This window comes from Mesorhizobium sp. M1A.F.Ca.ET.072.01.1.1 (assembly GCF_004023325.1).
Taxonomy (GTDB): domain Bacteria; phylum Pseudomonadota; class Alphaproteobacteria; order Rhizobiales; family Rhizobiaceae; genus Mesorhizobium.
Map to the genome: position 1 here is coordinate 1 of NZ_RZSF01000001.1, position 91,179 is coordinate 91,179.

Genomic DNA, 91,179 nt, shown 5'->3' on the forward strand with positions numbered 1-91,179 from the left:
GGCTATGGGACATTGGTCGGCGAAAGAGGTTTGAAGCTCTCCGGCGGCGAGCGCCAGCGCGTGGCGATCGCGCGCGCCTTCCTGGCGAACGCGCCGATCCTTATTCTTGACGAGGCCACATCGAGCCTCGATTCGGAATCCGAGGTGCTCATTCAACAAGCGGTGGATCGGTTGATGGTGGGTCGAACCACACTCGTCATCGCACACCGGCTGTCGACGGTCCGCTCGCTCGATCGGCTGCTCGTCTTCGACCGTGGCCGCATCATGGAGGACGGCGATCATGCCGCGCTGATCGATCTCGATGGTGGCATTTACCGCCGCCTCTTCGAACGGCAGGCGTTGGAACTAGCGATGGGCCTGGCCTGAGCGCCAAGTATCAGGATCGAGTGCCCGACCGCGAGAGCGCCCATTCCCGGTACAAAATGTATCGCCGTCTCACGACATCCCAAATCTAGCCCGGTCGACGTATATTGGGAAGCACATGGAGGTGTCCGCTGAAACCGACTCCCATCCAAAAAAACATAAGGTACCGTCCATCATACTCCTGTTTCGCTTGCATTGCGCAGAACTTAAGCTCGTTAATTTTCGCTTAGAAAATTCTAGAACTATACTGCAAGAGATCCTCCGAAATCCTAGACCTCTTTCATACCGGGCACAACGCAAACGTTTCGCTCAGGTTGCAACCTAAGCTGTCAAACACCTTTTAAGAGAGCGGTGTCCAATGAAGTCCGGCTTGGCAAACCTGCGCAGGTTCTACTGTGGCAGACTGAGCTTCGCCATTCGGCCTCCATCGATCGTCCACACCTGACCGGTGATAAACGAGGATTCTGGCGAAGCCAGCCAGACTACGAGGTTCGCGACCTCCTCCGGCTTCCCCGTTCGCCCAATTGGATGGATATTACCGATCTGCTGGCGAAAGCGCTTGGGGTCCGGCATGCTCTCGATGAAATCCAAGTTCAGGTCGGTGTCGATCCAGCCAGGCGCGACAGCGTTGCAGCGCACACCTTCGGCGCCGTGGTCGATCGCAACCGCGCGGGTGAGACCGTGGAGACCAGCCTTGGAGGCGCAATAGGCCGCGTGTTTCGGGTTGGATCCCAGCCCCTCGATCGATCCGACATTCACGATCGCGCCGCCAGTGGACCGCAGGTGAGGCATCGCCGCCTTTATCAGCACGAATGGGGTGGTCAGATTTATGGCGATCGTCCTCTCCCAATCTGCTAGGCTCATATCTTCGACGAGCGCCTCCTGCATGACCCCGGCGTTGTTTACCAGGACATCGAGCCGTCCCGCCCGTTCGACAACCGCTTTGATAGCATGAGCCGCCTTGGTCGGAGCTGTGAAGTCGACCGAAATGGCCTCGAATTCCCGGTCCTCACCACGTTGAGCGGTGAACACGCGAGCGCCCTCGTCCCTTAGACGTCGCGCAGTCGCAAGACCGATGCCGCTACGCCCGCCCGTCACGAGAGCCACCTTACCTGCAAACCTTTTATCCAACTGCCTTTCCACCCTTCACTTCGACGAGCGACATGCATAGGCAGCGGGACATCGCGTGAGGCACGATGGTCTGGGCGATGCCACCGCCTCTGCGATCTGCCGAGCGGACTAGCTTGCCAAGCTCTGCCCCTATCCGCAGGATCGACGGGGAAGCGGTGAAGACGCTTCCCCGGTTCTGCTACCTCAAACCCAGATGCCATCCCGCTGATCGAGACCCGCGGCTTCCTTCCCCCCGCCGAAGTTCCCCCCGACGACTGGCTTCTGCAGCGGCGGAAGCGGAGTATTACATACTCAGGATCCGGCAAGCCGAGCCTTGCTTGTGTCATTCTAATCGTAAGCACCAGCAACTGCCCTGAGAATGCACAAAAGGTTTCGCTAGGGTTAAAACCAGTTTATGCCTCGCGCAGTCGTGCGCAAGCTGTTCGGACCTGCGACATCGCCTTATTTCGGAACCAGCTGGCGGTTTGGTGAGTACCGGCACACGGGCTCCTTGTCCGGGTGCAGCAGAACTCGTAGGCCTCCGTTGCCTTGCGCCAAGCTCCTGGAGTAATGCGGGCATGGCTGTTCTAAAACATCCCAGGACGTACCCCCGGGCCTCGTAGGCGTATGCGCGGTCTGCAATCAGGTCGATCGTTCGACGACCTTCGAACGATCGCAGCCCGTACGTCTCTATTTCGCGATAAGCCTCTGCTTGACAGCGCCTTGGCGGCAACCTCAGCTTTGAACGCGCTCTGTTGGGGTATGAATGCGGCCCACCGAGAGCGCTGGCTGGCGCTTGCCGAGTAAACTCTGCCATGCAGAATCTCAGTCTCCTGCGACTGGCAGCCAACCAGCTGGGCCGGTATTGATTCGGGCCTGGCCGAGCTCGACGCGGGTGAGATCGTTGAGCGGGCGATCTTGGCCGTGGAGCTGACGCTCGAGGAATTGCCGAACCCGCGCAAGACGACCTGGAGAGCGAGTATGCCAGGCTGGAAGTTAACAGGCTGCCCAGCAATTGAGGGGGACCCGACGGGTGCAACACCTGTTTTTTCTTCCAGGGGGAACTCGGCCCTGCTATGGCCGATCCTACCGCACGTCGCTGATCAGCGACCGGACTTTCGAGAAGCGGCAGTGCGCCTTTCGTCCGGTCAGCCTTTCTCCTGACGCAAACACATGCGGATCGCCGCGGACGGGGAAAGTCGTCCCGCGTCCCGTCCTGCGGCCTGCGCTTTGCTGACGCTCCTACGGCTGTCCCGTTCACCGCCCGAGGCAGGGGCGAATTTCCTCCGTCCTACGCACGACAACCGTCCGCTGTTGCGGACGCGCGCGGGACTGCCGGTTTCCCTGTTGGAGGGCCGACAGTCGCTGGCTCGGAGGTTAACCGGAAACGGGTGCGTCGAGGACCAGCGATCCTGTGCGCCATCCGCTGATCGTATGGCTCCCTGGCGGTTCTTCTTCGCTGCGCTAGCGCTTCAGCAGCTTCAACAATGATGCACGTCGGCTTCATCATCTTCAGCGGCTGGCGCTTGAACCCGGCAACACCACACGGTGGACACAAGCGCCGCTCCGCCAGGTAGCAAGGGAAATCGAACCTATGTAACCGACCACTCAATTAAGCCGACGGCCCGCTGAAGTATCGCCTCCGTCCGAGCGATGTCAGGCGAGCTGGCGGTCACATATCCGATTAAGTCTCGGTGATCGCCTCTCCTTTTGATCGTGGTGTTTGGTTCAAGGTAAAGCTTCACTTTGGCGACGCCAGGTACAGCAGCCGCCCGGCTGACGCCATCGATCCAATCGAGAACGCCGTCCCGTTCAGGAACTAGGAATTGCGCAGCAGCAGTTTCTGAACGGGTTCCGCGCAAATCGCCCTCATCGCCGATCACGAGTTTAATGTGCTCTCGGATAAGATTGATACCGCAAGCTAGCTCAACTAGCTCAACACCGGGCGAGCCCGACATACGCGGATTTACTTCAATGACGACCGGCCCATGTGCCGTCCACCTGAGTTCAACGTTGGTCGGACCCCAGTGAAGGTCGAGAGCCTGTAAACACCTCAGTGAAACATCGGCGATGCGCTCATCCTCTTCATTGGTAAGCAAGGCCGGATAGGCGCATCTATTATATACGAAATGCGGCGAGGGACCGAATTCGAGAGAGGCGATTCCAATGACGTCATCTCCCATCATCTCCACCCAATAATGAAAGCCTTTCACAAATTGTTCCACTAATATTCTTGCTGGGGACTGCCATGTACTCCACCTGCTTGATAGATAAGCAGTATGCTGGATTAGCTCCTCGCTACTGCCGCACAATCGGACCCCCTCGCTGCCGCCGGTGTCCGTGGCTGGTTTTACAATTACAGGAAAGCCGATTTTAGCGGCAGAGCTTACAACCTCGCTCGCATTCGTTGCCAACGCGTAGGCAGGAATTGGAATGTCGGCTTGCCCAAGCAGCTGACGTTGAGTGAATTTATCGCAGCATCGTTCAACCGATTCGGCGTTCGGACCTGGCAGATTGAAATGTCGACAGAGCATGCCGACTGTCGCATATGCAGCTTCCTCCGAGCTCGTAATCCCAGCAATATCATAGGTCGCATGCAGCCGAACACACTCGCAAATCAGCGCATCGAGATTGGATGTGTCCACACAGATTACCTCACTGTCTTCTGCGGCATGATAGTAGTGCCTAAGTGGATCAGCCGCCAGGGTAATCGAGTGCAGGCCAAGACTTCGGGCCGCTTGGACATATAGAGGACCATTGTTCCTTGTACCCTCGATCAGGATAAGCGCTCTTCTTTTCATGTTTGTCGACTCCGAATAGCTTGTCTGGTTTTTTTCCGCGCGTGAGTTCGTCCAACATACCACTGCTCGTGGTTTGCGATTGGTAAATTCTTGTGAAGTAGTTGTATTTATCTGTTGCAGGATGTGACGTCATGACCACCAAAAAGAGTGTCTTGGTTGCCGCAATATAGGCCTATTCTTCTCGCGCAAGTCGGCTGGGGAATGAGAGGCGCGATGATGGGATCCGTTACCGCCGCACCGATCCTGGTGAAGGACCAGAGATCCCATGGCAACGGGTGATGACCGGTGTCTACATCACTCAGCTGGCTGGGGAGCGTCTGGGAGAAGGTACGATGCACGAGCTTCTGCTCGTCGCGCGAACTGTCATTCAAACGAGCTTGGTGAACGGCCTTACACCTAACCTACAGCGGCCTCAAGAACGCACCGCCAAACTGCTGGATAGCTTCATCGATTCGGTTGACGTTCACCGTGCTTTTGACTACGAAACTATGGATCAAGTAGTGCGACGCACAGAAACTTCGATGGGTAGATCATCTTGCTTTGTCACCCCAGGCAGCAGGATGGCCCACCAGAATTAACCAATAGAAAATCTCACCAGCAAGTGTAGCCACCATCCACCAACAATACCGTTCCCGTGATATAGGTTGACGCGTCGCTAGCAAGAAATTGGACGGCAGATGCAATCTCATGAGGTTGGCCGAAGCGGCCCATTGGCGTCCGATCAGACCATGCCCTGACCACTTCTACAGGATACTGGTCGGTCATCTCTGACTGTACGAATCCAGGCGCCACTGCGTTCACCCGAACCCCAGATCTTGCCCATTCGCAAGCAAGGGTTTTGGTTACCATAGTTACCCCCGCCTTGCTCGCATTGTAAGCCGTGACTACGGATTCCTGTCGGGTGACAACATCTCCACATATCGAACTGATATTTACAATCACGCCGGAACCGCGCTCCGCCATGAGAGAGCCGAAGGTGCGACTGCAGTAGAACAGGCCGTCCAAGTTGACTGAAAGGACAGCTCGCCAATCCTCGTCGGTGGTATATTTCGTCGGCGCCGCGCGGGACACCCCGGCATTGTTAATAAGGATGTCAGGGCAAACGGCGATGCCATCGGCGAGATCGCGTACCGCCTGCGAGTCCCTAACATCGAGCTGATAGACTTTAGGCTTGACTGGAAACTGATCTGCCGCCGCGGCCACGCGAACCCGATCCCTTCCAGTGAGAATTATATCGGCGCCAGCTTCTTGTAATGTAAGCGCGACTTGCAATCCGATGCCGCGTGCTCCGCCGGTCACCAAAGCGGTCTTCCCACTCAGACCGAATCTGCCATCGATGAATGATTTACTCATGTATAAGCCCTATCCCTTCTGGAATGTTTCCCGCCTATCGTCTGATGGCCTGCCTTCTTTTTCTAAGCGCGTCTTATCACCTCCTACTGCGACGATAACGGCAGTTGCTGTGTTACTTCCATTCATGCGTTTTTTGGGAACTCAGAGTAACTGTCGTATGGCGCCAACAATGCTGTCCCGTGTTGGAAAAAAGTCCTTCTCAAGAGCCGGACTGAATGGGACATGAATATCTGGAGCACTCAGCCGCAAGATAGGTCGCTTCAAAAGATCGAAGGACTCTTCCGCCATCACCGCTGCGATTTCACTTCCGACGTTGCAGATACGGTGTCCGTTCTCGACAATAATCAGCCGTCCGGTCTTCTCGATTGACATCTTGATTGCCTCATAATCGAGCGGCTTCAATGTACGTGGATCGATCACTTCGACCGAAATGCCTTCCTCGATGAGGTAGTTGGCAGCTTCCATGGTCGGCCTGATAGCACCGGCGATGGCAACGACGGTAACGTGCTCCCCCTCGCGCTTCACGTCCGCTTTGCCAATTGGGATTAAATGGTCCGGATCCGTGGGGACGTCGCCTTTGAGAGGCCAGAGGCGGGTGTCCTCGAAGACGAGCACAGGATCGCCGTCGCGAATGGCGGATTTCATGAGGCCTTTGATATCGGCAGCGCTGGTCGGGCTGATAATCTTAAGGCCCGGCACGTTCATAAAAAGCGGGTAAGGCCGGTCGGCATGCTGTGCCGCTTCGGAGCCCGTCGAGAACATACAGCAGCGAAAGACGATTGGGATGTCTATCTGGCCCCCAGTCATATACCGCAATTTTGAGGCCTGGTTTACAATCTGGTCACAAGCGAGATAGATGAAACTGGCAGTTGAAATGTCTACAATCGGTCGCAAACCATTGATGGCAGCCCCGATGCCAAGTCCCGTAAAACTGCCTTCTGAAATTGGCATGTTCCAAACCCGGTTCTTGCCGAAGCATTCGATAAGCTTGCCGCCGCCATGAACTGAGACGTCCTCTCCCAACAATACAACGCGCTCATCCCGATGCATTTCCTCTAGCTGGGCCTGCACGATTGCCTCAAAATAGGTCATCTGAATATGGGGACCGGGCGTGGCTGCGTCTCTGTGGGTATCGTCTTTCACATCCATTAATCCCTCCAGCCCACCCTTAGCGGGCAATGGTCGACACGAACATATAGTCGGGCAACGTTTCGGGCCGGGGCATGGGGCTAGCCAAAGCAAACTGTACGGCCTGTGTGACGGCTTGGGCCACTTCATGCTCGATGGTTGCTAGAGTCTCTTCATTTACACCCTCTTCGAGCAGCACAGTGCGATATAGCAAAATTGGGTCCCGGTCGCGTTTGTGTGCCTCGACTTCTGCGACCTGTCGATAAGGCTCCCCAGAAACGGCCAAGCCTATATTGTGTTCATCGAACCGATAAGTGTTGGCCACTATGAGAGTGGGTCCCTGCCCCGCGCGTGCTCGCGTGACCGCATATGCCGCAGATTGATAGACGGCACTGACGTCCTGTCCGTCTACTATTTCTCCTGGAATTCCGTAACCTGCCGCTCGTAGGGCAATGTCCGGCTGTCCGTGGCTTGTTGCTACGGAGGTGGTCATTGCATAGCCATTGTTCTCGCAAAGATAAATGACGGGAAGCCTCCACAACGAGGCCATGTTGAGGCTCTCGTGAAAAGTGCCCTGGTTCACTGCTCCGTCGCCGAAAAAGCAAAGGGTAACCTGATCGACGCCGCGCACCTTGGCGCTAAATGCGCATCCTGTGGCAAGAGGAATGCCCCCTCCGACGATTCCCGATTCACTGATAATCCCCACTGAACTGTCCGCAAAATGCATCGAACCGCCACGCCCCTTACAAACGCCGCCCTCCTTACCCATCAGTTCTGCCATAAGCGCCTGCAAATGCGCGCCCTTCGCAATCGGATGGCCATGCGAACGGTGTGTTCCGGTCATGGCGTCATCGTCCCGGAGGGCGAGGCTTGCTCCGACGATAGCGCCTTCCTGACCCACGGTCGTGTGAAACCAACCAGGGATCTGACCACCGTTGAACAGGCGCCTACCTTCTTCTTCGAATCGGCGGATGCGAAGCATCCGTCGAAAAGCCTCTAGCCTACGATCGCCCTTCAACTGCATGACCCAACCCTGCCCGTCAGCAAGGGGCGATCGCCTGCATTCCAACAGCGCGCATCGGCTAAATCCTCGTGCTCGAGCTCCGAAGGTACGTGGCGGGTCTCTTCGGCATTCTCCTGGCGAGGCACGATCTCGGCAGGCACTTTCATCTGGTTCTCTGTCAGCATGGCCTTGTTCCTTCCGGCTCGCACAACCCTGTGCATGCGTCATGCCATTTGACCTGAAGGCTCGCATTACACTGTTCTTCATCGAAGAAAGGCGTCGTGAAAGAACTGCACAGACCTCCTTTGTTCGAAGTTCGCCAACAATGTCGGATCCTGAACTGGCCCCCATTTCGGCCGGACAGTCGGCCTAACGCGGGAGGCTTGGGGATATCCTCAAGCACAGGCTTATGGCTGACGACTGTCGACGGATTGAACTGATCACCGGGGAGGTACGGCGCCGACACTGGACGACGACCGAACAGAAGCTGCAGATTATCGAGGAGAGTTTCCTTCCGGGTGAGACCGTGTCCTCTGTCGCCGCACGATGAGGCGTGGCGCCAAATCTCTTGTATCGTTGGCGCCGTTTATTGAAGGAAGGCGGAACGGCTGCGGTGGGATCGGACGAATCTGTGGTCGGGAGTTCGGAAGTGCGGCGGCTTGAAGAGCGCCTTCGCGACCTCGAGCGGCTTCTCGGCCGCAAGACCATGGAAGTGGAGATCCTCAAAGACGCGCTGGCCAGGTCGGAGTCAAAAAACCGAACTTGCGGCTCTTGTCGCAGCCGAGGGACGGTTCCCGATGAAGGCCGTTGCCGAGACCCTCGGGGCGGCGCGTTCCCATCTCCATGAGTTGCATCGCCTGGTGAAGCCGCGCGGGCCTTATCGCAACCCCGATGACGATGGGCTCTTGGAGCTGGTCGCCGCCTGATCGACGAACGCCCGACCTATGGCGATCGTCGCATCACAGCCCTGACGAACAGGGAACGCGAAAGACGGCGAACCGGCCGTCAATCACAAGCGCGTCTTCCGTGTCATGCGCCAGCGAAACAGGCGCGACAGCACGCGCACGAGTAAAAAGAGCCCGGCCTGCACGAGATCCAGCGTGTGCCGTCGGGCGAGACACCACCACCCGGTACGATACAATCAGGCGGGATGGTAGATGAGAGCTATGCAGCGCCGCGATGAGGCCGATCTCAGCTCCCAAATGCCTGAGATTGGCTTCGCGCGCAGGCGTTTCGGCCGCGTATAAGGTGCCGCCTTGTGAAAGGGATCGCAGCAACCTCAGCCGGCAGCATGAACACTGCGTGATAGAGCACCGGCAGCAGTTCATTCTGGCGTGCGGCAAGCCAGTCCCGGCAGGCCTGACCCTGGCATTTGGGACTGTGCCGGCTGCGACAGGAATTGTAGGCCACGCGGATCGACCGCAGGAGCGGCAGCCGTAGACTGGCCGCCCAGTTCGGCGGTCCGGCAGAGCTCGATCGCGCTCATCACACGCCGCTCGATGCGAGCCTAGATAGCCGTCATGAACCTGTCTATATACTTCGCCATGGCGGCGGAAGATATCCGCCACCTTCAGTCTCGCCGACATGGCGGTACCACTCACCCTGGCGGCACCTCGATGTTCAGCCGGGCTTGTCGTGCGTCGGATGAGGCTGTTCGAGACCTTAGCGTAGCGCGCCGCCGGACAGATTGTTGTGGCCGAGTAGAACCTGGATGGTGCGGATGTCGGTGCGTTCTGAAGATGCGTGGCGAAGCTGTGCCTGAGCGTGTGGACCGTCACCCGCTTAGGCGGCCGCACGCGCCGAACGACAAGCCCAAATAACACCCGCGCGCGGGAAACAGCCAGTCCCGCGGCTTCGCCAAGCCGCCAGTAGACTCGCAGATGCGCAGAAGCTGCGCCGACAGCATCACGGTGCGGTCCTTGTCGCCCTTGCCGTGCTCAACACGGATCACCCCGCGACCGCTGTCGATGTCGCCGACCTTCAGCCCGACAGTCTCCAAGCACTGAGACCTGCTCTTAGGCCGTCGTCAGGGCCGTACGGCACTTCAGGCTCGGCACCGCCTCTAGGAAGGCCACGACTTCGTCGGCGCTCAATACCACCGGCAGCGTGCGTAGCGAGCGAGCATAGACGATCCGCTCCGGACTCTCGGCATGGCCCAGCGTCACGCCGTAGAGGAACCGCAGCGCGCACACCGTCTGGTTCAGCGCAGCCACGAGATTCCGGTCGACATCAAATGAACTTGGAAGGCGCGCACGTCCTCCAGACCGAGCCGGTCCGGCGAACGGCCAAGTAGCGCGAAAACTTCGCCGCGGCATGCACGTGGGGATCGCTGCGTGGCCGGCGGCAGATTACGGATCGTCATATCCTCGATCATGCGCCGGGGAACTGGGGTCAACTTGGCCATTTCTGTAGCTCCTGTTCTCAGATTGCGCTTCAACAGCCGCGATCCTTCAAAACAGAAGCGTTCCTGCAAACCGATCCGCCAAATGCCGCGTTAGCGGCTTCGTTCAATCCTCAAAATGCCCACATCGCCAAAAATCTGCCAAAGTAGCACTAGGCTGCGTCGCGACGGATCGCCTCTGGTGGACTCCGACAGGCAAGTCAGAGAAAGCTCGAAAAATCAACACTGGGGCGTTTCCGTCGGACGCTCAGCTTAGCTACATCCGTGGCAGACTTATTGGACTTGCTCAGCGCGGCGGCAGCACGATCGAAGAACTCTGGAGGAAGGCCCTCTCCGGGTTAGTAGAGTCAAAAAGATTTGTCCCCTGTGACGCAAATGCGAAAAGCAAGCCGACCAGGGGAGTCGTGATCAGTAGGGCGGAAATCGCACAGCATTTCTCTTCCAACAAACGCCCAGCCTCGGCATGTATATCTAGGGAATAGTGCATATTTATCCTCCGAGATAGCGTTCCGTCACGACAGGAGGGACTTCTCATAGTATCGCGCTGCCTCAGGTTTCTTGTCAAGCAGGTCCCGGCTGTGACGTAAGCAGATGAATTGACCGCCCCATGGAGCACCGAACACGCCGAACGATGACGACCGATCCGCGCTCCATACACCGAAGCTCCACATTGTTGTGTCCCCAGCCAAGATCGAGAGCATGCAAACCACTCAGCGAAATGTCTGCTACACGAAAATCGTCGTCACGAAGCGCCAACCCAGTGTGACCTGACACTGACCGGCTATTGCCTGCAATTCGACCAATATCCTTGGCGGAATGGCCACATGCGCCACCCCCAACAGAGACCGTGTGTTCGGAGGCTAACAGCGGACTTGCTGCAAATCTGACGCCACAGCTGCCACTGCCCGACTGCTGGTCAGAGTATCGACAGCACTCGCGGGTCAGGGCGTCGACCATGGACTTGGATGCCTCCACCCCCCTTTCTACGAATGTAGGCGGGCGAGTTGGACCAACGAAAAGCCAACTTCCGCAAAAGTGCTGAGCCAGATGCGCAACAAACAGCTTTTCCGCGGATCTCTCAAGAATTGGACAATTTGAAGAGACTCGGCCGAAATCCCTAGGCCACCAAAGCCTCATCAAACGGGCATCTCGTGAGATTTTCAACTCCGCTCTCGGTCACGAGCACCTGCTCTTCCAGTTTTACGCCTTCCCGCCCACCGACGGCACCGATATAAGCCTCGACGCACAGGGTCATTCCGGGCTCGAGAACATAGTCGAATGCTCCCGGGATGAAGTCTTCAGGATAGAGAATCGCGGGATATTCGTCGCAAAGACCAATGCCATGCATCATGACGCCATATCGCTGCTTGACGAAATCCGCGGGAAGCTTGTGGCTGCGCTGAGTGAGTTCGGTGAAAGAGACGCCCGGCTTTAGCATAGCCATGTTTGCAGCTACGTGCTCGTAGGCTATGTCGTGCAGCCTTCGCTGTGCTTCGGTGGGTCGGCCGTCACCGCAGTGCCAAGTGCGGGAGAAGTCGGCACACATGCCGTACGGGCCCACCATATCGGTGTCGAAGGCGACGAGGTCTCCTGAGACAATGCGACGGGGGCCGGCCTCCTGCATCCAGGGGTTCGTGCGCGGGCCGGAAGTTAAAATGCGCGTTTCGATCCACTCGCCACCACGTGCGATGTTTTCGGCATGAAGAACCGACCAAAGTTCCGTTTCGGCTATGCCGGGCTGCAAACGTTCTCGCATTTTGGCAACGGCAATCTCGCAGGTCGCGAGAGAGCAGCGCATGGCGTTGATCTCGTCGATTCCCTTAATGGCCCTGGCGTGCTCCATGAGCTGCATGCCGTTGCAAACCTCGATGCCAACTGCATCTAGCGCACGAAGGCCGGGGATTTCGATCTTGTCGACGGCAAGACGACGGTTTTTGCCACCAGAGCGGCGCAACAGTTCGTCAATTTGTCCGGCAAAGTCCTTGGCGACTGCTTCTTCTTGGTCGCCGGCAACGAAATAGTAAAAGCCGGCCCCGCCATCCCGGGTTTCGTTGATGAGCGGCAGATAGGTTGACAGGTGGCTGCAACGATGGAAATCCCAGAGAACGACATAGCCGTCGGCCGATACGAACACAGCTCGTGACGGATTGTGCATGATCCATATGTGCATGTTCGAGGAATCTGAAGCGTATCGTATGTTCAGCGGGTCGAAGCAGAGCACGCCCGCATAGTCTCTTTGGCGGAGTTGCAGAACAATCCGATCAAGACGGGTCTTGCGCATACGATCTAGGTTGGGCGTGGTCAGGCCCAAGGCTGCCCACTCCGCAAAGGCGACGTCCGTCGGCCCAATTTCAACCCGATCGTTGTCATCCATGCTCCCATCCGGCTTAAGTGCTTTTGCCACTCGCGTGGGATCAATTTTGTGGTTCACAATCGAAAACGAGGACATGTTAAGGCCGCCCTAGTGGCTCACTCTTACGTGGATCTAAGACCGGATTTCTTGGATGCTAAAGGCGGAAAAAATATTGCTCGATATAAAGTCAATTCATCTGCATTCGTGCTCTGGGGTGCCTGCGACCACAACTGGAACCAGGTAGCCTTCCAGCGCGCCGCAATGGGCAATCTGTCGATCCCAGAGCTTTGCCGGGAGCCCTGTCGTGCTAGTGGTTTACGCCTGACATAAGAGTTCGGCTGAGGATTCCCTTTTGTGAGTGCGCATGCGAGTCTGGTACATGCGCACAGGAATATACCTCACCGTTTCTTCGATTGATCGTCAGCCTCTCTCTGATCAGCGCGCCCATCGCAGTGCGCTGCAGAAGCACGTTTGGCGCGCAGAGATCATTCTGTTGAGCAGCGACGGCGTGGGCACCCTCGAGATCATGCGGCAATCTGGTAAGTTCAAGACTTGCGTGTGGCGCGCCAGTGCAAGCTCTGCAACGATCCGCAGTTCGTCGACAAACTGCGCAACGTCGTCGGCCATGCCACTAGTTGATCCACCGGCTCACGCTATCCTGTTGTCGGTCGACGAGAAGAGCCCAGATCCAGGCGCTCGACCGCACCCAGCCCGGCCTGCCCATGAAGGGTAGGCTCGGCACCACGACCACGACTACAAGTGCAACGGCACGACCACCCTGTTTGCCGCCCTTACCGTGCTCGATGGCACCGTTATCGGCAGGAACATGCAGCGCCATCGTCACCAGGAATTCATCCGCCTCACTCAACGCTGTCGATGCCGAGGTGGCGGCCAGCAGGGCCATCCACGTCGTTCTTGACAACTACGCCGCTCACAAGCACCCCAAGGCGCGTGCCTGCTCGGCCGCCATCAGCGCCTCACCTTCCGCTTCCACCTTAAGCGTCACGAGCACCGCACGGCTGTCCTTGGTTGACAGAGGCAGGGTCAGATGCGGGCCGCTTTGACTCGCTGCGGCATGGTACGAGCGGATGGCGACGACCGCCTTTGCAACGGCGGCGACGCCCGCGCCGTCGAGACGGGAGTTCACCCCCTTTGTGTCCCGGATTAGGACGGCGTCATCTGGGTCTACGGCGCCAATGATGACGACGGGATCTTCACCGATGAAGGCTTCGAGGAGGTCAAACTCCTCCTCGAAGAACATCATCGCGTCTCCCCATCGAAAGCTTGACCCCAGCACTCCGGTGCTCAGGTTCTCTGGCCACCAGATACGCACGTCTGCGGTCTTCACCGGATGCGTACCACGCAGGCTCAAGTTGGCGTTTGGAATTGGCAACGCTTCCGGAGCGAAACGTTATGACGAACTGAACGTCAAGGGACTCTCCATCGCTGACCTAATGAGCGTGGAAAGCTCTACGAGGAGATGCTGGACCTCATGGAAGAATCCGGGGAATTTCCGATTCCTGACCCACGGGGCCACTCCCGTCGTGTATCGCACAACGAAGGTGCAGGCGGCAATGCGCCCAGATGGAACCCCACTATATCTCGATTGCAAGCCAGTTTCGGGCTGAGCGACATCTGTGGCTTTCGTCCCAACAAGAAGCGTTCCAGGACCGCTATTCTAAGCCAGAACGATTCGGCGCTCGCGAAATACGTGTAGAGGAGCGCCGCCACTTCATAGGCGCTTACTACATAGCGGACACGGACACCGGTTGCCCGAGGTTATCGGTCCCTGGATGCCAGATTCAATCATTGAATTTGATGCGCAGCATGATGTTGATGCCCCATTCGTTATTAGCGCGCCGGCGGGAACAGTGGGCGCCTCCGCCTTACCCCCATAAGCCGTACCCTCATAGGGCGCGCGAACCGGGCACTGCTTGTGCGGCACAGCTGAACCATGGACGCCTGCCGAGGGTGCCCACCAACCGCAGTTCCCCAGTTGCGAAGCCCTCGAGGCCACCCCGTTTTTATGTTACGCCGTCGCAATCGCCGGGTTCGGCTGTTCGGCCGGAACACCCCAATTGCTCGCCATGGAATGCCAATGCATTACGCCAGACCCGCGGTCTGTTGCGCTGATGAAAGGCTTCGCGCCTGACAAATTGCCTAAGCCCAGCCAAGATTTTAAACAAATCGGCCCCCAGTTTCCGCGAGGGATGAACGTTCAGCAGGTCAACGATTTGGAGCTTAACGGGAAATGGCATCTAAAGCTGTGCTCCGGGTCCTGCAGGCTCACTGAGGATGGGGGAGCGACGCGGCCACAGATGCGATCTTGAGCGTAACGACACCGGGTGTGGAACTCGCAGCCGGATGGCCGGTACATCACGCTTGGCACTTCGCCCTTGAGCTCAATCCTGTTGAGCACTGCGTCTGGGTCCGGTTCGGGATTGGCCGCAAGCAGCGCTTCGGTATAGGGATGGCTTGGCTGATGGAAAATACTCTGCGTCGTGCCGACTTCAATGAAGCGGCCGAGATACATGATTGCCATGCGGTCAGTTATGTGGCGCACTACATTGAGGTTGTGCGTGATTATCAGGATCGCGATGCCTAGTTCGTCCTGCAGGCGAGTGAGAAGATTTAGCACCTCGCCTTGCACCGAGACATCCAAGCCCGCGGTCGGCTCATCGGCGATGATCAAGTCCGGATTGAGCGCTAGGGCGCGCGCCACGCTGACGCGCCTGGCTTGACCACCGGAGAGTTGATGAGGATAGCGGCCAACAAAATCGGCCGGCAAGCCCACCATCCGCAGGAGGCGCGTCGCTTCAGCTCCTAAATCGCGATCCTTCAGCCCATGGATGCGGAAAGGCTCGGTCAAGATCGATCGCACCGTCAGCCTGGGCGAAAGTGAACCGATCGGATCCTGAAACGTCATCGCCATGCGTCGCAAGTAGGGCTTGCGTTCTACCGCACTGAGGTCCGTGAGTTCCTGCCCATCGAAGCTGATGCTGCCGCTCACCGCCCGCTGCAGGCCAATCATCGTGCGAGCGACGGTGGATTTTCCGGAGCCGCTCTCGCCGACAAGGGCCAGCGTCTCACCCTTGTGAATTTCAAAAGAAACACTGCATACCGCGTCGATGAAAGGCGCATTTGTCCCGGTCGCGAGCGCTTTAAGCGGCCCCATCGTGCGGAAGCGGACGCAGAGGTCCCGAACACTGACAAGGGCACTCATGCCGAAACTAGTCGATTTTCTTCGAGCAGATGGCATCGTGCCGTCTGCCCTGGGCTGATCGGGCGATCGACTGGCTGTTCCTCGAGACAGCGATCATATGCCTGCGGGCATCGCGCGCTGAAGATGCACCCCTTCTTCAAGCCCAGGAGGCTGGGCACCTCGCCGGAAATGGTCGGCAATGTGCGTGTGGTTCGTTTAAGCCGCCCCGGGTCGCACTCAAGCAGGGCGCGGGTGTAGGGATGAGCGGGATTGCGGAATATGCTGCGCACATCGCCTTGTTCGACCACTTCGCCGGCATACATGACGACGACCCGGTCGCACAACTCAGCCACAGCTCCAAGATGATGGGATACGAAGAGGACGGAGCAACCGATCTCCCTTTGGAGATTTTTGAGCAGATGGATGATCTGGACTTCAAGTGTCGCATCGAGCGCAGTCGTCGGCTCGTCGGCGATGAGGAGCACGGGTTTTACAAGCAGCGCCATGGCTATACATATCCGCTGACGCATGCCGCCGGAAAAGTGGTGCGGATAGGCCCCGATCCGGTTTTGCGGATCCGGAATTCCGACCCGGTGTAGCATGTCGATGGCACGAGCACGCTTTTCACTCCGGCTTTTTTGCTGGTGGTGCTGGATGTCGATCATCTGGTTCTCAACGGTGCGCACAGGATTAAGCGCAGTCATTGGATCTTGAAAAACCATGGAAAGTCGATCGCCAAGCAGGCTACGCTGCGACTGAGCCGGCATCTTCAGCAGGTCTCGCCCTTCAAACAGGATCTCGCCACCTGTGACATCGGCATTTTCCGAAAGCAGACCCATCACCGTATACGCAAGCGTCGACTTTCCAGATCCGCTTTCGCCGACAACGCCGACCACCTCTGCGGCTGCGACATTAAGCGACACGTTTCGCAGTGCATGAATGCGCCCCTCTGGTGTCCCGAAATCAAGATGGAGGTGACGTATCTCCAGGAGGGGTGTGGTCGATTGCGATGACCGATCGTGTGGTATCATAGATCTTTCCGCAGCTTTGGATCGAACATGTCGCGTAGCGCCTCACCCAGGAATGTGAAGCCCAGCGTTGCGAGGACGATTGGAATACCACCGCCAACCACAAGCCACGGCGTCTGCTGGATGTAATTATAGCCGTCGTTGAGGATTGCTCCCCAATCGGGCGTGGGTGGACGTACGCCCAAACCAAGGAAGCTGAGACCGGCCTCCACCGCGATTACCGCGGGCACGTCCATGCTCACGAGGATGAGAAGCGGGCCGATAACATTAGGCAGTACGTGCACTGCCAGGATGCGCATCGTGCCAGCGCCCAGAGTGCGTTCTGCGGCGATGTATTCACTGTTGCGTAGCGCCTCTGTCTGGGTCCTCACGACCCGTGCATAAATGGGCATAGAGGTGATTGCGATAACAAAAATCATGCTGGCCAGGCTGGGTCCAAGTAAGCCGATAATCGCCAACGCGAAGATGATGCCCGGAAAGGAGCGGATCGTATCGAATAAAAGAAGGAGCAAATTGTCCAGCCACCTCGGTCCGAAGCCTGCGATCAGACCAAGCACGAGGCCGGCTGCCAGCGAACTGCCTAGCGAGGCGAAGGCGACAAGCAGCGGGACGCGGCCGCCCATCATGACGCGCGAGAATGTGTCGCGGCCCAGTTGATCGGTGCCCAGAAGAAAAAGTAGTGACGGGTCCGCCAAGCGCGGCCCCACCATGATGCGGGTCGGATCATGTGTAATGATGATCGGGGCGAAGATCGCGCTTGCGAAAACGATCGCGACCAGCGCGGCTCCAAGGACGCCAAGACGGTTCTTGCGCAGTTGCCGCACCGTCTTACGGAAGCTGCCGGGTGCTAGCTCTGGGCCAGTTTCGCCGCGGAGCGCTTCAAGGCTCGCCATGCTAAAGTTTCTCGCGGGTTCGAGGATCAAGAGAGGCAGCGATCAGATCGGACGCCGTCGTCGCCAAGACAGTAACAACAGTGGTGACTAGCACGGCCCCTATTACGACTGCATAGTTGCGCGTGTTGACCGCCTGTACAATCAAGGCACCGATACCTGGTCTTGCGAAAACGACCTCGATAAAGACAGCTGACGAAAGCAACCACGCTATGCCCACGCCGAGGATCGTCACTGTCGGCAGGATCGCAAGCGGCAGCGCGTAATGCAAAACAATGCGCCATTCGGAAATGCCGAAGGAACGGGCCATTCGCACATGGTTTTCACCCAGGATCTCCATCATGGATGCCCGTACCAGCCGGGAGATGTATCCAACCCAGCCGATCCCGACGGCGAAGGCTGGCAGAATGAGATGAACAAGGCCGTCCAAAAAACCCTGTCCGGCTCCGACTGCTGGTAACCAATGGAGCGTGACAGCGAAGATCAGGAGTGCGTAGACAGCCATGACGAACGAAGGAATCGCGATCGTGGCGACTGCCATGATCGCGACGATCTGGTCGATGACAGAATTACGCCTCATGGCCGAATAACAACCGAGCGGCACCGCAATCGCCACCGCCCACAAAATCGAGACGAAGATTAGTTCGATAGTATAAGGAAGTTGCTCGAATATTATGTCCGCAACCGGACGTTGGCTCAACACATCAAAACCAAGATTGCCTTGCAGCAGCCCTTCGAAGAAAATGACGATCTGCACGGCAAGCGGCTTATCCAGCCCCATCTCCCGATGAAGGTGCGCTATCATTTCAGGCGTGGCGCGGGGACCTAGCAGAGCAACGGCTGGGTCGCCAGGCACCGCATGGATCATCATGAACACAAGGGTCACCGCGATCACCGTAATGGCGACCGCGAGGAAAACGCGTTTCAGTAGATAGATCCACACAGTTCACGCTCAAGCTTAAGCCGGCTGGAAATCGATATATAATGGGGTTCCATCTGGGCGCATCGCCGCTTTCATTCGCGTCTTCCGATATAGGATTGGATTGGTCTCATTGGTCAGGAACCGAAATGCGCCAGAATCTTCCATCAAGTCCTGCATGTCCTCGTAAACCTTTGCCCGCTCGTTGGGATCGTTAATGGACAGTCCCTTAGCGTTTAGCTCGTCAAAGCGTTGGCTGCGGAAGCGTTGCCAGTTCCATATACCCACTTGATCTTGCACGAACCAAGTCACGTAGTCGTACGGATCCGGCAGTCCGGAGAAGGTCATAATAAAGAGCTGCACGTCCTTCCAGCTGTCTCCCTCAGACTCCACGCCGAGTGACCAGAATGTCCCGGGATCTCGGGCATTAACCACCAGAGAAATTCCGACTTGGGACAATTGTGCCTGCACCGTCTGAGCTATGGCTGAAGTCTGGCTGTCGTTTGTACAGTCGAGGCTCAATGTCAAACCATTTACCCCAGCCTTCTCGAGAAGCTCTTTGGCTTTTGAGAGATCACCTTCCGGCGGAACCAGAGTCTTTGCGCGATGCCCAACGATACCTGGAGGAATAATACCCGTGGCCGCAATTGACTGACCGTCATACGCGGTATCTAAAACCTGTGGTACATTGATCGCCCATTGGATCGCCCTGCGGACATTTATGTCCTTCAGTTTGGGATGATCCATGTTCATGCCGATCCATGTATAACGGGTCGATGCCCTTTCCGCGATCTCCGTGTTGGCGGGCGGATTGCTCTTGAACGCCGCGAGAGAGTCCAAACCGACTACGGTGAAATCGACGTCGCCCGCCTGATAAGCACGTTCCGCTGCCTTAGCGTCCGGAATAGGCAGGATACGGATTTCGTCGAAGCCCGGCTTGGGGCCTGACCAGTCCGGATTTCTCGTGAGAAGTGCGTACTGGTTGGGCTTCCAGTCAGCCAGCACGTAGGGACCTGAGAATGCTGGCGGCTTCACACCGAAATTACCGCCGTCCTTGGTGGCTTTCCTTACCGCAGCCTCAGAAACGATTTGGCCGACGGCATAAGGCAGCGGAACAAGCCAAACAGCCGCAAATGGCGCGTTGAACACGATAACACCACTGTAGTCGTCCTCCACCTCGACGTGATTTAACGAGCCCCATTGGGGCTTGATGGGTGAATTGAGCTTGATGACGCGCTCGAAAGAGAACTTAACATCCTTGGCCGTCAGCTCGCCGTAATCGCCACTAAATTTTATGCCTTTCTTGAGGCGAAATCGGATATGCGTGGGATCAACCTGCTCGATCTTGTCTGCAGCCTCTAACTCCCAGCCCCATTCGGTGCCGGGCTTATATCGCGTGAGCTTTGAATAGATACAGTTTGTTAGGTCTACTTCCGCCGCCTGCCCGAGGAAAGCGGGATCCAGCGTGACCAGGTCTCCACTGGAACGCACCTCGAGCACCTTGCCTTCGGCCGCCCAGATGACTTGAGACAAGGGCATGCCAGCAGAGATTATGCCACCGCTTAGCGCGGCTCCTGCCCTAAGAAAGGTGCGGCGGCTTACACTTTGCATCATGTCCTCCATGGCTGTTCCCCTTGCCGAGCGACTTGCCGAGGCGTCTTGCCGTGGCCGCGGCGCCCGCGTTCCTTGCTCGGGTGTGTTTCTCTTTGGAATATACTATGGGGCAGCCAAGCCGCAGGCGGAAAAGATACCGTCAGGCATAAATTCTGTTTATGTCATGAGCTCTCGGCCTAGTTGCCGACGCAGCACTCTTTCCTTCAGAAGTTGCGGAGATGGCGTGAACCTCACTGCTGGTTGGAACGCGTCAATACCTACTATCTCGTTGTAAAAAGCGACATTTGAACCCCGGCCGAGCGGGACCAGTACCGGTCAGTTTAAGTCCCGAGCGAACTCCTTGACGTCGTCTCGTTCAAGTAAAAGCTTGTCGCCTTCCTTCGCCACGATATGTGTCTCGATGCGCCATACGTCGCGCAGCGCGCGGACAGTGGCCGAGAGCGCAATATGCACGTTCCAGTTACCGCGGGCGTACGACTTTTCCCAGTTGGAGGTTCCGCGCGCCGAGCTCGGATCGTCGGGATGCATGGTAAGTGTGTCACTGTGCTTAGCCGAAATGACCATTCCGGTGTGCGGATGCACCACGGTCCCCGCGTCGCTCGCCATCCGGAAAGTTGTCTCGCCCGTGGCTTGGTTGGTGATTACCTCGCGACAGAAAGGTTTACCAGGCTTAATAGTCTCTGTTGCCATCGGCCGAGCACTCTCTGGCTTCAGAAACGGTACAAGTTTGGAGTCTACGGCATTCGCTTTGCGCACCGGCAAGATAAGCCTGCTGGCCGCACAATGTATTGATAGACTTGCCCTCTCTGGACTAGGAAAGACAATAGGCCAATGGCTGGTGGCGATGGCGAGCCTTATGCGTTGCCCTTTTTCAAAGCGTTGCCCGCAAGACCGCAGCTTCAGGCGTATTGCTTCAGCCTTACCGGGCGTCATTGGCTTCAAATCGAGGTCGTCGTGGCGATGGGTCAAATTCAGAATGCCATAGCTCACACGGGTGGCCGAGCCGTCCTTAAACACGAGCGAAAGCGTGGCCGATAGGATTGCCACTGCTTTGTCGGAAGAGAGGGTTACCTCAAGCTCGGGGAAGCCGAGAAGGTCTACCTCCTCCAGAAGAGGCTCGGTTTCGAATACCAAGGCGTTTCCGGCTTCCATGCGCTGGTCGATGGGCTGGTCCGGCACTGCGCCATACGCGCACCAAACACCGGATGATAGCCCCGAAGTGGACGGTGAACAGATCGTAAGAACAGCATCACTGCCATCTCCTTCGGCAAGAAGTCCCGGTGAGAGCGACAGCCGTCTTTCGACAATGCTCGCCGTCGGCCAGGAAGGCTCAGCGATCCAACGGCCTGGCCGCTCGTCGTAGATGGCGGCGGGGGGCAAAGGATCCTGAATCCACGCGCGCAACATCGGCTCGTCCTCAACGCCGGTGTGGATGGCTTTAAGATGCTGGTCCCACCAGCGCAAGCATTCCTGGAGAAAGCCGATGCGAGGCCCGGGCATGGCGATGTGAGGATACTTATGAGCCCAAGGGCCGATCAGGCCTTTGCGAGGTCCCGGCAGGTTCTCGAGCATGCGCAAGATGGCGTTGGGATAGGCGTCCGCCCAGCCACCCACCGCGTAGACAGGAATCTCGATGTTGGAATAGTCCTCGCAGATAGAACCATGCTTGTAGAAATCGTCCCGACGCTGGTGCGCGAACCAGTCTTGCAGCCAGATCCCGTTGCCGTTGAGCCGCTCTTCCCAAATCTCACGCCAGCGTTCTCCCACAAGAGCTGGATCGGGCGGGGTCATGGCAATCGCCCAAGCCGCTGCCCCCCACATCAAATTTTCGCACATAAGCGCGCCGCCGAAATAGTGACATTCATCCCGGTATCGATCGTCGGTCGAACACAGCGAGATTATCGCCTTGAGGGCTGGCGGACGGCGGGCAGCAACCTGAAGGCTGTTGAACCCGCCCCAGGAGATGCCAATCATACCGACACTGCCTGAGCACCATAATTGCTTCGCCAACCATTCGATCACGGCAAGACAGTCGTCCTGCTCTTGTTTGAGATATTCGCCCCTGCAGACCCCTTCGCTATCACCCGAACCGCGCATGTCCACGCGCACACCTGCATAGCCATGCCCGGCGAAGTATGGATGGGTGAGTTGGTCGCGCTCCACAGTCCCATCCCTCTTTCGATAGGGCAGGTATTCGAGGATGGCGGGGACCGGGTCCGCCTCGGCGTCCTCCGGCAACCAGAGGCGGGCAGCGAGCTTTACCCCGTCCGGCATCGGGATCCAGACATTCTCGATCTCGCGCACTTTGCGGGGGAAGTCGGTAACAACGCGGATGTCATCCATGGTCCAATCCTCATATGCGTTCGCGCTTGCCGAACTGCCCTTGAGGTTCAGCAAGAAGGCGGCGGGTAACCTGCTGGAACAAAAGCGGTGGCAGGGATACCCGTGTTCGTCGAAGGGGGACCGGCGACCAAGTTGCGAGCGCCGTCCTCGTCCTCACCTCGAATAGACGACGAGGCTGAAGAGTCGCAGACTGAAAAGCTCGCGACTGGCATAAAGCCGATTCATATCAAACGTTGCGCTCGCTAGCCTTAGTCCCGAGTGACAGGTTTCGCGCAGACTTAGGTCAACTTGGCTCTCGCATGGAGCGCGTCAAGGCTCGGCCCAACACCCGAGCGGCGGGATGTCATGGTGGCGTGAGACCGGTCGCCTCACCGAGCCTAGTTTGCCATCAACTTCCCATCAGCCTATCTGGGGCACCTCTCAGCCTTTAGTGATAGCCCGACAAATCTCGCAATGGAGATCCGTATTCCGCGGTTGCGCAGGATCGTCACGCATCGTCCGGCTATACGACTTTATTTGACTCCGGCCAGCCAGCGGATGTTCTTCCCGCAACCGCGACCGGCCGGCGGATGCAGGCGGATCAGCGGCGGTTAATGCGCCAAATAGCAGGCCATGGCCCGTTTTCCCCAACGAGATCTCTCTCTAAAACCCGAACGTCCAAGTTATCCTTCACGCCACGATTTTAAGCTCTTAGGTGGCTCCGCACCCGACGCACCTGCACCAACATTCCACTCCCCCAAATCGATACGCTTATATTGATTCTGAAGTGACATCTTACTGACGCGGCAGTTAGTCACTTCCAATGAATTATCCGTCGCTCACATACATGTATAGCCGCCATCAACGGACAGGATGGCTCCCGTGCAATAGCTTGATGCAGGGCTGGCAAGAAACAGCACCGCGGATGCAACTTCATGGGACTCGCCCATTCTTCCCAGCGGAGTCTGCTCTAACCATCGATCATACTGAAATGAGCTTTCATTCCTCGGGGAAATTGTCATCTCTGTTGTAACATATCCTGGAGCTACCGCATTTACTCGCACATTATGCTTTGCCCAGGCACAGGCCAGCGACTTCGTCATCATGTGAATGGCGCCCTTACTGGTAATATAGGCGGTGTTGTTCTGTGGCTGCGTCACTATCATGCCGCACATGGATCCGATGTTCACGATGTTGCCCCAGCGACGGGCGATCATGTGCCGGCCAAAGGCCCTCGCACACCAAAATGCAGCATCCGAATTGACCCGCATCGTTGCCAGCCAGTCCGCGTCGGAAGTGTCGAGGGCCTCGGTTATCCGGGCTATACCGGCATTGTTAATAAGGACGTCGATCGGCTGTTCGGCATTCAGTTCGTCGGCGAGCGCCGTAACCGCATCCGGCTTTGCCACATCGATGCCGCGATGACTTGCCGCGATACCGCATGATGCGAGTTTGGCCGCAGCGGCAGCAGCGCTATTCGCGTCCAAGTCCGCGATGACAATTGACGCGCCCGCTTGGCCGAGAGCGTGAGCGATTTCAAGCCCGATACCGCGCCCCCCTCCGGTTACAATTGCACGCTTGCCGGACAGGTCGAATTTCTTCAGATAATCCATGCTGCCTTTGATCCAAGTTTGTATGTTGGCCTCGCCCCAATAAATTGACCGGGATCATGATCCCGATACGGGTGGCGCCCGTTGTTGCTTTTGCGGGTCTGTGCCACTCTGCCGGCTATCATCACTAAAACGGCCCCGCGACACGGATACGGAATGACATTGTCCAGCACCGTCCGACAGGGATCAACATTCTGCCGCAGAAACAACCCGTATAGGCAGCCTGGCCAATTGGCTTGCAATGATAGGCGCCAGCAATTGTCCTGAGAATGCGCAAAAGGATTCGCTGGCCGTAAACCCAGCTTATGTCCAGCCGCTCATGCGCAAGATCGCGAATACGCTACCTTCGCCGGCCATAACGCAAGCGTCTAGTTGCCAAACTTGGACCTCATGCTCAGGCGACCATGCTCATAGGATTTTCAATATAGCTCTTAAATATCTGCAGCAACTTTGCTCCGAGCACGCCGTCCACACAGCGATGGTCGATGGAAAGGGTAACACTCATCACCGTTGCGATGGCCATTGAACCGCTCTTGACGACTACATGCTGTCTGCCCGCACCGACTGCCAGAATCGTAGCGTGGGGGGGATTGATCACGGCAGCGAACTCTTTGACCCCCATCATGCCCATGTTCGAGATCGATGTCGTGCCGCCTTCATATTCTTCAGGCTTTAGCTTGCGATCTCTCGCGCGTTTGCCGAGGTCCTTCATCTCGGCGGAAATGACTTGAAGTGTTTTCTGTTCAGCCTTGCGTATGATCGGCGTGATCAGACCGCCTGCGATCGAGACAGCTACCCCTATGTCGACGTGCTGGTGTTTAAGAATAGCGCCCTCGGTCCAGGAGACATTCGCGTCCGGAACGTCACGCAGCGCAAGCGCCAAGGCCCTTATCACCATGTCATTGACGGACAACTTGTAGACCGGCAGTCCGTCCGCGGCCCTAGGCGCCGCACCGTTGAGTCGGGAGCGCAGTCCTAGAAGCTGATCGATCTCGCAATCCACTGCGACATAGAAATGCGGAATGGTTTGCTTCGAGGTCAGCAGACGACGTGCAATCGTCCTTCGCATCCCGTCGTTAGGTATGCGTTCATATGATCCGCCCTCAAACAGCTTAAGAACAGCGTCGTCCTTGGCACCTTTGCTTCCAGACGACGCTGCAGGAGCAGGGCCTCCAGGCGCGTCGGACCGTTGTCCAGGGGCTGCGGCAACCGAACCAGCTTCAGTCTTTATGGCAAGAACGGCGACCAGGTCCCTGACTTTTAGACCGTTAGCGCCTTCCGGAACGACAATCCTTTCCAGAGTACCGCCGGCAGCGGCCTTGATCTCTCCTGTATCGCTACCGCTTGATACTTGAGCCAAAACATCTCCGGCCTTTATGTCGTCCCCCTCGTTGAACATCCATTTTACAATGGTGGCTGCTCCCATATCGGAAACGAAGGCCGGCATTCTGACGTTGATAGGCATCGGCTCTACTGTGGCTTTTGAGGTATCTAGCGGGCTAGCGGTTTGCGGGTTCGGGCTGCTCTGCTTGGGGTACGAAGCGGAAAAATCTTCGAGCTGAACGGATGTTGGGGCTAAGAAGGCTCAAATGCTCACAGCAACAGTCCTCCGTCGATCGCGATCTCCGCCCCGGTAATGTAGCGGCTCTCGTTCGAGAGCAGGAAGAGAACGAGGTCGGCCACCTCGTCGACCGTCCCGGCCCGCTTGAGCGGAATGAGCGCGTACTGGCGCTCTCTGTCGGACGGATCCTCGGCGAGCAGCATGTCGGTTTCCACCCACCCGGGGTGGATAGAATTGACGCGGATTCCTGCTGGCGCAAGCTCTAGGGCCGCGCATTTTGTCATGCCTCGAAGGGCCCATTTCGTCGCGGAGTAGGCCATACAAGTTCGACTTCCGCGCATCCCGGCGACAGACGAGATGTTTACTATTGCGCCACCGCCGGATGCCTCGATCAGAGGTGAGACTTCCCGCATACCGAGGAAGCAACCCAACTGATTCACACGGAAGTGCTTTTCGAAGAGCGCGACGCTCGAATCCCTCATTGGCACGGGTTCATAAATCGCCGCGTTGTTGACCAGACCATGAAGTCCCGTCCCCTCCCCCTCCAGACAGCGGATCAGGCTTCGCCAGTCTTGCTCGCTAGTGACGTCGAGATGCACGTATGACGCTTTTTCACCAATAGTCGCTGCAAGTTGTTCGCCCTGCTCGTCTAGGAGGTCGCCGATGACAACCCGCCCTCCCTCCGTTGCGATTTGGACGGCTTCCGCCGCACCTTGACCTCGAGCTCCACCAGTAATCAAAACCGTCTTGCCTTCGAAGCGTTTGTCCCGCGTCATGGTAGTCCTACAGCAACGAGCAGTTGACTCCGAATACTAACCAATGGGTATGCAGACGTAAGCAGCCAGGAGTGGCACTTAAATCGCCGGAGGTTCTGAAGTTTAGTCAGATAAGTAACGAACCGTGATTCTTTTCTACTGCCCGGTGTTGATGCGACAGATGACGATTCCGACTTCCGTCGCTGACCCTTCATCAACAAGGATTTCGGCAACCACGCCTGCGGTCTCCGCCTCTATCTCAATGTTAGTTTTTTCCGACTCCACTTCGGCTAGAATCTGACCCGGAACGACCGAGGTGCCGACCGAAACATACCACTTCGTAAGATCAACCTCGACCGTCGATGCACCCATCTTCGGGATACGAACTTCAAACATGAGCATAGCTCCTTACGGCTAAGATCGCGTCTTCCAGTTGCTGCGGCTTCGGCAGAACAGCAGCTTCGAGCGCAAGATTGAACGGCATAGGAACGTCAGCTCGCGTGACACGCTTGATCGGGGCCTTGAGAGATGAAAACGCCAGCTCCCCTATTATTGCGCTCAATTCGGCGGCGAACCCACAAGTACGGTTCGTGTCGTCGTAGATTACGACGCGGCCAGTTTTCTTGACGGACTTCAACAGCCCTTCCCTGTCAAGCGGCAAGAGAGACCGAGGATCCCACACTTCGACGCTGATGTTTTTCTCCTGGGCGAGGCGCTCAGCGACAGCTAGAGCCTCGGGCACTAAATGCCCGATAGCAATGACTGTGACATCGGATCCTTCACGCTTAACGTCACCGCAACCGAAAGGGACGGCATAGATTTCCTCCGGCACCGGACCCTTTTGCGGAAGCGACATGGCTGATGCTATGAAAACGACGGGGTCGTCTTCGCGGATCGCCTGGATCATGAGGCCCTTGGCGTCGTAGGCATTCGAAGGGCAAACAACCTTGAAGCCAGCGTGTAGGAGGTACGGATAGGGATTGTCTGAGTGCTGGCCCGCGTTTCCACCCCGCGATCCAGACACCATAAGCGTGTAAGTGATTGGAAGATTTGCTTGACCTCCTAACATCAATCGCATCTTCGCCGCTTGATTGACTAGCTGGTCGAATGCGACGTAAATCAGTGAGGGAACTTGAAACTGAACGATTGGGCGCAAACCGGCCAAAGCCGCCCCCGTAGCGAAGCCGGTGAACGCTGCCTCGGAAATGGGTGTGTCGAGTACGCGGAGATCGCCGAAAGCGCCATGGAGGCCTTTCGTCTCACCGCGAATTCCACCTCGAATGTCCTCCCCGATAATCATGACACTCTCATCTGCCCCCATGGCCTGATGGTAGGCTTCGTTCATGGCCTGAAGAAATCTCAGCTGTCTCACGGCTCTACTCCCCATGCCGGAGTGTTCGGATACGGCACGGCATACATGCAATCGAGAGCCTCGGCCGGGTTCGGCGGGGGGCTGCTCCTAGCGAACTCGACGCCCCGATCGATCTCAATGTTGACCTCGGCATCGATAGCTTCAATGTCTTCTTGAGCGCACAAGCCACTTTCCATCATACGCGCCGCCCAGATCTTGATAGGGTCCCGCAACTTCCAGCGATCGACTTCCTCTTGAGATCGATAGTTCATCTTCATGTGACGCTCGCCTGTATAATGCCCAAAGTAGCGATAGGTTTGACACTCAATGAACGTTGGGCCTTTGCCGGTCCGAGCGCGTTCCGTAGCAGTGAGAGCAGCGTGATAAACGGCCTCGACGTCCATGCCATCGACGCACACACCAGGCATTCCGTAGGATTGGGCGCGAACGTAAGGGTCTAGGATCGTGACTTCTTTGAGAGGCGTCGAGATCGCGTACTGATTGTTCTCGCAGACGAAAATGACAGGAAGATCCCAAATCGCCGCGAGGTTCATCGCCTCGTGGAGGACCCCTTGGTTGATTGCTCCGTCGCCGAAGAATGAAACAGCAACGCGGTTTTCGCGAGCAGCTTTGAATTTGTGAGCCGCACCACAGGCTATAGGGGCTCCAGCGCCGACGATACCATTCGCCCCAAATATTCCAATCCCGACGTCAGCAATGTGCATGGATCCGCCGCGACCCTTATTGTATCCGCCCGTTCGCGCGAGCAGCTCAGCAAACATTCTGCCAACGTCGCCGCCCTTCGCCAGTGTGTGGCCATGCCCTCGATGGGTACTTGTGACGATGTCTGAAGTCGTGAGTGCGCCGCAAATACCAACCGCAACCGCCTCTTGCCCGCTGTACTCGTGACATACGCCGGCGATCTCGTTGTCATCGACTAGGGTGACGACCCGGTTCTCAAACTGCCTGATACGCGCCATGTCGTAATACAAGCTTCTCGCGAATTGAGCAGGCATAATGTTAGACGTCGACGCCTCTATTTTGTGTTCCAAGTTGATCTACTCCGGTCAAACCCGTTGTCGATGTGGCTACTCGATACCTATCGCCGACCAAGATTGTCGCGGCACGCAAGCCCAGAATAACTCTTTTCGAATAAACCATATTCCGGGCGTCTCGTAGACTGAAAGGATGGCGTCGGGTATAGACCTGATTGATATCAAGCCTCACAATCTTCACCCGAGGTAATCGCTTCTCGCCGTGGACCGGTGGCCGCGCATGAAGTACGAGAACGCGGCCAGCGAACTCAACGTGACGCGTTAAGATCCGCACATGACAGAACCTGAAAGGCAACTGTAGCAGTGCCGCGAACCGGGTTCCTCCCTATGCAGCAGCGGCGTGAACTGACCGCCCAGTTCTGTCCACCCAACTTTTACTGCCCGGATCGGCTGACGCGCCGGCGGTTGGCTTCGCGATAGGCCTGCTTAAAAGGCTTCCAATTGAGAGGCCGTCTCTCTCAAAGGGAGCTGTAGAGAGGATTTAACGTTTTCCAGTGTGTAAGCAAATGCAGTGGGCCTATCGAAGCGCCAATCCTTGTTGGCATACCCTCCAGAGCCCTCTTTAGGTTGTCCGCGGTGATCACCGAGCCTGCGTAAAGCCAGTTGGCCAAGTCAAGCATGGCGTCATATGCATCAGTTCAGTCGCGGTGCCGCAGGCATCCTTGAAAATCCTGATGCGGTAGTCGCGCGAAATCGCGTCTCACACTGTCGTTTCCAAACAAACCTCGCTTAAGCTCCGAACATTATAAGATGGTCCGCATTCAATCGGCGCAGCAAAATCTCCAAATTCGTGTTGTAGAACGCGCTGGGACGCTGCTTTCGTACAAGGCTAGCTTCCGGTTTCAGGTCCACGATGAATCTCGGCAGCCTGCCCGACGCTATGTGATGGGCGTCCGCCGTTCAAAGCCTCGTGACGTAGCGCGTCTACTCCTCTTGGATCATACCAATTCTGTGTATAGACAATAGGCAGCCCCGCTGCACGGCATGCATCGGAGAGCTGTCTTGGCACTCCGCAGCAGCTCTTCTCGATTGTAGATCGACCATGCCCCATCCGCTTCGATGCAGTCATGTAAATCCACCGCAATGACTACAGTGCGCTTGAACTGATCGGGCAACGTCATGTCGAGAACCTTTCCCCTTGTTCATAATTTACCCAAGGACATCTTCAAACAGCCGCGAGTCGTGATAGAAACGCTCCGAGGTCGATCGTGCCGATGCATGGGCGCACCTTCAATTGTCCGTCCAAACGGCTATTTGCCAATGAGGGCACGGAATGCGCAAGCAACCACGCCGCAATCGCGATTTGAATGCCACTTCCTGGTCAGATGGTTCAATTCTCAGGCCTGTTCGAAGAACTCTACTGCAATCAGCCGCTCTTTATTCCAGACGCTAGTGCTTTGACAGGCGAAAGATTGCTGCCCGACATAGACCATCTTCATGACAAGCTTAAAGCCGCTCGTAGGAGCATTCAATTTTTGCGCTGACACGATGCCCGCAGCGAGGGATCGCGAAAGTCCATCCCATACGCGCCTGGAAAGGGGGAGCCTAACGACCGTACGCGGCCGGCCCGGGCAGCATTAGTCCGAACGGCACGAGAGGAATAGCGGAACGACGTCCACAGGTTCTGCAGTCCTAGAGCAGTTCGCATTTAGGTTGACTTATAGCCTGCGCTTTCCATGTAGTTGTTGCATTCGTTTGGGCTGACCTGGGGTGTGGGCGATGGCGTTGTGATCGTTTGGCGGCACGGTCGGATGCAGTGCTTGAGCTTAGCAAACAGCTTCTCGATTGGATTGAGATCTGGACTGTAGGGCGGCAGGAAGAAGAGCCGCGCCCCAGCAGCTCTGACGATATCGCGGACGGCTTGGCCTTTGTGGGAACCGAGATTGTCGAGAATGACGATGTCCCCCGGCTTCAGGGCTTTGATGAGCTCGGTTGCGACATAGGCACGGAGGGCCTGCGCATTGATAGGGCCGTCAATGACCCAAGGCGCCTCCAACCCGATCATGGCGTAGCGCGGCGATGAAGGTCATGGTCTTCCAATGGCCATATGGTGCGTGGGCCATCAGCCGCTTGCCGCGCACACCCCAGCCGCGCAATGGCGCCATGTTTGTCTTGACCCATGGTTCATCCAGGAAGACCAAGCGCGTAGGGTCAATGCGGGTCTGGTAGCGCATCCATTGCGCTCGCCGGCGCATCAGCTTGGGCTTGAACTGCTCGGCCGGCAGAATGGGTTTTTTAAAACTCTTGCCCTCGCGATGCAGGAAGTGACCGACGCTCGCAGGGTGGATGATGAGACCACGTTCAGCCAGTGCCGCCGTCAACTGATGAAGCGTCACGTTGGCATCTCGCTCGACCTAGCCCAGGACGAAAGCACGATGCTCCCATCGATCAGATAGGGCCGGTGACCGCCCATCTTGCCAGGTGCCGCACTGCCAAGGCGACGCTTGCGCGCCGCCCACTTGATCACGCTCGACACCGCCACCCTCAGAGCCGCAGCTACCTCACGGCTCGTCTCGCCCTCTTCAAGTCGGGCCAGTGCTCGCTCCCGAAGATCCATCGAATAAGCCTTCGTCAGTCCCGACCTCCAACGGTCAGAACATCAAATCTGATTTGCTCATCCTTGGGAATCCCGAATCAGATAAAACGCGAACTGCTCTAGTGGTGTGATGGGATCGCAAAAAGCTTTCGCCCGAGGGACTTGGACATAAAGTGGGTTTAAGACTAGCGAAACCTTTTGCGCATTCTCAAGGCTATTGCCCGCGCCTATCATCAGCAAGATACAAATCCGGCACGCCTTCTTAGACGGCGGGGCCACGAGTGTTTTAATGCGGGACGCCGGTCGTTCCGCTATCGCGGGCGAGGCTCTGAATGGACACTGACGTTCCCGCAAACCGACGCCGCGGAGGCCGGTCTTCGGTGGTTGCGGCACGGGAGGCTGAAAGAAGGCCGCGTGTCTCGACTATCAAGTACGGAATTCGACCTGTGGAGGCCGTCAACGCCGAACAGCTTGAGCGCATTCATCAGGCTTCGCTGGCGATCCTACGCGAGATCGGGATCGAATTCAGAGATGAGACAGCGATCAGGCAGTGGAAAGAGGCGGGGGCGGATGTCCGTGAACACCGCGTTCGCCTCGAGGCCGACATGGTCATGGATCTCATCTCCAAGGCCCCTTCCCGTTTTGAAATGACGTCTCGCGATCCGTCACAGCGTTTCGAGATCGCGCCAGATACAATGACTTTCGGCGTCATGCAGGGTGCGCCAAACATCCGCGATCTTCAGGGCGTGCGGCGCGCATCCACGATCGAGGATCTCCGGAACATGAACCGGCTGACCCAGATGCTGCCCGGTTTCCATATCGCGGGCGGGTTCACCTGCGAGCCGACCGACATCGCCGTGCCATGGCGCCATCTGCACATCAATCATTCGAGCCTGGTGGAAACCAACATGCCTTTCTTCGGTCTGACGACCGGAAAGCAACGTGCCGACGACTCGATCGCGATGGGCCAGATCGTGCATGGCAAGGCATTCATGGATCAGAACGCGGTGATGATCGGTCACGTGTCGGGCAACTCGCCGCTTGTCTGGGATTCGACCATGCTGGAAGGGCTTCGCGCCTTCGCCGACGCGAACCAGGTCGTGCTGCTGTCTCCATTCGTGCTCGGCGCCGCCAACACTCCCGCCGACATCCCCGCCACGATCGCCCAGTTGAATGCGGAGGCGCTCGCCGCGCTGGCCTATACTCAGCTTGCCGCGCCAGGCGCCAAGATGATCTACGGTCAATATTCCGTCTCGGTGTCGATGCGCAGCGGCGCCCCCATGTCCGGCATGCCGGAAGTTACTCTGATCAACGCCGTCATCGGACAACTGGCAAGGCGCTATAACGTGCCGTGGCGAACCACTGCGTCTCAATCCTCCGCCAAAACCTTCGATGCCCAGTCCGGTTATGAATCAGCCATCGCCTACATGTCCGGCGCCAGCGCCTGCTCCAACCTTATGATGCATGCCGGCGGCTGGGATGAAGCCGGTCTGGTGTGCTGCATGGCGAAGTTCATCGCCGATGCTGAACAGAACCTGCTCATCGAGAAATACGCGCGGGGCATATCATTCGAATATTTCGAGGATGCGCTCGAAGCCGTCCGCCGCATCGGACCCGGCGGCCACTATCTCGGAGATTCCTTCACGCTCAAGCGCTTCAAGGACGCGTTCATCGCGCCGGAGATCCTCGACTACCTAAGCTACGAGCAGTGGAAGGTCAAAGGTTCCAAGGACATGGCACAGCGCTGCAGGGAGAAGGCGACAGCAATCATCGCGAGCTACGAGCAGCCGCCGATGGACCCTGCCGTCCGCGAGGAACTCGATGCGTTTGTGGCGAAACGCCAGGAGGATATTTCCCCGAGCCTCGCCTAAGTCCAGCCAGGCGCCCATGAATAAATGGACCGGGAACAATAAAATTAGGGAGAAGAAACATGGCGTTTTTCAGAAGCAATGGGGATCGCGTTCCAGCTTCCATCGATAAGATGGCGAGCGAGGTCAAAGCAGGCACGATGGACCGGCGTGAGTTCCTTGCGCTTGCAAGTACATTCGGCGCCTCGGGTGCGATGGCCTATAGCCTGATCGGCGTGGCATTTCCCCAATCGGTGCGCGCCGCTGAACAGAAGAAGGGCGGAATTCTGCGCGTCTCAATGCCCGTCAAGGCGCAGAAAGACCCGCGTACCTATGACTGGGTGGAACTTGCCAACATCTCTCGTTGCTGGCTGGAGCCGCTCGTCCGTTACACACATGAGTTCACGTTCGAACCTGTTCTGCTGGAAAGCTGGGAGATCAATGAGGACGCGACGGAGTATGTCTTCCACGTCCGGAAGAGCGTCACCTGGAACAACGGCGATACATTCGACGCCGATGACGTAATCTTCAACATAACCCGGTGGTGCGAGAAGGGCGTCTCGGGCAACTCGATGGCCGCTCGTGTCGGGGGGCTTATCGATGCCAAGAACGGCAAGGCGAGAGATGGAGCGATCGTCAAGGTCGATGATTATACCGTCAAACTCGAGCTAAGCGACCCCGACATCGCCATAATCGCGAATTTCACCGACTATCCCGGGCTGATCGTCCACCCCAGTTTCGATGCCGGCGGCGCCGACCCAGTCACGAAGCCGATTGGGACGGGTCCATTTGAACTGGTATCCTACTTGGTCGGCAGCAAGGCTGAAGTCAAACGCCGGCAGGATGGCAAGTGGTGGGGCGGCGAGGCGTTGCTCGATGGCGTGCAGTTCGTCGATTATGGGACCGACTTCCAGGCGACGGTGGCTGCTTTCGAGTCCGGGGAGGTCGATCTCAATCTGGAGACTCCGGCTGACTTCATCGACATTCTGGACAAGATGGACCTGGTAAAATCGGAAGTCGCAACGGCAACGACGCTCGTGTGCCGCACCAACACCGCCCACAAACCATATGACGACAAGAAGGTCCGAAACGCGCTGCAGATGGCGGTCGATAACAACGCTGTCCTTCAACTCGGCTATGCAGGGCGGGGAACGGTCGGCGAAAACCATCACGTCAGCCCAATTCATCCGGAATATTATGCTCTGCCCAAAAAGAGCCGGAACGTAGAGGGCGCGAGGAAACTCATTGCTCAATCCGGACATACAGACTTCGAGCATGAGTTGATCTCGATCGACGAGGATTGGCAGAAAAACACCGGGGACGCCATCGCGGCCCAGCTGCGCGAGGCCGGTTTCAAGGTCAAACGTACTGTGCTTCCGGGTTCGACATTCTGGAATGACTGGTCAAAGTACCCATATTCGCTGACCGTCTGGTACATGCGCCCCCTCGGCGTTCAGGTTCTTGCATTGGCCTATCGCACTGGCGAAGCCTGGAATGAGACCGCTTATTCAAACCCCGAGTTTGACGCCAAGCTCAAGAAGGCCTTCTCCGTGAGTGACGCTGCCGAGCGCAAAGAGTTTATGAAGAACATCGAGGACGTGTTGCAGGACTCCGGAGTGATCATCCAGCCGTTCTGGCAAAGCCTCTTCGGTCACATGAACAAAAAGGTCCAGAACTACGTAATTCACCCGACGTTTCAAATGGATCTGCAGAACGTCTGGCTCGCCGCCTGAAGGCTCCAGTCGAGCACGCCGACTGGAGGGCAGGCCTGGTCCGGAGCGTGGTGTCCAGATGGACGTCGTCGGGTGAACAGGACGGTGAAGTCTGGACGATGGCACCATGAAGCAGGGAGAACTGCGCATCTGTCGGTAACGGTGCGACCTGCTCAGGAATAGAAGAGTAGCTCTACCTGCCGTAGGGCCTTGCGGAATCCGGAGCACCTATTGCACACAACTAACTTTAGCGCGACGCCGCGATATTCCCCTGGACCCTGGTGGCGTAGCAAGTTTTCGAGCGAGAAAGCTTCTGGAGAACAGCAACATGGGTAAGTGCGGAATACTAGATCCTTTTGAGTGCGGGGTAATCCCTCTCGCTGATTGGATGACTATCGGGCTGCGCTGGGTTGTTGATCACTACAGGCCGTTCTTTCAATCGGTCAAGGCGCCCTTCGACCTTCTACTGCAGTGGTTCGGCATAGCGCTCCATTCGGTTCCTCCGGTCGTGATGATCATCGTTGCGGGCCTGGCGGCTTGGCAGTTCGGCGGACGGAAGGTCGCCGGGGTTATCGTCGGCGCTCTCATCTTTATGGGTCTCATCGGCGTCTGGCAGGACGCCATGACGACGCTTTCAATTGTGCTGACTTCGCTCGTCGTAGCGGTGATGCTTGGCATTCCGCTCGGTATCTGGGCGGCGCGGAGCGAGCGAGTATTTGTGGTGATGCGTCCGATCCTTGACGGGATGCAGACCATTCCAGCGTTCGTCTACCTGGTTCCCATTGTGATGCTCTTCGGTATCGGCAACGTGCCGGGCGTGATCGTTACGGTAATTTTTGCGGTTGCGCCGCTGATCCGCCTTACGAACCTCGGCATACGGCAGGTACCGGAAGAGGTGATCGAAGCCATGCGCGCCTTCGGCGCTACGGAGCGTCAGCTTCTGTGGAAGGCTCAGCTGCCGCTTGCGCTACCCACCGTCATGGCCGGCATCAACCAGACGCTGATGATGTCGCTATCGATGGTGGTCATCGGTTCGATGATCGCTGTTGGTGGACTGGGCCAGACGGTGCTGCGCGGCATAGGCCGTCTTGATGTGGGTTTGGCGACAGTCGGGGGCCTGGGCATCGTCGCGCTGGCCATCGTGCTGGATCGCTTCACGCATTCGCTGTCGACACAGAAGCGAAGGCCGGGCGAGCTCTGGCATCAAGGTCCGGTGGGACTTTTCAGGGCCGTCACCTTAACAACTAGTCACAGAAGCTGAGCAATTTGCTCACACAGGGAGGAAACGATGAAGATAAAATGTGTGGCGCTGGCCATGGCCGTGATGGCTGGCTATGCGGTGCCGGCAATGGCAGATCAGGTCATGCCGGCCTGGAGCGGAGCGACAGAAGAGCTGTTCCAGACATTTGTCGTGGATGAGGGTCTCAAGGAGCTCGGCTATAACATAGCTGACCTGACCCAGGTTCAAGTTCAGCTGGCGCATACCGCTGTAGCTAACGGCGATCTCACCTTTTATGCGGTGCACTGGGTTCCGCTTCACGACACTTTCTGGAAAGCATCAGGCGGCGATGAAAAGCTGATGAGCGTCGGCACCCTAATCAAGAACAGCCTGCAGGGCTATCTGATCGATAAGAAAACGGCCGACGCCACTGGCATCAAGTATCTTGAGGACCTCAAGGATCCCGAGAAGGCCAAGCTTTTCGACATCGACGGGAATGGAAAGGCAGACCTCTACGGTTGCGAACCGGGGTGGGGCTGCGAACGCGTGATCGAGCATCAGCTCGACGCCTATGGCCTGCGTGATACCGTCGAGGAAAAGCAAGGCGGCTATTTCGCCATCATTCCTGACGCGATCGAACGCATCAAGGCTGGCAAGCCGACACTGTACTACACTTGGACGCCGCTGTGGGTATCTGCCATTCTCCGCCCAGGCAAGGAGGTTGTCTGGCTCAACGTCAAGAACACCTCTCTTCCTGACGCGGAGACCGGCAACACAGTTGTTGAAGGCCTCGGGAATCTTGGCTTCGCCGTGAACGACCAGAAGATCATCGCCAATACGACTTGGCTGAAAGCCAACCCGAAAGCCAAGAAATTCTTTGAGCTCGTGCAGATCCCGATTGCGGACGTCAACGCGGAAAATCAAAAGGTTGCCAATGGTGAAAAGAGCAACGAGCAGATCATGAAACACGCAACCGACTGGATCGCCGCTCACCACGCTGATTGGGAAAAGTGGATCGCTGAAGCCAAGGCCGCCAAGTGAGGCTCTGAGGTTTAAATCGGCCGGCGGCATCCGCCGGCCGATTACGGTCTGAAGATAGGCACAACACACTATCGAGAGTTCCGCACATGACTATACCCGCCATCGTCTGTTCCGGCTTGTGGAAAATTTTCGGGACGCGCAAAGGGAAAGCCCTCGCGGCGGCCCGCGATCGCGGGTTCAGCAAGAGGCAAGTCCTTGAAGAATTCGATTGCGTTCTGGGTGTGGCCGATGTGTCCTTCTCGGTCGAGCCCGGCGAGATCTTTTGCATCATGGGGCTGTCCGGCTCAGGGAAATCGACGCTTGTCCGCCATCTCAATCGGCTGATCGAACCAACCGCAGGCGAGGTTCGGATCGGCGGAAATGCCATCAACAAACTTTCGCCGTCTGAACTCCGGACCCTTCGCTCAGAGACGGTCGGCATGGTCTTCCAGCACATGGCGCTGCTGCCGCACCGCACCGTCTACGACAATGTTTCCCTCAGTCTCGAACTCCGAGGCAAATCACGCAAGGAGTGCCGCCGCGTGGCGGAAGAAAACCTCAAGCTCGTTGACTTGAGCGGTTGGGGCGAGCGTTACCCGGACGAGCTCTCGGGCGGGATGAAGCAGCGGGTGGGGCTTGCCCGTGCCATGGCGGCAGACCCGCAGATCCTGTTACTGGACGAGCCGTTCTCAGCGCTCGACCCGTTGATCCGCCGCCAACTCCAACAGCAGTTCCTAGACCTCGCGAAGGTCGTCCAGAAAACAACGGTGTTTATCACACACGACCTCGACGAAGCCATTCGCCTGGGCGATCGTATTGCGATCATGAAGGATGGTAAGTTCGTTCAAGTGGGAACGCCGGAAGACATCGTAACCGCGCCCAAGGACCGCTATGTCGCTGATTTCGTCTCAGGCATTTCGCTGCTCAATCTCGTCACTGCCAGGAAGATCATGCAGCCGCGGGACAGCATAGCGACGCTTTCTGAAAAGAAATTCCAAGCGCTCCCCCGCGTGCAAACCACTGACAAGCTCTCCGCTGTGATCAGCACCGCTGCGGATGGCGGCGATCTGATCGCAGTCTATGACGGCAGCGAGCCGGCGGGCGTCGTCACCCGGCGCGCCCTGTTTTCAGGAATTCAAGGCGTGATATCGAGCCCCAAGGCCGTGAGTGGTTTGAAATCGGGAAAAATTTGCCAGTACGGGGGCAGCTCTGCCCCCTCAATCCGCCCAACAAGCTCTGGAAGATCAATCGATATGGACACAGCTGCGCTCTCTGCTCACAGCGACGAAGGCAAGAAATGAGCGAACCGACCTTGTCCCGTGCTTAGTAGAAGTGCTCGCGCAGTGCCCCGGCGCCCTGCATGCTGAACAGTCTGAAACTACTTTCGTGAAGGACCCCGCCGTCGCCCTTTCGCGGCGATGACTTACGTTCCGCCCGGGCGATCCACGCGCGGTGGACGCAACGGGCTTTAAATCCGCACGCCCATTTTACCACCGCCGATCTGACACATTTAAATTGGTCCTATTGAAGACTTGCCACCCACCCACGGCTGTGGTCGATCGTAGGGACCGGTACTGAGGACGTCTGCCTACAAGGCCTTGAGCCGCTCCACCGCGGTTAGGGCTGATATCTCTCGGGCCTTGGCCAGCATCACTACTTTCAAGGTCTCCCAACAAGAGACGGCATTGGGGATACGGACACCTAGACGCTTGACGTATAATTGCTCGCGTTACGTATCGAAGCTGCATCCCTTGCGAAGACGCGTTGCGCAGCTATCCACTCATTCCTATAGGTGTTTGTAACTCAGGCCCGCACTTTTTCAGCCTTCGGATCGTACATCGGCTTCAACGATGCTTCCGCCGCGAAGCGTTCGCCGGCGATTTCGATCTCGTAGGATGAAGCCAGCACATCGGCCTCGCTCTCGCCCCGGCATGGCACATAACCCAGCCCTACCGCGCCGCCGAGGTGATGGCCGTAATTGCCTGATGTGATCGGACCGACGATCTTGCCGTCGCGCAGGATCGCCTCGTTATGGAAGAGCAGGGGCTCTGGATCCTTAAGCCGGAACTGGACGAGCCGGCGTGACAGGCCGGCTTCCTTTTTGCGCAGCACGGCATCGCGGCCGATGAAGTCGCCCTTGGCGGTCTTCACCGCGAAGCCGAGGCCGGCCTCCAGCACATTGTCCTCGTCGGTGATGTCGTGGCCGAAATGCCGGAAAGCCTTTTCGATGCGGCAGGAATCCAGCGTGTGCAGGCCGCAGAGTTTCAGGCCGACATCGGCACCGGCCTCGTCGATCGCTTCGAAAACGTGTGCTGCCTGGTCGGTCGAGACATAGAGTTCCCAGCCGAGCTCGCCGACATAGGTGACGCGGTGGGCGCGGGCCAGGCCCATGCCGATCTCGATCTCCTGGAATGTGCCGAACGGATTTTTCTCATTGGAGAAATCGTTCGGGCTGACCTTCTGGATCAGCTTTCGCGCATCCGGACCCATGAGACAGAGCACGCTTTCGGCCGCCGTTACGTCGGTGACGACAACGAACTGCCCGCCGACATGGCGGCGCAGCCAGGCGAGGTCACGCTGCAGCGTGGCGCCTGGGACGACGAGGAAGAACGCCGTCTCCGACAGGCGCGAGACCGTCAGGTCGCTCTCGATGCCGCCGCGTTGGTTGAGCATCTGGGTGTAGACGATCTTGCCCGGCGCGACGTCCATGTCGTTGGCGCAGAGCTTCTGGAGGAAGGCACAGGCGTCGCGGCCTTCGACACGGATCTTGCCGAACGAGGTCATGTCGAACAGGCCGACCTTGTTTCGGACCGCGAGGTGTTCCTCGCGCTGGTTGTCGAACCAGTTCTGCCGCTTCCAGGAATAGCGGTATTCGCGCTCCTGGCCCTCGCGTGCGAACCAGTTGGCGCGCTCCCAGCCGGCGACTTCGCCGAACACCGCGCCGCGCGCCTTCAGATGCTCATGCAGGGGCGAGCGGCGGACATTCCTCGAGGTCGCCATCTGCCGATAGGGGAAATGGTCGGCATAGAGCAGGCCGAGCGTCTCGGAGACGCGCTCCTTGAGATAGCGTCGGTTCTTCTGGAATGGCTGGGCGCGGCGGATGTCGACCTCCCACAGGTCGAAGGGCGCTTCGCCGTCATTGATCCACTGCGCCAGCGCCATGCCGGCGCCGCCGGAGGAGACGATGCCGATCGAATTGTAGCCGGTCGCCATCCAGTAGCCGGACAGCTCCGGCGCCTCACCGAGATAGTAGCGGTCATCGGGCGTAAAACTCTCCGGACCGTTGAAGAAGGTGTGGATGCCGGCGGTCGCCAGCATCGGCATGCGGTTGACGCCCATTTCGAGGATCGGCTCGAAATGCTCCATGTCCTCAGGCAGTTGGTCGAAGCAGAAATCCTCGCTTATGCCGTCCATGCCCCACGGCTTGGCCACCGGCTCGAAGGCGCCCAGCATCATCTTGCCGGCGTCTTCCTTGTAGTAGGCGCACTCGTCCGGCACCCGCAGCACCGGCAGACGGGTGAGGCCGGGGATCGGCTCGGTGACGAGATAAAAATGCTCGCAGGCGTGTAGCGGGATGGTGACGCCGTTCTGCGCTCCCAGTTCGCGCGCCCACATGCCGGCGCAATTGACGACGATGTCGGCCTCGATCGTGCCTTGCTCTTCGCCTTGCGCCCAGGACACGCCGGTGACGCGGCCGGCCCTGGTATGGACCTTGGTGACCTTTACGTTCTCGACGATGGTGGCGCCGCGCTGGCGCGCGCCCTTGGCCAGCGCCATGGCGATGTTTGCGGGGTCGCACTGGCCGTCGAGCGGCAGATGCACGGCGCCGACGACGTCCGAGACATTCAGATGCGGATACATCTGCTTGACTTCATTGGGAGAAATCTCGCGGACATCGACATCGAAGGCACGCGCCAGCGATGCTTGCCTGTAGATCTCGTGCTTGCGCTCCTCGGTCAGCGCCACGGTGATCGAACCGACCTGGCGCATGCCGGTGCCGACCTCGGTCTCGGCTTCCAGCTTGACGTAGAGGTCGGCGGAATATTTCGCCAGCCGGGTCATGTTCTGCGAGCCGCGCAACTGGCCGATCAGGCCGGCGGCATGCCATGTCGTGCCTGACGTCAGCTGCTTGCGCTCCAGAAGCACGATGTCGGTCCAGCCGAGTTTGGCCAGGTGATAGGCGACGGAGCAGCCGGAAACGCCGCCACCGATGATGACCGCTCTTGCTTTGGCGGGAATGGCTTTGGCGGTCATGCGGCCTCGCGGCGGTAGCTGGAAGCGAAACGGCGCAGCCGGAGCGCTGCTTCTTGCAGCATAGGTTCGGGCTGGCAGAGGCTGATGCGGATATGGCCTTCTGGCACGGGGGTGAAGTGGCGCCCTGCGTCACATTCACCTGTCGCCTGCAACGACGATAGTGCGCCTTGATGGGCATTTTCTAAGCCGACCACCCGCTGCCTATTCATGGAGCGACATCCACAAGTTGATGCCCCCTCCGCAGAACGATGCGCAGGGTTTGTCACATCGAAATTGGGCCGCTCTACCACCGAGTTCCCACCTACCTCCGATGCAGAGTTGCCTGGGCATGCTTGTCCTCCGTTAGCGCGACGTTCATTGTTGGTCAGATTAGGCGTCTCTGACCCAACCCATGCGATAAACTCGACCCGTTTGACTGCCCTCTGCGCTCTTGACGTAGCCGAGCGCCACCTCGCTCGCCGGCACCGCCGCGGTGCCAGGAAAGAAGTCGCCGTAGAGCTGAACCGACTCCTGTACGAGAGTCGGACTGACCAGATTGATCCGCAGCCCCCGCCCAAGCTCGATTGCCGCGCTGCGTACAAAACCGTCTAACGCGCCATTGACCAGGGCGGACGAGCTTCCCTGCCGGATGGGATCTTCGTTGGTTAGACCCGAGGTCAAGGTAAATGATCCGTGGTCGCGGATACGCTTGAGACCCTTCGCTACGAGATTGACCTGCCCCATCAACTTACTGCGCAGCCCGATTTCGAACTGTTCATTCGTGAATTGGTTCAGCGGGGCGTAGTGCACGGCCCCTGCTGTGCAGATCAACGCGTCAAATGCACCGATCTTGTCGAATAATTGGTCGATAGAGTTCGGCTCGGCGATGTCGACGTTGAATAAGCCGCTAGTTCGCCCGACTCCTATAATGTTGTGCCGCTTGCCAAGTTCGGCCGCTACGGCCGACCCGACAATCCCAGTCGAACCAACCAGGACAATTCGCATAGGGACTCCCCTGGATATCCTGACGGCTAGGAGGCGACCTCAAACAGCGGGGCAAGTGCGGCGCGAAGCGCCATGTCCTGGTCCGCCGAGAGTTTTGCCAATGGCTTGCGGACATTCCCGGTTCCGAGGCCGCGCAGTTGCGCGGCTCTCAGAACAGAAGGCGTATATGGTGCCCGCCAGATAAAAAGCAACGAGGGCAGCATCCGCTGCCAAAGTGCCAGAGCCCTCTCCAAATCCTTCGCTGCCACAAGGTTGTACAATTCGACAGCCTCAAGAGGCATGTAGTTTGCTGCGCCCCAGATAACACCGCGCGCGCCTGCCATCAGCGCATAGAGGGTTGTTGTATCGCAACCATTTAGCACCTTGCCTCCCGTCTGCAGATACTCCTGATGCACGGTGAAGTCGCCGGCACTATCTTTGATGTAATTGAAATGCTTGAGACCGCTCAGTCGATCAAAAAGGCGTGGCGAAACCGCGATCCCGGTAGCCTGCGGGATGTTGTAGCCCACAATATCCACGCCAACCGCCGCGTCGATTTCCCTGTAGAAATTGAAAATTCCATCCTCGTCTGACGGACCTTCGAGATACGGCGGCAAAATCATCAGCGCGTCCGCGCCGACCGATTCAGCTTGCTGTGACCGCCGTATGACTTCGTCCATATTCAGGGCCGAGGTCTGGCAGACAACGTTGCAGCGTCCTGCGATGCGCTTCGCCCCGAGCTCGTAGAGCCGATTGCATTCGGACTCGGTCAGGTAAGGGTGCTGGCCTGTACCTGCCCCAAGAACCAAGCCGTGAACTCCCGCCGATACGTATTTTTCGATCAACTCTTCGAAGAGGCCGTAATCGATCGCACCGGTAGGTTCGAACGGTGTCTGCATTGCAAGATTGATGCCCTTCAGGTCCGCCATTGCCGTTCCTCTTATTGCTAGACTTCCGCGCCTGCCTGCCTGAAACGAAGAGCGGTCACGAACCGGACGCCCATTGATGTGACAAGTCTCGGATAAGTCCTGCTCGGAGCGGCCCGCGTCTTCAGGATATCGATCACAGCCGAAGATTGCCCCGTGGCCAGTTCGGCGACAGCCTTGCCAAAGGCAGCCCCTCGAGCGACGCCGGTTCCATTACAGAAGGCGGCACCATAGACGTCGTGCGCCAACTCGCCGAAGACCATGCCGCCATTTTGCGCGAGCGTAAGCAGACCACCCCAGCTGGCCTCAAAGCCGATTGACGAAAGCCCGGGCCATCGGCGGTCAAATGCTACCTGCTGCTGGGTCCGCGCCCTAAGGACATCTTGTTTGGTTGTTTTGAAATTAGTCGCATACGAGTAAACGTTTCTAAGGAAAAGACGGTTGTCTATAGTACGTCGCACCGTCGTCCCAAAGCTATCGGCCGGAATAAGCCCATATGTTCGCTTGTTGCCCACGTTGGAAAGCTCGCTCTCAGTGAGCTGTCTGGTCATGCTCGCGAACGTGTAGAGTGGTATGGCTCGGTTTTCGAAGAAGCCAAATCTCGTCAGATAACCCGATGCGCAGATGATGACCTTCGAAGCCCTGATTGTTCCAGCAGGCGTCTCGCAGATGTGCTTCGGCGCACCGAACTGGACCGCCACAATGGCGGTGTTTTCATGGATGGTAACGTTCTCGGGGAGGCTGTTTACGGCGTTCTTGAGATACTTCGCAGGCTGGACCAGAATCGTGCCAGGGTGATGCAAAGCTTTGACGTAGTGCTTACTGCCGGTGATCGACTGAATTTCAGGGGCTTCAACCCAGCTGTACTTCTGTCCAAGCTTATCGAGCGCCTCCGAAAAGCGGTGTAGATCGGCAACGCCGTGAGACGTGGCCGCGCTGTGGTATTTCCCCTGCGGGTCCCAATCACAGTCTACCCCATGCTCCTCGACGGCGGTTCGAATGTAGGCGATGCCCTCAAGGTTGACGTACAGCTCTTCCTTGTTTCCCCTAATGTCTTCAACGAAGTCGCGTTTTCGGGGATTGTGCGCGAGATCGATGACGAAGCCCATGCACCGCCCCGATGCATTGTCCCCGATACGTCCGGCGTCGACGAGGATTACCGAAGACTGGGGGTTGAGTTCGGCAAATCGGCGGGCCGCGTGAAGCCCCATCCAGCCGCCGCCAATGACCAGGCAATCGCATGTGACATCGCCTTGCTGCGGCACTAAGGGTAGCTCCGGTCCCGACGTGCGGTACCACCCTGAGACTGTTGGCTCCGGATGCGGTGCTTGGACGACAATACGCTCTCTTGTCTTTGTTTGATTCAAAGAGTTCACTGCCAACTCGCTCGGTGAAGGCGGCCGGTGGGTAGTGCACCGCTCGCTCTGGCTTGTTCCTGTTTCGAATAAACGATGTGTCGTTCGTCTCGTAGACGGAAAATATGCGGTCTGATATAGACCTGCTTCATGTCCAAGCTTCGCAATCTTGTCCCATCGACGCATTCGCTTTTCGTCTTCGAAGCGGCGGCCCGAACGCTGAGTTTCAAGAACGCGGCCAGCGAACTCAACGTGACGCAGCCAAGTATCTCGCATTCGATCAAAATGTTCGAAAAGCATTGCGGGACGGCACTCTTTGTCCGAGACAATCGGGGAGTGCAGCTGACCGAGCCCGGCAGGCAGCTCTACGATGAGGTGCGCAACAGCTTCCGCCGTCTGGAACAGCGGCTTGAGACCATCACTGATCGCGGAACGAAGTACATAACTTTCGCAGCTTCGACATCTCTGGCGGCACATTGGCTCGCGCCTCAACTCTATCATTTCCAGGAAGAGCATCCGGACGTCAGGATCAAGGTGGTCGCCACCGACCGCGATGTCGAGCCAGATCATGAGATCGACGTGACGGTTTGGGTGCGGCCCCGGAATTTTGAAAGGGCCAACAGCTGGTTCGTTTGCGACGAGATCATCTTTCCCGTCTGCTCACCGGCATATCTTCTGTCGCACCCCGCTCCCCAAGCCGTCGAAGATCTGATCCACCATCAACTGATTCATTCGTCCGATGCTTTTCGCAAGCGCCTGGATTGGCCCGAATGGGTCGAGTTGGCAGGCGGCGATGCCAGCGACATCAAGCCCAATATCGTGTTCAATGACTACCAGCTAACGCTTCAAGCGGCTCTGGCTGGTGAAGGAATAGCATTGGGGTGGTCCCTTACCGCCCAGCAGTTGCTCGACAACCGCCTCCTGGTCAAGCCATTGCCAACCCAAATCCAGACCGACAGGGCCTTCTTTCTGTTGGCCAGCGAGGATGCCAGCAAGAACAAGAGATGCAAGATTTTGGTTGACTGGTTTCTCGTCCAGTCTGAAGAACTCCGCCCGTGACCTGAATTGCCCCTCACCCTATCCGCCTCTGGATATAAACTGGATTTAAGACAAGCGAAAGCTTTTGCGCATTCTCAGGACAATTGCCGGCGCCTATCATCAGCGCGAGATTAAGCTAGGGTCCGCCCCTATTGGACGGCCGGGCCACTGATGTTTGACGCGGGATGCGGGTCATTCCGCTGAGGGTGACGCGATGATGGACACTGATATTCCCGCAATCCGGCGCCGCACAGGCCAGTCTTCCGGTTCCCAGATTCACCTGCGGGAATAGTGGCTGGCAGCCTGAAAATCAACTCCCAAGGCTTCGAACCGGAAGCCTGATCGGTGCCCCATCGAGATGGGGCGCCGACCTCCTTTGAATTGAGCATCAGGTGAACCAACATGGCTGACGAAGAGATCATCCTTTCCGAGCTGTCCGACGAGGAACTCGTGCAGCAGATGCACGACGACCTTTATGACGGGCTGAAGGAAGAAATTGAGGAAGGCACGGCCATCCTGCTGGAGCGCGGATGGGCGCCCTACAAGGTGCTCACCGAGGCGCTGGTCGAAGGCATGCGCATCGTCGGCGAGGATTTTCGCGACGGTATCCTGTTTGTTCCGGAAGTGCTGCTGTCGGCCAATGCGATGAAGGCCGGCATGTTCATCCTGCGCCCGCTGCTTATCGCCACCGGCGCGCCAAAGCAGGGCAAGATGGTGATCGGCACCGTCAAGGGCGACATCCACGACATTGGCAAGAACCTCGTCGGCATGATGATGGAAGGCGCCGGCTTCGACGTCATCGACCTCGGCATCAACAATGCGGTCGAGAAGTATATGGCGGCGATTGAAGAGCATAAACCTGATATTGTCGGCATGTCGGCGCTGCTGACCACCACCATGCCCTACATGAAGGTCGTCATCGACACGATGAAGGAAAAGGGCATTCGCGACGACTATGTCGTGCTGGTCGGCGGTGCGCCGCTGAACGAGGAATTCGGCAAGGCCGTCGGCGCCGATGCCTATTGCCGCGACGCGGCGGTGGCTGTCGAGACCGCCAAGGACTTCATGAAGCGCAAGCATAACACCCGTAGTTGAATGGCTGCGGTGCCAACCCTGAAGGCGCCGGTGTCGTTTGCGGCCGCTCGATGTTGATCACCATCAACCAGGATGTATGACCTTATGAATGCGCCATTTTCAACAGGAGATCATTCGCGGATCGTGGGATGGAACCCCAGCCGGCAGGTGATCGACACGCAGGACGTATACCGACTGGTTATCCTGGCACTTCCCGGATTTTCGCTACTCAGCCTTTCGTCATTTGTAGATCCCCTTCGCATCGCGAATTCTGTGTCCGGTCGATCATTCTTCGAGTGGACGATTGCAAGCCTGGATGGCCAGCCGGTTGAATGCGCCAGCGGGTTCGTCCTGTCGGTCGGCAGCGACTTCGCTAGCACCGGCGAATGCGTTCCGGCTGGCAAAGGTACGAACATGGTCATTGTCTGTGCAGGCGAACGGGTCGAAAGGCAGACGTCTGCTGCTCTCAGCAAGATTCTTCGGCTTTGCAAGCGGCATGGTGTTCCAATCACAGCGTTGGGTACGGCGACATGGCTGTTGGCGGACAGCGGGTTGCTGGACGGCACCGCGTGCACAATCCATTGGGACAAGAGAGCCGCTTTCTCTGAAAAATTTGGCCGGCTTCAGGTCACTGACCGGCTATTCGTTCGTGATAGTCACCTCCTCACTTGCGCAGGAGAATTTGCGTCGTTCGACCTCGTTATGGAGCTGATCAGCGAACGCCTCGGCAGAGACATTGCGTTGACCGTCTGCCGACATACGACTGCCGGGTATTGGCGCCCTGCCTCTGATAGACAATGGACCATGAATGGCGGCGAAGCCGGCATCTGCAAGCCGGTCGCCGAAGTGATTCGCATTATGGAGGAGCATATTGAGGACCCGCTGCCCTTACGCGACATCGCAAGATGTGTCGGCCGCTCACAGCGTCAGATTGAACGGCTCTTCCAGCGATCGGTTTCGTTGTCTCCCATGCGCTTTTACCTGCATTTGAGACTTAGCCGCGCGAAGCGTCTCATTGCACAAACAGAGTTGCCGATTATTGAGATCGCGGTCGCCTGTGGTTTCGTGTCGGCCTCACATTTTTCGAAGTGCTTCCGCGAAGCCTTCGGCGCCAACCCCAGTACCTGTCGCGGCTGACCCATACTCGGTGACGCCCCCTTACGAGCCCCGCAAAACCCACGTGCCATCAATTGGCAAGCACCTCGGCAGCCTGGCTTTCGCGCTCAACGCGATCGGGCCGATGCTCCGATGGGAGCCGAGGCGTCGAAGAGCACCGTGCCTGACGTCGACCGAAGAAGCCATCGTCGTCTGCCGCTGGATGACGTCCTGGGCTGTCCGAGAGGACACCATCCAAAGCCCAGCTTAGCGCCTCATCACTGACTCCAGCGCCAGGGCAATCCTGACCTGCCCCAAAACGGCGATAGTCCCAGCGGACGCCTCCTTCGGCCGCAAATCTTCGACCGCATCTGCATTGCCAATGGCAATCGAGCACCGGGCTGATCAACCCGTACCAGCTCATTCCGGACCCACCACATAGCAGGCCACTGGAATTGATAGAGCTGACAACGTAGGAGGCGCGCGGGATTTTCATGAGTTCGCGGGCAGTGCTGTACGCTGGGTCGCAAGTTCACAACCCGACACTTTGTCGGCTTTGTTGTTTGCGGACAGGCTTCGTTGGAGCAATGTTGTGTTGTTGTGCCTCAGCCTGATAGCAGAATTCATCAAAATTGCTTTTCTTCGGGCTTTTGGCCAATTGGCACGAGCTTTGATTCTCACATTTGAGAGTTGGCATCAGGAGCCGAATAGCCGCTTCCGATTATGCCTATCAGAGGAGTTGCCATGAATACCGTCGATCAGCAGACGACACTGGAACAAGTCGCACGACAGCGCATCAGGGACGCCCTCGTACTCGAGGGCGACGCCGATCGCCTAACCCAATTCTATCGGGGATGGGCTGGGGCCTACGATGTGGATGTTGGCTCCGAGGGGTACTACGGCCCGATGATCGTGGCGGAACTAGCGGGCACCGTGCAGGCAGCCTATTTGAGCAGCGAGCGAACTGCCATCACAATCCTGGATGCTGGCTGCGGAACAGGCCTTGTCGGCGTGCAACTGGAACGCCTCGGCTTCGGGCTGATCGATGGGTTCGATCTTTCCAAAGAGATGGCCGAAAAGGCGCGGCAAACCCGAGTCTACCGTCATGTCCAAGACTGTGTCGACCTTAACGGAGTACTCTCTGAGTACGCCGACGCGGGCTATGATATCACGGTTTGCTGCGGTGTCTTTACACTTGGGCACGTTAGACCAGACGGGCTGCGCGAGCTGGCTCGCGTCACGCGCCCGAAAGGATTCATCATCACAAGCATCCGCAAGAGCTACGCCGAGGCCGCATTCTTCGAGGACGAAGCGCGGCGTCTGCAGGATGAGGGCGTTCTTTTACTGGCGCAGTGTCTAAGCAACGGCAGATACGTGGCCGAGGAGCGTGCGGACTATTGGGTCTTTCAAGTGCCCGAGAAGGTCAGCGCGGCAGAGCGACAGGGGTTGTGATCATGCTCTGCCTCGGGAGCGAAACCCTGTTGTGGATGACCTAAAGACGAGTAGGGGTATTTCCAGCACGGTGGCGCGTTTCAGTACTACTTCGCGTCACGATAAATCCAAATGGCCGGCAGCTATGCGTCGGCTTCAATCGGCAAAACAAAGGTGTACTAATGTCCAAAGGTTTAGTAGCCAGACTAGACGATAAGCTGCGCGCAAAACGCGAAAGCTTTGACAAAATACCGGTGGTCGACATCGGACCGCTCCTCAACGGTACGAACAAACAGGTGGTGGCCAGGGAGATACGGTGGGCGCTTTCCAATACTGGATTCATGTATGTGAAGAACCACGGAGTCCCGCAGGATTTCATACAATCGGTGTTTGATGTGAGCCGCAGGTTTTTTAATTTGCCATTGTCGCAGAAGTCGTCACTGCATATTGGCAATTCCGATTCGGCCTTTCGCGGTTACATTGAGCTGTTCGGCGAGAACACCGATCCGGGCAAGACCAAAGACCTCAAGGAGTGCTTCGACTTCGGACCTGAACGTTCGACCTTAGAAGGTCCCTTTTTTGGTCCTAACCAGTGGCCCTCAGGTTGGCCCGAGTTTCGGGAGCTGACATACAGATACCATCAAGAGATGGTGGGCCTATCGAAAAAACTTTTGCAGGGAATTGCGCTCAGTCTGGACCTGGCGGAAAGCTATTTCGAGGACCTCATGCGGAACCCGATCAGCATTCAGCGGCTGCTTCACTACCCGCCGCAGAGTGGTTATATCAGCGAAGACATGATCGGAATCGGCGCCCACACCGACTACGGCAATTTGACCATCCTTGCACAGGACGACGTCGGCGGTCTTCAGGTCATGAACCGAGACGGCGATTGGGTACAAGGCACGCCGATCCACGGTACTTTCATAATCAACGTCGGGGACCTGCTTCAGCGGCTCACCAACGGTGTCTATCTGGCCAACCTACATCGCGTAGTGAATAGCTCAGGGCGTGAGCGATACTCAATCCCCTTCTTTATCGATGCTGATTTCGATGCGATCATTGAGCCATTGGCCTCATGTGTCACTGACAGCAACCCTCTGCGCTACCGGCCGGTGACTTGCGGCGAACACAAACTCGGGCGTTTCGCAGCAAGTTATGCTCATTTGGCCAAAGCATGAGAGAGCGGGCCGCCGCCTACTCGCGTGACAATACACTGCGGGGTCGAAGCGGCCCAGTCGAACTCAGAAAACGCCATAGGTGGGACAGTATTGTCACGCATTAGTCCCTTGACCGCGCCTTTGAAACTCAATGTGCGCGGCATCTGGCGGCAACAGGGGTTTTGCAGCCACTTCCTGCGGTATGCTAACGCTTTCGAGACCTGGACCCCCGGCTGGCGTGTCACGCGCACCATCCGCAGCAGGATAAACTGCTCGCTTGCAGACGCGTTGTCACCACTTCGCCTGCTGGTCTGTCGGATTCGCTACACACGCGTGATAGGCAATCTCTTCGTTAGCCTCAGTCAAATAGCCGAGAGAAATCAAAATCCTCGGCTGCCGGGCGGGTGAATCGGCACGATTTTTGAGTGTTTCCTGGGAGAGACAGTAGGCGCCGCTGACTGGGACCTAAGGCGCAAAACATGGACAAGCCCCCAACTTCGTAAATTACTTGGAACCATCGGGATTTTAGGAGGACGTTCCGAAAACAGCGAAATTCCAAGCGACCTCTGGCGAAAAGTACTCATCCCTCAATCGAGCAGGCGAAAGAAACAGTATGTCTGATACTCACATAAACCAAGATCTGTCTATTTTGACGGATGACGTCGCGTGCGCAAAGCAGCTCAATGCCCGCAACGTAAAAATCCTCAGCACGGGAGGAGAAAGGGGGCGCGGGGTATTCGCTGCTCGCGACTTCCTGCCGGGGGAAATTGTCGTCATCGGGCTAATTGACCGTATGGAAACGGTTCGAACGACAAACTCCTTTCAACTGGACTGGAATGTCCATGCTCTCTTTCATAAGCCGGCTGTCATTGTGAATCATTGTTGTGATCCAAACTTAGCGATTGTGCCCAATCGCTTCGGGGCCTACGACTTCGTCGCCATTCAGCATATCTCTTCTGGCGCCGAAGTGACGTGGAACTACGCTACATCGGAATTCGAGTGCATTGGGGTATCGGTATGTCTTTGTTCGTCTAGAAATTGCCGAGGCTCAGCCGGAGGCTTCTCCACATTGCCTCGCGATCATCCTCTGCTCGTATCGGGTTTTTACGCACCGTACCTCAAGAAAACCCAAGGCACCTTCCAAGAGAGAGATAGGGTTGCTTAGCCCCAGGGAACGCAACATGCGTCGGATGACCTGCTCGTTGGCAGTGCCGCCCTGACAGTGTTGCGCGCCGCGGTGAGCGTGCGCGGCCTCTGGCCAGTAGCGGACTTCAGATGAACTGCCTTGAACCAACGTGTGCGCACAATCTGTGCAATCCCCTGCGCGTCACCTGTCAATGCCACTCGTCCCCAAAAGTGCCGAAGTAAAATTCCCCAGTTTCGCCGCTCAGGCTGTCCCGGTGGGGGTGTCCATTTTTCGGTGGCCGGCCGCGCGGTCGCGATGGTGAATTTAATGTCGGCAATGTGATGGAGGCTTTTGATCGCAAGTGTTCTGGCATGAGCTCGGCGTGCTGGCGGAGCCGATAACTCGATCCTTCGATCTGGACGACGACCGCATGGTGAAGCAGGCGATCGAGAAGTGCGGTTGCGACGAGGGTCGCCGAAGACCTCGCCCCATTCGGCGAAGCCGCGATTTGAGGTAACAATCATTGCGCCCTTCTCGTAGCGGGCGTTTGCGAGTTGGAAGAACAGATTGCCGCCACCGTGGACGACGGGCAGGTAACCGAAGCGTCGACGCTCGTGCGTGAGGTCGCGCAGCCGACCACGCAGCTGTGTCTCTGGCGGTCGGCCAGACTGGTATCAATCATCTTGCGATCGGCGCCGACGAAGGACAGGCCCGACGCTCCGATAGGCCCATGACGGCCTGCAGATGCGCTACGGATTCGCGCTTGGCGGCGGGTCCTAACTTTTTTCGACAGAAGCTCGCGCACTGCCGAGGCTTCGAGCGTCGGCGAGCAGCTTCTTTAGCTTGGCGTTCTCGTCTTCCAAGGCCTCAGGCGCTTGGCGTCGGAGACGTCCATCCCGCCATACTTGGCCTTCCAGCTATACAGCGTCGCCTCGGAGATCCCGTGCTTGCGGGCAAGATCGCCAGCCTTCGCACCCTCTTCATGCTCGCGCATAACCGCGATGATCTGCTCTTCCGTAAATCGCTTTGTCTTCATCAGTCCGTAATCAAGGACCCTGACTCTAGTCTCAGATGGAGGAAATTCTCAGTGGCAGGTCTGTATTCAGGTGCTGCTGCCCCATCGCAGTCTGGCGCGAGGACTCTAAACGCCCAGACCGACAGCAACTGACAAAATGGCGGATTCGAAACAAACACCTGACAAAAATGTCCGCATCATTACACATGGATGTTTTCAAAGGTAAATTAATGCCGTCAGCGGGCGTTCAGCGCGCTGGCACGGCCTTTGCTGGTTGAAATGCGGCAAAACTGATTGACGGCTGACTGCATCGAAGCCCGCCTGACGATAGAGGCCTCCTTTCAGTCGACTCGGTGCACCGTCTCTCAGGGAACAGCTTGCCATAAAGCCGCGCAGCTTTGGGATGGCGTTGGAGAGCAATATGGTTTTGCAGATGGGGTCGCCGGCTCCTTCGATCAATGTGGAGACTTGGGTGCGCGGCGAGCCCATCGCACATTTCCAGCCCGGCAAAGTATACGTCGTCGAATTTTGGGCAACTGGGAGTGAACCATGTGCGGCGGCGATGCACCATCTGATGCAGATGCAGGAAAGGTTCAAGCACAGTGGGCTCGAGGTCATCGTGGTCGCGGCTCATGAAGGCGCGCTATCGACGGTTGAGGCGCGGGTCAAGCTGGACGCGTGGTTGACCGAAAAGTGCTCGAACCTGAATTTTCCGATCGCGTTCGACCATACGGGCCAAATGAAAAAGCGTTGGATGGAAGCAAGCTTTTCTGGCGAATTTCCGATCTTGTTTGTAATCGATGCAGACGGTCGTATCGCCTATATCGGTCACGCTACTCGACTTAACGAGGTCTTGGCGAGAGTGCTCAACGGCCGCTGGCGCACCAGCGACGCATCGAAAGTCGACTCGAAGCGGATCGCCGAGCGCGAACAAGCGTTGACCAAGTCAATTAATAGGAGATTTTGGGCCGCAGTGAGAAAAGAGGACTGGGAGACGGCACTCTCAGCAGTCGAAGAGGGCAGCGCCTTGATGCCCGACGACATCAACTTCCGCTTGGCTCAGGCGCATGTATTGCTTCACAGAATGCAAGACATGCCGGCCGGGTTGCCTGTCATACGCCAATTGGCTCGCGACGCGATCGAAAGGAACTCCGAGCATTGGCTGCTGGCAACATTAGACCAACTTTTCGGTCCGGCGCACGACCACTCGCACTTTCCGTCTCATGAGCGCTTCGCGCTCGGCAAAGAGTTGGCCGAGCATATCCTGGCACGCAATCCACTCCAAGGCGACGGCCACAAGTTCCGGACTTATCCGGCGGTGGCTCGATACTATCACGAGAGCGGCAACCAAGATCGTGCGATTGAGCTAATCGAGTTCGCACTGAAATCGCTGGACAGTGCGGACCCTATGCTGGACGAGCTGAAACAACACCTTCTACCGAACTTGCTGCAGGCCTTAGCCAACTACAAGGGTGAGGAGGTTTATTACGGCGCCCTCTGTGCGGCTCCGCAAAGCAATGTCCTGAAGGCACGATCGCAGGGCGGGCCGAGGAGAAAGCATAAAAGGGTTTGATAGCAAGAAGGGCTTACGGGCCAATTCGTTCAGGCATATGGGTCCATCGCAGCTGAATTGGCATCAATATACAGGGTGTTACTAAACATGTTCTGAGGATGCCTTTGAAACCCATGAAATCATGGTGGTATGGGACAAAGCCCGGGCACCTAACGAAGAAAGAAGCGTCAGCGCAGATGCTCGCATTTCAGTTCAAATCGACTAAGAGCAACGAATCGCGGCGCCGGACCGGGCTCGTGCGTCGCGCACGGCCATCAGGTTGGGCCTTCGGAGTCAGAGACGCCTATTCATCTTGCGGCCGCTTAATGGTCGCATCGCCGACGGGGTGGAGTAGGCCTTGACCACGCGGGAGAAGGTGTCCGGATTAAACCGGCCTGCGCGTGCGTCTCGCGTCGGCATGCTTGTAACGGTGAATGGCGAAAGGGCAGCCGAATGAAGCGTTTTATGGGGAAGGTCGCCTTAGTGACCGGGGCTAGCCGCGGCATTGGGGCGGCAATCGCCGACAGACTTGCCAGCGACGGGGCCAGAGTATTTGCGGTTCAGCTCGAGGCGACCGGTCATAGAGAAGGGATAGTCGCGGACCTTTGCGACCCCGGCGTTCCGAACATGGTAATTGACCATGTCGTTCGACAGGCTGGCCGCCTCGATATCCTGGTCAACAACGCTGGGTGCATGGTTGAAGCAAGGGTAGATGATACCGGGCTTGACGAGTGGCGACGCACAATGGCGCTGAATCTTGATGCTCCTTTCCTGCTGATCCGTCGCGCCATGCCTCATCTTCGCAGAAGCCGTGGCTCAATCGTCAATGTTGGCTCGATAGAGGGATTGGCCTCTAACCCAGGGCACGCGGCATATTGTGCCTCGAAGGCTGGGCTGCATGGCCTTACACGCGCCGTAGCGGTGGACGGCGGGCAAGACGGGGTGCGCTGCAATGGCGTAGCGCCTGGTTGGATCGATACGGATCTCAATGTCGATTTCGTCGCCGCTTTGCCCGAGAAGGCACTGGAACGGCTTGGTACCATTCATCCGTTGGGCCGAACAGGCCGCGTTGAGGAAGTTGCCGCCATGGTCGCATGGATTGCCTCCGACGAAGCTGCATTCGTCACCGGCCAGATTTTTGTCGTAGACGGTGGCCGAACTGCCAAGTTAAGTCTTCCGTGACGGTTAGTCGTATTTCGAACTGGGGCGGGCCGCTGGAACGCCATCCTCCCGCTGGCACCTGCCTTGTCGCTATCAGCCGCGACGTCGAGAACCGGGTCCGTCTGATGGTAAAGGAATATGGCGCCCAGTTCCGCCGCTCGGCAACGTCAGAGAATGATTGCCTACGGACATCTGCTGGGGCCAATCTCCGAGGCGGCGGTGCATTTAGGGTGAAATTTGCCGTGAACAGGAGAAGGCTCGATGGCAAATCTGGTCCTTCTACGTGGAGACGAGCGCCCCCGCCGCGGCGTGTTCGAGCGAGAGAGCATGCAATGTTCGCATGCCTTGGCGATGTGTTGTTTAGCGGCGCTGAGCTTGCTGCCATGCCTTCACCGCTAGGGCTGAACCAGGCGCGGATGTCCATGTGGGACCCAGCTCTCCTGGACCAGGAGGCATCTCATGCCGGTCTTGGCGGCGACCGCAGCGACCATGCGCGTATGGTTGGACTGCACGCCACCGGTTGTGACGAGCGTATCGGGCATCTGGCGCGATCGCGTCGGGCGGCGTCGTCATGAGCCAGGCGGTGCTGATCGCTGTCGGCATCGATTGGGACGGCCGGCGCCAGATCTTGGCCGTCGAGATGGCTAATCGCGAAAGCCGCTCGGCCTGGAGGGATTTCCTCGTCGCGCTGAAGGCGCGCGGGCTCAGGGGCGTCGAACTGGTCGTGTCCGACGATCATGCCAGCCTGGTGGCGGCGATCGGCGGGGTGATCCCCGAAGCCCGCCTGGCAGCGCTGCTACGTGCCTCAGGAACGCGCTCGATCACCTGCCGAGAAATCGTGGCGATGATTGCCTGCAGGAGTTGCGCTGGCTCTACGACCGCGCGATCTCGCCGAGGCCAAGGCCGATCTCGCCGCATGGCTTGCCAAATGGTCGGGCCGCTATCCGCGACTGACGAGCTGGGGAGAGGAGACCATCGAATGCACGCTGACCTTCTTTTGCCTGCCGCGCCAGCACCACAAGCACCTGAAGTCCACCAACATGCTGGAACGCCTCAACGAGGAAATCCGCCGGCGCACCTATGTCGTGCGCATCTTCCCGAACGCCGAAAGCTGCCTGCGCCTGGTCAGGGCGCTGGCCGTCGAAACCAACGAAAACTGGATGGAGGCCAACCGCTACATCAACATGGATGACCTGCGCGAGCACAAGAAGCTTGCTTTGCGCCAAGCCGCATGACCAGCTCAGAAAGAGCACGCGGCCGAAGTAGCCGGCCTGAAGCAGCAGCGAACAGGCCAGCGTCGTGACGACTGCCACACGGAGAATCCAAAGCGAAGTAAACCATCGACGCATTGCTGCACAGGACCAGCCCCACGAGCCGACAAAAAGATGAAGTGCAACGCCGTTCTCCTGGTTTTCGCCAGATCATGTTGCGAGCTGGTCGGCCGCAACATGCGTCTGGCAGTTCTTGGGGCAGACGCGGCCGCAGGCTCCGCAGCCTATGCAGCGGCCGGCATCATCGACAACCATGATCATGCGATTGAGCTTGCCGTCGAAATCGTCGTCCTCGTCATCGCAGGGGCCGAGGATTTCACCCGCATCATCAACGCCGTGAAGATGCATCACATCGCGCGAGCAGACCTTGAAACAACGGCAGCAGCCGATGCAGGTTTGCTATCGATGGAGGTCAGGTACGACGGCATCCAAATGGAGCCGTCACGGGTGGTGAATGTGCGCATCATCCTAAATTCTTCATTGAAGCGAGTTCTCTCTTGGCAACATCCAACTCGGCATAAACGGCTTGGGTTTTCTCGGCGACTTCCTGTATGTCGGCCCACTTGCCCGGCAGACCCTCGACGAGGTCCTGCAATGCCATCTTGGCAATAGCTGCACGCAACTGGAGCTTTCAGACTTTTTTCCTCATCCTATCTAGGTCTGACATAGATCCTTTCTGGAACAATGGTTTCTTGATGCGCTCCATCTCGGGCTAGGCTTCAATGGCTGCAGTCGCATCGTCGACCAGTTTCGTACCGGCCTCAGCAAGTTTGCGGAAAGTCTCGAAGCCGAACCGGTGGACGTCTCGACAGAACGCCCAACCGCCGGAAGCCCCCACGGGTTTCATTCCAATTATTGGCGACGTCGACACGCCGGTGCGCTCCTCGATCGCAAGCGCTACGGCGGTGTAAAACATGTCGAGCCTCCACAGCGCGTCAGGATCGGGATCGCCGCCAAAGGGTACCGCACGTTGCTGTTGCTTGGTGATGATGAACTCGGCCAGCAGCTCGGCATCCGAATGGCCTTCCCATAAGCCGAAGGAATCCTGAGTACGAATGAGCCGCAGGAGGCATTTGACGAACGGGGAAGCAAGGGCCTCGCCGTCCCCGTGGACAGCAGGGCCAACCGGTTCATGAGGAATTTCGCTTTTCCCCAATTTCAGTACTCCTCTTGAAGGACGATCTCTTTTTCTGCGATGTGTGGTTCGGGCGCTTGCGTGGGCGGGGAATGGCTTGGGCGAGCCGATCCCACGCAACAGTGTCCCGTGGCCGACCTCGAGCACGTCCACCAATGCGAGACCTTTCACCGCGGCGCGAACGCCTGCGCCGCGGTTCGACCCGAGGTAAACGCAATGGAAATTCCACCTGCCGCAAGCCGCGCACTTTTGCGGCATCGACGTTATTGCTGCGAAGTGCGCCTGGGCGGGCGGATTTGCCGGTGTTCAATTCCAATTGTCATGCCCTTCGCGATCCTTGCTCAGGAAGTGACAGCGTTTTGAGTTTCGGAAGTCTTGTTTTGCGGAGCCACACAGAGACCCGCGTGACAGGCAGGCTCACCCGTGTAGTTGGCCAGGGCTTGGAGCAACGAGGTGAGGTAGCGCTGTTTGGTTTGGTCCGGCACTGGCTCCGAATGGTCCAGCGATTTGATTGCCACCTCGATCAACTCGATCGCCCGGTCCTTGTTGCCGCTCTCGTAATAATACTGAGCGACCGGAAAGTAACACCCGAATTTAAAGTCTCCATCGCCTTGCGGAGGATTAAGTTCCAGGATCTGTTCGGAGAGCTCCTTGCCCATCGCAAAGCGATCATCATGCGGAAGATGGGAGTTGTCGATCGTGGGATGGAAGAGTTGGTTCAGCGCCATCACCACCCAAGACATCGCTTCGAACTTTTTGTTGATCGCGTCCTCGACCAATTCGCGCATAAGCGGCAAGCCGGTTTTGATGTCGCGCAGCTTGTGAAGCAGAATATCCGCATGAACCCGCCGAAAATCAAAAGAGTCTGGCATCACGGCGAGGCCTTCTTCGATGGCCAATAGTGCCGCTGCCCAATCCTCGTCCTGCATCGCCGGCCCAAGTTTGGCGTATATCGGCTGACTCAGCGACGATTCGCGCACACGCGAGATTCGCTTTGCATCGACGGCTTTCGCTTCATAGCTGCTGCGCCAGCTGCCGTTAAGGACTTTCGGCAAAACGTCATCGAGAGGTGCCGGGTGGCCGATATAAGCGATGTGGCCGTCGCGGTCGACCACGAACGAGGTGGGAATCCCGAACGAAGAGCTGGGTTCCAGCCAGAGCTTTTTCATTTCGCCAGTGCAATCGAACGCTGTCCGATAATTCAGATTCGGGAACTTCTCGGTCAGCCAGGCATCCACGTTGGTCCGCGCTTCGTCCGCGGTTGCAGCCTTTTCGCAAGCTGCGACTCCGATAATCTCAAATCCGCTGTCTTTATATTTCTCCTGCAGTTCGATCAAATGGGGCATGGCGTGGACACATGGTCGGCACCAAGTCGCCCAAAATTCAACGAGGTAGACCTTGCCGGGCCGAAGGCTCGTGAGGGGCTCGCCACGCAGCCAGTTCTCCACTTTCAGCGCAGGAGCCGGGGACCCCATACGCAGTTCCATCTTGGTGTCCAAAGTCATTCCACACCTTTCGTCTCTTTTGTCGCGGAATATTTTCCAGTCAAAATCGGACACGGTCTCGAGGGCATTGCTCCCTCTCGCTTGCTTCAGCGGAGCTCTCACCGTGTTGCCGCACATCAAGCACGGCAAAGGGCATGCCAACCCTTCTTAGCTTCGGCAAGCGCCGGTACCGCCTTGAATAAGCGAGCCCTAACACGGCCAGCTGACGTTAACCTGAATGTCGGCTTTCGACGGCTCACCTTAGCGGCTGCCGTTTAGGAAGGTGAGAGTTTGGCTGGCCCGCTGGCGATAAGACCGGCTTCGGCGTCCTGGAGTAGTCGCACTTCGGCGATGGGGTCGAAAGTGCGGGAGAGGCTCGGTACCCTTGCAGCCACCGCCGCATGTGGCCCGGCGTCATAATTCGCGTCGCGGTTGCCAACGGCGGCGTTGGGCTCGATCCACGTGGCGTTGAGCCCGACAGCACGTAAAGCTGCATCGTGATTGAATGCCCTTTGCTGTTTCACGCCAAGCAGGAGTCGCGCGACGCTACCTTGCTCAAGCGCGAGCAGAGCGATCTGACGCCGTAGGAATATTGCTCGTCCCGCTTTTGCCGCCAGAGGCGGAAATCTTTCCTGAATGCCACCGCCGATCATCAATATCGACGAATCATATCCCGCTGCCCATTTGTTCGACTCCGAGGTCGGGCCAGCACTCCGTCAAGGGACGGTTGATGAACCCTAGATGCTCGGGATTGGCGCATGGCGCGCGCCGCAGAAGGCTGTCAAGGATGCGGCGCGCTCGCCAGGCCAGCAGCCCAAAGTTCGGATCAGCCAGCCCGCGCTGTCCAAGGCAGGCGTTCTGAACGAAAAGGCGTCGGTCTCGCGGTCCGTCCCAGTACACCGAAAAATCCTCGCCGATGGCGAGCTCATTGCCGATCTGTTCGAGGCGATCTGCGATCGGTTCTAGGAAACCCGGCAGCGGTTTCTCGTACCCGGTGGCCAGGATGACGATATCGGCGGTTACTTCTCCGATGTTGTCCAAGCCGCGTTGCAGCGTGAGCCTGTGCCCTGCTCCGGCATTGATGCAGCGCGACACGTTGCAACTTGGCCGCAATGTGATCTCGCATTGGTGTGGCTCGAGAAAGGCGTGGTGGTAGAGCGCCTGATAGACCGCGCGCAACTTGCTTTCTGAAATGCCCTCGGAGGCAAGCGCGAAACGCCGCAGGAACAGCTGTCGATGCACCTCGCTCATCGCAGCAAAACGATCCGAGAAGCATGGCGTGAACAGCCCGTTTGTGAACGCGTGGTCGTCGAAAGGCATCTCGCGCGTCAAGACCCATGTGATCGCCGCGGGCCGCCGTTCTTTCGGCCGGCCGACAAGGTGCAGTAGCAGCTCGGCTCCCGACTGTCCGCCGCCAACAACGCAGACATGCTTTTTTTGCACCTCAGGATTGATGTGGGCCAACTCAGATGAGTGGAACAGGTTGGGTCCAGTCCAGCCATGAAACTGAGGCGGAATTTGCGCCTGCTTGCCTATGTCGATGACGAGGTTTCTTGCATCAAGGACCGCGTTGTCCGTCCGCACGCGAAACTCGCCGTCAAAGCGGATTTCGCGAACGGCCTCGCCGCCACGGACAAGCGGATTCTTCTGGAACGCCCAGTTGAGATATTGGGCGAACTCGGCTCTAAGCACCCCGTGAAATTGCGCATTGAGGAAATTGTAAAGACGCCCGTTCTCGTGGAGGTAGTTTACGAATGTGTAGGCTGATCGCGGATTGACCAGAGTAACCAGATCCTGGAAGTGGCCGACCTGGAGCTCCGCGCAATCGAAAGCGCTGCCTGGATGTCCTCGGAAATCGACCTCCCGGTCCAGGAACAGTGCCCCTTGCGCAATCTCTTCCTGTATCTGACACGCAAGGCTCAAATTAGATGGTCCAGCACCCACACCAATACAAAAGAGGTCCACTTATCCTTACTCCTCTAGGAGTGTTTTCCAACTCAGCGGCATGTTGACGTCGATTGCCGGGCATTGAGCAATGCGAACCTCACAGGCATGCTTGAGCCGCGGTCCCGACTGAGAGGACAGCAAAAGCGTGTGCCGCCTTCCAGGTCTTGGGCTCAATGTCGGCGGCATCGACAGCGGCGCGGCGTGATCCGAACCCAAGAGCAGAAGGAAAGTGTGTGATGCTGTCGCGCGGCTCTTCCGGATCTTACGGCGGCTTCTAGCGCCGGCCTCCACCCCAGGAGTGGCTGTTTCCCTGCCACGACGGAAGCGGCTCTTTCTTTCGAGGGGCGTAACCATGGATAACGGCTCTTAATGCTTTCGGAGACTCCCATGCATGCGGCGTGCCGGATAAAGACCTGTCAAACCAACGAGTTCGCGCAGTTCCAGCTCGTCTGGAATCCGACATTGTCGCACGCCCGACGATCGGGCAGGGGAAGCTCCGCGGCAGCGGCCCTTGCACACCGCAGGCTGACAGGGACAGCCGCCGATTTGACGCGCGTCCGGGTACTGATAAGGGGCCTTCCAACAGGGTTCGCGCACGAGGCGGGGTCTCCTGGTACACCCGCCCTGTGGCTTGGCTGCGGTCTGCTGCAGCCGTTCGTCTTTACTGCCCGTTGCGGACGATCTCGCACGAGTTGGTTCACGAGAGCGTCGTGAAGCAGTCGAGGCGTCCGGTTTGGCTCTGACAAGCGTCGCAAGATGTTCGCGGATCCAGCCATGTCTCCGCAATCCGACCGGTAACCGACGACGACTTCGGACTGGTTGGCGGTCCTACGACCTGATCGGTGTTCCTACGGAGCTGATCAGCGAGCCAAAAACAGCGGCAATGTGGTCTTCCCAAAGCTCCAGCTCGGCGGACCGCCGAAAATCCGCTCACGCAGCCCACGGCTGCCATAAGCACCCATAACCATCATGTCAGCACAGATGTCGTTCGCGTGCTGGGTCAGCACTGTGCCCGCCGATTTGCCGGCGCTCTTAAGCAGGTCAACGGAGACCCGAGCACCGTGCCGAGTAAGATAGGCAGCGATGTCAGCTCCAGACTGCGCGCCTTTCCCGTTGTTTTGCGCCTTTGGATCGACCATAGCGACACAGACTTCCTTGGCAGCGGATAGGATACTAAGAGCTTCCCGAACCGCACGCGAGGCCTCTACACGCGAATCCCAGCCGACCAGCACGCGTCGAGGCGACAGCGTCGCCTTAACGCCCTTCGGCACGATGAGCACCGGCTTTCCGCTATCGAACAAGCAGCCGTTGACAACAGGAGGTCCGAGAGTCTCATCGTTGAGGAGGTCTCCTCCAACGATCGTCAGGTCAGCGCAGAGCGCCCGCTGTCGTGCCACTTCACCGAGGCTAGCCGGATCGCAATAGTCGGTGTCAACGTCACAGGAAAGCGACATAGCTTTCAGCCTTTTGAGGATATCCGCGGACCGTCTTTCCATTCTGGTCACGTCCTGTGAAAATTTCTCGATTTGCTGAAATCGATAGTTCGGTACTGCAATTGCCTGTGCACGTCCTGTATTCCATTCGGGGGGCGGAGACAACATCAAGAGCAATGGAGGCGGTATAATGAGTACCGATAGGTGCGCGCCGACCTCGGCACACAGTCCGGCAGCTGTTGTGAGGTCCTCATCAGAATGATCAGCACCCGTCACACTGAATATGCTTTTAAATTCCATTTGCCTGCTTCTCCTGGTCTTCGTTAGGAGCGCCTCAAAGCGGCAACACCGCTCTCAGGAGGAAGAGAGAGCGGCACCACGTTCGATCACCGATTTCAGTCGTCCGGCTTCTCGAGCGAGTAGCCGGCCGACCTGACGGTGCGAATGACGCTGCCGGGCAAGGCCGTTTTCAGCGCCCTCCTGATTCGGCTGATATGGACATCGACGGTGCGTGCACCGACATGAATGTTGGGCAGCCAGGCCGCCCCGATAAGCTCGTCCCGGCTGAAGACCTTGCCGGGGGCCTCAATCATAAGCCGCAGCACGTTGAAATCGATCCGTCCGAGATGGATGTCGTGGCCATTACCGCGAACCCGATGGGCATCGAGCTTCATCTCCAGGCCTCCACAACAAATCCAACTGTCGTTTTCAACCCCGTTCGGACCACGCTTGGTCAGCCCGAGCCTCGCCCGCAGGCAGTCGAGCAGCTTGGCCGGAGCCACCGGCCGCACAAAGCTCTCAACGCCTGCCTTCAAGAGATCGAGGTGCTGGTGCTCGGCGCCAGGCGCGATCAGGGCGATGATAGGCAGGTCGGTGGTGCGCGGTTCCCGCTTGAGGTGGGCGCAAATTGCGGACCCGTTTATGCTGGCTGGGTCGCAATCCAGCACTACGGCCTGAAGCTCCCGTTGTTCGGCCAAGGCCAGCGCAGCCTTCGCGCCGTCTGCCGTCTCACTGCTGAAACCGTCAACCTCCAGTATGTGGCTGTAGAGCAGATAGAACTCGGCATCTTGCGAGCAGATCAGGACCAGCGGCTTCTTCATCGGCGATACCCCAACAACCTGGTCGGCCTCGAGTCCCTGGATCGAGGGGACTGGCCAACATAGTTTCTCGGGTCCGTCATGATGGCCTTTCTCGAAAATCGCGCCCATCATGCCAGCGCCACGTGGGGAAAGGTTTCGATGACTGAAATCGCATCGTCGACCAGCTTCGTACCGGCCGTGGCGAGCTTCAGGAGCGTCTCGAAGCCAAACCGGTGGACATCGCGCAGCGTTTTGGACAAAACGACCAGCCGTCCGGTCGTGAAAAGCACCCGACCAAAACCCTCATGGCTCACCTGGATCATCGGCGATGCCATAAGGCCGCAGCGCTCCTCGATCGCAAGCCCGATGGCGGCGTAGTACTTGTCGAGCCTCCACAGCACGTCGGGATCGGGATCTCCGATGATTGGGATCCCTCGGCGCTGTTCCTTGGTAATGATGAAGTCGCCCAGCAGCTCAGCGTCCGCTTTGCGTTCCCACGAGCCATAGGAATCCTGAGAACGGATCAGCCGCACGAGGCATTTGACGAACGGGGTGCAAAGAGCCGCCTCGTCTTCGGCGACAGCTGGGGGGATTGCGGGGTCAGGCATTGGCGTCCTCCTCTTTTCAGTCCTCGTCCTCGAAGGACGGTTTCTTTTCGGCAATGCCCGCTCGCGCCAGCACCTTGCGCAGCCAAGGCGGAGGACACGTCCTGAGCATCATCTGCGTGCGCAAGAGCACCTGTGGGATCGATTGGGGCTCCGCCACTTTGATCGGGTGGATTTTTGCCGCGACAAGCTTGGCTGCCGAAGGGCCGCCAATTGCCAGACAAAACAGGATCTGACAGCCCTTGAGCGCATCCACCTTTGGCGTGATGCGATCATCGCGCTCGGCCCGATGCTCCCCGCTTTCATCGGACACGTCATCGAAGGCCACGGCTTCTACGAGATTCCATTCCTCGCGCGTCACGTCGTAGACAGCAAAGCGCCTGGCCGACCCGAAATGGGCGTTGAGGTCCTGCATGTCCTGAGTGGCGATCGCAACGCGCAATGCGCCCTTACGTCGTTCAGGCATCGGGGCGAAAACCTCACTACTGACCAGCGAGAGGCGGCGAACAGCGTTCATCGTGATATTTCTCGATTACGGAGTGGATCAAGCGCCTCAGGAGTGGGCGCGTGTTGGTTGGCCTGGAAGATGCTGGCGACCTCGAAGATCATGTCGCGGGTGCCCTGATAGAGAATTGCGAGCTTGTGCTGGCTGCCTAGTCGATCGAAGACCGGGAACCCGATGCGCATGAGCGGAATTCGGAGCCGCTCCGATGCTTGGCGCCCGTGCGAATGCGTGACAAGCAGGTCAGCACCGACGGCAAGACTTTCCAGATCGCCGAGATCGCCGATCTGAACCGAAACCGCCGGGACTTTCTCGAGAATTTTAGACCTGTCGGTCGTTGTGACGGCCGCGGCTATCTCGGAGCCGAGGCCAGCAAAGAAGGTCGCAAGTTGGAACAGCTGGTCTGGTTCGGCAGCGATGGCAATTTTCTTGCCGCCGAAATGGAAATGTCCGTCGAGCATCGCGTCCTGCAATTGCGCCCGGCGCCGGCGCACGCGGGCCGGTACCGCCGCGCCCGAAATCGCAGACAGCAGCGACACGAAGCGGTCCGTGTCCTGCAGCCCAGTCAGTGACTGGAACAACACGTAAGGCACGCCGGTCAACCCGTGCAGCGCTTTCGCCGGGCGGCGCATGTGCTCACCGATGGCGATGCATTGCATGGCCGTGCCCAACTCGCGAATGTCTTCGACGCTGGTGCCGCCGTATGTGGTCGCTACCCAGCGGTCAGGAACCGTACCGTCGAGCGAGCCTGAAATGTCGGGCAGAATAACCGGCTTGAGCCCAAAGCTTTCAACCATGTCCCGCATATGCTCGATGTCGGCGATAGAGAGGTTGCATCCGGGCAGGATTGCGATCTTCTTCGGGTGCCGCGCCCGTTCGCCCGAGCGCGTAATCCCTTCGATCATTGCGGTGACTGCCTTGGCCCAGCCCTCTTCGATCGCGCCGTCAAAATCCGGCGTGTTGGCCAGCACGACCTCCGTACCCGCAAGCTGTTGCGTGTGCTTCCGCATGATGTTGGCAATATCACCCGCGCAATCTTCGCCACGCGTCTCCACCAGCGCGGTCGTGCACACCCCGATCAGCGTTGGCTTCGTGCGGTTCTTGAGGTTGAGGATCGCCTCTTCCAGATGGTCGGCTGCGCCGAGGATGGTCGCCACCTCATCCATCGCCGTAGTCTGCAAGGGAATCGCTTCTTTGAAGTGCCGCACGAAGAGAACGAGCGCAAAGCTTGTGCAGCCTTGGCTGCCGTGGAACAGCGGCATCGCACCGTCGACGCCAAGAAAGGCAAAGGCGGCACCCAGCGGCTGCGACGACTTCAGCGGGTTGACTGCCGCCGATTTGCTCTGGGGAAGGATGCGGGCCATCGGTCGCCTCAACACTCGTGTGCCGTCGCGCAGGCGAATTCATCAAACAGGTACGCGGTCTCGTTCCTCGTGCACGGCAATTCGCCTATCAGCTCAGGCTGGCAATCCCACGGGGCCGGCTGGCGCACCTGAGACCAGATCGGATTGTGAATGGCGAGGTCGATCTGGCGTACGAGTTCCACCATGCCGTCATAGCCGGCATAAGGATGCTGGCGCTCCTGGTTGATATCGAGCCAGGGCGTCTTGGCCTTGAGCGCAATGAATTGCGTGCGACCGCCCGACAGCATGATATCGGCCCTGTGTTCAGAGAGCATGGCGTACAGCTCGCTCGCAGCCATGGATTCGAACATGTGCTTGTCGTGCTTGAGAACTTGTTTGATGCGCTCCTTGTCCTGCACCGTAGATTTCTTGATCGAGGTGCCGACGATCTCGATTCCGATCTCCATCAGCGCATGGACAACCGACCAGGACTTCACACCGCCTGTGTTGAGCAGCACGCGCTTGCCTTGGAGCCTTTGCCGGTAGGATTCGAGTTTCTTCCACGCGATCGCCTCCTGCTGCGCGATCAGCGTCTCTGTGCGCTCGAGGATCTCCGGATCGGCGCCCTTCCTCACCAGCAGCCTGACAAGGTTTCGAAGAGCTTGCGATGTGTCGGAGATGCCATAGAAGGAGCCCTCGAAGAACGGGATGTCCCAGCGCTCCTCCATCTTGCGGGCAAGACTGATCAGCGCGGTCGAGCACACCATCATTGCCGCCCGGGCGCGGTGCGCGGAAGCAATGTCGCGGTAACGCGCATCGCCGGGAATGCAGGCGCGCACCCGGATCCCGAGCCGATCGAGGAGCGGCTTTACAAGCCAGAATTCGCCCGAGAGGTTGAATTCGCCAAGGATGTTGATGTCGTAGGGTCCGGGGTCGTCGGGTTCGACCGTGCCGATGACATGATCGAGCAACGCCTCGGCGGCGAGCTTATTGCCGAGGTTCTTGGAGCCTGCCAGGCCAGGCGCATTGATCGGCACCACGGCCAAACCGAACTTTTCCGTGGCGCGTTTGCACACGGCCTCGATGTCGTCACCGATCAGCGCCGTTACGCAAGTCGAGTAGACGAAGATCGCCGGCGGCGCGTATGTGTGCTTGATCTCGCGGATCGCCTTGAAGAGTTTCCGCTCGCCCTGCCCCATCACAAGGTCGAGTTCGGTGAGGTCGGTCGTGAAGCTTGTCCGCCACAAGGTCGGCCCTGACGAAACCGCACCACGGTTGTCCCAAGAATTGCCCTCGCAGGCGAGCGGCGCATGGACCAGATGCGCAACGTCGGTGATCGGCTGCAGGACGATCTTGGCTCCGTCAAAGGCGCAGCCGCCGGCTGCCGCCCCTGGTGTCAGCGACTTCGAGCAGCCCTCCTTGCGCGCCTTGGCATCTTTGCCACGGTTCTTATCGCAGGCGGGCTCATCGAAGGCGTCCTTGATTTTGGCGCTGAGGGAGGACATTGCTCAGCCTCCCCAGTCCATTGGGCAAGGAATGGCCTCGGCGAAAAGCCGGCCACGGCTCTTAGCGCGTGAGGTCATAGGAATAATCCGTCACACCCGTCTCGCTCGTCTCGCGATCGAGTTTGTCGAAGATCTTGTCGAGGATCGTCGTCAGCACGCGCAACGCTCCCTGGTAGCCAAAGAGCGCAAAGCGGTGATGATGGTGCCGATCGAAGATCGGAAACATCAGCCGGATCAGCGGTGTTCCGGTGTCGCGCTCCAGGTACTTGCCGTAGGAATTGCCGATCAAAAGGTCCACCGGCTCGGTAAAGAGCAGTGAGCGCAGCGCCCACAGGTCCTTGCCCGCCCAAACCTGGGCAGCCTTGCCGAAAGGCGAGGATGCTAGCAGCTTCTTCAAATCGGCTTCCCATGCCGAGGTGCCATTGGTGGCGAGGCAATGGGTTGGCTCGCCGCCGGTCTCCATGACAAAGCGGGCCATTGCGTGAACGAAGTCGGGATCACCGTAGATGGCGTATTTCTTACCATGCAACCAGGATTGGCTGTCCGCCATGGCGTCTACCAGTCGGCCGCGCTCGAGGCGAATTGCCTCGGGAATCTCCTTGCCGGAAATCGCCGCGACCTCCATCAGGAATTCGTCCGTCGCCTGAACGCCGAGCGGATAGTGGAACGAGGCCGTCGCCTGCCCGACCTCCTCGCAATAGCCCAGTGTCTTTCGGGTGTTGTGATGCTGCAGCGAAAGCGTTGCCTCGGCGTTGAGGGCCTTCTTCACCTCGTTGATCTTCGTGCCCCCGTCATACATGCGGTATTCACCGTCCGAAGGCGTATCGAACTGGTCAGAGGCATCCTGGATCAATGTATAGGACACGCCCATTACATCGAGCAGGCGCTTGAGCTCCCGGTTGTTGCCGACGCAGAAGCCGTCGAAGCCCGGAATGATGTTGATGGTTCCTTCGATTTGCGTACGCTCCTGACCTTTCCAGAAGTGCTCCAAAATGCCTTTGACCATGTTGTCATAGCCGTCGACATGACTGCCAACGAAGGCCGGGGTGTGGGCAAAGGGCACGTCGAAGTCGCGCGGGACTGAATCTTCGTCCTTGGCGTTCTGGATGAAGCTGTGCAGGTCGTCGCCAATGACCTCTGCCATACAGGTCGTCGACACGGCAATCATCTTGGGGTCGTAGAGCTGGTAGGTGTTGGCGAGCCCGTCGACCATGTTCTTCAGGCCGCCAAACACCGCCGCATCCTCGGTCATTGAGGAGGAGACCGCCGCGGCAGGCTCCTTGAAATGGCGCGACAGGTGCGAGCGGTAATAGGCGACGCAACCTTGGCTGCCGTGGACGAAGGACATGGTTCGCTCGAAGCCGGCGGCAGCGAATACCGCACCCAGCGGCTGGCAGGCCTTGGCCGGGTTCACGACAAGCGCTTTGCGGGCGAGGTTCTTTTCGCGGTATTCCCACGTCTGGGTGAAATCGCGCTGATCGGAAATGATTTCATCGGGGTGCGGACATTCGAAGTTTAGCTTCTTCTCAGCGAGCATCTTTCTGTATTCCGGCTCGCGGAACAGGGGAGCGTGATCGAGAATTTTTTCAGCCGACTGCGGCATGATGATTACCTCTTTTGCATCTGGCTGCGCGGGACGGCAGCTCAGGACGTCAAGACGTTCCAGGCTCCGGCGGATCAGAGGCCGCGGGAGTTCACCGTCTCAGTGGGAGACTGGGGCTGAAGCAAATGTTTATTCGGCAGCCATCGCCCGCTCATCGCCCCGGCTTCTTTTCCAAGGCGCGTGGAATAGGTCCCAGACCGGGTTGTTAATGGCGAGATCCACATCACGTGCGAAAATGGCAAAGCCATCGTAGCCGTGATACGGGCCTGAATAATCCCAGGAATGCATCTGGCGGAACGGTATGCCCATCTTCTGCACCGGGTATTTTTCTTTGATTCCCGAGCCGACCAGATTTGGGCGAATCCCTTCGATGAATTTCTCCAACTCATAGCCGGTCACGTCATCGTAGATCAGCGTGCCGTTCTTCACGTAGTGGCCGGTGCGCTGATAGTCGTCGCTGTGGGCGAATTCATAGCCGGTGCCCACGATGACCATGCCGAGGTCCTCGTAGGCCGTGACGACGTGGCGGGGGCGCAGGCCGCCCACATAGAGCATCACGGTATTTCCTTCCAGGCGCGACAGGTACTTGGCGATGACCGCATCAACAAGCGGCCTGTACTTGGCAATGACCTTTTCGGTCTTCTCCTCGATTTCCGGCCCAAAATGCTTGGCTATGTTGCGCAGAGAGGCTTCGATCTGGGAGGGACCGAAGAAATTGTACTCCATCCAGGCGACGCCATACTTTTCCTCCATATGCCGACAGATGTAATTCATCGACCGGTAGCAGTGGATAAGATTGAGCTTAGCCTTCGGGGCGCGCTCGATCTCTGCGAGTGTGGCGTCACCCGACCAGTTGCCAACCACGCGCAGCCCTATCTCCTCAAGCAGTATGCGCGAGGCCCAGGCATCGCCGCCGATATTGTAGTCGCCGATGACGTTGACGTCGTAGGGGCCGGCCTCGAACTTGACATCCTTTTTGTCGAAGACCCAATCCCGGATTGCATCATTGGCGATGTGGTGGCCAAGCGACTGCGAGACGCCGCGGAAGCCCTCGCAGCGTACCGGCACGATCGTCTTGTCATACTCCTTGGTCTTTTTGCGAGAAACGGCCTCGGTGTCATCGCCAATCAGGCCGATAGGGCATTCGGACTGCACGGTGATGCCGTTGTTGAGCGGAAACAAGACTTCAATCTCGTCAATGATCTGTTCCAGCTTCTTGTCGCCGCCGAAGACGATGTCCTTCTCCTGGAAATCGGAGGTGAACTGCATTGTCCCGAACGTGTCGACGCCCGTTGTACCGACGTAGTAGTTGCGGCGCTGCGACCAAGAATATTGGCCGCAGCCGACCGGGCCGTGCGAGATATGGACCATATCCTTGACTGGCCCCCACACCACGCCTTTCGAACCAGCATATGCACAGCCGCGAATCGTCATCACCCCGGGAATGGACTTGATGTTCGATTTGACGTCGCATTCGGAAAGGACCTCGCTTTCCCCGCCAGCCTCGTTGCCGCTCTTTGCGACGTTGAGGTGCTTCTTGCGGCGCTTCGCCGCCTTGTCGGGATAATGCGACAGCACCTCTTCGATAAGCTTCGCATGAAGAGCACCGTCATTCTCGTATTCCCGGCTCATGAGTCCCCCTTTCAAGGTTGGGTGACGCCTCAAAGAATAGGCGCCGTTCTCTGCAAGGCGCGCCGATTCATGGCAGCGCTAATGTCACTACTGGGCCGCCGCCTTCGCCGCTTCCTTGGAGTGAAGCTCGGCAAGCATCTGCTCGTCGGTCTTCATGATGCCGAAGTCGAGCAGCATCTCCTCCAGCTCCTCCATGGTGATCGGCGTCGGGATCGTACCCTGGCCCGAATTGGCGTGGATCTTCTCGGCCAGAGCGCGGTATTCCCCTGCCTGCTTTGAGTCCGGCGCGTACTGGATCACCGACATCTTCCTGAGTTCGGCATGTTGGACGATGTTGTCGCGGGGCACGAAGTGGATGAGCTTGGAATTCAATCGGCCAGCCAGTGCTTCGGCCAGATCGAGTTCGCGGTCGGTTTGACGTTCATTGCAGATCAGCCCGCCCAGCCGCACACCGCCCGAATGGGCATATTTGAGGATGCCCTTGGCGATGTTGTTGGCGGCATAGAGCGCCATCATCTCGCCGGACATGACGATATAGATCTCCTGGGCCTTGCCTTCGCGGATCGGCATGGCGAAGCCGCCGCATACCACGTCGCCGAGGACGTCATAGGAGACATAATCGACATCGTCATAAGCGCCATTCTCCTCGAGGAAATTGATCGAGGTGATGACGCCGCGGCCGGCGCAACCGACACCCGGCTCGGGGCCGCCGGACTCCACGCACTTGATGCCTCTGTAGCCCACCTTGAGCACGTCCTGGAGTTCGAGGTCTTCCACCGAACCTTCCTGTGCGGCGAGATCCAGGACGGTATCCTGAGCTTTCGAATTCAGGATCAAGCGTGTGGAATCGGCTTTGGGGTCGCATCCTACGATGAGGATTCTCTGCCCGAGGTCGACAAGGGCAGCGAGCGTATTTTGGGACGTGGTGGACTTGCCGATGCCGCCTTTTCCGTAAAAGGCGATCTGACGCAGACCTGACATAATAGCTTTCCTTCCTTCGTTCTAATCATCGCGACTGCCCGCGACACAAGTGCCGATAGGCAGCTCGTGCCGCCTCACACCAAGCATCGCAAAAAGCGTACCAGCGTGATCGGCCGATCCCAGAAAAAACTTTGTCATTAAATTCCAGCCGCTTAGACGGCGGCAAAACGCGCGAACGGGCCTTTCAGGCGTCTGTCACGGACACGACAAAGCCGACACAGATTGTCGTGCGCCATCCAAACCGCCGTGTGTCGAGCTCGAAGCGGGAGAATGGGGAAGTTAGCCCAAAGCTGATGGCGAGACCATCGGAAGACATCGGCTCTTGTCTTTCCAGCCTGCCATTGATCGGGCGGTCGCTGGATGAGCAGGAGCCTGGGGCTTGACCGCGGCGCGGGTAGTTCAGGCAGGCTTACAGAGCGGGAACGCCGGCGGCCGATAGACATCCGCGCTTAACCTTTCATAGCCCGTCTACAAGTTGGTTCCGCCGACGCGCTATATGGAAGCCAAATAATTCAGTAGCTTAGCCGAGAGCATTGATTTTTTCAGAAAGATACGTGTTATACGCGTACGAACCGCCGAACCCATGGTCGGCGCCCTCATGCGCGTGAGACCCCGTTGTGGGCGAGGCTCGCGACTGGCTGCACGATCCTAGCCGGCCTGCTTGCCATTGAGTTTGGTCCCGCCGCGGTAGGCTGCGGCATCAAGGGCAACATCAGCTACAACACTGGCAAGAAGATTATCACGTTCTTGGACAGGAATCTTACTGGGAGACACGCATCAACAGGCGGGCGGGCGGGCTTCGAGAGGTTAGTGTCGCGGCAGCTTGCAGATCTGCCCACGGGGCCGCCACGATCGCAAAGTGTGTACAAAAGCGCCCTCTCTGCCGAACTGAACAGTGCTCACGGCCATAGCCTCGGATGAGCCCGACTGGCTTGACCTCTGCATGATGAGAGCAGCTTTTACACCAGGTGCGCAGCACATGTCTTTAACGAACGCATCGTCTTCAAGAATATAGAGAGCAATTCGGAAAACCGAGTAGTTGGCGGCGAAGCTAGGAGAAGGTATACACCACCCTCTTGTTACCCCAGAGTAGAACGTGCAGCTGCGGCAAGACGCGGGCTTCGAACCACCTGTCGATGTCACCTTTTCTACCAGCGATTCCATGCGCATCATATTCCGTCGGACTCGACAGAGACGTCTTCATTACCACGGCGGGGCGGCGTGTGATTGCCGGGTTGCAGACAAACCTCGCCGCGACGTCTTTGGGACGAGTGGTGTCGGCACCGAATCCCTATCATTTAGACTAGCCAGCTTGGGGAGCGCCGTCAGACCGCCAGACCGGAAGAGGAGGCTTCGCGCCAACTTGTGCCAAGAATGTTGGACCGTGCGGAACCGCTGGGGCGGCGCTCAACTCTGGCGCAGGATGAAGCGTCGATTGGGTGAATGAATAGGGCGCGCGTTCGACGGGTAGAGGGAGGCAAATCGCTGGATGTCTGCCGGATCAACGTCAACCGGTTCCATCGCCACCATCCACTCGACGTTTTCGGTGCACGGCGGCGTCGTCAGTGAGCCCTCATAAGTCCAATAGCCAAGCGAGGCTGGCAGAAGCCAGTTGGGATTCACCTCGTCGATCGTCACCTCCCCATTCGGCAGTTCGGGAAAGGCCGCAGCAAGGGCAGCAAAGCTGGCATTTGTCGCGCCGGGCGTTAAAAAGACGCCCAGCACGCCCAGAGTACCACTTTGCGTGTCCTTGTGAACGAAATGCACCTCCATCGGGAAGCTCTTGCCCGCCACGTGATGTTCGCTTGGCGCATGGAAATGGAACTGTACCAGTTCGTAGACACGATCGCTGCGGGTCAGCGTGCTGCCTTGTGGCATATTGATTTGAATGGTGTGGCCGTTGTTCACCATATTGCCGCCGCCCTTGTGCCAGCCGATGGCGATATGCGGGATATCCGCCTTGACCGCGCTGTTGATATTGATCGGCGATTGCTGCGTGCCGGCAGAGCATACGAAATTTTCCTTATCCAGATCAGCCCAGTGCTCCGGTCCGACCGGACCGGTGTACCCCCAATGGGCACTGGTCGCTTGGGCGGCTTGAACGCAAATCCGGCATGCGCCGAGCGCAACCAACCCTTTGATCAGGTGACGACGATACATATTACTTTTGCTCCTCTTGCGAACTGATGTTGGTGGCTGCCCTAATGGACGCGTGATGGCCAATCGGCGCGGCCAGTATTGTCCTTTGCAACTGATAGATGCCCGCATGCCTTGGCGTGCTTTCATAAGTGCGGCTGCCGTTTCTCGGCTGGCCGGCTTCTGCAGCCCGCAACGGGAGCAGTTTCAACCAGCTAAACGATAAAAAATTTGAGCAGACCAGCGCTTGACCCCCGCCGCAAAGGCACAGGCGAAGGTGATCACTGCGCGGCTGCCGTTCGCGCCGGAGGCCGCATCGCTATACTTTACACTCGCTGCCCAAGGAGACGCAGGCGACCCTAATACGTTTTCATCGCTACTCCCGACGCAGCCGACCCACGCCACGAAAACGTTGCTATATTTCACGTTGGGCCAGTGAGGAAATCGATCTTCTTTATGGAAGGCATTTGCGCAATGGATGCATTCCCATGCTGACAGTCGTGCGTCAGGCCGGACAATGAGATACATCGATAAGAGCTGGACAAGGATGAGGGGATGACGTGCTTGCGACGGAGCAGGTGGGGCGAGAAGGCCAGTTCTTGCGGATTTCAACTTTGCGTGACGACAGCTCATCGGAGTCAAGGTGACACACGCCGGCAGCGGGGTGTCCGGGCGGTTTCCAGCCGCACAATCGCGAGACCGCTGACGCGAACAAAGCTCGGCTGTACTCGGCACGCGAAGAGAGCCTGCCAAGCCGTTGGAGCCCGGCCTTCCGGTGCGACGCAAGCCGCAGACTAGACCGCCCTCTTGTTACCCCAAAGCAGAACGTGCAGCTGCGGCAACACGCGGGCTTCGAACCACCTGTCGCTAGTCACCCTTTCGACAAGCCATTCCATTCGCATCATTATTCCGTCCAAGTCGACAGAGGCGTCTTCACTGCCAGGGCGCGGCGGCGTGTGATTGCCGGGTTGCAGATAGATCGGAAGGTGCGGATATCTCGCCGCGACTTCTTTGGCGTAGGCATAGTCACTCTCGTCGAAAACGACGAGCTTGAGCACGATTTGCGGCTTCTCTTGCGCCGCTTCGAGGCATGCATCAAACGCAGCCCAACGGGTGGTCATCTCGCTGGACGGCGGCTTTGGGCTAAGGGTCAGCACGTCAAGATCCGCAAACCACTCCCTCACCACGGAACCCTGCGTTTCCAGTGCAAAACGATAGCCCTCGCGATGGCCGCGTTCTATGAGGGGACCGAACGGCTGAATGGCCGGGTTGCCGCCTGACAAGGAGACCATAACCGGCCTGCCGCCGGAAAGCGCATGGACGGTTTGCCACACGGCATCGATCGGCATCGGTAGCCATTCATGGCGATACTGATTGTCCACCGCGTGAAGGCTGTCGCACCATGAACAGCGATAATCACATCCGCCGGTTCTGATGAACACCGTCGGCAAGCCGATGAGCACGCCCTCGCCCTGGATAGTCGGCCCGAATATCTCGCTCACACGGATTGCGGGATGCATGTCGGTCACGGACGGTATTCCGCCCAAGTTTTCGGTGTTTCGCTAACGCGCACGGCCGCGGTCTGCGGCAGACGTGCCTTGCACCATTCATAGAAATGTCTGGCCAGGCATTCCGCCGTGACCTTCTCATGTCCCAGCACGTCGTTGAGGTGCCGATGGTCGAAGCTCTCGTCAATGTAGCGTTTGAGCGGCGCCAGATCGTGATAGTCGCGCACGAAGCCGTGGGCGTCCAGTTCCTTGGCCGACAGCTCCACTACGACGACATAGTTATGCCCGTGCAGGCGCGCGCATTGATGGTTGGGAGGCAAGGAGGTGAGCTGATGCGAGGCCGAGAAGTGGAATTCCTTGGTGATGTGGAACATTACGCGCGCCTCCTGCGCAGCGCCTCAAGCCAGAAATCGGCGTCCTCGTAGTCGGTGGGATCAGCGTGCCCGGCGAGATGGAACGCTTCGCGCCGCTCGACGCAGGTCCCGCATCGTCCGCAGTGACGCACGCCGCCCTTGTAACAGGACCAGGTCTCAGCAAACGGGGTGCCGTATCTTGCGCCATCCGCAACAATGTCAGCTTTTCCGAGATTCACATACGGTGCATAGAGGCGTATCTGCGCATAGCCGTCGAGCGCGCGGTCTTGCATTGTCTGGAAAGCTTCAATGAAGGCCGGACGGCAATCGGGATAGATGAAATGGTCCCCACCATGCACGGCCGCCGCCACCGCTTCGGCGCTGTGGGCGGCGGCGAGACCGAAGGCGATTGCCAACATGATGGCATTGCGGTTCGGCACCACCGTAATCTTCATCGTGTCTTCGGCGTAGTGGCCGTCCGGCACGTCGATACTGCTAGTCAGCGCTGAGCCGGAAAGGCCACGGCCAATTTCGCCGATGTCGATGATCTGGTGCGGGACCTTCAGTCGCTGCGCGCAAAGAGCGGCGAAGCCCAATTCCTTCCTGTGCCGTTGGCCATAGTCGAAAGATAGAAGGCCGGTGAGTTCGTGCTCCGCTGCCACCATGTGAGCAAGGGAAACGGAGTCCAATCCGCCAGAGCAGACGGCGAGAGTCTTCATCATTGGTATCCTTGTTTTGACCGGGTAAGGCTGCGACCGGAGATTTCTCTGCGCCCCCACTACTCCAGCGACTCAGTTTTGTGAACCGGGAGAATTTGCGCTCAGCCCGATTGGAACGGGAGTGCGTCGCGTCCAACACGCGTGATCAATAAAAGTTGAGCGCTTCAGCAGTTTGTTTCGCATCGCGCCAACTTTCGCAATCTGCTGTCGGATCGTCGACTTCGAGACAAGGTGATGTTCGGCCGACATCGGCTGACTCTTAATTAAGCCGCAGAACACATGTTGGCTTTCTGGCCTTCGCTTGTGCGGTTGGCACGACAATTGACATTCTAATTGTGGGGCGGCACACCCCGCCAGCCGAAAGTGGCAGTGAGCTCCTTCAGGCGCAGGTTGATGTGCTGATTATTCGGCGATTTTCCGATCTCGAACCAGAAAGCGAGGGCGACATGGATGCCAGCAAATTTGACATTGGCGACATCCGCCTGGAGAACCCTGCGCGGCGCGATTGAGGCCGCAGGCGAGCCTGCTCTACCTGCCGCCCTACAGTCCCGACTTCAATCCGATTGAGAACGCCTTCGCCCAACCTAAGGCGCTGCTGCGAGCAAAGGCCGACCATCAAGGCTCTATGGGACTGACGTTGCCCCAGCAGTTTTGAGTTCGTTTCCGGCGTGGGTTGTGCCCTGCTGGGCGGGTGAAGCGACGGGCGCTGGCGCGGAGCCTTTGGCATAGCGCAGCGCGAGCGACCGTCGCGGATTGAAGGTGCTGGCGAACTTGGCCGGGGTCTGCCAGGCGATTTGGGAGTGCGGCCGCGCGGTGTTGTAGTCGGCGTGCCACAGGGCGATGGCTACGCGCGCCTGAGCCAGCGAGGTGAACAGCGTCTCGTTGAGCAGTTCATCGCGCAGTCGGCCGTTGAAGCTCTCGATGAAGCCATTCTGCATCGGCTTGCCGGGCGCAATGTAATGCCATTCGACGCGGTTCTGATCCGCCCAGGAGAGGATGGCGTTCGAGGTGAACTCGCTGCCATTGTCGCTGACGATCATCCTGGGCCGGCCGCGCTAGTGATGAGCCGGTCCAATTCGCGGGCAACCCGCATGCCCGAGAGAGACGTATCAACGATGAGTGCCAGGCACTGTCTCGTGCAGTCGTCGACGACGGCCAGGATGCGGAAGCGGCGCCCGTCGGTGAGCTGGTCCGATACGAAGTCGAGCGACCAGCACTCGTCGGGCCTCAGCGGCACCAGCATTGGCGCCCTGGTCCCGATCGCCCGCTTGCGGCCGCCACGGCGGCGAACGGCGAGCTTCTCCTCCCGATAGAGCCGGAACAGCTTCTTGTGGTTCACGACCAGGCCCTCCCGCCTCAGCATCACGAGAAGACGCCGGTAGCCGAACCGGCGACGCTCCTGCGCGATCGCCTTCATCCGCTCGCGAACCTCCCGGTCGTCCGGCCTGCTGGTCTGGTAGCGAACCGTCATGCGGCAACAGCCGATGGCTTTACACGCCCGCCGTTTGCTCATCCCGAAGCCTTCCTTCAGGCGAGCGACAGCTTTCCGCTTGGCGGCGGGCGTCACCATTTCTTTCCCACAAGGTCCTTCAACGCGGCATTGTCGAGCATGGCGTCGGCCAGAAGCCGCTTCAGGCGCGTGTTCTCGTCCTCCAGCCCTTCAGGTCGCCGAGCCTCGGTGACATCCATCCCGCCGAAGCGGGCCTTCCAATTGTAGATCGAGGCGTCGCTGACCCCGTGCTTGCGGCACAGATCGCCAACCGATACCCCGGCCTCGTGTTTCTTCAAAATTCCGATGATCTGCTCTTCAGAGAAGCGGCTGCGTTTCATGTCCTGATCCTCTGGATGGGCCAGAACGAACTTCAAACCGGATTAGATCAGAGGGGCAAGGCCTCGGCGCGGTCGTCGACCTCTTCACCCCAGCCGAATGTGCCAACTACTTCAAAGCCGCAGGATATGACCTGGATCAGATAGGACGTGCTCCAATGGTTTACACCTGACAGGAGTCCGGCCCCCACAACCGTTTCGCAATGAGGAGCAGCGCTGCCGCTGCTCCTCCAATCACACGACGGATTCACGATGCGGCAACTCGAGCCATGATTTCGGATCGAATGGCCGATGCGGTGTATAGTGAGGCATCCAGCGGCAAATCCCCAAATGCCAGTTGACACAGAAGATAATTAGCACCTGCCTCTTCCAGCTGATCAAGGAGAGCTTTTCGGACAGAATCTGCCGTTCCCACGACGCACAATTCACTTTCAATTGCTGCATCGAAGTTCAAAGGCAAGTTTGGTGGAGTGGAAATGGCATTTAGTTCGTATAGAAATTTGAAGCTATTGAGCCATCGTTCATAGGCAGGTGCTGCGAGCAAATACGCATCTGTTTCAGAACGCCCTATCACCACCATTCGGAGCAATCCAAGAAATGGCGCTTGCTGGCCAATGTCAGCATCGTGAATTCGGGCGGCGCGGAACGCGTCGGTAACGCTGCGAACAGAAGTGGAAGGTCCGACGCAGGCGATGTTTGCCCCATTCGCAGCGGCCCAGCTAGCCGGCTCGGGTCGATTGGTGGCGATCCATGTCGGCGGATGGGGATATTGGTGAGGTCTCAACGTCAGCGGAACATCTTTCAACTCAAAGTGGCGGCCCTGATAAGAAAGCGTCCCGCCTTTCATCGCATTGATGAGAATCTCACTGGCCTCCGCATACTGTTCTGGTGCTGCTTCTACAGCAACCCCGAAGTATCCCAATTCAGTGGGAGCAGAGCCGCGCCCTATGCCGAGTTCAAGCCTGCCGCCGCTCAACTGATCAAGCATGCAGATCTCCTCGAAGGCACGCAGCGGATGATAGAGCGCAAGTAGCATTACCATGGGACCAACACGAAGACTGCGGGTTCGCTGGGCGACGCTCGCTAAGAACAAATTCGGTGATGGACCTCTGCCATGCGGCGTACAGTGGTGCTCGGCGAGATGATACGCATAAAAGCCATAGCCATCGCACGCTTCTGCTAGGCTCAGCCGATCTGCATATTGTTGTGCGATGTCATCGCCGTTTTCGTCCAGATGATCGAAGATGCCGAAGGTCAGGCCCGAAGCGGAAATTTTCTTCAATTAATTGTTCTCCAAATTACCTATTATTTATTCGCTAATCATCATAGCTGGCGACATATCAGCACCTATTACTTGGCGCTTAATGTGAATTGACTTAATGCTTGTGCACACCGCGATTCTTCTTAAAGCTCATACAGACGCGTTTGGCGGCAGCAAGGAATTTGTCCATCTGCTCTGTGGTGCCAATGCTGACGCGAATACAGTTCTTCAAATCTACGTCAGGAAAGCTGGCGATGAGGATCGCCTGCTCTTTCAACGCGGCTTGCCAGCATGAGCCCTCCTGTCCCGCCGGCACACGGGCCAGCAAAAAGTTTGCGTGGGAGGGTGTTACGGAAAAGCCAAGTTGCAACAGCGCCAGGGTCACTCGCTGTCGTTCATGCTTGATGTGCCTGTGGTTCTCTTCGTAGGCGTGGCGATGCGCAAGAATGCTTTTCCCGACCGCCTGCCCGATCACGTTCATGTTGAAGACATTCTGGATGTTGCGCAGCCTGCCAATGATTTCTGGGTGACCGAAACCGAAGCCGACTCGCACGCCAGCAGCAGCATAGCTCTTTGAAAAAGTCCTCAAGATCAAAAGATTCGGATGTCTATTGACGAGGCGCAGGGCATTGTCGGGTGCGAAGTCAACGTAGGCCTCATCCAAGACGACCAAGCGATCTGCTTGCTCCACAAGGCGTTCGATTTCGGCCACCGGCACGAATGTTCCGGTCGGATTGTTCGGATTAGCCAACAGAATGAACTTCGCGTCTTTTGCGGGGCCGGACAGCAGTTTTTCTATCGGCAGGGGATGAGCTTCGCTCGATGCGATTTCGAGAAACTCGGCACCCTGCAACATGGCAAGTTTACGGTTGAACGAAAATCCGGGCGACAGCATCGCCACTCTATCTCCTGGGGCGAGGAAAGCTCTGTAGATGAGTCCGAGCAGCTCCGACGAACCGTTGCCGGCAATCACCTGATCTTTGGAAAATCCGTAAGCATCGGAGGCAGCTGCCCTTAAGCTGAGATTGTCGTCTTCCGGATAAAGATACTGGTGTTCGATCGCAGCAATTGCACTTTGCATTACGCTCTTCGGCAACGGAAACGGGTTCTCGTTCGTATTTAGCTTAACGCAATTTGCATCCGTCGCTGGTCCGTTGGACGAGAGAGCATCTAATTTGCTGGCCACCGGCGAAAAAAGCGAAAGCACGGTCTTCAGTTTTGCATCGCACATGTTCTTCTCCGTTTTTCAGTCCCGCAGGGCATGTGACATGAGGCAATAGTTGATCGTGACTTGATCGACGTTCGGCTATATCAGCGCTGCCTTCCCACCCTGGTGGGGATCGCCGACCACGGTTTGGATTTGACACCGGCAAGCTGTCGAGAACCTGATGACGACCCAACGTGTGGCCGACGGCCGATTCGGCGCAACAGACGGTGTTTCAACATCGCATCGTCCTCAAAGCCGCATGCAGGGCCTGCACGACAGCCCGTCTCCAGCGCCCGCAGATAGGTGGAAGCCGAAGTCTTGCCGAACCTCAGTTGCTCTGCCACCTGGCCCACCGGACTGCCCTGTTTATGGGTCAGGCGCAGGATATCTCTGACGCTCGTTCGTCTTGCTTGCTTCCGTCTTGGCATGGGCTCTCTCGGTTTGCTGATGAGAGAGCCAAATACCGGCTCATCTGAGCATGAGACGCAGGCCTGACGATATGGAGCGTCGCTGTGGCGCGCGTAGCCAAGAGGGTTCGCCTCGGTGGCGGGGCATGCAAGACGGCGCACCTCCTTAGCCATCCTGTCCCATCGTCTCAGATCGTGAGGCGCACCTTATAGTCGGTGAGGAGATCTTGCAGGGTCAGGTTACGCCCTAGCGCTTAAGGTTGTTGGTCGCACCGAGCAAGCGCGGGACCTGTCGACGGACAACAGCGGTGCCACTGCCGGCACTAGGTCGTCCAGCATCGCAGTGAACCGCGTACGTAGTATTTTGTCGTAGGCGGCATTCTGGATAGCCGGATACGGGCTCTTCACCCGCTGCACCACCGATTGCGGGATGATGTCGCGAGAAACATTCACGGATTTCGTGAAAAAAGTGTACCCGCCGAAGAGCCCCACTCGCGGGGGCGGTGCAGCACCACCTCGGTGTCACTGCTCGTGTTCATGCGATGGACTAGGCCGGCCAGCTGTTGACGCAGCTCGCGGTAGTTGTAAGTCTCACCCGTGTAGACGAGCACCAAGTCAGGTCGGCCATCCTCCTGGAGCATCCTCGGCTGACGGCCGCCCTGGATATCGATGATTGCCAGGCGGTGGTGTCCCAGCGCCGCAGGCCCGCCGATCCAAGTCCCCTCGTCGTCCGGACCGTGGTTCGCTATGGTGGCCGTCATATCGGCAAGCTCCCTTCGCGCATCGGGACCTCCGAGGTCTCGATTGAAGTCGATCCATTCACAGATGCCGCACAGGTTATGTCGCCGCATTTGGGGCGAAGCAGATATAAGGCCAGTGGGAAACCATCGAGGCAAAGTGACGGATCTAGCCCAGCTACGATCCGCATCCGACATTGTCGGACATCGGACAGCACCGCGATTCGCTGCATAGGAAGCCTGGAGTCGCGATTTCCCTTGGGGGAATCAGCGCATGAAAGGAGAGCTGGGTCGTGTCTGCCGAAATGAGAAATTGCTCCCCCTTATTGCCTCACCGAGGAATGTTACCCAGCGCGATAGACGGACATGCCCTACCTCCCCCCGTTGCAGCTGAGGGAGATAGGGGCCAGCTCTTCATTCAACCCTCATGGAGGATGATCAGCCCAGCCATTTCCATGCGCCGGCCTTCACAAGCCGTGCACCATTCAGGTTCTTTTCCTTGAAGCGCGACGATCCTTGTCAGACGTCGCAACACTTGCTGCCGAGAGCACGAGCTCTTCCTCGAGCATGCCTTGATCTGCGCCTCGAACGGCTCGCACATGCTGGGTTTCAACGACTTCGCAGAGGTTGATATTCTGCAGTGACTTCGTCTCGCTGCTGCACGGCATTGACGCTGGGAGCCATGCTCGCGTGGCGCAATTGTGCTGAAGCCGGTGCCCACGGCAACGTTTCTTAACCCGCCCCAGATCCTGGCGTTTGGCTATTTCCGACATTCGTGTCCGGCTTCGGACAAAGGCCGGGTTTGCCGAACGGAGTCGCACCCAATTTCCAGTGCTGCTTGAGCAATAATATCGACCGGCATTACTGCACAACACGAAAGTTGCTGCAAAAACCGAAGTGAACCCAAGGCATCGGGTCAATTGGCATGGCGCTTGCGACTCGGTCGATAGAACGCAGTCAAAATCACGGTTGCAGACCATGCCTACCTCTCAAAGCTCGATAAAGCACGCGAGCGAAATTCCCCGTCTCCGCGGAAGCTCGTCGCCTTTAAACGTGCCTGCTCGGGGGCGGTCTTGCACAAGACCGGTCCGAGGCAACCACGCCAAGGCGCGAGGCTGCCGGAACTGTCGACCGAAGTCGATGCCGCTTCAGTTTAACCGAAAAATGCACCGTACCACTTTGGCCTGGGAGCAAATCAATGACCGACAGAAAGAACGTTCCTCTCGTGACCTTTCGCACGCGTGTTCGCGATGAGTCGATCGGGGGGCCAAATCCTTATCGGTGGGAGAACAAGACCTCCGACGATTATTTCGGGGGCAAGCGCGTCATCCTGTTCTCGCTGCCTGGCGCCTTCACCCCGACCTGCTCGACCTTCCAACTGCCCGATTTCGAAAAACTCTATGATCAATTTCTGGAACTGCGAATTGACGCGATCTACTGCGTCTCGGTCAACGATGCTTTCGTCATGAATGCGTGGGGAAAGTCCTTGGGGCTGCAGAAGATCGAGCTGATCCCAGACGGGTCGGGCGAGTTCACGCGCAAAATGGGCATGCTGGTCGCGAAGGACAATCTGGGCTTTGGCATGCGCTCCTGGCGATACGCCGCTCTGATCGACGATGGCGTGGTGGAGCAGTGGTTCGAGGAGGAAGGCTTCTGTGACAACTGCGAGACGGACCCCTATGGCGTTTCATCCCCGCAAAACGTTCTCGACAAACTGAAGGCGGCGGCATGACCCAGAAGTGGCAAGTCTCACACAACCCAAGCACACACTAGAGCATCCTCGGCAGATTACGGTTCAACATGCATCTCTCAGCAAGCCTGCTTCAACGCCAGAAGCAACGTATGGTCTTATCGCCTCAAGCCATTGAAGCTATTCGCTTGCTGCGATTGACGCATACTGAACTCCATCAGCTCGTGCAGCAGGCACTCGAGAGGAACCCCGTTTTGAAGCCTGACCCGTTTGACGACGATTCGCCGCTGTCAGGGGTGGATCAGCGGAGCAGTCAAAGCAGAAGCGAAATCGGCGAATCGCCCATTGGCGGGCCGTCTGGCGGGCGCGGGCAATGGAAGTCGCAACGCAGTAGCGGCAACGATCGACCTGCCGTCGAGGAGTTTACCGCCCACACCGAAACATTGCACGACCATGTCGCCCGCCAGGTCGCCCTCACCCCGTTCACCCCCCAGGAGCGGCTGATTGCCGGACAGCTCGCCGCCCATCTGGAGGACACTGGCTATCTTCAGGTAAACCTTTTCGATCTGGCCAGGAGGTTAAACGTTCGGCAAGCTGATGTGGAACGGGTCATCGGAATCTTGCAGCAATTTGATCCGCCGGGGATTTTTGCGCGAACTCTCAGCGAATGCCTGGAGATTCAGCTGCGCCAGCAAGACCGGTTCGACCCGGCTATGGCAGCTTTGGTCGCCAATCTCGAGATGCTTGCACGGGGGGATTTTCAGGGATTGAAGCAGCGTTGCGGAGTCGACGAGGAGGATCTCCTCGACATGAGGAACGAAATCCGCGCGCTCGATCCCAAGCCTGGAGACCGGTTCCAGTCCGGGACGCCGGAAACCATCGTACCGGACGTCTGGGTAATGCCCAAGTCCGAAGGTGGATGGCGGGTGGAGCTTGATCCGGCCACGCTGCCCAAAGTGTTGATCAACCACACCTATGTCGCCGAAATCTCGCAGCTGACCAATCAAAATCCGGAAGGCAAAGCGTTTCTCGACCATTGCCAGGAAAAAGGGAACTGGCTGATCAGCTGCCTCGAGCAGCGCGCTAAGACGATCCTTAAGGTTGCGACCGAAATCGTGCGCCAGCAGGATGCCTTTTTTACACACGGCGTCGCCCATCTGCGGCCTCTCTGTCTCAAAAATGTCGCTGACGGGATCAAAATGCACCAGTCGACGGTAAGCCGGGTGGCTTCGAACAGGTACATGTTAACTCCGCGCGGGGTGTTCGAGCTGAAGTATTTTTTCACAGCGACAATCGCATCCTGCGAGGGCGGCGACGCGCACTCCGCCAAATCTGTCCGCCATCGGATCAAGGCAATCATCGCCGAAGAATCGCTCGACAAGGTACTTTCCGACGAAGACATCGTTGCTCAGCTCAAGCAGACCGGCATCAATGTCGCTCGCCGTACCGTCACCAAATATCGCGAGGCGATGAACATCCCTTCCTCCATACTACGGCGCCGCGATAAGCGTTTGTCCGCAGCTGCGATCAAGCGAAGTGACTAACCGGCATTCCTGGTCGGCGAGAGGCGACTCTCAACTTCCTCCGGGCCGAAGCAGCTTTCGAAGTCCTGGCATTCCCGACAACTGGGTGCAGTGCATGACGAAAAGCCTTCGGCCTCACACAGCTTGCGGTAAAAGTACTTTTTCCATTTCATGTTTTCTGTGTTGCCTGCCGCCAGCGCGGGAAAATGTCTGGCAAGCAGGCGGCTGAGCTCAGCGCGATTTGAGAGGCCAAGATCCCGCCAAAGATGGTCCGTGCGCATCGCACGCCGGGCGATGATCTTGGCCAAGCGGCCGCTCGCCGGGTCGGCCGGCGCAGCATGCGCTAGCAGCAGCCGGCGTAGCAGCTCCTCTTCCAGTTCCGGCTCGGGCTCGCTCAACTCCTCCAAAGCGAATACGCTGCTGGAGGTAGACGGGAAAGTTGCGGCCAAGACATCACGCAATTCGACAGACGAAAGGCCTGTCCCCTCCGTCGCCAACACCTCGCCCGCCTGGACCTCCTCAAGCGAACGTGAATGTACGCAGGGCAGCACATGCTGATCGAAGCTCCTCCCTAGCTCGGACCCACGCCATTGCGCGCTGGATAGGCAGCCATCATCGTAACGGCCGGCTTCAGCTTCCGGCATGACAAAGCGCCTTGTTGACCGCAGGGATGATCTTGTCGCCCCAGAGCTCGATCTGGCGCAGCATCGTCTTTTGGTCGAAGTCGCCCAATTGAGTCTGAACTGCGATCTGGTCCGGTTTCAAGATATCGATCTCTTCCAGCAGGCGATCAATCACGCGATTTACGCTGCCAATCGGCAAATTTTTGCGCATGGTCTCGAAGGACAGATCCTGCTGGGTCGGTGTCTCCTGCAGCAGGTAGCCATCGTGGCTCTGTTGGCGGCGCTGATGCAGGGCTTCAGAAAGCCGGCGCTGGAAGCGGGCATTGTCGAGATAGCTGTTGATCTCCAACTCGTCGTGGCTGGCATAGCAGCAGCGCAGCAGCGATATCTTGACGTCGGTGACGTTCTTTTCCTCGGATGCCGCCGCCCTCTCGACTGATTCACGCAGTGTGGTCAAAGTCTCTAAGCCGTCGTGGAAGGCTGTGACAAAAAAATTGTGCCCCTCGCGGTAGGCCCGAGCCATCCGTGCGGCTCCGCCAGCGATCCAGATAGGCGGCGTCGGCTGCTGGACTGTGCGGACCGAAATCGCTGTTGGGGGGATCTTCTCATACTGGCCGTCGTGTTCGAAGACGTTTTGGTTGAGGCCCTTGAGAATGATGTCCAGGTATTCCGAAAAGACGGCCGGCGCCTCATCGATGTCCACGCCGAACCGTTCGAACTCGAACTGCTGGTATCCCAAGCCTACGCCGAGCTCGAGACGGCCGTTCGCAACGATGTCGGCGAAGCCGATCTCGGACAGCAGGCGCTGCGGTTGGTAAAGCGGCAGCACGCAGACGGCAGTGCCCAGGCGAATCGTGCTTGTCAAGCCGGCGCAGTGCGCCACCATCATCAGCGGGGATGGTATGAGGCTGTAATTGTTGAAGTGGTGCTCAGCAAACCACGCGGTGTTGAACCCAGCCTGCTCCGAAGCGACGGCCTGTTCGATGGAGTTGCGGATGACGCTTTCTGAGGATTGGTGATAGCCACGCTGGGCGGCCAGAATGAAAGTGGCAAATTCCATGATTTCTCCTCGTTATAGACACGTCAGCCGACCGGGAATGTGCTCGGCATGCACATGCTTGGATCTCAAGCACCTCAGGTGCGTCGTGGAGCCGAGGCTTCATAATGCTCGGCCGGTCGCCCTGCGAAGGCCTGGCAATTAACCTGCGGCCTCCGCAAAACATTCGTCATAGAGTTCGCTGGCGTTTCCCGCATCACCGAACGAGGTCCAGCCGCCGTCCACGTAGAGGATCGAGCCGTTGATGTATGAGGCGTCAGACGAAGCAAGGAAGAACGATGCATCTGCGACGTCTTCTGGCCGTCCCATCCTGCCCATGGGGATGCGTCGTCCGATTGCTGTCAGGTCGATGCGGCCGGCTTTGGCCAACTGAGCAAGTGCGGGCGTGCGGATGTGGCCAGGAGCGACGGTGGCTGTCCGAATTCCGACCGGCCCGAGTTCGGCCGCCATGCAACGGGTCAGCATATCCATCCCCGCCTTGGAGGCGCCGTAGGCATGGCGCGGCGCGAACGGCAGAAAGCTGTCGATCGACCCGAGATTGAGGATCACGCCGCCCGGGCGCATAGCCTTGATCGCTTCGCGCGCGCAGGTGAAGGCGCCGGTAAGGTTGACATCCAGGACGTGTTCGAGCTGTTTCGACAGTTGCTCGATCGCAGGCACAATCCTGTCGGCGGTATCAGCACTATTGACCAGAACATCGATATACCCGAAGCGTCCCCTCAGTTCTTCGAACATCGACACCACATCGCTCTCGACGGCCACGTCCAGCGATTTCGCCAGATGCTTGCCGGGGAGCGATGTAGCCAGCTCTGCCGCTGCAGTGCCATCTTTATCAGCAATCACGACGGTGTCGCCGTTCGCGGCAAAGCGGCGAGCGACGGCCGCGCCAATGCTTTTTGCGCCACCGGTGACGAGCACGATTCGCGCATCTGTGCATTCGGCCGGACAGGAGAGCTCGGCTTGGAGCGCACCATCCACCGGCGGGTGAGCATCCCCCGGCTGGTTGAATGACATCCAGCCTCCGTCGACTGCCAGCACCGAGCCGGTGATGTAGCGCGCCTGCGTGCTGCTCAGAAAACGCACGACCCTGGCGATCTCGTCGGGGCGAGCCAAGCGCCCCATCGGCACGCGGCGGCGTATCGCCGCGAGGTCCATTTTGCCAGCGCGTGCCAGTTCTGTGACCATTGGGGTGCGGACGGAGCCCGGCGCCACCGCCGTGACGCGGATTCCTCGCATAGCCCACTCGCATGCAAGGGACTTTGTCAACGAGATCACGCCAGCTTTCGAGGCTGCGTAGGCGTTGCGCCTGGGATTGCCGACCACGCCCGCCATCGAAGCCACATTGACGATCGCACCGCCCGGCTTCATGCGCCGCGCCGCTTCCCGGGCCATAACGAATGGCCCAATAAGGTTCACTGTCACGCCGCGTCGGAAGGTATCGACAGCGGTGTCGATGATCCTATCCATCGTGGGTCCAACCGCCGCATTGTTGATGAGGACATCGATTTGCGCGAACCGTGCTTCGACCTGGCCGAAAAGTGAGAGCATGTCCTTCTCTCGCGACACATCGCACTCCAGACCGACGTGCGGCGACCCGAGATCCCGAGCCAGTTCAACCACACCACTGCCCGGAAGGTCCACCGCAACTACAGTGTCTCCGTCCGCGGCAAGGATATCGACCAGGGCACGGCCGATCCCGCCCGCAGCGCCTGTGATGATTACGGTGCGTGCTGCCAGTTTCACGAGAGCTTCTCCACGATGACCGCTTGTGATCTCAGCCCATCAACCTTGGGCGGAATGAAGGGCCGAGCCAAATCGTTGCAGTGACCGCCAGTTGCGGCCCCACACAGATGTCGTTCCCGTAGGGCGCTCATCCTCCATTTCTACCCACTTATGCAGCTCCCAGTTGGGGACCCTCGACGCCATCTTGGTCGGTGGGGATGTGACCCTTGAGCAACTGGTAGATGGGATCGTCTGGATGTTGTGCTCCAATCGGCTGTCGCCGGCCGAACCTATCTGCCTCAAGAATCGCTGGCGGGATTTGCTCCTCAACCCAATCGTAGACGACTGTCCGTTCCGCAATTCGCCACTCGTCCTGCCTCTTCTGAAACAGATCGCAGTAACGGCCGCAAAGCAGCGTCTGACGTATTTCTTGGTCTGTATCCGGTCCGCGTTGCAGCGCGGTGAAATAGCTCTCGACCGCGGCCTCTGCTGAACTGATGAAGTCGATCAGGCTGTTCGTGATTTGATGGATGTTACGGTGCCCCGGCAGACCGAGAGCAAATTGGATGAAGTCCTCTGCCGGTCCGCAATAGGGACCGTGCCTGTCATACGCTTCGGGCCAGTATGCGCTACGCAGCGCCGCCTCATCGGCGCGGTCTATCCCGCGGCAGTACCGATACAGGCAGTTGCGGATCGCCTCTCGGTCACGCAGTTCGGTAATTTTCGCGTGGTCGACAGGGTCTGTCGCGAATTGTATGATTGTTTTATCCTTCCCGATGCCAGTCTGCACTTTGCGTGTGTCTCTCTCTACAACTGAGTTAGCGGGGGGCTCGTCAACTTCCAGAGCTTGTTCGGGGCAGGCTCGTACCCCTTTTGAGGCAAGCAGTTGCTCCCCATCGGCAACATCAATATCACCGGGCAAGATGTAGCCGGCGTCATCAAGCTTGAAGACTCTCGGCGCCCGCGCCCAGCAGCGCGCATGACCCTGGCATCTGGCTTTATGTACGACGACACGCATAGCGAACTCCAATGTCGTTGGCTGAAACTTCAGGACCAGTCCAGGATCAGATTCTCGATCCCGAACACATGGCCGCCGAAGGTGATAGGTTCAGTCCCTGTCTTGATCCGAAAGGCTGGGATGCGCGCCAGCCACTCCTCCAGGCCAATGACAATCTCCCGCCGGGCAAGGTGTGAGCCAAGACAACGATGGGGACCATAGCCAAAGGCAGCGTGCCGGTTGTCCTCGCGCGCCAGATCGATCTCATTCGGGCATTCGAATTCCGCCGGGTCACGATTGGCAATCATCGTGGCACAGGAAACATAGTCTCCCTTGCGGATCGGCGCGCCTTTGAAGTCGACATCCTTCGTTGCCACTCGGATCATCTGAATGGTCGAATAGGCGCGCAGCAATTCTTCCGCAGCGACGGCAATCCGGTCCGGTTCGCTTCGTAGCAATTCCTGATCTTTGGGGTTGCGCGCGAGATGGGCCAAGTCGAAGCATATGGCTGCTGAGACCGTGTCGAGTCCCGCGACGAACACAAGCACGCCGATGCCACGGACTTCTTCGTCACTGAGCAGACGACCCTCGACCTTTGCCTTCACGATGAAGGTCATGAAATCATCGACCGGCTCCTTGCGGCGCTCGGTGGCAAGTTCGTCGATGAAGGCCACGATCGTCCGGGCTGCGGGTGGTCGTTGCTCCTTATCGCCGTGGAGCAGATCTCTAGCCCAGCCGACAAATGTTTCTAGTCCGTTGTCCGAAAGCCCAATAAAGCGAAGGAAGATATTGACCGCGAACGGAACTGCAAAATCCTTCATGATGTCGCAGCTCGTGCCTGATGCGGCGATCCTGTCGATCAGCTTGATCGCTCGTTCCCGGACAGCCGGCTCCAATGCCATTACCCGCTTTGGCGAAAGCAGCGGATTGAGCAGTGAGCGAAAAACACCGTGGAATGGCGGATCGAGCTCAAGCGGGATCATCGGCCAGCTCTCGCCGAGCACAGAGGCGAAGATGCTGCGATGGCTGGAAAACGTTTCGGTGTCCTGCAGCACCCGGCGCTGGTCGCTCGCGCGAGTGATGACCCAGGTACCCCGACCGTCGCGCGTGTTGCTGGTTGAATAAAAGATCGGAGGCCCGGCATGAACGCAAGCAACCGCTGCATGCGGATCCCCGTTAGCGGTCGGCAACATGCCGGGCGACGTAAACAGGCTGAAGTCCCTCACCATTTCGGGCGGGACATGATCTGGAACCGGCCGCGATTTAACCGCGCCAGAATCGAGAGACCGTTCATGAGATGCTGTCGGCATTTGCATGCAATCGTTGGTGCAAGCTCCGTGCCGAATTCGTCTTTCGATAATCCTTGCCGTTTGCTGGGCAACAGGTGGCGCCTGCGCTGACTTGCTGGTCGGGATTGCAACATTCTTGTCCAGCGTCGGACACAGAATGTAGAAAGCTAGACACCGACTTGGAGCAACTCAACTGGTGGGATCGCTAGCTGTGGAGCCTCAACAGGTTGTCCTCGGTTAGAGCGAGGCGACTGATAGGTGTTTTGGACTTTAGGCTCCCGTGGGGACGGTGCCAATTGTATC

69 protein-coding genes and 13 pseudogenes are annotated in these 91,179 nt (G+C 58.1%); 21 read left to right on the plus strand and 61 right to left on the minus strand.

The features are described 5' to 3' along the window. Positions 1–366 (plus strand): ATP-binding cassette domain-containing protein (locus tag EOA32_RS00005; protein ID WP_128370496.1); only part of this gene is annotated, 366 nt, incomplete at its 5' end. Between the two features lie 387 nt (positions 367–753). Here EOA32_RS00005 and EOA32_RS00010 read toward each other — a convergent pair. The 5 genes from EOA32_RS00010 to EOA32_RS00030 form a co-directional block, all read right to left on the minus strand. Continuing rightward, the gene (locus EOA32_RS00010) at positions 754–1,506 is read right to left on the minus strand and encodes an SDR family oxidoreductase (RefSeq protein ID WP_245466458.1); all 753 of its coding nucleotides are present in this window, start codon (positions 1,504–1,506) and stop codon (positions 754–756) included. 1,559 nt (positions 1,507–3,065) lie between these two features. After that, positions 3,066–4,274, minus strand: coding sequence for an acetyl-CoA carboxylase biotin carboxylase subunit family protein (locus EOA32_RS00015; protein ID WP_126080642.1), 1,209 nt, complete (start codon positions 4,272–4,274; stop codon positions 3,066–3,068). 591 nt (positions 4,275–4,865) lie between these two features. Continuing rightward, positions 4,866–5,627 carry an SDR family oxidoreductase gene (locus EOA32_RS00020; protein WP_245466459.1) on the minus strand — a complete coding sequence of 254 codons (762 nt, stop codon included), beginning with the start codon at positions 5,625–5,627 and terminating at the stop codon, positions 4,866–4,868. Positions 5,628–5,768: 141 nt separating this feature from the next. Next, positions 5,769–6,776, minus strand: a complete 1,008-nt coding sequence (locus tag EOA32_RS00025; RefSeq protein WP_126080641.1) for a pyruvate dehydrogenase complex E1 component subunit beta — start codon at positions 6,774–6,776, stop codon at positions 5,769–5,771. Positions 6,777–6,795: 19 nt separating this feature from the next. Next, entirely contained in the window at positions 6,796–7,779 is a 984-nt protein-coding gene (locus EOA32_RS00030) for a thiamine pyrophosphate-dependent dehydrogenase E1 component subunit alpha (RefSeq protein WP_126080640.1), read from the minus strand. Between the two features lie 388 nt (positions 7,780–8,167). On the opposite strand from EOA32_RS00030, the pseudogene EOA32_RS39510 reads away from it, so the two are divergent. After that, positions 8,168–8,795, plus strand: a pseudogene (locus tag EOA32_RS39510) (transposase); the annotation flags it as partial. A gap of 737 nt (positions 8,796–9,532) precedes the next feature. Here EOA32_RS39510 and EOA32_RS39515 read toward each other — a convergent pair. The 4 genes from EOA32_RS39515 to dddP form a co-directional block, all read right to left on the minus strand. Further along, entirely contained in the window at positions 9,533–9,757 is a 225-nt protein-coding gene (locus EOA32_RS39515; RefSeq protein ID WP_245466461.1) for a tyrosine-type recombinase/integrase, read from the minus strand. Positions 9,758–9,773: 16 nt separating this feature from the next. Continuing rightward, positions 9,774–9,971: a hypothetical protein gene (locus EOA32_RS39520; RefSeq protein ID WP_245466462.1), complete on the minus strand. Its 198-nt coding sequence runs from the start codon at positions 9,969–9,971 to the stop codon at positions 9,774–9,776. Then, complete coding sequence (locus tag EOA32_RS39525; RefSeq protein WP_245466463.1) at positions 9,959–10,162, minus strand: hypothetical protein; 204 nt, start codon at positions 10,160–10,162, stop codon at positions 9,959–9,961. Before EOA32_RS39525 ends, EOA32_RS39520 begins: the two co-directional genes overlap by 13 nt. Before the next feature lie 1,114 nt (positions 10,163–11,276). Continuing rightward, positions 11,277–12,608 (minus strand): dimethylsulfonioproprionate lyase DddP, encoded by a 1,332-nt coding sequence (gene dddP, locus EOA32_RS00050; protein WP_126080638.1) that lies wholly within the window; start codon positions 12,606–12,608, stop codon positions 11,277–11,279. 283 nt (positions 12,609–12,891) lie between these two features. Here dddP and EOA32_RS00055 point away from each other — a divergent pair. Further along, positions 12,892–13,503 (plus strand): annotated as a pseudogene (locus tag EOA32_RS00055) (hypothetical protein); the annotation flags it as partial. A gap of 1,227 nt (positions 13,504–14,730) precedes the next feature. Here the strand turns inward: EOA32_RS00055 and EOA32_RS00060 are convergent. The 13 genes and pseudogenes from EOA32_RS00060 to EOA32_RS00125 all read right to left on the minus strand — a co-directional run bounded on the left by EOA32_RS00060 (position 14,731) and on the right by EOA32_RS00125 (position 31,394). Further along, positions 14,731–15,735 carry an ABC transporter ATP-binding protein gene (locus EOA32_RS00060; RefSeq protein WP_126080637.1) on the minus strand — a complete coding sequence of 335 codons (1,005 nt, stop codon included), beginning with the start codon at positions 15,733–15,735 and terminating at the stop codon, positions 14,731–14,733. Further along, positions 15,732–16,745 (minus strand): ABC transporter ATP-binding protein, encoded by a 1,014-nt coding sequence (locus EOA32_RS00065; RefSeq protein ID WP_126080636.1) that lies wholly within the window; start codon positions 16,743–16,745, stop codon positions 15,732–15,734. The genes EOA32_RS00060 and EOA32_RS00065 overlap by 4 nt, the downstream gene beginning before the upstream one ends. Next, positions 16,742–17,635: an ABC transporter permease gene (locus tag EOA32_RS00070; protein ID WP_126080635.1), complete on the minus strand. Its 894-nt coding sequence runs from the start codon at positions 17,633–17,635 to the stop codon at positions 16,742–16,744. The genes EOA32_RS00065 and EOA32_RS00070 overlap by 4 nt, the downstream gene beginning before the upstream one ends. Position 17,636: 1 nt before the next feature. Further along, on the minus strand, positions 17,637–18,575 hold the full coding sequence (locus EOA32_RS00075; RefSeq protein ID WP_126080634.1) for an ABC transporter permease: 939 nt from the start codon (positions 18,573–18,575) through the stop codon (positions 17,637–17,639). 15 nt (positions 18,576–18,590) lie between these two features. Continuing rightward, positions 18,591–20,174 carry an ABC transporter substrate-binding protein gene (locus EOA32_RS00080; protein ID WP_126080633.1) on the minus strand — a complete coding sequence of 528 codons (1,584 nt, stop codon included), beginning with the start codon at positions 20,172–20,174 and terminating at the stop codon, positions 18,591–18,593. A 306-nt stretch (positions 20,175–20,480) separates the two neighbouring features. Continuing rightward, a complete protein-coding gene (locus EOA32_RS00085) occupies positions 20,481–22,508 on the minus strand; it encodes a CocE/NonD family hydrolase (RefSeq protein ID WP_126080632.1) in 2,028 nt (675 codons plus the stop codon). An 818-nt stretch (positions 22,509–23,326) separates the two neighbouring features. Further along, positions 23,327–24,100, minus strand: a complete 774-nt coding sequence (locus tag EOA32_RS00090) for an SDR family oxidoreductase (protein WP_126080631.1) — start codon at positions 24,098–24,100, stop codon at positions 23,327–23,329. A 391-nt stretch (positions 24,101–24,491) separates the two neighbouring features. Beyond that, a complete protein-coding gene (locus tag EOA32_RS00095; protein ID WP_126080630.1) occupies positions 24,492–25,562 on the minus strand; it encodes a 2-oxo acid dehydrogenase subunit E2 in 1,071 nt (356 codons plus the stop codon). Between the two features lie 128 nt (positions 25,563–25,690). Next, positions 25,691–26,434, minus strand: coding sequence for an SDR family oxidoreductase (locus EOA32_RS00100; protein WP_126080629.1), 744 nt, complete (start codon positions 26,432–26,434; stop codon positions 25,691–25,693). 135 nt (positions 26,435–26,569) lie between these two features. Then, on the minus strand, positions 26,570–26,809 hold the full coding sequence (locus EOA32_RS00105) for a biotin/lipoyl-containing protein (protein WP_164762741.1): 240 nt from the start codon (positions 26,807–26,809) through the stop codon (positions 26,570–26,572). Next, on the minus strand, positions 26,802–27,758 hold the full coding sequence (locus tag EOA32_RS00110; RefSeq protein ID WP_206516850.1) for a transketolase C-terminal domain-containing protein: 957 nt from the start codon (positions 27,756–27,758) through the stop codon (positions 26,802–26,804). Before EOA32_RS00110 ends, EOA32_RS00105 begins: the two co-directional genes overlap by 8 nt. 23 nt (positions 27,759–27,781) lie before the next feature. Further along, positions 27,782–28,816, minus strand: a complete 1,035-nt coding sequence (locus EOA32_RS00115; protein WP_206516851.1) for a thiamine pyrophosphate-dependent dehydrogenase E1 component subunit alpha — start codon at positions 28,814–28,816, stop codon at positions 27,782–27,784. A 1,651-nt stretch (positions 28,817–30,467) separates the two neighbouring features. Beyond that, positions 30,468–31,394 (minus strand): annotated as a pseudogene (locus tag EOA32_RS00125) (IS630 family transposase). Positions 31,395–31,687: 293 nt separating this feature from the next. On the opposite strand from EOA32_RS00125, the gene EOA32_RS00130 reads away from it, so the two are divergent. The 5 genes from EOA32_RS00130 to EOA32_RS00150 all read left to right on the plus strand — a co-directional run bounded on the left by EOA32_RS00130 (position 31,688) and on the right by EOA32_RS00150 (position 38,454). Further along, positions 31,688–33,226, plus strand: a complete 1,539-nt coding sequence (locus tag EOA32_RS00130; RefSeq protein ID WP_126080626.1) for a trimethylamine methyltransferase family protein — start codon at positions 31,688–31,690, stop codon at positions 33,224–33,226. A gap of 59 nt (positions 33,227–33,285) precedes the next feature. Further along, the gene (locus EOA32_RS00135) at positions 33,286–34,935 is read left to right on the plus strand and encodes an ABC transporter substrate-binding protein (RefSeq protein ID WP_126080625.1); all 1,650 of its coding nucleotides are present in this window, start codon (positions 33,286–33,288) and stop codon (positions 34,933–34,935) included. Positions 34,936–35,302: 367 nt separating this feature from the next. Next, positions 35,303–36,175 (plus strand): ABC transporter permease subunit, encoded by an 873-nt coding sequence (locus tag EOA32_RS00140; RefSeq protein ID WP_245466464.1) that lies wholly within the window; start codon positions 35,303–35,305, stop codon positions 36,173–36,175. A 27-nt stretch (positions 36,176–36,202) separates the two neighbouring features. Then, on the plus strand, positions 36,203–37,174 hold the full coding sequence (gene proX, locus EOA32_RS00145) for a glycine betaine/L-proline ABC transporter substrate-binding protein ProX (RefSeq protein WP_126080623.1): 972 nt from the start codon (positions 36,203–36,205) through the stop codon (positions 37,172–37,174). 86 nt (positions 37,175–37,260) lie between these two features. Then, positions 37,261–38,454, plus strand: a complete 1,194-nt coding sequence (locus tag EOA32_RS00150; protein ID WP_126080622.1) for a betaine/proline/choline family ABC transporter ATP-binding protein — start codon at positions 37,261–37,263, stop codon at positions 38,452–38,454. Between the two features lie 502 nt (positions 38,455–38,956). On the opposite strand, the gene EOA32_RS00155 is transcribed toward EOA32_RS00150, so the two are convergent. The 4 genes from EOA32_RS00155 to EOA32_RS00175 form a co-directional block, all read right to left on the minus strand. Beyond that, positions 38,957–41,407: an FAD-dependent oxidoreductase gene (locus EOA32_RS00155; protein WP_126080621.1), complete on the minus strand. Its 2,451-nt coding sequence runs from the start codon at positions 41,405–41,407 to the stop codon at positions 38,957–38,959. Between the two features lie 369 nt (positions 41,408–41,776). Continuing rightward, positions 41,777–42,391, minus strand: coding sequence for a short chain dehydrogenase (locus EOA32_RS00165; RefSeq protein ID WP_126080619.1), 615 nt, complete (start codon positions 42,389–42,391; stop codon positions 41,777–41,779). A gap of 26 nt (positions 42,392–42,417) precedes the next feature. After that, positions 42,418–43,299, minus strand: a complete 882-nt coding sequence (locus tag EOA32_RS00170) for a dihydrodipicolinate synthase family protein (RefSeq protein WP_126080618.1) — start codon at positions 43,297–43,299, stop codon at positions 42,418–42,420. A gap of 17 nt (positions 43,300–43,316) precedes the next feature. Then, entirely contained in the window at positions 43,317–44,561 is a 1,245-nt protein-coding gene (locus EOA32_RS00175) for an FAD-binding oxidoreductase (RefSeq protein WP_245459658.1), read from the minus strand. Positions 44,562–44,801: 240 nt separating this feature from the next. On the opposite strand from EOA32_RS00175, the gene EOA32_RS00180 reads away from it, so the two are divergent. The 6 genes from EOA32_RS00180 (at position 44,802) to EOA32_RS00205 (ending at position 51,611) form a co-directional block, all read left to right on the plus strand. After that, complete coding sequence (locus EOA32_RS00180; RefSeq protein ID WP_126080616.1) at positions 44,802–45,710, plus strand: LysR substrate-binding domain-containing protein; 909 nt, start codon at positions 44,802–44,804, stop codon at positions 45,708–45,710. Between the two features lie 381 nt (positions 45,711–46,091). Continuing rightward, positions 46,092–46,784 carry a B12-binding domain-containing protein gene (locus tag EOA32_RS00185; RefSeq protein ID WP_126080615.1) on the plus strand — a complete coding sequence of 231 codons (693 nt, stop codon included), beginning with the start codon at positions 46,092–46,094 and terminating at the stop codon, positions 46,782–46,784. Positions 46,785–46,868: 84 nt separating this feature from the next. Beyond that, complete coding sequence (locus EOA32_RS00190; RefSeq protein WP_164762826.1) at positions 46,869–47,900, plus strand: GlxA family transcriptional regulator; 1,032 nt, start codon at positions 46,869–46,871, stop codon at positions 47,898–47,900. Positions 47,901–48,602: 702 nt separating this feature from the next. After that, positions 48,603–49,310: a class I SAM-dependent methyltransferase gene (locus EOA32_RS00195; protein ID WP_126080613.1), complete on the plus strand. Its 708-nt coding sequence runs from the start codon at positions 48,603–48,605 to the stop codon at positions 49,308–49,310. A 161-nt stretch (positions 49,311–49,471) separates the two neighbouring features. Then, positions 49,472–50,467 (plus strand): 2-oxoglutarate and iron-dependent oxygenase domain-containing protein, encoded by a 996-nt coding sequence (locus EOA32_RS00200; protein WP_126080612.1) that lies wholly within the window; start codon positions 49,472–49,474, stop codon positions 50,465–50,467. A gap of 592 nt (positions 50,468–51,059) precedes the next feature. Beyond that, the gene (locus EOA32_RS00205; RefSeq protein ID WP_126080611.1) at positions 51,060–51,611 is read left to right on the plus strand and encodes an SET domain-containing protein-lysine N-methyltransferase; all 552 of its coding nucleotides are present in this window, start codon (positions 51,060–51,062) and stop codon (positions 51,609–51,611) included. 169 nt (positions 51,612–51,780) lie between these two features. On the opposite strand, the pseudogene EOA32_RS38265 reads toward EOA32_RS00205, so the two are convergent. The 3 genes and pseudogenes from EOA32_RS38265 to EOA32_RS38270 all read right to left on the minus strand — a co-directional run. Then, a pseudogene (locus EOA32_RS38265) lies at positions 51,781–52,171 on the minus strand (ATP-binding protein); the annotation flags it as partial. Continuing rightward, positions 52,166–52,608 (minus strand): annotated as a pseudogene (locus EOA32_RS00210) (transposase); the annotation flags it as partial. The pseudogenes EOA32_RS00210 and EOA32_RS38265, both read right to left, overlap by 6 nt. A gap of 195 nt (positions 52,609–52,803) precedes the next feature. Continuing rightward, the gene (locus EOA32_RS38270; protein WP_189353850.1) at positions 52,804–53,076 is read right to left on the minus strand and encodes a hypothetical protein; all 273 of its coding nucleotides are present in this window, start codon (positions 53,074–53,076) and stop codon (positions 52,804–52,806) included. On the opposite strand from EOA32_RS38270, the gene EOA32_RS00215 reads away from it, so the two are divergent. Together EOA32_RS00215 and EOA32_RS00220 are read left to right on the plus strand one after the other, a co-directional pair. Further along, a complete protein-coding gene (locus EOA32_RS00215; protein ID WP_348526306.1) occupies positions 53,060–54,160 on the plus strand; it encodes a redoxin domain-containing protein in 1,101 nt (366 codons plus the stop codon). The genes EOA32_RS38270 and EOA32_RS00215 overlap by 17 nt on opposite strands. Before the next feature lie 432 nt (positions 54,161–54,592). Then, positions 54,593–55,321 (plus strand): SDR family oxidoreductase, encoded by a 729-nt coding sequence (locus tag EOA32_RS00220; RefSeq protein WP_126080609.1) that lies wholly within the window; start codon positions 54,593–54,595, stop codon positions 55,319–55,321. 401 nt (positions 55,322–55,722) lie between these two features. On the opposite strand, the pseudogene EOA32_RS00225 reads toward EOA32_RS00220, so the two are convergent. Continuing rightward, a pseudogene (locus EOA32_RS00225) lies at positions 55,723–55,836 on the minus strand (aminocyclopropane-1-carboxylate deaminase/D-cysteine desulfhydrase family protein); the annotation flags it as partial. 26 nt (positions 55,837–55,862) lie between these two features. On the opposite strand from EOA32_RS00225, the pseudogene EOA32_RS00230 reads away from it, so the two are divergent. Next, positions 55,863–56,535: pseudogene (locus EOA32_RS00230) on the plus strand (transposase); the annotation flags it as partial. 36 nt (positions 56,536–56,571) lie between these two features. Here EOA32_RS00230 and EOA32_RS39530 read toward each other — a convergent pair. The 21 genes and pseudogenes from EOA32_RS39530 to queC all read right to left on the minus strand — a co-directional run. Next, positions 56,572–56,649: pseudogene (locus EOA32_RS39530) on the minus strand (hypothetical protein); the annotation flags it as partial. A 72-nt stretch (positions 56,650–56,721) separates the two neighbouring features. Further along, positions 56,722–57,038 (minus strand): annotated as a pseudogene (gene fdxB / locus EOA32_RS00240) (ferredoxin III, nif-specific). Continuing rightward, positions 57,035–57,193, minus strand: coding sequence for a CCE_0567 family metalloprotein (locus EOA32_RS00245; RefSeq protein WP_224571204.1), 159 nt, complete (start codon positions 57,191–57,193; stop codon positions 57,035–57,037). Before EOA32_RS00245 ends, fdxB begins: the two are co-directional and overlap by 4 nt. 90 nt (positions 57,194–57,283) lie before the next feature. After that, positions 57,284–57,727 (minus strand): DUF269 domain-containing protein, encoded by a 444-nt coding sequence (locus tag EOA32_RS00250; protein ID WP_245499104.1) that lies wholly within the window; start codon positions 57,725–57,727, stop codon positions 57,284–57,286. 320 nt (positions 57,728–58,047) lie between these two features. Next, complete coding sequence (locus tag EOA32_RS00255; RefSeq protein ID WP_063170388.1) at positions 58,048–59,193, minus strand: TlpA disulfide reductase family protein; 1,146 nt, start codon at positions 59,191–59,193, stop codon at positions 58,048–58,050. 272 nt (positions 59,194–59,465) lie between these two features. Next, positions 59,466–59,843 (minus strand): hypothetical protein, encoded by a 378-nt coding sequence (locus tag EOA32_RS00260; RefSeq protein ID WP_024505270.1) that lies wholly within the window; start codon positions 59,841–59,843, stop codon positions 59,466–59,468. A 13-nt stretch (positions 59,844–59,856) separates the two neighbouring features. Then, positions 59,857–61,155 (minus strand): SidA/IucD/PvdA family monooxygenase, encoded by a 1,299-nt coding sequence (locus tag EOA32_RS00265; protein WP_063169368.1) that lies wholly within the window; start codon positions 61,153–61,155, stop codon positions 59,857–59,859. A gap of 842 nt (positions 61,156–61,997) precedes the next feature. Further along, positions 61,998–62,870: a universal stress protein gene (locus EOA32_RS00270; protein WP_126087041.1), complete on the minus strand. Its 873-nt coding sequence runs from the start codon at positions 62,868–62,870 to the stop codon at positions 61,998–62,000. A gap of 95 nt (positions 62,871–62,965) precedes the next feature. Next, a complete protein-coding gene (locus tag EOA32_RS00275; protein WP_224571202.1) occupies positions 62,966–63,670 on the minus strand; it encodes a response regulator transcription factor in 705 nt (234 codons plus the stop codon). 107 nt (positions 63,671–63,777) lie between these two features. Beyond that, a complete protein-coding gene (locus EOA32_RS00280; RefSeq protein WP_024505267.1) occupies positions 63,778–64,257 on the minus strand; it encodes a NifX-associated nitrogen fixation protein in 480 nt (159 codons plus the stop codon). Positions 64,258–64,273: 16 nt separating this feature from the next. Beyond that, a complete protein-coding gene (gene nifX, locus EOA32_RS00285) occupies positions 64,274–64,771 on the minus strand; it encodes a nitrogen fixation protein NifX (RefSeq protein ID WP_063169371.1) in 498 nt (165 codons plus the stop codon). Next, the gene (gene nifN / locus EOA32_RS00290; RefSeq protein WP_126063827.1) at positions 64,768–66,120 is read right to left on the minus strand and encodes a nitrogenase iron-molybdenum cofactor biosynthesis protein NifN; all 1,353 of its coding nucleotides are present in this window, start codon (positions 66,118–66,120) and stop codon (positions 64,768–64,770) included. The genes nifX and nifN overlap by 4 nt, the downstream gene beginning before the upstream one ends. Positions 66,121–66,128: 8 nt before the next feature. Beyond that, positions 66,129–67,604 (minus strand): nitrogenase iron-molybdenum cofactor biosynthesis protein NifE, encoded by a 1,476-nt coding sequence (gene nifE / locus EOA32_RS00295; protein WP_095489376.1) that lies wholly within the window; start codon positions 67,602–67,604, stop codon positions 66,129–66,131. Between the two features lie 61 nt (positions 67,605–67,665). Then, positions 67,666–69,207: a nitrogenase molybdenum-iron protein subunit beta gene (gene nifK, locus EOA32_RS00300; RefSeq protein WP_126063826.1), complete on the minus strand. Its 1,542-nt coding sequence runs from the start codon at positions 69,205–69,207 to the stop codon at positions 67,666–67,668. Between the two features lie 129 nt (positions 69,208–69,336). Beyond that, the gene (gene nifD / locus EOA32_RS00305) at positions 69,337–70,839 is read right to left on the minus strand and encodes a nitrogenase molybdenum-iron protein alpha chain (protein ID WP_024505262.1); all 1,503 of its coding nucleotides are present in this window, start codon (positions 70,837–70,839) and stop codon (positions 69,337–69,339) included. 87 nt (positions 70,840–70,926) lie between these two features. Next, the gene (nifH, locus tag EOA32_RS00310) at positions 70,927–71,820 is read right to left on the minus strand and encodes a nitrogenase iron protein (RefSeq protein WP_024505261.1); all 894 of its coding nucleotides are present in this window, start codon (positions 71,818–71,820) and stop codon (positions 70,927–70,929) included. 1,051 nt (positions 71,821–72,871) lie between these two features. After that, positions 72,872–73,067: pseudogene (locus tag EOA32_RS39535) on the minus strand (7-carboxy-7-deazaguanine synthase QueE); the annotation flags it as partial. Positions 73,068–73,227: 160 nt separating this feature from the next. Next, positions 73,228–73,980 (minus strand): carbonic anhydrase, encoded by a 753-nt coding sequence (locus EOA32_RS00320; RefSeq protein ID WP_126063825.1) that lies wholly within the window; start codon positions 73,978–73,980, stop codon positions 73,228–73,230. 770 nt (positions 73,981–74,750) lie between these two features. Next, positions 74,751–75,476, minus strand: a complete 726-nt coding sequence (queE, locus tag EOA32_RS00325; protein ID WP_164752747.1) for a 7-carboxy-7-deazaguanine synthase QueE — start codon at positions 75,474–75,476, stop codon at positions 74,751–74,753. 5 nt (positions 75,477–75,481) lie between these two features. After that, positions 75,482–75,838 carry a 6-carboxytetrahydropterin synthase QueD gene (queD, locus tag EOA32_RS00330; protein ID WP_126063824.1) on the minus strand — a complete coding sequence of 119 codons (357 nt, stop codon included), beginning with the start codon at positions 75,836–75,838 and terminating at the stop codon, positions 75,482–75,484. After that, on the minus strand, positions 75,838–76,536 hold the full coding sequence (queC, locus tag EOA32_RS00335; protein WP_063170389.1) for a 7-cyano-7-deazaguanine synthase QueC: 699 nt from the start codon (positions 76,534–76,536) through the stop codon (positions 75,838–75,840). Before queC ends, queD begins: the two co-directional genes overlap by 1 nt. A 335-nt stretch (positions 76,537–76,871) precedes the next feature. Between queC and EOA32_RS38275 the strand changes: the two genes are divergently transcribed. Next, on the plus strand, positions 76,872–77,045 hold the full coding sequence (locus tag EOA32_RS38275) for a hypothetical protein (RefSeq protein WP_167512160.1): 174 nt from the start codon (positions 76,872–76,874) through the stop codon (positions 77,043–77,045). Continuing rightward, positions 77,029–77,146 (plus strand): annotated as a pseudogene (locus EOA32_RS00340) (transposase); the annotation flags it as partial. The gene EOA32_RS38275 and the pseudogene EOA32_RS00340, both read left to right, overlap by 17 nt. A gap of 13 nt (positions 77,147–77,159) precedes the next feature. On the opposite strand, the pseudogene EOA32_RS00345 reads toward EOA32_RS00340, so the two are convergent. The 4 genes and pseudogenes from EOA32_RS00345 to EOA32_RS00360 form a co-directional block, all read right to left on the minus strand. Then, positions 77,160–78,366 (minus strand): annotated as a pseudogene (locus tag EOA32_RS00345) (IS3 family transposase). A 244-nt stretch (positions 78,367–78,610) separates the two neighbouring features. Further along, the gene (locus tag EOA32_RS00350; RefSeq protein ID WP_095484287.1) at positions 78,611–79,645 is read right to left on the minus strand and encodes an LLM class flavin-dependent oxidoreductase; all 1,035 of its coding nucleotides are present in this window, start codon (positions 79,643–79,645) and stop codon (positions 78,611–78,613) included. A 94-nt stretch (positions 79,646–79,739) separates the two neighbouring features. After that, entirely contained in the window at positions 79,740–80,855 is a 1,116-nt protein-coding gene (gene hisC, locus EOA32_RS00355) for a histidinol-phosphate transaminase (protein ID WP_126063823.1), read from the minus strand. Between the two features lie 832 nt (positions 80,856–81,687). Beyond that, entirely contained in the window at positions 81,688–81,999 is a 312-nt protein-coding gene (locus EOA32_RS00360) for a hypothetical protein (RefSeq protein WP_206437555.1), read from the minus strand. 1,174 nt (positions 82,000–83,173) lie between these two features. Between EOA32_RS00360 and EOA32_RS00365 the strand changes: the two genes are divergently transcribed. Continuing rightward, on the plus strand, positions 83,174–83,707 hold the full coding sequence (locus EOA32_RS00365; protein WP_029356553.1) for a peroxiredoxin: 534 nt from the start codon (positions 83,174–83,176) through the stop codon (positions 83,705–83,707). Between the two features lie 68 nt (positions 83,708–83,775). Then, complete coding sequence (gene rpoN, locus EOA32_RS00370; protein WP_126063822.1) at positions 83,776–85,209, plus strand: RNA polymerase factor sigma-54; 1,434 nt, start codon at positions 83,776–83,778, stop codon at positions 85,207–85,209. On the opposite strand, the gene EOA32_RS00375 is transcribed toward rpoN, so the two are convergent. The 6 genes and pseudogenes from EOA32_RS00375 to EOA32_RS00395 all read right to left on the minus strand — a co-directional run bounded on the left by EOA32_RS00375 (position 85,206) and on the right by EOA32_RS00395 (position 90,816). Next, positions 85,206–85,832 carry a nitrogen fixation protein NifQ gene (locus EOA32_RS00375; protein ID WP_029356557.1) on the minus strand — a complete coding sequence of 209 codons (627 nt, stop codon included), beginning with the start codon at positions 85,830–85,832 and terminating at the stop codon, positions 85,206–85,208. The genes rpoN and EOA32_RS00375 overlap by 4 nt on opposite strands. Further along, a complete protein-coding gene (locus EOA32_RS00380; RefSeq protein ID WP_024505249.1) occupies positions 85,819–86,871 on the minus strand; it encodes an LLM class flavin-dependent oxidoreductase in 1,053 nt (350 codons plus the stop codon). The genes EOA32_RS00375 and EOA32_RS00380 overlap by 14 nt, the downstream gene beginning before the upstream one ends. A gap of 138 nt (positions 86,872–87,009) precedes the next feature. After that, complete coding sequence (locus EOA32_RS00385; RefSeq protein WP_063169384.1) at positions 87,010–88,611, minus strand: SDR family oxidoreductase; 1,602 nt, start codon at positions 88,609–88,611, stop codon at positions 87,010–87,012. A gap of 148 nt (positions 88,612–88,759) precedes the next feature. Further along, on the minus strand, positions 88,760–89,347 hold the full coding sequence (locus tag EOA32_RS00390; RefSeq protein ID WP_126083656.1) for a nuclear transport factor 2 family protein: 588 nt from the start codon (positions 89,345–89,347) through the stop codon (positions 88,760–88,762). 138 nt (positions 89,348–89,485) lie between these two features. After that, positions 89,486–89,608, minus strand: a pseudogene (locus tag EOA32_RS39540) (ferredoxin); the annotation flags it as partial. A 29-nt stretch (positions 89,609–89,637) separates the two neighbouring features. Then, on the minus strand, positions 89,638–90,816 hold the full coding sequence (locus tag EOA32_RS00395) for a cytochrome P450 (RefSeq protein ID WP_164759124.1): 1,179 nt from the start codon (positions 90,814–90,816) through the stop codon (positions 89,638–89,640). Positions 90,817–91,179: the final 363 nt, after the last annotated feature.

Bases quoted from the DNA above. Each gene is read 5' to 3' on its own strand.
- EOA32_RS00015 (WP_126080642.1), bottom strand. From the start codon at position 4,274: ATGAAAAGAAGAGCGCTTATCCTGATCGAGGGTACAAGGAACAATGGT.
- EOA32_RS00020 (WP_245466459.1), bottom strand. From the start codon at position 5,627: ATGAGTAAATCATTCATCGATGGCAGATTCGGTCTGAGTGGGAAGACC.
- EOA32_RS00025 (WP_126080641.1), bottom strand. From the start codon at position 6,776: ATGGATGTGAAAGACGATACCCACAGAGACGCAGCCACGCCCGGTCCC.
- EOA32_RS00030 (WP_126080640.1), bottom strand. From the start codon at position 7,779: ATGCAGTTGAAGGGCGATCGTAGGCTAGAGGCTTTTCGACGGATGCTT.
- EOA32_RS39525 (WP_245466463.1), bottom strand. From the start codon at position 10,162: ATGGCCAAGTTGACCCCAGTTCCCCGGCGCATGATCGAGGATATGACG.
- dddP (WP_126080638.1), bottom strand. From the start codon at position 12,608: ATGTCCTCGTTTTCGATTGTGAACCACAAAATTGATCCCACGCGAGTG.
- EOA32_RS00060 (WP_126080637.1), bottom strand. From the start codon at position 15,735: ATGAGTGCCCTTGTCAGTGTTCGGGACCTCTGCGTCCGCTTCCGCACG.
- EOA32_RS00065 (WP_126080636.1), bottom strand. From the start codon at position 16,745: ATGATACCACACGATCGGTCATCGCAATCGACCACACCCCTCCTGGAG.
- EOA32_RS00070 (WP_126080635.1), bottom strand. From the start codon at position 17,635: ATGGCGAGCCTTGAAGCGCTCCGCGGCGAAACTGGCCCAGAGCTAGCA.
- EOA32_RS00080 (WP_126080633.1), bottom strand. From the start codon at position 20,174: ATGGAGGACATGATGCAAAGTGTAAGCCGCCGCACCTTTCTTAGGGCA.
- EOA32_RS00085 (WP_126080632.1), bottom strand. From the start codon at position 22,508: ATGGATGACATCCGCGTTGTTACCGACTTCCCCCGCAAAGTGCGCGAG.
- EOA32_RS00090 (WP_126080631.1), bottom strand. From the start codon at position 24,100: ATGGATTATCTGAAGAAATTCGACCTGTCCGGCAAGCGTGCAATTGTA.
- EOA32_RS00095 (WP_126080630.1), bottom strand. From the start codon at position 25,562: ATGCCTATCAACGTCAGAATGCCGGCCTTCGTTTCCGATATGGGAGCA.
- EOA32_RS00100 (WP_126080629.1), bottom strand. From the start codon at position 26,434: ATGACGCGGGACAAACGCTTCGAAGGCAAGACGGTTTTGATTACTGGT.
- EOA32_RS00105 (WP_164762741.1), bottom strand. From the start codon at position 26,809: ATGTTTGAAGTTCGTATCCCGAAGATGGGTGCATCGACGGTCGAGGTT.
- EOA32_RS00110 (WP_206516850.1), bottom strand. From the start codon at position 27,758: ATGAACGAAGCCTACCATCAGGCCATGGGGGCAGATGAGAGTGTCATG.
- EOA32_RS00130 (WP_126080626.1), top strand. From the start codon at position 31,688: ATGGACACTGACGTTCCCGCAAACCGACGCCGCGGAGGCCGGTCTTCG.
- EOA32_RS00135 (WP_126080625.1), top strand. From the start codon at position 33,286: ATGGCGTTTTTCAGAAGCAATGGGGATCGCGTTCCAGCTTCCATCGAT.
- EOA32_RS00140 (WP_245466464.1), top strand. From the start codon at position 35,303: ATGACTATCGGGCTGCGCTGGGTTGTTGATCACTACAGGCCGTTCTTT.
- proX (WP_126080623.1), top strand. From the start codon at position 36,203: ATGAAGATAAAATGTGTGGCGCTGGCCATGGCCGTGATGGCTGGCTAT.
- EOA32_RS00150 (WP_126080622.1), top strand. From the start codon at position 37,261: ATGACTATACCCGCCATCGTCTGTTCCGGCTTGTGGAAAATTTTCGGG.
- EOA32_RS00155 (WP_126080621.1), bottom strand. From the start codon at position 41,407: ATGACCGCCAAAGCCATTCCCGCCAAAGCAAGAGCGGTCATCATCGGT.
- EOA32_RS00165 (WP_126080619.1), bottom strand. From the start codon at position 42,391: ATGCGAATTGTCCTGGTTGGTTCGACTGGGATTGTCGGGTCGGCCGTA.
- EOA32_RS00170 (WP_126080618.1), bottom strand. From the start codon at position 43,299: ATGGCGGACCTGAAGGGCATCAATCTTGCAATGCAGACACCGTTCGAA.
- EOA32_RS00180 (WP_126080616.1), top strand. From the start codon at position 44,802: ATGTCCAAGCTTCGCAATCTTGTCCCATCGACGCATTCGCTTTTCGTC.
- EOA32_RS00185 (WP_126080615.1), top strand. From the start codon at position 46,092: ATGGCTGACGAAGAGATCATCCTTTCCGAGCTGTCCGACGAGGAACTC.
- EOA32_RS00190 (WP_164762826.1), top strand. From the start codon at position 46,869: ATGAATGCGCCATTTTCAACAGGAGATCATTCGCGGATCGTGGGATGG.
- EOA32_RS00195 (WP_126080613.1), top strand. From the start codon at position 48,603: ATGAATACCGTCGATCAGCAGACGACACTGGAACAAGTCGCACGACAG.
- EOA32_RS00200 (WP_126080612.1), top strand. From the start codon at position 49,472: ATGTCCAAAGGTTTAGTAGCCAGACTAGACGATAAGCTGCGCGCAAAA.
- EOA32_RS00205 (WP_126080611.1), top strand. From the start codon at position 51,060: ATGTCTGATACTCACATAAACCAAGATCTGTCTATTTTGACGGATGAC.
- EOA32_RS38270 (WP_189353850.1), bottom strand. From the start codon at position 53,076: ATGGGCTCGCCGCGCACCCAAGTCTCCACATTGATCGAAGGAGCCGGC.
- EOA32_RS00220 (WP_126080609.1), top strand. From the start codon at position 54,593: ATGAAGCGTTTTATGGGGAAGGTCGCCTTAGTGACCGGGGCTAGCCGC.
- EOA32_RS00255 (WP_063170388.1), bottom strand. From the start codon at position 59,193: ATGGAACTGCGTATGGGGTCCCCGGCTCCTGCGCTGAAAGTGGAGAAC.
- EOA32_RS00260 (WP_024505270.1), bottom strand. From the start codon at position 59,843: ATGATCGGCGGTGGCATTCAGGAAAGATTTCCGCCTCTGGCGGCAAAA.
- EOA32_RS00270 (WP_126087041.1), bottom strand. From the start codon at position 62,870: ATGGAATTTAAAAGCATATTCAGTGTGACGGGTGCTGATCATTCTGAT.
- EOA32_RS00275 (WP_224571202.1), bottom strand. From the start codon at position 63,670: ATGAAGAAGCCGCTGGTCCTGATCTGCTCGCAAGATGCCGAGTTCTAT.
- EOA32_RS00280 (WP_024505267.1), bottom strand. From the start codon at position 64,257: ATGCCTGACCCCGCAATCCCCCCAGCTGTCGCCGAAGACGAGGCGGCT.
- nifX (WP_063169371.1), bottom strand. From the start codon at position 64,771: ATGAACGCTGTTCGCCGCCTCTCGCTGGTCAGTAGTGAGGTTTTCGCC.
- nifN (WP_126063827.1), bottom strand. From the start codon at position 66,120: ATGGCCCGCATCCTTCCCCAGAGCAAATCGGCGGCAGTCAACCCGCTG.
- nifE (WP_095489376.1), bottom strand. From the start codon at position 67,604: ATGTCCTCCCTCAGCGCCAAAATCAAGGACGCCTTCGATGAGCCCGCC.
- nifK (WP_126063826.1), bottom strand. From the start codon at position 69,207: ATGCCGCAGTCGGCTGAAAAAATTCTCGATCACGCTCCCCTGTTCCGC.
- nifD (WP_024505262.1), bottom strand. From the start codon at position 70,839: ATGAGCCGGGAATACGAGAATGACGGTGCTCTTCATGCGAAGCTTATC.
- nifH (WP_024505261.1), bottom strand. From the start codon at position 71,820: ATGTCAGGTCTGCGTCAGATCGCCTTTTACGGAAAAGGCGGCATCGGC.
- EOA32_RS00320 (WP_126063825.1), bottom strand. From the start codon at position 73,980: ATGTATCGTCGTCACCTGATCAAAGGGTTGGTTGCGCTCGGCGCATGC.
- queE (WP_164752747.1), bottom strand. From the start codon at position 75,476: ATGCATCCCGCAATCCGTGTGAGCGAGATATTCGGGCCGACTATCCAG.
- queD (WP_126063824.1), bottom strand. From the start codon at position 75,838: ATGTTCCACATCACCAAGGAATTCCACTTCTCGGCCTCGCATCAGCTC.
- queC (WP_063170389.1), bottom strand. From the start codon at position 76,536: ATGAAGACTCTCGCCGTCTGCTCTGGCGGATTGGACTCCGTTTCCCTT.
- hisC (WP_126063823.1), bottom strand. From the start codon at position 80,855: ATGTGCGATGCAAAACTGAAGACCGTGCTTTCGCTTTTTTCGCCGGTG.
- EOA32_RS00360 (WP_206437555.1), bottom strand. From the start codon at position 81,999: ATGACGGCCACCATAGCGAACCACGGTCCGGACGACGAGGGGACTTGG.
- EOA32_RS00365 (WP_029356553.1), top strand. From the start codon at position 83,174: ATGACCGACAGAAAGAACGTTCCTCTCGTGACCTTTCGCACGCGTGTT.
- rpoN (WP_126063822.1), top strand. From the start codon at position 83,776: ATGCATCTCTCAGCAAGCCTGCTTCAACGCCAGAAGCAACGTATGGTC.
- EOA32_RS00375 (WP_029356557.1), bottom strand. From the start codon at position 85,832: ATGCCGGAAGCTGAAGCCGGCCGTTACGATGATGGCTGCCTATCCAGC.
- EOA32_RS00380 (WP_024505249.1), bottom strand. From the start codon at position 86,871: ATGGAATTTGCCACTTTCATTCTGGCCGCCCAGCGTGGCTATCACCAA.
- EOA32_RS00395 (WP_164759124.1), bottom strand. From the start codon at position 90,816: ATGGTGAGGGACTTCAGCCTGTTTACGTCGCCCGGCATGTTGCCGACC.